This window comes from Bifidobacterium apousia (genome assembly GCF_007559275.1).
Classification (GTDB): Bacteria; Actinomycetota; Actinomycetes; order Actinomycetales; family Bifidobacteriaceae; genus Bombiscardovia; species Bombiscardovia apousia.
On sequence record NZ_VMHK01000006.1, the window covers coordinates 1 to 115,343 of the forward strand.

A 115,343-nucleotide genomic window follows, 5' to 3' on the forward strand; every position below is an offset into this window, starting at 1 on the left:
AGATACCCCAACACCACACTCTGACCAACACACAACCAAACCCACACACAGAACCTAAAACAACGCGTTTAGTTCCTATAGGCCCGATCTGGCGTTTGCAAGCCCAATGAATATAAAAAGATCCCGAGGTGACCTCGGGATCCTATCTGTGGAGCTAGGGGGATTCGAACCCCCGACCTTCTCCATGCCATGGAGACGCGCTACCAGCTGCGCCATAGCCCCGTGCTTGCCTTGCTTGGTGAAGCCTTGCTTATAGTACACCGGGATTGGCAAATGGAGCAACTCAGTGTGTTGCCCCGGAATTGCAGGGATTGTGAGCTAATTGATGGATTTTATCCTCGAATGGTCTTGAGTCATTCCTGAGCTTGCAAGTGCGCTAGCATGATGAACAAGGGGCGACCAAGGGGGTCGGCAGCAACGGAAAGGCGGCGGACCATGACCGGCAAAAACGATGCCGAAGTGCGGGTTGAAAAGCGGAACGAGAACCATCCTGGGGACCAGCTCATCATCAACTGTCTGCCCTTGGACCAGAGTGAACGACAGGAATTCCTCCAGGCGGCTCCAGGCGTTCGTCAGGAGTTCATTGTCGACACGGACATGCGGCAGAGCATGCATTGGCTCATCGATGTCCCTGAATCCCTCCGATCGGAGGCCACGATCATTTTGGGTAATCCGCCGGCCGAGCAGGTGGTTGCCTGCCGTAACCTGGTCTGGCTGCAGACCAGCAGCGCGGGTGTGGATGCCTACATGAAACCGGGGGTTCTGCCTCCGGGCGCCATGTTGACCAGTGCCTCAGGCGCTTACGGGCAGTCGGTCTCCGAGCACATGTTCGCCATGATGTGGGCTCTGATGAAGGACCTGCCGGCCTACCGGGACAATCAGCGTTTGGGCCGTTGGGAACCTCGCGGGCCCGTCCTTTCGCCGCATGGCTGCCAGGTCCTGGTTTTAGGCACAGGGGATATCGGAGCCTCCTTCGCTCGTCTGGCCAAGGCCGTAGGCGCTCGGACCATCGGCATCAGGCGCCATCCCGACCAGCCGGTGGAGGGGTTCGACCGTCTGGCTGGTTTTGACGATCTGGATGCCCTGCTGCCTGAGATGGATGTAGTGGCTCTGGCCCTGCCTTCAACGCCGCAGACCCGGCACATCATCGATGACCATCGTCTTGCATTGATGAAGTCCACCGCCGTGCTGATCAACGCGGGCAGGGGAGATGCCGTGGACTGCATGGCTCTGGCCCAAGCCCTGGATAAGGACGGCATTTTCGGTGCAGGGCTGGATGTGACTGAACCGGAGCCCCTGCCTGAAGACCACCCGCTCTGGAGGCAACCACGCTGCCTGCTCACCCCGCATGTGGCCGGGGGAGCCTACCTGCCCTCCAACATGGACAAGGTTCGGGAAATCTGCCTGGATAACCTTCATCGGTTCATGGATGGCAGGCCCCTGCGCAACCGGATGAGGTGACCGCTGTGTCTACAGAGCGAAACCGCGGCGGCCGCAGCCAGCGGCGGACAGTGGTTCTGCGGTGGGCGGCTGTCCTGCTGGCGCTTGCATTGATTGTGGCGGGCTCCTTGGCCCTGGCTGGCAGGCTGGTGGGCGTCGGGCCTGCTCGCCATTCAGACAATCAAAACTCCTCCGCAAACGGCCCCAGGACCGCTTCTCACGGCCCTCCTGGATATTCTCCAGAGCAGACCGCGGCCCATTCGCCTCTGACCTCGCCTGTAGACTACAACCATGACGGCGTGGATGACTACACGGCCATGGTGCGTGGAGCCCATCAGGAGGCCCGCCGCCATCCTCATTATGACAGCGGCTACTACCAGGGCGGCTATCCTCCCGATGACCGCGGCGCCTGCACCGACGAGATCTGGAGGGCCTTCCGGCAGGCCGGCTACGATCTGAAGACCATGGTCGATGCCGATATCGCCTCGTCTCCTGGGGCCTATGCCGGAGTGATCAACAGCCCGGATCCGAACATCGACTTCAGGCGGACCAACGTCCTCGGCGTATTCCTGTCCCGGCATGCCCAGCGTCTGACCAACGACACTGCGACCACCGACCAGTGGCAGCAGGGCGACATCGTCATCTTCGACACCTCCTGGCACATCGGCATGGCCTCCGATAGAAGGGACAGCCGTGGCATTCCCCTGCTTCTGCACAACATGGGCCAGCGCGACAGGGAGAACGACTACCTGGGCTCGCCAGGCCACCGTCCCATCACCGGGCATTTTCGCTTCGACGCCTCCAAAATCCAACCCGCCGTCCTGCGGCCATGGCGGGGATGACCGGGGACTACCCTGCGGAATTGAACACGGCGGTAACTGGTTGTCTGCTACTATCGGTTCGGCCAGAAACGTCGGCCAGGTTCGAGCACGAGAGGCGGTGATGGCGATGATGAGAGTATTCAGCACCATGAACGGGCAGATCGAGCAGATCGGCAAGGCTTCCAAGGGCTCATGGATATGCTTATCGGCGCCCACCGATGTCGAGCTGGCCAACGTCTCCCAGACCACCGGTATCGACCTGGCTGACCTGCGTGCCCCCCTGGACGATGAGGAGCGCTCGCGTGTGGACGTTGAGGACGAGTACACCATGGTCATCGTCGACATTCCCCGGGCTGAGGAACGCGACGGCCGGGACTACTACGAGACCATCCCTCTGTCCATCATCGTCACCGAGGATCTGATCGTCACCGTCTGCATGCAGGACACCGTCCTGCTTCATCCCTTTATGGAGGGCACCATCCGGGGTTTCAACACCTTCATGAAGTCCCGCTTCATCCTGCAGATCCTCTACCGCAACGCCACCCTCTACCTGCGCTACCTGCGCATCATCGACCGCGAGTCGGACCGGCTGGAGCTCAAGCTGCGCCACTCCATGCAGAACCGCGAAATTCTTATGCTGCTGGAGCTCAACAAGACCTTGGTCTACTTCGCCACCAGCCTCAAGTCCAACGAGATCGTCCTGGAGAAGCTGACCGGGCTGGAGCGGATCAAGCGCTACCCGGACGACGAGGACCTTCTGGGCGACGTGATCACGGAGAACAAGCAGGCCATTGAGATGGCCAACATCTACTCAAGCGTGCTTTCGAACATGACTGATGCCTTCGCTTCCATCGTCTCCAACAACGTCAACAATGTGATGAGGATCTTCACCATCATCTCCATCAGCCTGTCGGTGCCCACGCTGATCTTCTCCATGTATGGCATGAACTTCAACCAGGGCATGTTCGGCATGCCCTTCACCGACAAGCCCTGGGGCTTCGCGGTCGTGGTGATTCTTTCGGGTCTGGTGACCGCCTTGGTGACCTGGTTCCTGACGCGCTCGAGAATGTTCAAGTAGGTGTCGATCATGTTTGCACGCAGGATTGCGGCGGCTCTTGCGGCACTGGTTCTGGCGGTGCCCCTGAGCGGGTGCGGCCGTCAGGAGGATCGCTACCGGGCGGGTTCCATCGGGCCCAAGATCAGCGTGGGCATCTCCTTCGACCAGCCCGGGCTTGGATTCGCCCAGTCCGGCCAGTACCGGGGTCTGGATGTGGATGTGGCCCAGTACGTGGTCCACGAGCTGGGATACGCCGAGTCGCAGATCGTCTTCCGCCAGGTGAAGCCTGCAGACCGCGAGCGCATGCTCGAACAAGGCCAGGTGGACATGGTCGTGGCCGGCTACTCCATCACCCAGGAACGGCAGAAGCTGGTGGATTTCGCCGGACCCTACCTGGCTGCAGGGCAGGACCTGCTGGTTCGTCGAACACAGAATGACATCGCCGGGGTGGAGGATCTGGCCCAGAAGCGGGTCTGCGTGGCAGCGGGATCCACCTCCGGGGCCCTGGTGCGCTCGCTGGCACCCCAGGCCCAGGTCCAGGAGCGGGAGGAGTTCCCCGAGTGCGTCACGGCCCTGCTCAGCGGGGACACGGATGCCGCCAGCGGCGACGATTTTGCCTTGGCCGGCCTGGCTCATGTTCGCGGCGGCGGCCAGCTGCGTCTGGTCGGCAAGCCCTTCTCCAACGAACATTACGGCATCGGCGTGCCCCACGGGGATCCGGAGCTGGTGGGCGTCATCGACCAGGCCCTGAAGAGGATGATGCGGGACGGGTCCTTCAAGGCCGCCCTGGGCCGGGCCTCCAGGTCCATCGGCTATTCCATTGATGCCGCCGCCCGCACCCTGCGGCCCGGCGATCGCTGAGCAAGGCTTCCGCCAGGATGACGGATGCTGGACACTGGCTAGGCCGTGTCCATGTGAATGGCGATAATTCACCATATGAACGCGAATGAAGACAGGGATCATCAGCAGACCCAGGAATCCGATCAGCCCAAGTTCCGCTACGATGCCGCCATGGCGCAGACCATCGAGGAGCACTGGCAGAAGCGCTGGGACAAGGAGGGCACCTTCTGGGCAGCCAACACCAAGGGCGACTTGACCGATGCCCAGGGCGATCATGCTGGGGGCCGCAGTCCCTACTTCGTCATCGACATGTTTCCCTATCCCTCGGGCAAGGGCCTGCATGTGGGCCACCCCCTGGGCTACATCGCCACCGACGTGGTCAGCCGTTACCACCGGATGAAGGGCGAGAACGTCCTGCACGCCATGGGCTACGATGCCTTCGGACTGCCCGCCGAGCAGTATGCGGTCCAGACCGGCCAGCATCCCCGGGTCACCACCGAGCAGAACATCGCCAACATGCGCTGGCAGCTGCACCGGCTGGGGCTCAGCTTCGACGACCGCCGCTCCTTCGCCACCATCGATACGGACTACGTGCGCTGGACCCAGTGGATCTTCTCGCGCATCTACGAGTCCTGGTACGACCCCGACTACCGCCGTGCCGACGGGGGGACGGGCTCGGCCAGGCCCATCAGCGAGCTGGTCGAAGCCTTCAAGTCCGGGAGCAGGCCCATCCCGGGCCATGCCGACGCCTCATGGGAGGACCTGGATGAGACCGAGCGCTCCGAGGTGCTCAACGACTTCCGTCTGGCCTACATCTCGCGCTCGCCGGTCAACTGGTGCCCCGGACTGGGCACGGTCCTGGCCAACGAGGAGGTGACCGCCGAGGGGCGGTCCGAGCGGGGCAACTACCCGGTCTACCAGCGTGAGCTCAAGCAGTGGTCCATGCGCATCACCGCCTACGGCCACCGGCTTCTGGAGGATCTGGACATTCTGGACTGGCCCGAAAAGGTCAAGCTCATGCAGCGCAACTGGATCGGGGAGTCGCACGGAGCCTCGGTGGAGTTCACCGTGCCCAGCCCCGACGGGAACCAGACCATGGAGGTCTACACCACCCGTCCCGACACGCTTTTCGGCGCCACCTTCGCCGTGGTCTCTCCCGAGCACGACCTGCTGCAGCATCTGCCACAGGAGTGGCCTGAGGATGTGCCTGAACAGTGGAAGGGCGGCTATGCCAATCCCGCGGAGGGCGTGCAGGCCTATCGCAGGGCCGCCGAGGCCAAGACCGCCAAGGATCGCGTGGACGAAGGCGGGGCCAAGACCGGCCTGTTTACCGGGCTGTACGCTCTCAACCCCATCACGGGGGACAAGCTGCCCATTTTCACCGCCGACTACGTGCTGATGGACTATGGCACGGGGGCCATCATGGCTGTGCCTGGCGGTGATCAGCGCGATTACGACTTCGCCGTCAAGTACGGTCTGCCCGTCGTCTATACGGTCAGCCCGCTGGCCGATTCCGGACAGACCTTGGACGACTATCGGGGCAAGGCGCCTTTCGTCTCCCACGACGGCATTGTGGTCAACTCTTCGGTCCATGCCACTCAGGCCGTTGGCGACCCGCTCAGCCTGGACGGCCTGCGGGTTGACCAGGCCATTGAGAAGGTCACTGAATGGCTGGAGTCGGCGGGAGTCGGTCATGGGACGGTCTCCTACCGGCTGCGCGACTGGCTCTTCTCCCGTCAGCGCTACTGGGGCGAGCCCTTCCCGGTGGTCTATGACGACCAGGGTCTGCCCCACCTGCTGCCCGACGACCAGCTGCCGGTGGCCCTGCCGGACGTGCCCGATTACTCGCCCAAGACCTTCGACCCCGAGGATGCCCAGTCCAGCCCCGAGGCACCGCTGAGCCGCAACCAGGACTGGGTGAACGTGACCCTGGACCTGGGCGACGGACCCAAGGTCTACCACAGGGACACCAACACCATGCCCAACTGGGCAGGCTCCTGCTGGTACTACATGCGCTACATCGACCCCAAGGACGACCGGCACATGGTCGATCCGGAGGAATACGCCTACTGGCTGGGGCCCAAGCACAACGCTACGGCCGGGGAGTCAGGCGGTGTCGATCTCTATGTGGGCGGTGTGGAGCACGCGGTTCTGCACCTGCTCTATGCCCGCTTCTGGCACAAGGTCCTCTATGATCTGGGATACGTCTCTTCCAAGGAGCCCTTCCACAAGCTCTTCAACCAGGGGATGATCCAGGCCTACGCCTACACGGACCAGCGCGGCCAGTATGTGCCCGCCGCCGAGGTGGAGGAGCACGAGGAGGGCGGCAAGGTCAGCTACACCTGGCAGGGGAAGCCGGTCAACCGCGAGTTCGGCAAGATGGGCAAGAGCCTCAAGAACATCATCACTCCGGACGACATGTACCGTACCTACGGGGCCGACACCTTCCGCCTCTACGAGATGAGCATGGGACCCCTGGACGAGTCCCGGCCCTGGAACACGCGCAACGTGGTGGGCGGCATGCGCTTCCTGCAGCGGCTCTGGCGCAATGTGGTGAACGAGCAGACTGGCGAGGTGGTCCTGGATGAGGGCGAGCCCGACCAGAAGACCCTGAAATTGCTCAACACCACCATCCACGACGTGACCGTGGAGATGGAGGCCATGCGGCCCAACACAGCCATCGCCAGGATGATCGTGCTCAACAACCATCTGACCGGGTTGAATCCGACGCCTAGGGCAGCCATCGAGCCACTGGTGCTCATGCTTTCGCCCATCGCCCCCCACATCTGCGAAGAGCTGTGGAGCCGTCTGGGTCACAAGGAATCCCTGGCGCATGCCCAGTGGCCGACCTGGGATGATCGCTATCTTGGCGAGGACACCGTCACCGCCGTGGTCCAGATCAAGGGCAAGATCCGCGGCAAGTTGCAGGTCAGCCCCGACATCGCGCCTGACCAGCTCAAGGCCATGGCCCTGGCGCTGCCTGCCGTTCAGGAGCGGCTGGGCGGCAAGGAGCCGAGAAAGGTCATCGTCAAGGCGCCCAAGATCGTTTCGGTCGTGCCAGCCTGATCCTGCACTGCCCGCAGCCAGGCTGTGGACAGGCGATGACCTTCGACCACATAGCCCCTCGACCTCATATCGGGGGGCTTTTTCATGCCAGGCTGGGCCCATGAGCATCAACATCACCCAGCCGCCGGCGCCGCCCCTGCAGGCTCTGGCCCTGAATCAGTCAAGTCGGTCGGAGCGATCGGCTGAAGACATGGCCGAATCACAGATTCGACGTGATCGGCCCGTCTGGTCGTTTACGCCGCTTCAGGCCTTGACAGCCATTCTTGTTCTGGTGGTTGCCCTTGCGGTCAGCCTGACCCTGCTGGCCCAGCAGGAACGGGCGCTGGCTGCAGGAGCAGCAGTCGACGGATCCGGGGGCATGTCATCGACTCAGGCAAACGGCGATGCCCACAGTGCTGCACACCGCAGCAAGCACCGCTCAGGAAGCGATAGTAGCCGGAACACCCATGGCGACGAAGGCAGCGAACATACCAATGCGGCATCAGATTCCGCTCAGGATGGCGAAAGGGCAGACAATGCCTCTGCTGCTCCGGTCTCCGATGCATCCGCGGGAACAGCGGATCAGACCGGACGCGTGAATCTCAATAGCGCCAGCCAAGCGGATCTGGAGAACGTCAAGGGGATTGGACCGGTCACGGCAACAAAAATACTGGAGCATCGGCGTGCTATCGGCGGTCGCTACGCCTCGGTCGATCAGCTGCTGGATGTCCCCGGCATCGGTGCCAAGACCCTGGCCCGATTACGCCCATATCTGGTGGCGCAATGATGGCCGGCCGGGCAAGAGATCGTCCTGCTGCTGATCGGGCAAACGGCAATCGCAATCTTCGTATGCTCCCCGCTGCTTGTCTGGCCTGGGCGGTTGCCCTGCTTGTCCCGTGGCTTCTGGACCGGAGCATGGGCGGATCCGTGGCCGGGTCAGCCAAAAGCGGCGGCTGGTCCAAGACGGCAGGGGAGTCCAGAGGTGGCATAGCTGGTGGGGGCACGGGCATGTCGGTCTGGTTGATGCCGCTTGTCTTGGCGCTTCCATTACTCATAGCTATGGTCCTGCTTGCGTTCAAACTCGTTTGCTTGGTCGCTGCAGAGAACTCCGATTGCAAGGGTCAGGTATTGCGTCACCCCTCTCGCTCATGCCCACGAAACCGCCTGCCCCAAGGTTGTGAGTCTCCGTGTATCCCCACCGTGCCGACCTTGGCATCCACTTGGTTTGGTCCTCGGAAACTGCCGACCTTGGCTGTCTTGGCTGCGGTGGCTCTGACTGCATCATTGGCCGCCGCAGTCGGTCATGAGTCAGCGCGCAGCGGGCCGGCAGCCCGGCAGATACGTCAGGGCAAAGCGCTGGCCGAGATTCGTGGCCGGGCTGTGGGCCCTATGAGTGCATCCTCTCGGCGAGGCTGGGACTGTCAGGCGGAGATCAGACTGCAATGGGTGACTGTGGCCGGAGTGCGCATGCCTTCCGATGAGCGCATCATGTTCTTCGCCCGCAGCCGGTCATGCCTGCTGCAACAGGGAGGGCAGTATCGTGCGAGAGGCCTGTTGGAGCCCTCTGCCTACGGCCGTCCTATTCCTTGGTTGGCTGTGGAAGACGGCACGAAACAAGTCGAGCCGCCAGGCCCTTGTAGACGGTTGATCGCCCGTATGCAAAGGGCCTTTCTCGAACAGACCAGCAGACTGGACGATCAGGGACGGATCCTGGTGCCAGGTTTGACCATGGGCATCCTGGGCAACCAGGCCCTGCCTGGGTCGGATGGCTCCCTGGGCAGACCGGCAGTGGAGCCCGCCTATACAACCCGTCTGACCCAGGACTTCAGGGCATCGGGCATCCTGCACCTGATGGCTGTCTCCGGCGGGCACTTCATGATCCTGGCCTCGCTGCTGGTGAGGATCATGCGAGCCCTGCGCTCGCCGCCTTTGCTGATGGCCTTGGTTCTGTCTGCCGCCTATCTGGGTCTGGGCATGCTGATGGTCCCCGGGGATTCAGTCTTGCGCGCTCAGACCATGGGGCTTCTTTCGGCGTGGGCTCTGGCTGCCTGCCGGCCTGCCCAGTCATTGAACACGCTGTCCTGGTGCGTCCTGCTGGTCCTGATCCTGCGACCTTCCATGGCTGCCAGCTTCGGCTTCGCGCTCTCCTGTGGAGCCGTGCTGGGCATCGGCCTGGGCAACCGGCGGTTGGCGGCCCTCCTTGAAGATCATCTTCCGGCATTTCTGGCACGTCCATTGGCCACGACCCTGTGCGCTCAGGCCGGGACGCTGCCCGTGCAGGTGCTGATGAGTCCTGGGTTGCCTCTCCTGGCTCCACTGGCCAACCTGCTGGTCACTCCTGTGGTCGACGCTGCCACAGTGACCGGTCTGCTGGCACTGCTCACCTCCTGGCTCTGGCCTCCAGTGGGTCTGTTGCTGGCCCGACTGACCTCCCTGGGTACGGGAGTCATGGCTTTTGCCGCCACGTGGCTAGGCGAGGCAGCTGCTCCGGCGGCTTGGCCGCCGGGACCGGTCGGTAGTGCCTGCCTGGTTGGTCTGGGTCTCATGGCTATGATCGATCATCGGCTGATTCGATTCATCCGTGCCCGGGGGCGGGTTCATTCATGGCCGGCTGCGGCAGCGGCGAATTCGGGGGTTCCCTTCCGGCCGTCGGCTTGGGTGTCCATCAAGGGCTGGCTACGGCAGACCTATGGCCTTCTAGCCCAGCTGGTCTTCAAAAAATGACCGAGGGTAATGTCCAGCGATGAAGGGAGATTTGAGTCATGACCAAAGCTCAGCAGGAGAACCCTTCCGTCCATCTGGTGGTCGGCGGCGATCCCTTCCTCAACGCTCAGCGTTTCAAGGAGCTGTGCGCGCAGGCATGCGCCGCCCATCCGGACAGCGAATACATCGAGCTGGACGCGGCCGACTGCGACGCTTACGCCTTTCAGGAAGCGGTCGGACCCTCCCTGCTCAGTCAGACGGCTGTGGTTTGTCTGGATGATCTGCAGGCGGCTGATGAAGCCCTGAGCCAGGCCTTGATCGATTTCTGCCGTGAGACCGCAGGAGCCGAATCCAGCATCGTCATCGCACGTCATGACGGGGGCAACCGGGGTCGCAGGCTTCTGGACCAAATGGCGCGAGCCGGAGCGGTCACGGAGCGGATGCCGGATCTGAAGAAGTTCGACGACAAGGTCGACTTCGTCTATGGGCGTTTCAAAGCCCATCAGCGCCGCATCCAGCCACGGGCGGCCCAGCGTCTGGTGGACGTCCTGGGCGAGCGCACTCCGGAACTGGCTGCCATGTGCTCCCAGCTCTGCTTCGATTTTGACCAGGATCCCATGACCCTGGAGATCGTCAACGATTATCTGACCGATAACCCGGCTGTATCCGGATTCGCTGTGGCGGACAGGGCCCTTGCCGGCAGGCCGGCCCAAGCCGTCGTCGCTCTGCGTACCGCCCTGGAGCAGGGCAACGAACCAGTCTCCTTGATCGGCGTACTGGCCTTGAAGCTGCGGACGCTTGGCAAGGAGGCGGCCATCGAGTCGGGATCCATTACCACAGCCGAGGCCAAGGCCGCTTACTGGCAGTTGCGGGAGGCCAAGAGACAGCTGCATGGATGGACCTCCTCCGGCCTGGCGGCCTGCATCGAGGCCTTGGCCCAGGCTGATGAGATCAGCAAGACCAGCAGCGGCGACGCCCGCTATGCGCTGGAACGGGCAGTCGAGCTGATCGCCGCCAAGGGAAGGATACGGGCATGAGCTTGCAGGACAGTGCCGGGCAACAGGACGGATTTGAACTGGCTGTGCCCACAGGCGAGGACATGCAAGGCCTGGGCAGAAACCTAGCCTCGTGTCTGCAAGGCGGGGACGTGATCCTCCTGTCCGGGCCTCTGGGAGCGGGCAAGACCACGCTGGCCCAGGGACTGGGCGACGGACTCGGAGTGGACGGTCCTGTGGTCTCGCCCACGTTCACCATCGCAAGAGAACTGCATGGCCACCTGTCCGACGGCCTACCGGTTACCCTGATCCACGTGGATGCCTACCGGCTGGGCGGACAGGGCTATCTTCCTGGCGAGGATGCCGTGGATCGGCTCCTGGACGAGCTGGAGTCCCTTGGTCTGGATGAGGAATTGGAAGATCCGGGCCAAAGGACCATCATTCTGATGGAATGGGGCGAGCAGATGGCCACTGCCCTGGCCGATCAACGTCTGGAAGTGACCATCGACCGGCACGTGGATCCCCGGGAAGATCCTGAGGCGCCACCCAGCTCCCAGGGTCAGCGTATGGTACGTCTGCGTGGAGTGGGTCCGTCATGGGCCAAGAGAATGGATCAGCTGAGAAAGGCGATGACGGCATGAGCGGGACCGATACGTCCCTTTTGGTGATCGATACCTCCTATGGCTCGACTGTGGGGCTGCCAGGGCGTGAGCCGTGCATCGAGACCGACTCGCGCTCGCACGTAGAACGCCTCCAGGTCAATATCGCCAAGGTTATGGATCAGGCTGGGCTGTCTGCAGACGATCTGCGGACCATCGTGGTGGGACTGGGGCCTGCGCCTTTCACCGGTCTGCGGGCAGGCATCGTCACCGCCAAAGCCCTGGCGTTCGCCACGGGTGCCTGTCTGCTGGGACAGGACATCCTGGAGCCGCAGGCCCGCTATGCCTACAGCAGGTTCAAACGGCAGGGCCAAGACCATGCACGGCTTCTGGTCCTGGCTGTCAACGATGCTCGGCGGCGGCAGCTCTATTACCGTCTCTTTGACGACTTCGGTGGCGCCGAGGCTCCGGCCCGGCCGCTGACCGAAATGGGCATCGACTATCCGGCGGCTATCGGTGAGAAGATCGCGGCCATCGCGGAAGAGCGGGAGTCGGTGGATCAGGGTCCTGTCGCTCTGGTCATTAGCGGCCATGGAGCCGGCCGCTATGCCGACCAGTGGGAGCGTCTGGATCAGCATTCCGATATACGGGTGATGCTGGACGAAGGATCCTTCCTGGAGGATCGGACACGGGGGACAGGCCTGATGGCTGCTTGCGCTAGCATACGTGCCCAGCATGGGCTGATCGACCCGGTGGAGCCCCTGTATCTTCGCCGTCCGGACGTCTCGGTGCCCAATCCGCTTAAGCATGTGGCAGTCCAATCATGATTCGCGGGGCGGTCTTGGAGGACCTGGACCGGTTGGTCGATCTGGAGTCGCGCGTCTTCGGCGACCAGGCCTGGAGCCAGCAGGAGCTGCGGTTCGAGTTGGCTGCGCCTTCACGCACCTACCTGGTATGGGAAGACCAGGGTGCCATACTGGGCTACGGAGGCTATTGGTCAGGCGAAAGGGATGCCGAGCTGATGACCCTCGGGGTGCTGCCGGAAGCCCGGCATCGCGGCATTGCAGGATCTCTGCTGGCCAGGATAATTACCGGAGCCGATCGCAAGGGTCTGCAACGCATGAACCTGAAGGTCCGCGTAGACAACCCTGCGGCCATTGACCTCTACAAGGACTTCGGCTTCTCACAGACGGGTCTATGCAAGGGCTACTATCAGCCTGAGGATGTTGACGCCTGGGCTATGACCAGACCTTTAAGCTCGGTTGGACCGGGTCCGGTGGGTTTTGTCAGCAACAAGCTTTCGGAGGGACAGGAAAGGATCATTGATCATGAGTGAGCCCCTGGTGCTGGGTATCGAATCCACCTGCGACGAGACCGCTGCCGCCCTGGTCCAGGGCAACCGGCTGCTGTCCAACGTGGTCGCATCCTCCATGAACGAGCACGCCCGCTACGGCGGCGTCATACCCGAGATCGCCTCGCGGGCACACGCTGAGTCCTTTGTGCCGGTCGTCTCCAAGGCCCTGAAGGATGCGGATATGGACCTGTCCCAAGTGGATGCCATAGCGGTCTCGGCTGGTCCTGGACTGGCTGGATGCCTGGCTGTAGGCGTTTCCGGTGCCAAGGCGCTGGCTTGGGCGGCGAAAAAGCCCTTGTATGGCATCAACCACGTCATAGGACACATAGCGGTCACCCAGCTCCAATTCGGCCCTTTCCCTCAGAATGCCCTGGCTCTGATCGTCTCCGGCGGCCACACCTCACTGCTGCATGTGGATGATCTGGCGCGATCGGTCCAAGTGGTGGGCACCACCCTGGACGACGCGGCAGGGGAGTGCTTCGACAAGATCGCCCGTCTGCTCGGCTTCCCCTATCCGGGCGGCCCCCACATCGACCGCCACGCCCGTCTGGGCGATCCTCATGCCATCGCCGTGCCCCAGGGGCTGACCAAGGGCCGGGCCGGAGCCGAGCATCCCTATGACTTCAGCTTCTCCGGAGTCAAGACGGCCGTGGCTCGATGGGTCGAACGCAGACAGCAGGCCGGGCTCGACATTCCCGTGGATGATGTCTGTGCCTCCCTGGCTGGTTCCGTGGCCACCGTTCTATCCCGCAAGGCCATGGCCGCCTGTCACAGGTTCGATACGGATACCCTGATTGTCGGCGGCGGGTTCTCAGCCAACTCGCAGCTGCGCGGCAAGCTCCAGGAGTTCGGCGACCAGGAGGGCGTCAAGGTCCGCATTCCGAAGATCAATCTGTGCACGGACAACGGCGCCATGGTGGCCATGCTGGGCGTCAACCTGGTCCAGGCCGGACTGCCCCCCTCTGCTCCTGACTTCTCCATCGATTCGGCCATGCCCATGGACAGGATTCTCATGTGATCGACACGCCAAGTTGTCGTATACGAGAGTCCTGACTATAGTATGGTAATTGTGTTCAGCGAGAGTTGAACGGGACATTCCCGCATAGCTCAGTTGGCAGAGCGTTCGACTGTTAATCGAAATGTCGCTGGTTCAAGCCCAGCTGCGGGAGCTCTCAGCCGCCGGTTCTCCGGCGGTTTTTTTTATTTGTATTGTGCGATCAATACAACGAATGCAAGACCCATTGCCCCAAGCGCTCTTGGTTGCTGTATGTACAGATATCAGAATGATCATTTGATTGAATTGCTGTTCAAAATGAATGATTAGGCAGCCGTTCGTCCGACACGGGGCTGTCCCTTTTCGAGATTGCGCAAAGCTGTAGCTGAGTGCTTTGCAGAATACACAACGTTGTACCATTCAGATGATCCATAGTTCCAACATGGACGAGAAGTATGGACGACAAAGTCAGAACGAGGGAGTCAGACAGTGACGCAAGGGCAGCAAACTCGCAGGAGCAGGGCACAGTTCAATGTGGATGAGGAGCAGGAGTCCACGTCCATTGACGATCGACTCTTCGGATCTTTCGTGGAACACTTGGGCCGGGGCATCTATTCGGGCATCTATGAGCCGGGGCATCCGACAGCAGACGAGCAGGGTTTTCGCGGTGACGTCATGAATTTGGTCAAGGAATTGGGCGTGACCACCATCCGATACCCGGGCGGCAACTTCGTCTCAGGCTATCGCTGGGAAGATGGGGTGGGTCCGCGCGAAAGCCTCCTCGTCGTCTCGACTTGGCCTGGCACTCCAGCGAAAACAACGAGTTCGGCCTGCATGAGATGAGCGATTGGCTGGACAAGCTGGGTGGCAACGAGCTCATGGAAGCCGTCAACCTAGGCACCAGGGGCATGCAGGAGGCCTTGGACCTGCTCGAATACTGCAATGTGCCATCTGGTACCGAGTTGTCGGAACGGCGGCGTGCCAACGGCCATGATCGTCCCTTCGACATCAGGATGTGGTGCCTGGGCAACGAAATGGACGGCGACTGGCAGATCGGCCACAAGAGTGCACAGGAATACGCCGATCTGGCCAACCGGACGGCTGTGGCCATGCGGATGATCGATCCGGGCTTGGATTTGGTCGTATGCGGATCTTCTTCGCACACCATGCCCACTTTCGGCCTCTGGGAGCGTACCGTCCTGGAGCGCTGCTTCGAAAATGTGAACTTCCTCTCATGCCATGCCTATTACGCGCCCAAGGATGGAGACATGGGCAGCTTTCTGGCTTCCGGTGTGGACATGGACAGTTTCATCACTGATGTGGCGGCCATCATCGCCGCCTCGCGTGCCCGGCTGGGCAGTGATCATCAGGTTTTCATCTCCTTCGATGAGTGGAATGTCTGGTACCAGGATGAAAGGGCCAGCAAATCGCCCGAAGGCATCGGCAATTGGCCTCTAGGCGCGCCGCTCTTGGAGGATGTCTATTCGGTGGCAGATGCCGTGGTGGTGGGTGACCTGCTGATCACTTTGCTCAGGCATGCTGACGTCGTTCATGCGGCCAGCCTGGCCCAGCTGGTCAACGTCATTGCCCCCATCATGACCGAGCCCGGCGGCCCGGCCTGGAGGCAGACCATTTTCTATCCCTTCGCCCTGACTGCCCGTTATGCGCGGGGTGCCCGTGTACTCAAGAGCGTGCAAAGCGGCGACACCTATGAGACCTCTCGCTATGGTCAGGTGCCCATGACTGATTCTGTGGCCGTTAGAGGTGCCGACGGTTCCCTAAGCATATTTGCGGTCAACCGTAGTCTTGAGCGTGCCGTTGATTTTAGCATCGTGCTGCCTGAACAGGATCGACATCGGAAGGTGGCGGTCAGCACCCTGCACGAAGATGACCCGTCGGCTCGCAACACCCTTGAACATCAGGAACAGGTCGTCATGCACGCCAGACAAGACTTCAAGATGGAAGAAAATGTCATCAACCTTCAACTGCCTCCCATCTCTTGGACGCTCATTCATTTGGCTTAGAGGGCAAGAAGGCATCTTGGCTGGGAATCCTTTCGAGGACTCTCGAGTAGCGTGTTTTGACGATCCATCTGAGTGTGGACGACTCCATATTCGACCACATGCCTCCTATTAGTCGGCAAGGCTTTGGCATTAAGTCCATCATGATGGTGGACGCCCAATCGGGCATCCGTGATGACGGAATGAAGGTGCGATTATGGCCTGTGCGCGTGACCATAAGAAGAAGGGTATCCAGAGGGTTACCGGCCGGATGCCTGACATGCCTTCCGGCTGTCGGCCTCCCTGGTTCCCCAGGACCCTGCTGGCATTGACGCTGGCCTTGGTTCTGTCGGCCGCGGGACCTACGGCAACCGTCGCGGCTCAGCCTGCGCCGACCCTGCCTTCGGCTGCAGCTCCGGCGCAGAATGATCGAGTTACCTCATCGACCTCTGCCTGCCGCCGGGGCTGGCTGTGGCCCCTTGAACCTTTGTCTGGCGACAAGGCTGTTCCGCAGGTTATGCGTCCCTTCGATCCTCCGGATCATCCGTGGCTGAGCGGTCATCGCGGGATCGATCTGGCAGTGCAACAAGGCAGGCCCATCCGGGCCCCAGCAGACGGTGTCATCACGTTTGCCGGTTCTGTAGCAGGCAAGGACGTGGTCTCCATTCGTCACGGCAAACTGACCTCCACCTATGAGCCAGCCAAGAGCTCTTTGCCGGCGGGAACCCGGCTGCAGGCAGGCGCAGTCTGGGGAAAAGTAGACGGGGTGTCTGACCACTGTGATCAGGATTGCCTGCACTGGGGGCTGAAAGATGGTCATAATCACTATCTGGATCCAGGCGCTAAAGTCGGACGGCATCGCATTCGTCTCAAGCCTCTCTAGGAGTGCGGGGGTCCGTTTGCAAGACTCGCGCGTCTGCAGGCCGGGTATATCGCCGGCCCGGGGGAGCGGTTAGAATCGTAAAGCATAACGCCGTTTCAGCAGGGAGTGGTCATGCAGAACATGCAGCAAGAATTTACGCGTCCGCTTGAGAAGCCCATAGACGCCGATGCCGGTGTCTTCTCCCTGCTTGAGGACAGGGTGAAGCGCCTGGGCGACGATCCTTTGATCGAATATCGGAGCGGACGCGAGTGGAGCACGATAACGGCCCGGGAGTTTCGCGACCGTGTGGTCGCGCTGGCCAAGGGGCTTATGGCCCGGGGGGTTGGCCGGGGGGATTCGGTAGCCATCGTCTCGCACACCCGATGGGAATGGACCGCCCTGGACATGGCCATCCTGGCTATCGGAGCCGTGACGGTGCCGGTCTACGAGACGGACTCTCCCGATCAGATTCGGCGCATCTTCAACGACTCCCATGTCGGCATGGCCTTTCTGGAGGATGACGACATGAGGGCCCGAGTGGACGCTGTTCGTTCCCAGTGTGCCTATCTGAACGACTTGTATGTGATCACCAGGGGAGCACTGACCACCATGACCGCCTATGGACAGGCGGTGGACCAGGCGGATTTCCAAGCCCGTGCCGACTCGGTGCAGGGCTCCGACTTGGCCACCATCGTCTACACCTCAGGCTCCACGGGCAAGCCCAAGGGCATAGAACTCAGCCATAGCAACATCATCTTCACCGTCCGTTCGGGTGTCCAGGCCGTCCCTGACATCTGTCTGGGCGAGGGCAGACGGCTTCTGCTCTGCCTGCCCCTGGCCCACGCTTTCGCCCGTTGTCTGCAGTTCTTCGCCATCGCCACGGATCTCACGCTGGGGCTTACCGGATCCATCCGCAATCTGTTGCAGGACATGCAGACCTTCAAACCCACTTTCATCCTGGCTGTGCCGCGAATCTTCGAGAAGATTTACAACGCGGCCTCCCAGCGGGCCGGAGCAGGCGCCAGGGGCAGGATTTTCCTGGATGCCGCAGGGGTGGCCAGGCAGTGGTCTCGTCATCAGCAGACCGGAAGCCGGGTTCCCATGTCGCTGAAGACCAAGCACCTCATGTATACGGGCACCGTTTACGATCCCATCCTGGAGGCCTTGGGCGGCCGGGTCCGGTATGCCATTTCGGGCGGCGCTCCTCTGGACAGGGACATCGCGGACTTCTTCAACGGCATAGGTCTGCCCCTGCTGGAGGGCTACGGCATGACTGAGACCATGGGTCCGGTGACGGTCAACCCCACCAAAGGCTACCGTCTGGGCACCATCGGCCTGCCCATGCCCGGCATCACCGTGGGCATTGACCAGGAGGGCCAGCTGTGTGTCAAGGGCCCCGATGTCTGCATGGGCTACCACAACCATCCAGAAATCACCACCCGGCAGATTCGCGACGGCTGGCTGATGACCGGCGATCTGGGCAGTCTGGACGAAGACGGATTCGTTCGGTTGACTGGCCGGCGCAAGGAGATCATCATCACCGCAGGGGGTAAGAACATTTCGCCGTCGCTGCTGGAAACAGCCGTTGAACGTTCGCCCATCATCAGCCATTGCATGGTCATCGGGGACCGCAGGCCTTTCATCTCGGCCCTGATCACCCTCAATCTCGAGGAGGTCAACAAGTGGTTGCGGGATCAGGGTGCTGAACCCTTGGACGATGCCGCTTCGGCTGGGGAGAACCCTATCATCCGCACGGAGATCGATCGTGCAGTAGACGCGGCCAATGCTCAGGTCTCCCGGGCCGAGGGCATCCGCCGCTATCTAATTCTGGATCAGGACTTCACTCGTGAAAACGGATTGCTGACCGCGTCATACAAGCCCCGCCGTCAGGAGGTTCTCAAGCGGTATGAGGACCGGATCGAGCAGGAGATCTATGCTCAAAGACCCGCGTCGGCTGGCTTGATGTAGCCTGTATCGATCAGCGCCGCCTTGAGGTTGGAGGCCGAAACCGCAACCAGGGGTCTTGATAGGCGGCGCAGTTGCTTGCCGTCCTGGTTGACGGTCTGGATCGTATCCATGGCTGGCACCTTGCCTTGGCTGTTGAGCCCGACACAGGCCTTGGCAATATCAGCCGCAAGCCCCAGTCTGTCCTCCAGACCAGTCATCCACTGCCGTCCGTCCACGATTTGAGGGATGTTGTCTACGTAGGCGCCGTATCCACTGATGATGGGCCAGGCAGCATGGTCGTCCGAGGGTGTGGAATCCTGGGTCCTGCCCGTGCCCTGTGAAGGATCCGCCTGCGACCTTGTCGGATTCTGCGCTGTAGGACTCTGAGCGGGTTTGGGCACGCGCTTCCGGTGCAGATCCTGGCGACCGACCATGGATCCCACAATGCCTGATATTGAGATCTCTGGGTTGACGTCCGCTGAAGAACCCCGATATCCCAGATCCCCGAGCTCAGAGACCACACCGGAAACAATGAAATCGTTCATGGCCAGAATGCCGTCCACCTCAGTGTGGGTCTTGGCGCCATCGTTCGTGGCCAGGCGGGTCGCCAGCTCTTTGCCGGTAGCCGAGGCGTCCTTGCCTGGATCAAAGGCGATCGCCTGCCAGTCCTTCTCGGTGCTGTCTGCCGTCAGGAGCCCCGAGGGGCTGACAGCCCGTCCATCTTTGAAATAGGGCCCCAGCACCTGCCAGATGCCAGCGAAAGCCTGGGCGGGGAAGGAATGCTGTTCATCCTGATCCTCTTGCTGGTTCTGCCCAGCCTGGCCGGTGTCAACGCCCTTGTCAGCAGGGGATGCATCGGATGATGCATCAGCTGTCCGGTTCGGCAGCAGAATCTCGATGCGGCAGGGGTTGTCCTTGCTGGCCTTGTCCAGCTCCAGCTTGCTGGCCAGCTTGTCCGCCTGCATCTGACCGATGGCCCGTGCATCAGACAATTGCACGAACAGATCCGGTTGGATTCCCGGCACCTGGTTGGCCAGCAGGACCACATGCATGCCCGCGCCCGCAGCCAGCCGCAGAGACGAGACCAGACGTGCGCGCGCCTTGTCTTTGGCATCGGCATCCAAAGACTTGCTGATATAGTCGCCATACTGGCGGGTGATGGAATCCGGCGAGGTCATGGGTGCCACCACCAGTGTGGTCGGCTCTGAAGTCTTCCCGGCCTTGCGCTCCGAAAGACGGTTGACCAGGTAATCCTGCAGCTCCTTGCTTTGATCCTCCAGATTCCCGCTGGTGTAGGCATCGATGTGTTTATCGGAAAGATGCTCCTTGGCCAGTGCCGCCTTAAGCTCAGGAACCAGCGCGGCCCACTTGTTGATGGGCGTGTGCTGGGAGAGGGTGATGCCGTCGGAGGGAGTGAAAATGGCCACCCGACCGGGGACCTCAGCGGCCGCTGTGGTTCCCTGGCTCTGTGAGGCGCTCGGAGACTGTTGTCCACTGCCCGAGGCCGGACCACCGCAAGCAGCAGCCGAGGCTACCATGGCCAGGCCTGCCAGCAGGGCCAGCAAGCTGGACAAACGCCGTGCAAAGCCGGTCTTCTTCACGTTCGCTCCTTCATTCCGACAAAGCCCGACTCTGGCCGGGTCCCGAGCAACCATTCTATGGGCTCTCGGGCAGGAGCGTATGAAGGGTCGATGTTTCGCGTACACGGTCCTCGCCGATGGGACTGACAGTGCAGGCGGATCTGAGGAGATTCACCGCCTGCAAGAACCTTGTGCAATGGCAGGAGATAGTGGTTTTGTCCGATCTGCTAGTCTGCTTTGGCTGTCTTGCGCCCCCTGGTCTCTGCAGGACCTGAAGCCATACGCTCGGCAAGTGCATGGTCCAAGGCGTCCATGAACCCGTCGGTGTCCAGCCAAGGCTGATCAGGACCTACCAGACTGGCAAGATCCTTGGTCATGCGACCGGCGCGCACGGTCTCGATGACTACGGATTCCAGTGTTTGCGCGAACTCGGCCACTTTGGGTGTGTCATCCAGTCGCGCCCGCTGCCTGAGCCCTCCGGTCCAGGCGAAAATGGAGGCGATCGGGTTGGTGGAGGTGGTTTCCCCCTTGAGCCAGCGCCGGTAATGCCTGGTCACGGTCCCATGGGCGGCCTCGGCCTCTACCGTCTGCCCGTCGGCCGTCATCAGCATGGAGGTCATGAGGCCCAGGGATCCGAACCCTTGAGCAATTGCATCGGACTGGACATCGCCGTCGTAGTTCTTGCAGGCCCAGACATAGCCGCCTTGCCACTTGAGCGAGGAGGCCACCATGTCGTCGATCAGTCGATGCTGGTAGGTCAGCCCCTCTTGCTCGAACCGACTCTGGTACTCCTGCTCATAGACCTGGGCGAAAATATCCTTGAAGCGGCCGTCGTAGGCCTTGAGGATGGTGTTCTTGGTGCTCAGGTAGACCGGATAGTGCCTCTGCAGGGCATAGTTGAAGCAGGAGCGGGCGAAGTCGCGGATGGAGTCGTCAAGGTTGAACTGGACCTGGGCCACGCCTGGACCTGGGTAGACCGTCACCTCGCGGGTCACCGGGTCGCTCCCGTCTTCAGGGGTGAAGACGACGCTCAGCTTTCCCGGCCCTGGAACAGTGAAATCGGTAGCCTGGTATTGGTCGCCGAAGGCATGGCGCGCCACCACGATGGGCTTGGACCATCCGGGAACCAGCCGGGGGATGTTGTCGATGACGATGGGCTCACGGAAGATGGTTCCGCCAAGAATGTTGCGGATGGTGCCGTTGGGCGACTTCCACATGCGTTTGAGACCGAATTCCTGCACCCTAGCCTCGTCAGGGGTAATAGTGGCGCATTTGACGCCCACATGCTCGCGCTGAATGGCCTGGGCCGCCTGCACGGTGACCTTGTCGTCGGTGGCGTCCCTGTTGCGGATGCCCAGGTCGTAGTAGTCCAGGTCCACATCCAGGTAGGGCAGAATCAGCCGTTCCTTGATCATTTTCCAGATGACCCGGGTCATTTCGTCACCGTCGAGCTCGACGATGCGTCCCTTCACGGCGATCTTCTCCATGGCGGCCTCCTAACAGTGGGCGGGTCGGGGGCCGGATCCTGCTCCCGGTGCCGCAGTTGCGCTCGCGAACAGTTCTATCCCAAGTTTGTTACTCTCTGTTCCCCTGCTCGTAACCCGTTCGTAGCAAGCCGGAGCGTCATCATGAGGCGCTAGGCTGGCAGACATGACACAGGAAATCGAAATCGGTCTCGGCAAGAAGGCCACGGTGGCCTACACGCTCGATGATGTCTCCATACTCCCTTCCAGAAGGACCCGGGATCCCCAGGATGTTTCCACGGCCTGGCAGGTGGATGCCTACGAGTTCGACCTGCCTCTGCTGGCGGCGCCCATGGACTCGGTGACCAGCCCTGAGACGGCCATTGCCCTGGGACGATTGGGCGGACTGGGTGTGCTGGACCTGGAGGGGCTGTGGACCCGATACGAGGATCCGCGCCCCCAGCTGGACCGGATAGCCCATGCCTCGCCAGAGCAGGCGACCGGGGTCATTCAGGAGGCCTACCGTGAGCCGGTCAAGGCGGAGCTGATCACCCGCCGTCTGCAGGAGATTCGCAAGGCCGGGGTCACGGTGGCCGGAGCCCTGTCCCCTCAGCGCACCCAGGAGTTCTATACCACTGTGGTCGATGCGGGTGTGGACCTCTTTGTGATCCGAGGAACGGCAGTCTCGGCCGAACACGTCTCCACCAGCCATGAGCCCTTGAATTTGAAGAAGTTCATCTACGACCTGGACGTGCCGGTCATCGTCGGCGGGGCCGCCACCTACCAGGCTGCCCTGCATCTGATGCGCACCGGTGCTGCCGGGGTGCTGGTCGGATTCGGCGGGGGAGCCTCCTCAACTGACTCCGCCACCGTCGGAATTCAAGCCCCGATGGCCACGGCCATCTCGGATGTAGCCGAGGCGCGTCGTGACTACTTGGACGAGTCCGGTGGACGCTACGTTCAGGTTATCGCCGACGGGGAGACTGGCACCTCGGGTTCCTTTGTCAAGGCCTTGGCCATGGGGGCCGACGCGGTCATGCTGGGCACGCCTTTGGCCAAGGCCAAGGAGGCTCCCGGCCAGGGCATGCATTGGGGGGCCGAGGCTCATCATCCTGAACTGCCTAGGGGTCGCAGGGTCCAGGTAGGTCAGGTGGGGAGCTTGGAGCGCATACTCTTCGGCCCCAGCGACCGCACCGACGGCAGTCTGAATCTGATCGGGGCCCTGCGCCGGGCCATGGCTTCCACCGGTTATGTGGATGTCAAGAACTTCCAGAAGTGCCGTGTGGCAGTGACCCCCGCCCCCCGCTGCTGAGCAGAATAGGGCATTCACGGTTCAGTTATCCACAATCCGCATCAAGGCCGGTTCAGGTTGACCACATTCCTGAACCGGCCTTTACAATCCCTCGGTGCATTCCTACTCTGGACGTAATCGCTGTCGTTGCGTCGGTTGCCCAGTGCGCCTCGCCGGCATGGGAGGGGGAACAAGCACATCGGAGTGCGAGGAGAGAAGTATGACGGAGTATATGGATCTGGCACCGGTCTGGGATCACGATCGAGCAACCGAGGAGTCGACAGGGCAGGAGATCGGCGGCTGGTGGCCGTCAACCTGTACGCAGGTGCCGCTGGGGCTCGGCGACATCAATTTGACCGTGCGAACGGTCAACTTCATTCGGCCGGGGGATGCTGCCGGACATGAGGGTCTGTCGGCGGATCTCAAGCGTATTCTTGTCAACCTGTGCGCCTTAGCATCCAGGGTCTTCGATGTGTTGCGGGGTCGTTTGCCTATGAAGAACCTGGACCGTGTGCTTAACCGCGTCTGCATGGAACGATTGGCTCTGCTGGCCCAGTTGCTGCGGGATCGGCATCTGGGCATGGTCCGCACGGCGGATCATGCCGGCATGACTTACCTGCCGCTTATTCCTAAACTGGTCGAGATCTACCGCGTAGACCGTGACCGGTACGAAACCACCATCGGATTTCTGGTCGGCGAGCGCACTGTGCTGACCAACCTGATCGTCGCCAGAAGCGGTTCGCGCTGGGTTTGCGTCCGCTTCGACATGGGCTAGGCGGCGGCTTTGGCGGGGTGACCCATATGATGGTGGGTATGTTGCGTGAATATACGGTCGAGCTTCAACACCCGACGACGGACAAGGACACCATCTATTCACTCCTGGCAAAACGCACCGCCCGCGACCCTGAGGAGCTGGTTGCCCAGTGGCAGGATCCCATGACCAGAAACTGGCACGATGTCAAGGCCGGGCAGATGTCCGCACGGGTTCGCGCCGTGGCCAAGGGCATGATGGCTCTGGGCGTGGAAAAGGGCAGCACCGTGGTCATCTATGCCTCCACCAGCTACGACTGGGGGGTCACGGACTTCGCCTGCGCCGCCATCGGTGCGGTCTCGGTGCCCATCTACGAGACCGACTCGCCCACCCAGGCCCAGAAGATCGTTCAGGACGTGGACTGCGTCCTGGCCTTCGCCGGCGACTCAGAGCATGCGCAGATCCTGGAGCAGGTCCGGGGATCCTCGCCCAAGCTCAAGTACGTCTTCAATTTCGAAGCCGGGGGCCTGAACGCAGTCAGTGAATTCGGCCAGGGAATCGAAGACGAGCGCCTGGATCAGGCCATTGCCCAGGTCAAAGCCGACGATCTGGCCACCATCGTCTACACTTCTGGCTCAACTGGGGAGCCCAAGGGTGCCATGCTCTCCAACCGGAATTTTGTCCATATCGTCTTCGTGGGCTGGGATGTGCTCTACCACATGCTGGCAGCACCCTCCCGCCTGATGCTCTTCCTGCCCCTGGCCCACTGCTTCGCCCGTTACATCCAGTACGTGGCCATCGGCGCCCAGGGCGTGGTCGGATACGTCTCCAACGCCAAGCACCTGCTGACTGATCTGCGCACCTTCCGGCCCACCTATCTGCTGGGCGTGCCCCGCGTCTTCGAGAAGGTCTACAACGCCGCCTCGCAGAAGGCCGGCACAGGTCTGGCCGGCAAGGTCTTCGCCAAGGCCACCAAGCACTTCATCAAGTGGTCCAAGGACGAGCAGGAGGGGAGTGGCCATTCGCTCCTGACGCGCCTGGCCCACGCCTTTTACACCAAGACCGTCGGCAACACGATCGAGTCCGCCCTGGGCTCCAACCTGAGTTACCTGGCCTGCGGCGGCGCGCCCATGAATGCCGACCTGGCCCACTTCTTCAACGGGATCGACGGGATCACCTTCATTCAGGGCTATGGGATGACCGAGACGGCGGCCCCCTGCATCGTCAACTTCGAAGATGCCAACGAGGTCGGCTCGGTCGGCCGTCCTGGCTCGGGCATCACGGTCAGGCTGAGCGACGACGATGAGCTCCTGGTCAAGGGCCCCAGTGTCTTCATGGGCTACTACCACCAGCCCGAGCTGGATTCCACCGTGCTCGACAAGGACGGCTGGCTGCACACCGGCGACCTGGCCCAGATCGACGACCAGGGTTTCGTCTTCATCACCGGCCGGAAGAAGGACGTCATCATCACCGCCGGCGGCAAGAACGTGAGCCCGGCGCCTTTGGAGGATGTCATCAGCACCTGCCCCATAGTCTCCCAGGCCGTGGTCGTGGGCGACGGCAGGCCCTTCGTGGGCGCCCTGGTCACCCTGGATGCCGGCATGCTCAGGTCCTGGCTGACCTCCCAGGGCCTGGACGCTGACATGAGCATGGAGCAGGCCAGCCATAACGATGCCATCCATGCCTTCATCCAGCAATATGTGGACAAGGCCAACTGCAACGTCTCACGGGCCGAGTCGGTGCGCAAATTCCTGGTGCTGGACAAGGACTTCAGCCAGGAGGACGGCACCCTGACCCCCAGCCTGAAGGTCGTGCGGCCCGAGGTGCTCAGCCAGTACGCTGAACTCGTGGACAAGGTCCTCTATGCGCCCAGGACGCCCGCCAAGCCCGCCGCCAAGGAGAACGACATCGTCAGCAGGGCACGGACCACCATGAGCGATTCCCTGGCCAGCATGACCGGACGCAAGCGTGATGGCCACCAGGAGGAGCAAACAGACCAAGAGGACGAGAAGGACGGCCGTGACGGCCGGAATGACGAGGAGTAAGCAGTGGCGATTCGTACAATCAGAGTGGTTCCCGATCCGGTTTTGCGCACCCCCTGCGATCCTGTGACCAGCATCACCCCGGCTGTGCGCAGTCTGGTCCGTGACCTGGTGGACACCGTCGACGATCCCGGCAGGGCAGGCTTGTCGGCCAACCAGATCGGGGTGGGCCTGCGCGTCTTCTCGTACAATATTGGCGGCAAGGTGGGCTACATCATCAATCCGGTCATCGACAAGACCTCCGGCGAGCAGTATGGCGAGGAGGGATGCCTGTCCCTGCCCAACCTCTGGTATCCGACCAGGCGGGCCGACTACGCCCGAGCCCACGGCATCGACTTGGATGGCAAAACAGTGACCCTCGAGGGCCATGGCATCATGGGGCGGATGATCCAGCACGAGTGCGATCATTTGGACGGCCATGTCTATGTGGATCGGCTGGAGAGCGACGTTCGCCGCAAGGCCATGCAGCAGCTGAGATCAGCCAGGTAGGCAGAGGGCGAACACGATACCCGAGGTCATTGGCCTTGGGTATCATGGTAATTCGGCGTGTCATTGCGCAGGTCCGCTGTCACGGGTGGGCAGGCGCGCCAAGAGTATTCCCGAACACACGCCGCAAATTCGCGCCATGTCCGCGACGTCCTGTGTCGGTCGGCTCCTCGGAGTTGCACGCAGGTGCACATGGCCAGGCAATAACCGACAATGAAAGGTACGGACATGGCACAGATCACCATGAGCGAAATGCTGAAGGCCGGCGTCCACTTCGGACACCAGACCCGTCGTTGGAACCCCAAGATGAAGCAGTACATCCTGACGGAGCGCAACGGCATCCACATCATCAACCTCTTCAAGTCGCTCGGTCTGATCGACCAGGCCTATGACTTCATCAAGCAGACCGTGGCCCACAACGGCACCGTGCTCTTCGTGGGGACCAAGAAGCAGGCCCAGGAGGCCATCAAGGCCCAGGCCACCCGGGTGAACATGCCCTACGTCTCCGAGCGCTGGCTGGGCGGCATGCTGACCAACTTCCAGACCGTGACCAAGCGGGTCGGCCGCTTGAAGGAACTGGAGGAGATGGACTTCGACGACGTGCACGGCTCGGGGTTGACCAAGAAGGAGCTGCTGCTCCTGCGGCGCGAGAAGGACAAGCTGGAGCGCCAGCTGGGCGGCATCCGCAACATGAACCGCACCCCCTCGGCCCTGTTCGTGGTGGACATCAACAAGGAGGCCCTGGCGGTCTCCGAGGCCAACAAGCTGGGCATCCCGGTTGTGGCCCTGGTGGACACCAACACGGATCCTGAGCTCGTCACCTACCCCATCCCGGCCAACGACGATGCCATTCGCGGCGTCGAGCTGCTGACTCGGCTCATGGCTGATGCCGTGGCCGACGGTCTGCTGGAGCGCTCCGGCAAGGCTGCCAAGACCGAGGAGGCCTCCGACCAGCCCATGGCCGAGTGGGAGAAGAACCTGCTGGAGAACAAGGACGGACAGCCGCAGGAGCAGGCCCAGGAGACCGCCCAGGCTCCCCAGGCCGAGCAGCCTGCGCAAGAGCAGCAGGAGACCCCCGCTGCCGATCAGGCCGCCTGAACCTGGCATCTAGATAGGAGAGTTTTATGGCAAAAATCACCGCTGCACTGATCAAGGAGCTGCGTGACCAGACCGGCGCCGGCATGATGGACGTCAAGAAGGCCCTGACCGAGGCCGAGGGCGACATGGCCCGCGCCAAGGAGATCATCCGCGCCACCGGAATCCAGGCCGCAGGCGCCCGTGAGGGCCGCAAGGCTCAGGAGGGCCTGATAGCCTCCACCGTCGTCGAGGGCGGACAGGGCCAGATCGGCTATGCCGTCGAGCTCAACTCCGAGACCGACTTCGTGGCCAAGACCCCTCAGTTCATCGAGTTCGGCCAGGAGGTCATCGACGACGTGGCCAAGGCTGATGCCTCCAACGCCGAGCAGGTCGATGCCGCTCCATCCAAGTCCGGCACCGTCAAGGAGACCGTTGAGGAGGCTGGCGCGCTCTTCCATGAGCACGTCAAGGTCGGCCAGGTGGCCCGGGTCGAAGGTCCCCGTGTGGAGATCTACGCCCACCGCAAGTCCGTGGAGATGCCCCCATCCATCGTGGCCATGATCGCCACTGATGAGGCCGGCGCCCAGGTGGCCCATGAGGTGGCCCTGCAGATCTCCGCCATGAGCCCCAAGTGGCTCAGCCGCGAGGATGTGCCCGCCGACGTGGTGGAGTCCGAGCGCCGCGTGGCCACCGAGAAGTCCCAGGCTGAAGGCAAGCCCGAGAAGATCATTCCCAAGATCGTCGAGGGGCGTCTGAACGCCTTCTTCAAGGAGACCGTCCTGCTGGAGCAGCAGTACGTCAAGGACACCTCCAAGACCATTGGCGATCTCTTCAAGCAGGCTGGCGGCAAGGCTCTGGCCTTCGCCCGTCTCGAGGTCGGCAAGGGCGACGAGGAGGAGTAGCCCAGCAATGTACTTGAGTTGCCTGGCCTGATCCTGCCTGAGGGATAGGCAGGCGACCCGCATTGATGGCAATTGACAGTGGGGGAGTGGCTTTCGTGGCCGCTCCCCTTCTTTTGCCCCGAGCCTGCTCGAGGAGGGGTTGTCGCCCAGCCCCGGTACCCTATTAGCGGCGTATTCCGCCTGTCATCATGTTTGGAGAAAGGGCTTTTATGACCGGATCCGATTCAGCGCAAAACCCAGCATCGCCTCGTCGTGTGCTGCTCAAGCTCTCCGGAGAGGCCTTCGGGGGAGGCGAAGTCGGCATCGATGTGCAGGTGGTCAAGCGGGTGGCCAAGGAGATCGTTCAGGCGGTGCAGAGCGGCGTGCAGGTGGCCATCGTGGTGGGCGGCGGCAACTTCTTCCGCGGAGCCGAGCTCAGCCAAGCCGGAATCGAGCGTTCGCGCGGCGACTACATGGGCATGCTGGGCACGGTCATGAACTGCCTGGCCCTGCAGGACTTCCTGGAGCAGGATGGTCAGGCCACCAGGGTGCAGACAGCCATCACCATGGGCCAGGTGGCTGAGCCCTACATCCCGCTCAAGGCCATCCGTCACCTGGAAAAGGGACGTGTGGTCATCTTCGGCGCCGGATCCGGCATGCCGTACTTCTCCACCGACACGGTCTCCATCCAGCGGGCCCTGGAGATTCATTGCGTCGAGGTCCTCATGGGCAAGAACGGCGTGGACGGCGTGTACACGGCTGATCCGCACAAGCAGGCTTCCGCGCGCATGTTCACCAACCTGAGCTACCAGCGTGCTCTGGTGGACAATCTGGCTGTTATGGATGCGGCAGCCCTGTCCATGGCCCGGGACAACGACATGCCCATTCGCGTCTTCGGACTGGAGGGCGAAGGCAACGTGACCGAAGCGCTCAAGGGCCAGCGCCTGGGCACCCTGGTCCACGGCGGTCCTGATCATACCCTGTGACCGATTGCGGGCACACCCCGCGCCGCTTGGCCCCCGTGGCCCCATGGCCGTAGAGTATAAGAATGACGGACCTCGCGCGCACAGGCGGATGGTCCATACAGCAAGGAGCAGATCATGACCACAGTGGTGGACCAGGCCGGAAGGCAGATGGACAAGAGCATCGAGGCGACCAAGGAGAACTTCTCGGGAATCAGGACCGGGCGTGCCAACCCCTCCTTCCTCAACGACATCATGGTGGAGTATTACGGCACACCCACACCCATCAAGTCCTTGGCATCCATCGGCGTCCCAGAGCCCCGCACCCTGGCCGTCACCCCCTTTGACCCCTCCCAGGCGGGCGCAGTCGAGAAGGCCATCCGCGATTCGGACCTGGGCGTCAACCCCAGCCGTGACGGCAACGTCATCAGGGTGACCATGCCCGAGCTGACCGAGGAGCGCCGACGGGACTATGTGAAGCTGGCCAAGACCAAGGCCGAGGAGGGCAAGGTGGCCGTCCGCAACATCCGGCGCAAGGTCAAGGAGGAGCTGGAGACCAAGGTCAAGGACGGCGACCTGGGTGAGGATGAGGGCAACCGGCTGCAGAAGGAGCTGGAGACCGTCACCAAGCAGAAGAACGACATGATCGACCAGCTCCTGGATGCCAAGGAGAAGGAGATCCTCGAGGTCTGATCCGCCTGGGGAGGATCCACACTTCATGAGTACTAAGGAAAGCTCTGCCGAGAAGGCGGGTCAGGATGCCGTCGCAACCCTGAACAAGCGAACCGGGCGCAACATGCCGCAGGCGGTGGCCACTGGCGCGCTTCTGGTGGTCATCATCCTGGCCTGCATCCTGGTGCGCATCGACGCATTCATCTACCTGATCGTGATCTTCATGACCCTGGGGCTCTGGGAGCTCAGGGTGGACTTTGCCACAGCGGGCCTGCATATACCGGTGGTCGAGCTCTGGATCTGCTCGGCGGCCACCATGCTGGCCTCCTTCTACGCACCGGATCACGTGGCGGTCATGACCGCCGGTGTTCTGGTCACTGCCCTGGTCGGGGCTCTCGCGGCCACCCGCAACCATCGTCTGGGCGGTCGGCTGGTCAAGGCGGTGAACGCCAAGCTGTCGGGCAAGGACGCGCAGACCATGGCCGATGCCTCCTACGGCCCTGCAGAGCAGGGGAGCAGGTCCAGCAGCCTGGCCAATGTGGGCGTCACCCTCCTGACCGTTGTCTACATCACCCTCCTGGCCTGTCTGATAACCCTGCCCACCACCTTCGGCGGGCATCCTGCAGCTCATGCCTTCATGGTGATTTTCCTGCCCGCCTTAAGCGACATCGGCGGTCTTCTTTTTGGTTCGCTCTTCGGCAAGCACAAGATCGCGCCCCGCATCTCTCCCGGCAAGTCGCTGGAAGGGTTGGCAGGCTCCATGCTCTGCTGCCTGGTTGGCGCTTTGGTCATCTTCGCAGCCACCTATCCCATGGCGGATTGGGGACGGATCTGGTGGGTCGCCCTGCTCATGGGCATCATGGTCGGAGCCACAGGCACCCTAGGCGATCTGAGTGCATCCTTGATTAAACGCGATCTGGGGATCAAGGACATGGGTCACCTGCTCAAGGGCCACGGCGGGGTGCTGGACAGGGTGGATTCCATTCTCATGTCCGCACCGTTCATCACACTGGTCCTTTTGATCACCGGCCTGTGACCGGTATTGATGGTCGGATAACTGATACTGGATGAGGTAGAGGTATGACAGATGTCGATACGACCGGTGCCGAGCCTGAAACCGGCATCACCCCCGGAGGCAAGGATGGCGCCTTCAGGGACGTGCTGGCGGCCGACCATGCGCGTCGAGGCAAGCCGCCTCGTCACTTTACGGACATGGATCTAGAGGAGCGTCAGGAGGTCTGCGCTCAACTGGGCCTGCCGAAATTCCGGGTCTCGCAGCTGGCCAACCACTATTTCAACCATCTGTCCACCAATCCGGACAACTTCACGGATTTTCCCGCGTCCAGCCGTCAAGAAGCCGCGCGCCGCTTCTTTCCTGAACTGATCACACCGGTCACTGTTCAGAAGGCGGACCAGGGGACGACCATCAAGACCCTCTGGGAGCTCTTCGACGGGTCCAGGATCGAGTCCGTGCTCATGCGCTACCCCTCCAGGGCCACCCTCTGCATCTCCAGCCAGGTCGGCTGCGGCATGGGCTGCCCTTTCTGCGCTACCGGTCAGCTGGGATTGACCCGGAATATGTCGACCGGTGAGATTCTGGAACAGGTCAGGGCAGCCTCCCAGATGATGCGGTCCGGACAGGTCGCCGGAGGCCCGGGGCGCCTGAGCAATATCGTCTTCATGGGGATGGGCGAGCCCATGGGCAACTACCGGGCTGTGCTTTCCGCAGTCAGGCAGATCAGCGCCCTGCCGCCCAAGGGATTCGGCATCTCGGCCAGGAACATCACCGTCTCCACGGTCGGCGTGGTACCCGGCATCCGCAAGCTGACCAAAGAGGGGATCCCGGTCCGTCTGGCCGTCTCCCTCCATGCCCCCAGCGACAAGCTGCGCGACGAGCTGGTCCCCATGAACCGCCGCTTCAACACCACCCAAGTCTTGGACGCGGCTCACGACTACTACCTGGCCAGCGGCAGGCGGGTCAGCATCGAGTACGCCCTGATGCGCGGCATCAACGACCAGGCCGAGCATGCCCGTCTGCTGGCCAAGCGTCTCAACCATTACGGGGACGACTGGGCGCACGTCAACCCCATCCCTCTGAACCCGATTGAGGGGTCTCGCTGGACGGCCTCCAAGCCCGAGGATGAGCAGCGCTTCCTGGACATTCTCCACAAGGCCGGCATCGCTGCAACCATGAGGGACACCCGCGGATCGGACATCGACGGCGCCTGCGGCCAGCTGGCAGCCAAGGCCGTCAAGCTCCAGGCCTAATCCGGCGTTCTGCAATCACCATGCCATAGTGTGGACATGCCATGGTCTTCGGATGCCAGAGAAGCTAAGGTCTTGATTCAAACAAATCGGTTCAGGCAGGAAGGCGGGTCGCATGACGGTAGCGGTTCGTGTCATTCCCTGCCTGGATGTCGACAAGGGCCGTGTGGTCAAAGGCGTCCACTTCAAGAATCTGCGCGATGCGGGCGATCCGGTCGAACTGGCTTCCGCTTACTACCAACAGGGCGCTGACGAACTGACCTTTCTGGATGTGACCGCTTCGGGCAGCGGGCGAGCCACCATGGTGGACCTGGTCAAGAGCACTGCCGACCAGATCTTCATTCCGCTGACCGTAGGCGGAGGCGTGCGGACCCCGCAGGATGTCGACACTCTCCTGCGGTCAGGGGCCGACAAGGTCGGCATCAACACGGCAGCCATTGCCAATCCGCAGGTCATCGGCGACATCGCCCAACGGTTCGGTCGCCAGGTTCTGGTGCTTTCGGTCGATGCCCGCCGATCGAATGCCCAGGGCATTACCTCAGGATATGAGGTGACCACCATGGGCGGCCACCAGTCCACCGGCATCGATGCCATTGACTGGGTCAAGCAGGCCCAGAAGCTTGGAGCCGGCGAGATCCTTCTCAACTCCATGGATGCGGACGGTACCCGTCAGGGATTCGATCTGGAGATGATCGCCGACGTGCGCAAGGCCGTATCCCTTCCCCTCATCGCCAGTGGCGGCGCAGGCAAGGCCGCCGATTTTCCTCCTGCTGTCAAGGCTGGGGCCGATGCGGTCCTGGCGGCCTCCGTCTTCCATTTCGGCCAGGTGTCCATCAAGGATGTCAAGCAGGCGCTCCATGCGGCCGGGTATCCGGTTCGATGGCAGGCCTGAACCAATCCCGAAGAGAATTTTCAGCACCATACGGTGCATGGCATTTGCAGGCCCTGTTGGCAGCAATCGGGAAACTGTACCCATACCATAAACAAGCAACCGACGAGGATATGTCGGACAAATCAGGAGAATGAGGATCAATGTCACAGTCTTCGAAGGACCAGGAAGCACGTTTGGACCCGAGCATAGCGGCCAGGCTCAAGAAGGACGCCAAGGGACTTGTGGCCGCAGTGGTCCAGCAGTATGACAGCCGCCAGGTTCTTATGGTCGGTTACATGGACGAGGAAGCCCTTAGACGGACCCTGACAACAGGAAGAGTCACATTCTGGTCCCGCTCCAGGCAGGAATACTGGCGCAAGGGCGACACCTCCGGGCATGTCCAATACGTCAAGGGGGTCAGCATCGACTGCGACGGGGACGCCTTGCTCATCGAAGTCGACCAGGTGGGGGCGGCCTGCCACACTGGACACAGGTCGTGTTTTGAAGCCGGAGGGCCCTTGCCCGCGGTGCAGGGCAATCGCACGCAGGCGCAAATGCAGAACCAGGAAGGGTAATTCAGTGCAGAAAGACGCTAAGGTTGTGGCAGGGAACACACAGGAAACTGGAGGGAAGGGCTCTATGACCGTCTTGGATGAACTGGTAGCCGGCGCCGTGGAAGATGCCAGGAGCCGGGTACAGCAGATTCCCCTGGAAAGCCTCAAGCAACAGGTCAGGAGCATGAAGCGCAAACCTCTGGATGCCGCGCGACTGCTCAGGGAGAGCGTCGGCATTCCGATCATCGCGGAAATCAAGCGCGCCTCGCCTTCCAAGGGGTACCTTGCCGACATCAACAATCCCGCCGCCCTGGCCCGGCAGTATGCCAACGGGGGCGCTTCGGCCATATCGGTCCTGACCGAGGGCAGACGCTTCCTGGGATCCTTGGAGGATCTGCGGCAGGTCAGACAGGCCGTAGGCATTCCCGTGCTCAACAAGAATTTCATCGTCTCCGACTACCAGGTCTGGGAGTCCAGGGCCAATGGGGCCGACATGATCCTGCTGATTGTGGCGGCTTTGGATGACGCCCGCCTCAAGCACCTGCTCGACCTGGCCGGGAGCCTGGGCATGACCGCCCTGGTCGAGACGCACGATCGCCAGGAGATCGAGCGGGCCATTGCGGCCGGCGCTCGGGTGATCGGCATCAACGCCCGGAATCTGAAGGACCTGAGCGTCGACGTTGACCAGTATGCCCGCCTGGCCTCCAACCTGCCCAAGGATGTGGTCAAGGTGGCCGAGTCCGGAGTGTTCGGCACGGTCGAGCTGGAGCGGTATGCCCGGGCCGGGGCCGATGCGGTCCTGATAGGAGAAGGTCTGGTCACCTCACAGGATCAGGAGGGTACCGTCCGCTTGCTGGTTCAGGCTGGTCACCGCTTCAAGGCCGCCGAGGCCAGGCCCCTCTCAACCCATGACGGTCCCTATTTCGGCCCTTATGGCGGACGTTTCGTCCCTGAGGCCCTGGTGGGCGCCCTCGACGAGCTGGAGCGCGTCTACAAGGAGGCCAAGGCTGATCCGGCCTTCCGCGAGGAGCTGAACAGGCTCAACCGGGTCTATGTGGGGCGTCCTTCGGCCCTGACGCCGGCGCCTCGGTTCGCCAAGCTGATCGGCGATCGGGTCGGCGGTCAGGTCAGGGTCTTTCTGAAGAGGGAGGATCTGAACCACACGGGCGCCCACAAGATCAACAACGCCCTGGGTCAGGGGCTCCTGGTCAAGCGTATGGGCAAGACACGCGTCATTGCGGAGACCGGCGCCGGCCAGCATGGCGTGGCCACGGCTACGGTCTGTGCCCTCCTGGGCTTCAAGTGCCGAATCTACATGGGGCAGATAGACGCCCGCAGACAGGCCCTGAACGTGGCCAGGATGCGGATGCTGGGAGCCGAAGTCGTCGAGGTGACCACCGGGACCAGGATCCTCAAGGACGCCATCAACGAGGCCCTGCGCGACTGGGTGACCAACGTGGAGACCACCCACTACCTGCTGGGCACGGTTGCCGGCCCCCACCCCTTCCCGACCATCGTCAGGGACTTCCAGAAGATCATCGGCGAAGAGGCTTCCGCGCAGCTGTCCGCATACGGCATCGACCATCCCGACGGGGTTGTGGCCTGCGTCGGCGGAGGCTCCAACGCCATCGGCATCATGAACACTTTCCTGGACGATCCCCGGGTTTCCCTTTACGCTTACGAGGCCGGCGGGGACGGGCCCAAGTCGGGCAAGCATGCCATCCGCCTTTCGCCCGGCACCGGTCAGATCGGTGTCTTCCAAGGGACCAAGTCCTATATGCTGGAGGACGACCAGGGCCAGACCATGGACACCTACTCCATCTCCGCCGGCCTGGATTACGCCTCAGTGGGGCCTGAGCATGCCTGGCTGCACGACATGGGCCGGGTCAAGTATGACTATGCAACTGACAATGAGGCCATGCAGGCTTTCAGCGACCTGTGCCGGACCGAGGGCATCATCCCCGCCCTGGAGTCCTCGCACGCCTTGGCTGGAGCCAGCAAGGCGGCCACCGACCTTTTGCGCAAGGGAATCAGAAATCCTGTCATTCTGATCAACATCTCGGGCAGGGGCGACAAGGATGTGGCCACGGCGGGCAGATGGTTCGGCTACCTGTCCGAGCAGGAGGCCAGCGCTCTGGAAGCCCAGGCCGGGCGCAACAGAAGCGATCAAGCAGAAGAGGAGGCCCGATGATGGTCAACCAGCAATGGCAATGGCAGAAAGCCCCCGCCCAGCCTGTCCAGCCTGTCCAACCCCAGCCTGTCCAACCCCAGCCTGTCCAACCCCAGCCTGTTCAACCTAAGGGGTTCAGTCGCACGGCCAGCCCGGTGGCGTCCACGCTGCAGGCCCTCCGCCAAGAGGGCAGGCCGGCTTTCATCGGCTACTTCCCCTATGGATTCCCCGACGTGCCCACATCCCTGGAGGCCATGCGGGTCATGGTGAAAAGCGGGGTGGACATCCTCGAGATCGGACTGCCCTACAGCGACCCGGTCATGGATGGTCCGGTCATCCAGGCGGCCAGCAAGTGCGCCATCGACAATGGCGTCAAGGTCGACGGTGTCTTCGACGCGGTCCGTCAGGTCCAGGCGGACGGTGCCAGGGCTCTGGTCATGAGCTACTGGAATCTGATCATGCATCATGGAGTGGCGGACTTTGCCGCCCGCATGGCCGAGGCCGGCGGGTCCGGTCTGGTCACCCCGGATCTGATCGTCGACGAATCCGGGGAGTGGATAGAGCAGTCGGACCGGTATGGACTTGACCGGGTCTACCTGGTCTCGCCAGACTCCACCGATGCCCGTCTGCAGATCACATCCCGTGCAGCCAGGGGCTTCGTCTACGCGACCTCCCGGATGGGCGTGACCGGCGAACGGACCAGCATGTCCAACTCGGCCCAGAACCTGGTGGCGAGAGTCAGGCATGCAGGTGCCCCTTATGTGTGCGTGGGCATCGGAGTGTCGACCGCCCAGCAGGCCTCACAGGTCGGCGCCTACGCGGACGGGGTCATCGTCGGCTCGGCCCTGGTCCACTGTCTTCTGGATGACGAGGGCAGGCCAAGGAAGGACCGCAGAAAGGCACTGGATTCCTTGGCTGAGGTCTGCTCCGACCTGCGCTGGGGCATCTCCCAGTCAAGGAAGTGAATGGGCTGTAAGGCCCAAGGGCTAGATTGGGGCTTTATGACGCTTGCCTACATTCCATCGCCGGGAATCTCCAGCTTCCATCTGGGGCCGGTCACCATCCGGTTCTATGCGCTGACCATGCTTCTGGCCATCATCGTGGCTGCCTGGATCACCGCCAGGCGCTGGAAGAAGGAGGGTGGCCGGACCGACCAGATTCTGGACATCGCTATCTGCGCGGTACCGGCCGGCATCGTCGGCGCAAGGCTCTACCACGTCATCACCACCCCTGAGCGGTATTTCGGAGCTGATGGCAACCCAGCAGACATTCTGCGCATCTGGCGTGGCGGTCTGGGCATCTGGGGTGCAGTCCTCCTGGGAGCACTGGCAGCCTGGGCCTGGTGCCGTCACAAGAGCTACCCGACCGCCCTGCTGGCCGACAGCGTGGCTCCTGCCCTTCTGGTGGCCCAGGCCATCGGGCGACTGGGCAACTGGTTCAACCAGGAGCTCTACGGGGCCCCCACCACGCTGCCCTGGGGACTGAAGATCGATGCGGCAGGTTCCGCCATCGGCAGCAGCGAACAGTGCTATGACGGGGCCACCTGCCCGACCGGCACCCTCTTCCAACCCACATTCCTCTATGAGATGATCTGGAACCTGATCGGCGCGGCCCTCCTGGTCTGGATCGGCCACAAGGCCGTGAACGTGCTCAAGGCCGGCTCCCTCTTCGCCCTCTATGTCATGTGGTACACCCTGGGGCGCACCTGGATCGAGGCCCTGCGCATCGACTTCGCCCACGAATTCCTGGGAGTCAGGGTCAACGTCTGGGTGTCCATGACGGTCTTCTTCCTGGCGGCCGCAGCCTTCGTCCTCATAGCGCGCAAGGGCAAGCCGACCTCCCTGCTGTCAGAAAAGCTGAGGACCATCACCGAACTCGAGGTGCGTCAGGAATCCAAGGCCCGGAGCAAGTAGGACAGGGTCAGCTATCCAAGGGCCGGCAGGTGTGCAATGGGCCACAAACCGGTGCCGCCGGTCTTCCGTACAACATAGAATAATCTCCATGAGCATTCAGATAGCACCCAGCATTCTTTCCGCCGATTTCGCCAACTTGGAGCGGGATCTCAAGGCTATTGCCGATGCCGATATGGTCCACGTGGATGTGATGGATCACCATTTCGTTCCTAACCTGACGCTTGGCGAGCCTGTGGTGGAGCGCATCTGCCAGGTGACCGACCTGCCGGTGGATGTGCATCTGATGATCGAGGACCCCGACCGCTGGGCCCCGGAATTCGCCAAACTGGGTGTCGCCTCCGTCACCTTCCACACCGGAGCCGTCCATGCCCCGGTCCGTCTGGCCCGCCAGCTGCACGACATGGGGGTCAAGGCCTGCTTGGCCGTGCGCCCTGCCGAATCTGTGGAGCCGATTTTCGACATTCTCGATGAGTTTGACATGATTCTGGTCATGACTGTGGAGCCAGGATTCGGCGGGCAGAAGTTCCTGGACAATCAGATGCCAAAGACCCGCCGCCTTCGTGACCAGATCACCGCACGTGGCCTGAAGACCCACATCCAGGTGGATGGCGGGGTAAGCCCCACCACGGCTCCCATCGTGGCAGAAGCTGGAGCCGACGTTTTGGTCGCAGGCTCCGCGGTCTACGACGCTGACGACCCGGCCAAGGCCATTGACCAGATCAGGCAAGCCGCGCAGGTAAGCTACAAGGACTGACAGGTTTTGCAGGAAGAATGGAGATAGCCAGATGAAGACCTTCGATGGGTTGTTTGAGGAGCTCACGGCCAAGGCCAAGGAGCGCCCAGAAGGGTCCTTGACCGTGGGCGAGCTGGATAAGGGCACGCATTTCATCGGCAAGAAGATCAATGAAGAGGCCGGAGAGACCTGGATCGCCGCTGAGTACGAGGGCAAGGAACGGACGGCCGAGGAGATGAGCCAGCTGCTGTACCACATCCAGGTCATGATGATCGATCGGGGCATCACCCTGGAGGATGTCTACAGGTATCTGTGACCCCCATCCCATCCCGCTGTAGATTCGCTTCCGCAATTAGGAGGTTGCCGTGTTGAAGGTCGCGGTGCCCAACAAGGGCATGTTGTCCCAGCCCGCATGGAGGCTGCTGTCAGAGTCCGGCTATCGTCTGCGTTCCAATGACCGGCAACTGGTGGTCGATGACGTCGACAACGACATCCAGCTCTTTTACTTAAGGCCCAACGACATAGCGGTCTATGTCGGCCTGGGAACCATCGATCTGGGCATCACCGGGCGTGACCTGCTGCTCAACTCCGGAACCAGGGCCGTCGAGGTCATTGAGCTGGGATTCGGCGCGTCCACCTTCAGGTTCGCAGCTCCGGAGGCCAGTGCTATCAAAACTTTGCAGGACGTGGACGGCAAGCGGATCGGCACCACCTTCGACAGGCTTCTTGAGGACTACCTGACCGGCAAGGGGCTCAAGGCCGAACTGATCCACTTGGACGGGGCGGTGGAGTCGTCGGTTCAGCTTGGAGTAGCCGACCTGATCGCCGATGTGGTCTCCACCGGCACCACCTTGCGCAACGCCGGGCTTCGGGTCTTCGGCGATCCCATTCTGAAATCGGAGGGGATTCTCATCAGATCACCCCGTCTGGATCCAGATGATGAGCGGTTGGCGGTCATGTCCCGCAGGCTGGAGGGTGTGCTGACAGCCCGCCGCTATGTGCTGATGGATTATGACATCCCGGTGGAGCGCGTAGCCATGGCGGTGGGCATCACCCCCGGCTATGAGTCGCCGACAGTCTCCTCCCTGCACGACAAACAGTGGGCGGCAGTCAGGGCCATGGTCCCCAGGGACCAGGTGAACAACCTCATGGACCGTCTCTATGAGATCGGTGCGCGTGCCATCCTTGTAACTGCCCTTCAAGCTTCTAGAATGTAGTCGGATGGCACTGATTGATCGAATTTCACGCAGCAGGTACAGCCCTGAGCCACGGTCGGTGATTCTCACCGTACCCAATGTCATCAGTCTGCTTCGTATCCTATCCATACCTCTTATTGCCTATCTGGTGGCCAACCGGCATCTGATCATTTCCTTGGTGGTCATGCTGATTTCGGCCCTTTCAGACGGTGTGGACGGGATCATTGCCCGCAGGTTCAACCAGGTCAGCAAGCTGGGACAGATCCTGGACCCGGTCGCCGATCGGCTGCTGATTCTCTGTTCCGTTCTTGCCCTGAGCATCGCCTCCATACTCCCATGGTGGCTTCTGGCCCTGGTCGGTGCCCGGGATGTGCTCATGGGTCTGTTGGTTTTGGCGCTGGCCCAGCATGATTATGGCCCATTGCCGGTGCATTTCGCCGGCAAGACTGGAACGGCCGTGCTCATGCTGGCCATACCGGCTCTGATTTTTGCGGATGTGGGCACTTCAACCTTCTTCCGTTTCTTCCACCTGGTGGCTCTTGCAGCCGTCATCTGGGGGGTTGGCCTTTACTGGCTGGCAGGGCTGATCTACGCACGTCAGGGCATCGGACTGCTTCGTCAGGACGGCCATCATGACTGAACCGCAGATGACCCCGGAATCCTTCCCTGTGCCGCCTGACCGTGCCTTGATTCACCGCCGGGCGGCTTTTTCGCATTCCAGCGCAGGTCTGGAACGTCACTACGTGGACCAGGAAAGCTCGGAGCCCGCCCAGGAATCCATGCGTCGGCGCATGGCTGATGAGTCTCTGAGGCTGATTGACGACCTGACCAACCGTCCCATGGACCCCATGTTCGAGGATGCCCGTCTGCTGCCCGCCGAGCGTAGATCGCCGCTGAGCGTCTGGGTCAATCGGATACTGGTCTTCGTCATTTGCGTGCTGGTCGGCCTGGCGGGCACGGGTATAGTGCAGGTGTTGCACCGGGACCCCCGTCAGAAGGTACGCGAGAAGCTCATCTCCCAGGTGGAGGGGGTCAGCAAGCGTGCCAATGACCTCAACAGTCAGATATCGGACCTTAACGGCAATATCGATACGCTCTCGGCTCAGGAGGGCGGCCAGGGGCCGAACAGCACGCAGACCGCTGACGATCTGACCAACGGCACCAGCAAGGTGCAGGGGCAGGGCGTCGTCATCACCCTGGCCAACCCTATTGCCTCCAAGGATTCCCGGGACAATGCCGATCAGATCAAACTGCTCACCGACCAGGACCTGCAGTGGTTCCTGACCAAGCTTTGGTCTGCGGGGGCCGAAGCCATCGCCATCAACGGCAATAGAATAGGAACACAGACATCAGTGCGTACAGCCGGTCAGACCATTTTGGTGGGGACCACCTCGATCGAGTCACCCTACAAGATCGAAGCCATCGGCGACCAAGGCGCCTTGTCCGATCTGATGGTTCGCAGTGATCTGCAGGGCCGCCTGCGTGACCTCAAAAGGGCGAACATCACTGTCAATGTGGCCAAGCAGCGGCGCCTGAATCTGAATGCAGTGAGTTTGCCCAATCTGTCCTATGCCGGAAGGAGTCATTGACATGTCGGCAATTCTCGGCCTGATCCTAGGCGTGGTGGCGGGCATTTTCCTCAAGCCCGACATTCCCATTGTCCTGCAGCCTTATTTGCCCATCATGGTGGTGGCCGCCCTGGATGCCCTGATGGGCGCAGTCCGCTCCTACTTCGAACGCAGCTTCTCGGACCGGGTCTTTGTGGTCTCCTTCATCTCCAATGTGATCACGGCTACACTTCTGGTCTTCCTGGGCAACCAGTTGGGCGTGGGTTCTCAGCTGTCTACGGCCGTCATTGTGGTGCTGGGCATCCGCATCTTCTCCAACGTCTCCGCTATTCGGCGGTTCATTTTCAAGGGGTGAGCATATGAGACACACCCTGAGGAAGAAGCGCGATGAGGGAATGCCCAAGAGCATTCCGCCTAGGAGGCCTGGACGGGTCAGGGCTCCGGCCGATGACACGCAGACCGGTGCTTTTCCGGTGGTTCGCCGTCGGCCTCTGCGCACCCTCAATTCAAACGCCACCAGGGTCAGGCTGGTTACCAGCGTCCTGGTGGCCCTGATGTGCGCCCTGCTGGGCTTTGGGTATGCGGTCCAGGTGCATAATAACCAGTCCTCCTACCAGAGTCTGTCCGAGGAGGAGCTGGTACGGGTGCTGGATGAGACCAGCAACCAGGTCGACAAGCTGGAGGAGCGCAAGAGTCAGCTCAACCAGCAACTGACCTCCATCAAGTCCGCCGCCGACAAGCAAAAAGAAGCCGCCCGCATAGCCCAGCAGAATGAGCAGAGCAGCGGCATCCTGGCCGGGCGGCTGCCTGCACAAGGCAGGGGAGTGGTGGTGACAGTCACCGAAGACAGTGATCGGGTGGATGCTTCTACCATGTTCAATCTGATCGAAGAGCTGCGCAACGCCGGCGCCGAGGTCATATCCTTCAACGATGTCCGGGTGGTTACCAGCACCTATCTGTTGGACACCCGCACCGGCCTGCAGTGTGACCACGCCAAGCTGCGCAGTCCCTACATTGTCAAGGCCATTGGGGATCCGGACAGCCTGCAGAATGCCGTCCAGATCGCCGGGGGAGTGGGTTCGCGGATCAAGGTGCAGTTCCATGCGACCGTATCCGTGGAGCAGTCAAATAGTGTCAGAATCGACCAGGTTCGACGCGTGCAGGACTACCAGTATGCAAAGCCTGTAGAATAGGCAATTATGACAGATCCTATTCCCACTGCGGGCGAGACGACCATCATCGGCATGCCGGCCCTGAACATTCCAGTCACCTCCAACGGTGACCGTCCACTGACGAAGGACGACTTGGAGACCATGGCACGATTGCCTGAGGGTACAGCCCTGCTGATCTCTACCAGGGGAGCGGTATCAGGATCGCGTTATCTGTTGGACGAGGATCAGGTCAGCGTGGGTCGTGATCCGAAGGCGGACATTCTGTTGGACGATTCCACAGTCTCCAGGGCGCACGCCATATTCGTGCGGACTGACCATGGTTTTCGGGTCGAGGATACTGGCAGCCTCAACGGTACTTATGTCAACCGCGAACGCGTGGACCAGGCCGACCTGCACAATGGCGACGAGATCATGATCGGCAAGTTCAGGTTGGTCTACTTCGATAATCGGGCAGTCATCGCCAAGAACTGACAGGGGGCATGACATGGCCGGTGAGATGCCGACACTGGTACAGGGTGAACTCTTTTCGCCTGAACAGGCTGAGGGCACGACCCGGGGCTACCGGGGAACGGTCGCGGCCAAGGTGGCCGGCATTACCTATCGGCAACTGGATTACTGGGCTCGCAAAAGGATTGTAGAGCCGTCAATCAAGGCCTCACACGGGTCAGGCTCCCGCAGGCTCTACTCCTTCAAAGATGTGGTCATCCTGGCTGTCCTCAAACGTCTCTTGGATGCCGGTGTCAATTTGGTCAATGCCACGAACACGGTGAACTATCTCGAGCGTCGAACAGTCGGTCAACTCGAGCATGTAACGGTGGTCTGCGATGGTGATCAAGTCACCGAATGCTCAGGACCTGATCAGGTCTTTGCGCTGATGCAGTCCGGGCGTGCCGTTTTTGCTATCTCTGTGGGTGCCATCTGGCATCGTATGGATCTGGAGCTGCAGACCTGCGATCATGTGGATTTGACGACTGGACAGCTGACACCGGGTCTGCCTGAGCGACCTATCGACGAGCTGACGGCTATGCGTCTGCGCCAGCGCCTGGAACAGCAGCATGAGCAGCGCCAGCGGGCTGCATGATTGTCGAGGAGGAAGACGAAACAGGGGAGAAAAACAATAAGTAATTTGACATAACGTACATTATCGGCTTACTAGGTCACGATTCGATTTTGCGTTTTCGAGTGTTTTCATGGTTACTCGGTTGTGGCCAATTTGGTGAGGTTGCAATAGCATCGCTCATAAATTATAAGGGTCACCCAGGTGACCTCGGGTGACCCTAAAAGAGACGATACAGTTCTGGCCGGCTCAGTGCTGAGTTGGATCGTTGTCGAAGTAATCCTCGGCAGCCTGGCACAATTGGTCGACTTGGTCAATGACGCGGTAGCATCCGTGAGATTCCAGTTCTCCGGGCTCAGCATAGCCCCAGCCGCATCCCAGACAGTCCAGGCCGGTTTCCAGCGCACCATCGGCATCAGTCCAGCGGTCGCCGACCATAAGGGCACGGTCGCCGAGTTTGGTGTCAAAGCCAAGCTGTTGCAGAGCGTGGGTGATGACCTGGGCCTTGGTGATTCGCGTGGAGTCCTTGCTGGCACCATAGACGCCATCTACCAGTGGCGTCAGTCCGAAGTGGTCACATACCGGCTGGGCCTGGTACTCGGGCTTGCAGGTGGCCACGGCCAAGGTCAGTCCTTGCTCGTGCATACGATTCAGCTGTTCGGGGATGCCGTCAAAGACCGTAGCGAGCAGACGTCCAGGGATGTGTTGTCCAGGATGGTCCGGATCATCAAATGCCGCTATCTCGCTGTAATAGCGCCGGTAAATCTGGACGCCCTTATCGATGTCTTCTTCTCTGATGCCGTTGCGGCGCAGGGATACTTCAACGGCAGGACCTATGAATCGGCGAAGCTCGCTTTCATCGGGCACAGGATGACCAAGCTCTTTGAAAGTCTGTATAACAGAGGCGATGATGCCTGGATGTGAGGCGGTCAGGGTGCCGTCCAGGTCCAGCAGAACCAGACGGCGCGGTGATTTACTCATAGTCGGGGAACCATCCTTCACGGTGCATTTTCAGACGCTTGTCAAGCACTGCCTTGAGCTCATCCTCCGACCGGCGCTCCAGCAGCATGTCCCAGTGGGTCCTGGTCGGCTTGCCGGTCTTGCCGGACTCTTGTTCGTCATGCCCCTCAAGGTGTGCAATCTGCCCGCAGCGGCACTCCCACTCCTGCGGCACCTCAGCGCCTTCAGCCAAAGGCAGGATAGTCCGGTGGCCCTTGGGGCAGACATAAGCGACCTCGCTACGTGCAGCAAAATCCACATTCTGATCGGATTCCAGGGACTTCGCCCCAATACTCATGCCGCGAAGACTGCGCTCTGCCATGATTCCTCCATACTCGTGTCCGTCACTGCCTCCAAGCTACAGAACAGTGTTGACCTGATACTTATTCCCGGATTGGGCCCGTGTTCACTCCACGCCTGTATAAGCCACAATGCCGCGGTTAACCTGGTCTGCGGCGATGCTGGCAGTCCTGGCCAGGTGATGCCCTCCCCTGCCCAGGTAGGGCTCCACTTGGACGATCTGGGTGAGCACATCGGACAGACGCTTGGCGTTGCGCACGAAGTCCCCTGCCGTCAGATCGCTGTCCCGCAGGATGGTGGTCAGCGAGTCGCCGCAGGCCCAGTCGTAGATGGTCGGCCCCAAGCCAAAGTCGAGTTCTGGCGGCAGCTCCAATCCAGCCTGATCGCAGCGTTCCTGCACCTGGGACCACTGACGCTTCATATCCTCCATGGCCTCAACCAGCCTGGGAGCTCGATACCCGGCCCTCTCCCCCGGCTGCTCCCCTACCCCACGACGGGATTCGTAGACCAGCCCGGAGACGGCCGCTGCAAGTTCAGCGGGCTCCAGATCGTTGAGGATGCCCCGATCCAGGATCTCGGCAAGGCTCAGATCCTGTTCGCTGTAAACTCGCCGGAGCAGCTGCCCCTTCCGGGTCAGTCGGCAGTCGTCAGCATCCACGGGCCGGGTGTAGTGCAGTTCGGCCAGAATCCGGCAGATCCTGTCGAACTGGCGTGAGACTGAGCCTGTTTTGGACTCGTACTGTTCCCGGGTGCGCTGCAGCTCCTTGTCCATGCGGATCCATCGATTCCCCCAGCGCAGGTGCTTGGGCAGATCCGGGCATTGGCGGCAGGGATGGTTGCGCTCCTGCTCGCGCAGCTGGTCGATGTGCCGGTCAAGGTCTCGGAATGCCCGGTCGCGGGCCTTCTCGCTGGTGAAACGTTGACGCTTCAGACGGCGGCGGTCGTTCTTCTGGGCCGAAGAGAGAGCCGTACGGATGCGCATGAACTCGATCAGATCGCCACGGCTGCATTGGGCTGCCTTCCGGTAGTCCTCCAGACCGCTGGTCAGGGTCTCGATGCGTTCCTCCAGCTGTGAAGCTGATCGGTTGGCCTCCCACTGGGCGAAGGAGTGGTCCAGGGTGTCCCGGGCCCGGCTATAGCTGGAGGAGTTGAGCAGGTTGACGGCCATGTTGAAGGTGGGCCGGAAGCTGGAGTGCAGCGGGTAGACCCTCCTGCTGGACAAAGCAGCCATGGTCTTGGGGCTGAAATCCCGGTGATCGACGACCACCACATGGCCGATGTCGTCGATGCCACGCCGACCGGCCCGACCGGTCAGCTGGGTGAACTCGCCAGGTGTCAGGGCTACATGGCCGGTGCCGTCGAACTTCTCCAGCTTCTCGACCACCACGCAGCGGGCGGGCATGTTGATGCCTAGAGCCAGGGTTTCGGTGGCGAAGACCACCTTGAGCAGGCCTAATTCAAACAGATGTTCGACTATCTGCCGGAAGAGGGTGACCACGCCTGCGTGATGGGCGGCGAATCCCTGCTCCAGAGCGAAGCGGAACTGGGCGAACCCCAGCGCCTTGAGATCCTCCTTGCTGAGCTGGCCGGCTGCCATGGAGTCCACGATGTGCCGTATGCGGCGGGCCTCCTCATCGGTGGTCAGCTGCAGCCCCGCCCGGATGCACTGCTGGACGGCCTGATCGCAGCCGGTGCGGGAGAAGATGAAGTAGATGCCGGGCAGCATGTCCATGAAGTCAAGCTCATCGACCACGCCGGCCCGGCTTGGACGATACCGCTCCCCCATCCGTCGCTCCGGCCTGCCGCCACGGCCATGGCGATGGTGATGCCCCTTGTCGCGGGCCTGGATGCGCTCCTGTCCGGCCTTGTCCAGCTGGGCCAGCCGGGAGACCAGACGCGGGTTGATCTTTGGGGTCTGCCGTCCTGAGCCGTCGTGCCGATACAGGTCCAGGATCTCTGGCTCGGTGTGCCTGTCGGCCTGGACCAGGACATGCTGCTCCAGTGGTACCGGCCTGCGCTCGGAGACCACCAGATGGGTGCGTCCGCGCACTGAGGAGATCCAGTCGGAGAATTCCTCCACGTTGGACACGGTGGCCGACAGCCCCACAATGCGGGTGGAGGCCGGCAGATGGATGATGACCTCCTCCCAGACGGGCCCCCGGAAGCGGTCGGCCAGATAGTGAACCTCGTCCAGGATCACGTACTTCAGTGCCGTCAGGGTGGAGGACTGCTCATAGAGCATGTTGCGCAGGACCTCGGTGGTCATGACCACGATGTCCGCCTCCGAGTTGATGGAGGTGTCGCCGGTCAGCAGCCCCACCCGGTCCTCGCCATAGCGGTCGACCAGGTCGTGGTATTTCTGGTTGCTCAGCGCCTTGATGGGGGTGGTGTAGAAGGTCTTGACATTCTGCTCCTGGGCCAGGAATACTGCGAAATCAGCCACGATGGTCTTCCCGGCGCCGGTAGGGGCAGCCACCAGGACGTTGTCGCCATCCTCCAGGGCGGTGATGGCCTCCAGCTGGAAGTCGTCCAAGGGGAAGGGCAGCTTGGACTGAAAGCGTGCTGGAGCTCCGGTCATGCGTTTGCGGTGACGACTGAAACGGGCGTAGCGTTCCGCCGGCCCCGGTTCGGATGTTGATGAATCCTGTCCGTGGTGACGATGACCTGACATGTTCCTCCAAGAATTACTGATTGAACTGCTTCCACCGCCGCCAGATGCGACCGTGGTTCCTCCTGCGTTGCTCCTTGCGCTCCAGCACCAGGGCATGGGCCTGGCTGTATCGCTCGGTTGACTGCGACAGGGGCAGGGCGAAGGCCGGACCCTTCGTTCTATCCGTTGCCTGGGACTGCCCCGGCGCCGGTGGCTGGGGCATGTGCCGGTTCAGATCTTCTGAGACCCGTCCTATGGAGCGGCTGGCTGCCATGGCGTGACGGATGGCGTAGACGGCTCCGCCGATCAGCATGGCCAACATGAAGATCACCAGAAGGATCCAGATCCATCCAGGCATGGAACTCCTCTCCGACCGGGACTAGTGCCGGTCCTGCTCCTTGTCGTGAGCGTCGCTGATGGTGATCTCGCGCTGGGCGCGGGCCAGAATCATAGTGCGTAGGGTCTTGGGCGCCACTGCGGTGATGTGCTTGGCGTGGGCGATGCAGAAGGCCACGAACCAGGAGTCCGAGGAGACGGTCAGATGGACCTTCTGTCCTGATCCGCAGGGCTCCACCGAGGCGCCCGGCAGGGACTTGATGTAGGGCAGGTCAGGACGGTCGGTGATGAAGACGGCAGCCGTGCCGTTGTCGAAGGACCATTTGCGCAGCTCGCTGACCGGCACATCCGGGAACTCCACCTTATGGCTGGGCTTGACGATGGTCGCATGCTCGATTCTGGCGATTCGCAGAACCTGCCACTGCCTGTTGCGTCCGGTGCCCTGCTTGAGGTGGCGGCTGGAATCCGAGGGAGCGTCCGCAGCCTCAGTGCCTTCTGCTGCGTCGCCGATATCGGTCCAGGCGGCGACATAATAGACGCCCTCGTCCACGAAGATCTTGGCAGGTGCCACCACTTTGCGGCGGGTTCGGCCGGCAGCATCCGTGTACTCCATGTCCAGCAAGGATTCGGTCTTGATGGCCCGGCGGACCACCGAGAAGCTCTTGGGCTCGGTCTCGTACCCGGTAAGGGAGAGCCAGGGGGTCACGCCCGGCCCCACATGCGTGCGCAGGCGCTGGTAGAGCGACTCGGCCTGGGTGCGGGACTGCTCGGGCAGCAGGGGCGAATGGGCCAGGTAGTTGAGCGAAGCGGTCAGCATGCTCAGGTACTGGGGGGAAATGCCGGCCAGTCGTTCCAGCCCCAGCGAATTAGTGGCCGAGACAATGCCGCTGTCGTCCAGCAGGGACCAGTCGATGTCGAAGAACTGGCTGCCGGCCATCTCCCCGTCGTCCGAGACCGTGGTCAGGGTGTTGATGTCCTTGTGGATGGTGTTGACGTACTTGCGCAGCTCTTCCTTGCTGTTGGGATGGCCGATGAAGCGCTCGGCCAGCTCGGCCAGGGAGAATTCCTCGCCCAGGTGCGCGGACAGGAAGAGCATGAGCCGCAGGCGGCGGTCCACCTCGGATCCGGTCTGGAAGGAGGATGCGCTGGCTCGGCGGGCATGCCTGAGGTCGGTATCGTCGTCACTGAGGTCGGTGGCGAAGTGCTCGACGCTGGTGCGGGCGATCTCCGGGGAAATGACCGTTGCCGCGCCGGGGCTTATCGACTCGTCGGCCAGCTTGAAGCGGGCGGCAGCATCCAGGCGCCGTCGGAAGGCGTCTGCGGCCTCCTGCGGGCTGACGATGGAGGCATCGGGGTGTTCCAGGACGAACATGGCCAGATCGTCCGAATCGGCATAGGCCACGTTCAGATTCTCTCCGTCCACGTCCACGGTGGCGGCGAAGCGGCGGGAGTCGATGACCTTGACCAGATTGTCGGGAATGCGCTGGGTTCCCAGTCCAGGAGCTATGGAATCCAGGCCCAGACCAGGGATGGGCACCTGCGGCACCCGAGGAGTGGTGCGCGAGGCCGGACGGACCGGCTCTTCGCATGCCTCCTGGGACATGGCGATGGATCGGGCCAGGTAGTTGGCTGCGGCCAGCACCGGCATGTCCTCCTGGTTGAAGTGCATACGGATGCGGGGCTCGTCCCCCAGTTGCAGGCGGTAGGAGGCGAAATCCTGCCCTTCGGACTTGGAGGAGTACTCGGGCTGACGGGATTCGATGGCGATCCCCATGGCCGCCAGCTTGGCCCGGTCACGCTGGAACTGCTTGGCAAAGGCGGCCTTGGCGGCCTGGTCGGCCAGCTCGCCATAGGAGTCGGCATAGGCTTTGACCCGCTGCGCTATCTGCCGAGAAGTCAACCATTGAGGGAAAGCGGACGATAAGACGGCCAGGACATCGAGTTCGTGTTTGCCCCACTTATCCGAGAAACGCCGTCTTCCGTTCGTACCTTCTGCCATCAGTCCTCGCGTATCGTTAAAATTTTGACTGTTAGTGCGCCTAACGCACATCTATCTATCATAGATTCATTTTCAGGAACGTGGGAGCCAAACACTCAAATACGGTCCCTTTTCTTGACAGGCTGAACCCTCTTGCGCCTGGCTTTATACCCACTCGTCAGGTTCGATACCCTGGGGTCCCACATACTGGCCATTGGGCACATATGAGGAACGCCCCTGGTCGCTCAGATGGGCATCCGCATACAGGGTCACATCCCTGCCGAAGGTCCAGTCCCCCTCGATGGTGACCGAGTTGGCGGCTGCCAGGCTGGGAACCCCGTAGGGGAAGCGTTCGTCGAAGTCGGCGATGTACTTGTAGTAGCGTTCATCCAGCTGGACGTTGGGGAAATCGTAGTTGCCATCCTCCATCTCGTAGGAGTCGGTCAGATGGAAACGGTCGGAGCGCATGATGAACAGGTCGTCGGTGGTCTTGACGGGCAGGAAGCGCATGCGGTCCACCTGCACGCAGATGGCTCCCTCGAAGAGCGTGGCGGCGGAACCCATGGCGGTCTCCAGTTGCACCACGGGTCGAGTGGAAGGGTCGGTGGGGTCCACGGTCTTGCGGTTTTCAATGATGGGCAGGGGCAGCACCCCGTCGTATTCGGCCAGCTTGTCGCGCAGGGCATCGACCCTGACCCAGATGCTGTTGGTGTTGAAGTAGGGATGCTTGCGGATGGACATGGCCGAGCTGCGGTCGTGCGGATCCACCTGGGACATCTCCCGTAGGATGAGGCGTCCGCTGGCCTTGTCGATGACGATGTGGCCGCCTTTGCGATCTGCCTCGGTCCGCTCGGCCACCTCGATCATGAAGGGCGCTCCGGACTGTGCGAAATAACCGGCCAGGGTCCTTGAAGGCCTGGCGCCCAGGTTGTCGGAGTTGGAGATGAACAGGTAGTCGATCCCCTGCTCCTTGAGTGTGTCCAAAAGGCCGGTCTCCCAGATGGTCGAGAAGATGTCGCCGTGGCCGGGAGGGCACCATTCCAGGTCGGGTTTGGCCGGGAAGTCGACAGGACGGCCGGTTTCGGCGTCGATTTTGGGTTCGATGTGCTGAATGATCTCCATGGGCACCTCGTTCTGGACGAAGCGGCGGTCCTGCTTGACCACGCGCATGGTGTCTCGTGAGGTGCGGAAGGAGTTCATGAAGATCAGCGGCAGAGGTACCCCCAGGCGTTTGCGGGCCGTCAGCACCTGGCCCATGATGATGTCCAGAAAGCGCATCCGACGGGCCTTGTGGCGCCGGATGGGCAGCAGGGACTTGGCCTTTTCCAGGCCCATGGAGGTGCCCAGCCCACCATTGAGCTTGATGAAGGCGGTGCGGGAGAACGCGTCTAGGGCCATGTCCATATCCATGGAATCGTGGATGTCCTTGGTGCGGGGCACGTCCTTGAGCGGCGTGACATCCTTCTCTCGCACACAGGCCTTGGCTTCTCCCCGCCTCCACGTCTCGTAAAGGTGCCTGAACTGGTTGATGGAGACTTCGCTCATGCCCTTGTCGCGCATCTTTGCGGCCGAAAGGTCGAAAACGTCTGTGCTCATGGAACCCCTTCCGGGCTGGGACGACTCGCGGCCGACGCGGGTTGCGCCGACCGTCCAGAATCATGATAGCAAGTCGATCATGTGACCCGGTCTGTCTGCACTTGTCTGCCGGGACTCGCCGGGCCATTGTCGGCCCGGTGACGCTGTGCTACTATCTCTACTCGGTGCTGATGCACCGTCGGGCCGTAGCGCAGTTTGGTAGCGCACTTGACTGGGGGTCAAGGGGTCGCGGGTTCAAATCCCGCCGGCCCGACCAAATAGCAACGATTCCAAGGTCTTAGGCCTTGGAATTATTTGTAGTTCCAGGCCCTTCGATACCTATTTGCATATATTCGGCGCTTCGCTCTTTCTTCACGTTTCCCTTCATTCGCCAACTGTGAGTTCGTGATCGGCCAGAAGATCCTCGGGGTCGGCGTTGAGCTGAGCGTAAGCCATCATCAGCTTCTTTCTCAGAGTCCCCGGCAACGCGGCCGCGCCTTCCCTTGATGCTGATGGTCTCTGCGGATGCATTCCTGCGCTGATACAGGCGCAAGTCCTCTACGCCATCCTCCTCCCTCCAATCACGTAGGTCGTGGAGTCAACCTGGATCAGTTGACGTTTGTGGCTGGCTTCGGCCTGGCGGACGGTCAGGGTTGAGGTCGCCGGTATCCTCCTGTTCTGTGCAGAACCACAAAGGAGCGTACCCAGGGCAACTGCGGGAGTCTGGTAGAGGGTCATAATCAAATCCACCGCCCTGGGTCTGGCCCGAGATGTCATCTCGTTGAGTGCCGTGTACGCCCAGCCTCAGCTCTGAGCGGCAATCAAGTCTTGAAGTTTTGCGTTCGGCGCCAGCACGATGTAAAGTTAGTGCTGTTAGAAGCCGCCACTGCCTCTACTGCCTTTCGGGGTGGAATGCATACTATGGCGGTATTTTTTTACCCGGAGGGCACATGGCATCCACAACCGTAGCCAAGCTGCCCCCATACCCCAGCCACCCGTACCGCAGTTCCATGGACCTGGCCCAGCTCCTTGTGGACAACGGGCTGACGGGTATCAGCGTCCAGGACCTTGCCGGGCGAATAGACCTGGTCGGCTACTACCGCCTCAAGGGTTACTGGTATCCGTTCCTCACCCCTGTGGCAGGTGCCAGAAAACGCAAACTGCCCTTCCTGTCCCGCACGTCCTGGGATTCCATCTGGGAACGCTACGTGTTCGACCAGGAATTGCGCACCATCGTCTTCGACGGCATCGTCGGCATCGAGGTCCATCTCAAAAGCTACATGGCATCAGAGCTGGCCAAGGCAACTGGGCCGTTCGGCTATACCGCGCCGGATGGCCTGCCCGGGCTCAGCCCCGAGGAACACAGGAACGCGATCGCCAATATCACCAGCGACTACCAGCGGTCGTCGCTGCCTCAGCTACGACATTTCAGAGCCACGTATTCCGATCCGCTGCCGCCCATCTGGATGCTGGTGGACTGCCTTTCCTACGGTGATTTCAAGAAGATCTTCTACAAGGGCGCCGATCCTTCAATCAAACGGCAGTTGGCACTGCAGCTTGGCATCATGTCCAACAAGCCCGGCGTCAGCAACGAGAAACTGCTGCGCGACTGGCTGGAAAACATTCGAATCGCCCGCAACAAGACCGCCCATCACGACCGCTTCTGGAACTGCATCGACCCCAAGATGACACCCATCAAGCCCAAGCTGTACCCCAACGACGCTACTTGGTGGGGCAACCAATGGGAGCCCTTCCGCCGGCCGGAGTCAAAAGGCCCGGCTGGATTCCTGACCATGGAGCACTACCTGCTGAACCAGCTAGGCATCACCTACTGGCGCAACAACTTCGTGGGACTGATGAACCGTTACCCCGGCATCCCCCTGAAACACATGGGCTTCCCGGACAACTGGCAGTCACTGCCCATCTGGCAGTGAAGCCTGCACCCTTTTCACCCAATAATACTGCGACTAGAATAGGCAGGCAGTTTTGGCGTATAGCCTTATTCCAGGCTCGTATTGAGGGGCAAGCTGGTTCCGGTCGCGTGGCGACCGGAACCAGTGCGGCAGCAGTATGGTCGAGCTGATCCAGCTCGGCGGGGTTTCGGGGCGGCGGCCCCGATACAAGCTTTGCTGCCCACCTAAGTCAGATGGCTTTTCACAGAAAGTAGGACATACCCGAACCACTAGATCGCAGGCCACCACCATTTGGGCAGCGCACGGTTCCATAGTGTTATCGCTGGCCATGTCTCAATAATGCAAGATTCACCGATAGTAATCTCAAAGAGGATTCCATCAGAACCTCAACCAGTCATCCAGCTCCTCTGCTCGTTCTCATGTCCGGCTTGTCAAAGCTCTCCCCTGCCAAGCAACCCACCAACCCTGCGATGTGCGACCACTTCACCAGGAGCTGATGGACACGGACTTCACCGACACCCACCACTTCGAGGTGCCGGTCACCTTCTGTGAGGGCAGACAGGACCACCACGTCTCCTCCGCCGTCGCCCGCGACTGGTACGAGACAATCGACAGCCCCAAAAGCTGGCACTGGTTCGATCGCTCCGGCCACTTCCCCCAATGGGAGGAACCCGACCGCTTCCTGGGATGTGTGCTGCAAGACTTAAGTCAATAACTGATCGCAGAACCGGAATCCTTTTTTTGCCGAGAAAGCACTTCCTCAATATGCTTTTACTGCTGCTCTGCCACAAGCTGTCAGCTACTGTAGACTCGTCTATATGCTCCAAGTAATTACGAGGAATCCCCTGGAAGATAAGGGCGAAGCACAATACCGTCAGCTGGTGAGAGTGGGACATAAACTACTGAGTGTCGCGGTGTTCGGGGACACACATGGTAGCGTCCCGAAACTGGTGCTGCTTTCAGGGTGTGGAACCCCTTCCCCTCTGTATGATTTCAAGGCTCTCATTACTAGACTGCAAAACTCATACTGTCTGATTGTGGTGGAGAAGTCCGGGTACGGGTTTAGTGACTGGTCTCGGGACCCCAGAGATATCGACACGATGTTGGATGAGACCAGGGCGGCGCTGCACGGGGCCGGAGTGACTGGGCCCTATGTGCTCCTCCCCCACTCAATGTCTGGGCTTGAAGCACTTTACTGGACCAAGAAGTACCCTGCCGAGGTGGAGGCCATCATCGGATTGGATATGGCCACGCCACAGGCTTATGAGACGCGCAACCTGGTGCCTCCCGCCGCAGCCACAGCACTGTTGGGCGCCCTTTGCCGGACAGGACTTCCTCGTCTCCTGCCCAGACTGACCGCGGACCAGTCACCCGCCATCAAAGCAGGAAATTTGTCTGCTGAAGATAAGGCGGTCTACCGGACCCTCTTCTTCAAGAACTTCATGGATCCAGACATCCAGCGAGAGATCAACACGGTCAACGCCAACGCCCGCAAGGTTGCGGAAGCTGGATTGCCACAGATCAAGATGCTGCAACTGGTTTCCAACGGGAAAGGAACTGGCTTCAGCAAGGATGAGTGGCGATCCATCCAAGAATCCTTCAAAGCGCAGCAAGGTAACTCACAGATACGGTATTTCGATGCCCCTCATTATCTCCACGACTATGTGCCTGAAAAAATGTCCGAGGCCATCAGGGATTTTATAAGCGGAAAACCTGACCGATCCAGCAAGGTTATCCGGCACACACTTACATCTCATCCCTGAATCAGTTCCAAGCAATCTCATTTTATGCAGTCAGACGATTTCTGTGCCAATGTCATCAGACACTTCCTTCTGGCTAATCCAATCGGGCACATTTCGGGCACATCGCTACCCATAAGTACCCGTATCAGCTTGCATCAGTTCATACTTGGAATCTGCTAGAATTGGCAGTATTCCTTGGATAGTTAGCAGCAGTTAAAGGCAGCTCGCATGTACCAGAACAGCGGCTTATCTTACAAGGGGTCGCGGGTTCAAATCCCGCCGGCCCGACCAAAGGATTGATTAGTCTTCTTGTACAAATATAGGATTTTATATAGAGGTCGACTTTGCAAAACTGCGACTGCGCCAAACATCGTGATTTTTCACTATGTGAGTTGATAAAATAAAGTTTCCTCCTCAGCCTATTTGGTAAGAAACAAAGATTCTTTCTACGTTACTGCGGTTAATATCTTCAATTAACTGCGTGTCGTGAAAAACAAGCAAAATGCATTTCATTCTGTAACACATAGATTTACTTATCCTGACTATTTTAAAAAATTCGGAAAATTCCTTTATACACTATCCGAACTGCTAATTAATCACATACGCTACCCATTACATTCGATTATCGAGTTCTCCTCGTAATGCACTAGTTGACTAATCTACGCATTTATATCTTTTTAACTTACCGAATTGAGATACAGAATGCGCGTTTAGATGGGTTCAGTGCAAAGTTATTCCAAGAATAAATATTAAAAAATGTACTCCCACGTTTCTGTTGACATGTCAACAGGCATATAGTCTCGTGTCACAAACCAATGAGATTATGGAAGCGTAATTTTGCCAATTCTTGACAAGAAAAGATGAGTCGACACCCTCAAGCTCTTAGTTAACAGTTTCTGGAGTCCGATATCTTGAAATGAGATACAAGCAAAGCACGAATGCTATTATATTTTTTGGTTAGAGCTTGTCCCTAAAAGAACTGAGGCGAGGAATAATATGAATATTGAGGGCGGTTATCAAAAGCTTAAAAGTTTAGTTGATTCCGATATTCCTTTGTGTAGTCGAGCTCTCCTGCTTACTGAGAATATACTTAAAAAAGGGTTAGTAACAGAAGAAACTAACAATGCTATAATCTCACTTTCTACAGTAAAAGTTAAACTTAATAATTCTGAAAAAAAGATTTTGTCTACTCTGAAAGAGAATCTAGAATTTTCAAGTCAATATTTGCAAAGTCTTGCCTCAGGTATACAAAAAGAAGAATTCAACAAACCCTATATAAAGCATAGCGTCGGCAGAATACAGAACCTCAAAAGTATATTGGAACAGTATTTAGAATTTGGAAAGATCTCTGACAAAGAAAGCACTTTTAAATCAGATTTGCTGCAAGTTGCGGATTATCTTATGCATTCTTTGAATCCAAATCTCGACGATCTTTTTGAGCATTTCAAATATGGCAATAAAAATTATATCATTTTTGGAAAAAACGGAGCCGGTAAAACTTCACTTCTGCGGAAAATCACAACAGATGTTATAACAGAGAATATTGTTATTATTCCAGCAAATAGAACAGTGAATGTAAGTGATAGCTACTCTTTTAGCAGGGTATTTTCATATACATTCAATCAGAAATTAGCTGATAAGGACTCCATTCGTTATTTGGTTGATGACATGGAGTCAGAAGAGAACAAAGAATATAGACAACATGATCGCGAGTCAGAAAATATTTATACTAAATTCAAAACTATATTTAATCAACTTGGATTGGAACGAGATGTCGATATAGAAAAAAAGGAAATAAGATTATGTTTGCCTACTAAATTAGGTGCAGACGAAAAATATCCCTTGTCTCAAGCTAGTGATGGCGAACGCACTGTTATTTATATGATTTTAGCGGTTCTCCTATCGCCTCAGCATGCTTATATATTCATAGACGAACCCGAGAATCATCTTAATGGGTCTCTGATGCGTAAGTTGTTTGACTTGCTAGAAACAGTACGTTCAGATGCTAGATTCATATATCTAACCCACAAAACGGATTTCATTGAATCGCGTACTAATTTTCAGCTTATATATTTGGAAAAAACGGATCAGCCCGATAATTGGAAATTCAAGGATATCTCTGATTATAAAGACATTAGTCTTAGTGTAATTCTTGATATTGAGGGTTCTTTAGACAACATTATTTTCTGTGAGGGCACTGCTTTATCTATAGATGGCAAAATATTAAATGCTTTATATCCTGATTATACCGTTCGATCTTCAGGTTCTTGTGTTGATGTTAAACGAAATACTGAAGCAATCAATTTACAATCCTCTCTATTTCGTCGACACGCTATCGGCATCGTTGATGGAGATTTCCAAACTGAAGAAGAAAAAGATAGTTTAAGAGGAAGGCGAGTTCAGACTTTAGATTATAATGAGTGGGAATCGTTGCTTCTTGATGAGGATATTCTGTCGACAATTAATAAACGGATGGGTTTAGCTGATATAACGAGTGTGAAGGAAACTATAATTGATTTTATACGTGATAACCAAATTAATATACTTAATGATTATTTAACTAAACGCTATTCGGCAATTATTAGTAAAAACAGAATCACAATTGATCGAGCTAATAACATTGAGGCAAAGATTGACGCAATCAATGCTAAGAATAAAGATATGATAATTGACAATTTTAATCATTTTTCATCGCTTTTAAAGGAGCTTATCGCTAACAATGAATACTCTAGCTTAATTAAGCTAGTCCCTGGGAAGCAGCTATTAGCAACGGCAGCACGTGCATTGCGCTATCGAGAGAAACAGGACTATATAAGTGCTGTATTGAATGAGATTCATGATAATTCCTCTTTTAAGAATAAGTTATTAAAAAAAATTGCTTTGGAGGAATTCTACAGTAATTGCTTTCCTTGTAATTAGCTAGACAAACTATCACTCCAAAACTTGGGGAATGTTGAAATCCTTTAGCTATCGAGATCAATCAGTCAAATTAGAAGAAAAAGCAGGCAAGGCAAATTATTAAGGGAAAAGGTCAGAACGCGGAAAGTGAAATAGGCGGTGGTCGAACCAGTTCCAAGTTTGTTAACAAAATAATCAAGTTATCTGACTACTTCAGAAGGGTATAAATAATAAATGGCTCCATAGATCACCCATCGTATTATGGAAGCCATGTTTTCAAAAGTAGAGGAGACTGTCGGCGAGTTTATGGGTGCAAAATAATATCTAAATTTTTAATTTTGTCAGCGGTAGCATAGGTAAGTCACTTTATACACGAGAAGAGATTTGGGTAGAAATAGATAACCAATGGTTAAATTAAATAAGTCCTATAAGGCGGAAGGGTAGTGCAAGCAAGTAGTTGGAATGGCTTGTTCATGGAAATCACAGACCACCGTCTCGTTCTCCGTTATCCAATGATTGATCTTTAGAAGCTGGCTATGTTTTTTTTCGGGCAATCAGTTAAGGCAAACGAACCTTACAAATGTAAAAGACAAGACAAGGACCAGGAGCATTGCTATTAGAACGCACACGGGCGTGAAGTTCTACTCTTCGGCTGTTAGCAGACTAAAACGTAAGACACCAACCTCAACAATGGTAAGAGAAATGCTCAACAGCACTGCCTTCGATGGTAGGTGAAAAGGCCTATTTAAAACGTATCTGTGTTGCGGGAAGAAGATCTGTTAAAGCGTGCTTATTAATTCGACGATCTTTATTTTTGCTTGTTCGACAAAGTAAATCACCATTGAAAGTGATAATATGAAAAGACTGAAAATATTAAGGCTCTAATCCATACATGATCTAATTTCGACGAATCGAATTGAGTGAAAAGGCTCGGTTGCTTGTCAATGTAGTAGCCAGCCTGAACTTGTATGACGGCTGAAATCATTAAGCCCAAGACGTTTATGAAATTCATTATTCTTCCAACGTCTAGTAGTGTTTAAATTTTACGGTGTTTAGCTGGCTTACAAGTGTAGTCTGCATACGACCATCACCAGCACAGGGGGCTTATGCAATCGTGTCTCTTCCTCGCGTCTTAAGGGATCCGCTGGCGTAGCGAACACAACGCTCTCCCTTAGACCACGGGATCGGCTTTTGCCACTCTAGAATCATGTCCATATCCTCACAAGCAGGAACGAGTAATTTCGTTCCTTCAAGCTTTCAACTTTGTTGTAGGCACAGACCGATATGGAGAACAATCCATGATTACTCCCATATCGGGCACTATCTGAGTAATCTCGTTTGAGATCGATATGTTAAGGCCTAGAATGTGGCAGTCTTCAATCTGTGAATCACCTTTTCGTCAATGTCAGTGTTAGCTGCCTTTTATAGAACCCTTGCGCTGCATCCTTTCCTTGCAGGATATATGCATGTGTGTCTTAATTTTGCTTCAATGATTCACTGCTAATACTGATTGTTGTTCGTATGCAAAGTCTAATTAAATCATGCAGACTTATAGAACCAAAATACGCTAAGTCCCCAGTTTACCTATAATGACCCTGTCAGCGTATTCTGGGATTCTTTTTTATAAAAAACACTAAATTAGCCTATACAAGCGTCCCTGTGACTAAGCTGATTGACATTTTCCGTACTAAAGCTATTTTGTACGAGACTTTTGGCGTTAAACAAAAAGTTAATTGATCACCAATAAAATCGCTTACGTAAGAATATACTTCTGTGACTTTCGAAAGGCTGTGTAAAAGGTTTGAAGTATTTCATGTCATGCTTGACGACGCCAGATCAAAAGATGACGATATTTCGCATGCACAATATCTTTCCTTCAAGATGTAATCCGAGCGTTCAAATTACGAAGCCAATCGGTAAAAATATCCTTTATTATTGCTGGTCTATCAAGGTGGAAAGCACGTCCTACTTTTGATATACACACAAACCCCGCTTCTTGCAGAGTGCGATAAAGAGAGAAAGCGTCTTGAAACCCAATCATATTGCCGTTTTGACCTGCAACGATTGTTGCTGAACTCTTGTAGGATTTAAATAATCTAAGGGCTCTTTTGCAAATCTAGTATTCACTGATACCGGACTACTTCGTTACCAATGTTAGATTTCAACCTAGGTAGTATGTACTTTTTAAATAGGTTGAAGTTATCCTGACTCTCCAATACTGCAGTAGCTCTGTATGCAAAGAGTTCACTCTGGTATCTAAATCGGACATATGATAAACGGTTCTCTTGGGCAAAGTTCGTTTAGCTGTCTTCACCTCAGTTTCCGGTGCAATGTAAAAAGACTGATTCTATTTGATCAGAAATTGTTCAATTAATGCTGTAACCAGGAAAGTACCAAATGAATAGTCTACAATTGCAAATTTGAGGCCACTGGATTCTTCTTCAACATACTGAATTAAAAACTGAAGAACATCTTAGGCAAAGTTTATTACTCCAGCATCGCGGCTCGGCCCCATGCCAACCAAATCCATATAGTAGCTTTGCCATTTATTGGTTTCATTGGCATATGATTCACACGGAATTAAGGAGTCGTGGCCTAAATGAAACCCATGAAGCGAAATAGTGGGAAAGCCTTTACTAATTTTATTGATATATATATGTATTTTCAATACCTATGGTTGACTATCGTTTATCTTTCCTATAAGTGGGACAATCTAGTGCATAAGTCAGTAATCTACTATATAAGTTCCTCACTACAAATATTCTTAGATTTTACGGATTATTATAAATATGATTGTACTAGCGTTTTTCTAGTAGTCGAGAACTTATCCGGCGGCAGGTCTCTCAGCCCATCCTCGGGAACAGTTTTCTCGTCCGTAGTATCGATCCTCTTTTCCTTAGGGAAGATCCTCTCATCGAATATTTGCTTTGAATACGTGAAGATAAGCACTGTCAAGCATCCAGTAATCAGCCACCACAAAGCTTTATGGCCGACTGGAATTTCCGCAAGCTTCTTCAATGGTCTGACCATACAGATCATCAGGCAAGCAGGAACTGTGAAAATGAATCCTAACCCTGCATAAAAGCTGGTCCTAATAAACCAGTAAATATCTCCTTTAGTTAGCAAACTCCGAGTCGCAAGAACTGCAACTACAACTTCAATAGCAACAATAAGACCCGAAATCCAAATAAAATCATCGAAAAAAGATAAAACTGTTCCGAAAATCTCAGAGTTTTCTTGTGCGAGTTTGTCAGTCTTAAGGATATCCCTCATTTCTTTGTCATACTGAGAAAGAATACTAAAGAAGAATATCAGAAAAAACAAATACAAGAAATGAAAGATATCCTCCAAAATCCAAGGAAAGGGAGGGCGAGGTGGATTTTTTGCTTTCACCAGCATAAGAACCTGGATAGCAAGAGGTATCAATGCCAAACTCGAAACACGTAATGCTATTTCTATCAATACCAACTCCATTCTAAATCTAGTATGAAGGAAATAGTCCGCAGAAACAGGCAGAAAAGACATAGCCTACAAAGAAGATGCGAAATAATATGGTCTTGTAATTATCCTTAATCCGCCACATCCCCCCTCCCCCATAAAATCGCCGTCCAGTATCAACGGTAATAACCTTCAGCTTCTCAAAATCCAATTTTTTTTGCTCCCTTCTAACATTTATCATACTAGCAAACTCCCATAAACCTTCAAGCATTATACAGACCACCGTGAAAAGAAAGTGGTGAGTGATGTCCTACCGATCTCTTTTGTTTAAAAGATCCATGGTTTTCAGTAGTTACTCGAGTGCATAACTTCCCTGCTTGGTGCTCTGCTCCTAAAGCCATCGCTGATATTAGCCTTATGGTTACTATTGTCAGTGGCTATTATTTTTTGATTGATCTGGCTTAGGATAATAGCTTCGGTTCACTGTTTTAGCCTATTGGAGTTTGGCGAAAGGGAGAGTTTATGGGTCGAAATATGTCCTCGATGTTTGAATCGAATACGTCCGCGAGGTGGAAGGCCAGTGGAAGTCAACAATTGAAATGGCCTTTTCGATCGAAATGACCGTCTATCGAATTACTCCCAGTTTTTTTTTGATAGTTGTTCCTGAAACCAGCCATATTTCTTTCGTAGCTTTGCCATACAGTTATCCATGATGGACGAACCTCCCAAATGCATACAATAGGACAAGGATCAAGGGCATCGATAACAGAGCACACACCAGCATGAGCGACCATTGATCAGCTTCCATTAACTGGCCAGCAGGCAATCGACCGACACCAGTCCAAGGAAAACACGGCATGAAAGTTGCTCGGACTTTCCGTGCTAGTGGCTCTCTATTGTACTTTTCTGCATACTGATTGGTTCCGGGCAAGATTATGGATCTACCAGAATGACCCACCAAAGGCTCACGGCTACGGGAAAGAGTACTACAGCCACCATATCAGGGCCTTGATCAGCCACAGAGCGGTCTGTGACATGAAGCCAGACAGAATAATTCCCAGAAGAATGCTGCTCGCAAGGCTTGAAATCAAGGAGGCTGAGAGCACTGGCATCGGACGAAAACCGAAACGAGCAGTACTAAGCGATCTGAGTCGGCAATCGGCTGCTGCTTTTCAGAAGCCAGGAGACTAGGCATTCGTTGGGGAATCATTCATAGGCATTTGCAAAACGATTGAGCGATCCAGCCGAACCTCAGAAGTCTTTGGAACGTGATTACATTTTGATTGCAATAAACCGATAGGTCGCAGATCCAATCACAGCTCAGGTCTAAAACACTGAGATTGTTTTGAAAATTGACGGGGTAACAATTCAGGCGGCTTTGGCTGTGTGCATGGTGTTTGGACGGTCCACCCCCTGATTCGGTTAGAACAGCACTGCTACCAAATTGTTCAAGGCGGAAAGTTCCAACTGGCCGAATGCCAGGTCGAGAGTTGGAGTTTCCTGCCCAATACATGGATAGCTTGTATTCTGCAATAGACAGGATCTCGAATGAATATCGGTGAGCGGATTGAACGCTATCTGATTAAGCTTTTTAACCTACGGCTCAATAATTGGATGAGCGCACCGGCTGCGGGCAAAACAACTCCTACGAGGGCAACTCCGGTCCATCCCCAAATTGACAGGATTGGCGTCACTAAGGATGAGTCTATAGCACCAGTCGCGAAGTAGAGAGTGAGATACACGCTGCTGTAATTGTCGGACTGGGGTGGATCGATGGATACTACAGCAACCTGGTCGGCTGTTTGGGAACCGAAGCAACTGGCATCAAAGACTGCGAGACCTGTTACGCAAAGAACGGGATTGCCGATATCAATGAGCAGGATGGCCGCGCCGATTGCAGCTGCGATCAGACAACCGATGACGACGACATGAGGACCGGGACGGTTGGTCAGGCTTCCGGCCCATCTGGTCATGAGCAACTCCAGGACCCCAGCGAGGCTATAGAGTCCAATCTACGTAGGATTCAGACTGTAGTGGGTTTGGAGAGCGCTATTGAAAGGCCGAGTCAAACGAGATTGAAAGCAGAAACCCAGAGCATGCCGGTTGCGGATGCCAGTCGAAGTGCTGGAGAGATGCGCAGCAATCGAGGAAGCGCTCGCAGAGTGGCAAAGTAGGAACCTTTGTTGCCGGTTTGTTCCTGATGCCTAGGCAATACGATTGCGCAAAGCATGCCTGTCGCTACGAGCAGGGTTGCGAAGCAGGCGAGCATGCCGCGCCAGCCAAGCAAACTTGTCAGGGCTCCTCCTACAAAACGGCTGAGAAGAATGCCAGCCGAATTTCCTGCGTGAACGATTCCTACTCGGTTGCCACGAACCTCGAGCGGTATGAATCGCCCGACGACGGAGACTGCTTCTGCAGCGACTGTGGAAGCTACCCCAACAAGTCCGAATACGCCTATCAGTACTCCTGCAGTGGGAGCGCTGGCTGCGGCGGCTGGCACGATGGCAAGTCCAGTCGGTTGAATGGGAACTAATCGACCTGACGAAAAGCGATCAGCTAACGGAACCAGTAGTACCAGTACGATAAGATACCCGGCCATCACAGCAGTGATAATCTGTCCTGTCACAAATGCTGAAACGTCGAAGTCAGCGGCGATGCTGCCAAGTGTCGGTTGTACAGCATATTGTGTCGCTAGCGACGTGCCAGAAGCCAACGTAAGTGCTGTTGTCGCCAGCACAGTGGTGATTGCACGGTTTCCGTGGTTCGATGTATCTTGCTGCTTTTTCTTCCGACGACGGATCAGTCATACAAGCACCGCCTCCGTTGCTTGAGCTCGCCCATATGCGTTGAAGATGGAAGCCGCGTTAACGGTAGTCATTATCTGCTAGTAACCGGCGGTGTCATTGCCAGGGGCAATGAAACTGATGTGTTCACTCATCTGCACCCCATTCTTTCAGCGATATACACCACCTCGGTAGTTAACAAAACACAACCACTGAGGTAGTACAAGTGCTGACTGATTGACTGGTGATATTGAGTACGTGCCCAATACCACAAATCTCTTTTCAGCTCTCACCCGACTAGGCTTCAGCCGCTACGAAGCGAAGGCCTACGTTGCCTTGGTTGACCAACCGCCGATGAACGGCTCTGAGGTAAGCCGTCTCACAGAAATGCCGCCATCAAAGATATAGGAACGCTGGCTCGCCTTGAGGCAAAGGGCGCTGTCCTGGTTTAACCATTTTCAACCAGTCCGATATACGACCGTATCGCCTAAGGATGTTCTCACCGTCCTCAAGGACAAGTTCGCAGCAGACCTGTTAACCGCTCAAGAAGAGCTTGCGGATTTGCCGGAGAATAGAGAACCGGGTCTGGTTTGGTCCCTGCACAGCCGCGATGCAATCGTGCAGAAGTCAATCTGGCTGATCAACGAGGCGAAGCACAGTGTATTCGCCGGGGTTTGGGATGGAAAGATGGACGATCTTGGGCCGCTGCTTGACAAAGCTGCCGTCCTAAATCTTGACGTGCGTGTCGCCATCTACAGCACCAGTACTTTGACGCACCCGCACACCTATGACATGAACGAATGCGGCGCCTCCGCCAGGTTGCGACTCTCTGGCCGACGTGTGGCTGTAGTGGTGGCCGATGATGATCACACCTTGGTTGCTTCTTTCGGTGACCGTACGCCTGACGAGGCCGTGCTTACCACCAACCCCGTAACCAGTTTGCCGGACGTCAAGTACATCAAGGCGGATATTTCCGGTCGTCTCATGATCAACGCCATAACTCCGCAGGCCCATCAAGACTTGTTGAAGACTCAGAACATGCAAGACATGCTTGTGCATGTCGAATAATGGGTCTGCCCTTGAGCCATTGCTTTTAGACACAGTATTAGCCATTGATGGAGTGAAAAAGACTGGGTTTATGGTCAAGCAATTTTCGATTTACCAATCCTTCTGAAATCCAGGAAAGCTTGTCTGTACGTTGGGCCAATTGTTCCTGGTGGCTGCAGGAAAACAAACACTAAGATACAAAATTAATTGCATCTATATGGAACTTGTTTAATGCATTGCAGCAGTTGATTGAAGAATACCCTACAAAGGCACGAGCGCTTCCATAACCGTAGCTGACAATTTATAGTCTAGATATGTTTGCCAAATGCCGATAATTTTCTGTATCACGTAAATATCTATGGTTCGGGCATGATGGGGAGGGCATGCGATGCAAATTTGATCGCTCTGTAAAGGATATTGACCATTAATCTCGATACGGCTGTATCAGCAAACATTGAGAAATCCTCATGATTCTTTTTAAAGAGTCCAATCAGTTTATAAAGATAAGTTTGAGGAATAGCCCAAGAAGCTGCTGTTTACTATGAGGCATGAACGCAACGAATATTCTCGAAAGAGACATTGCTAGGCAGTCCAATGTGCCTGGCAGGCGCTCTTCTGGCAGCGGGCAAATCCCAGAGGGTGAGGTTGATTCGCCTATCTACTACGGCAGCCCAGCCGCGGTCGACGCCGATATTGTCATTCCTATATATAACGAGGAAGTTCAGCTGGCTGACTCCGTATCCACCTTATGCAGCTTCCTGGATCGTCACGCCAGAGATCTGACACCCTTTAGCTGGAACGTCGTGATTGCGGACAATGCCAGCACAGATGCCAGTTGGCAGATAGCCAAGGCTTTGTGCGACTGGTGCCCCAACCAGGTTCGTGTCTTGCACCTCGTGAGAAAGGGCCGCGGGTACGCCCTGAAACAGGCCTGGCTCAGCTCCAGGGGGCAGTCGTCGCATATATGGACGTGGACCTATCCACTGACATCGGCTCTACGGGCAGCCTTATTCTTCCCCCGCTCCAGGGCGGGGCCGACATCGCCTTTGGCTCGCGTCTTATGCGGCAGTCTCAGGTCACTCGCTCCCCCAAACGTGAATTCATTTCGCGCACCTACAACCTCATGCTCCGCTCATATCTGGCGGTCTCCTTCCATGATGCCCAGTGCGGTTTCAAGGCCATTACTGCCCAGGCTGCACATGTCCTGCTGCCGCAGGTGAAGGATGACGAGTGGTTCTTCGATACGGAGCTGCTTGTGCGTGCCCAGCAGGCCGGGACGACCATGTTGGAGCTTCCAGTCCGCTGGGTGGAGGATGCCGGCTCGACTGTCGATATTCCAGACACGGTGAAGAAGGATCTGGAAGGCATGCACCGGGTCAGGGAGGGTATGGAGGCCCGAGAGGTCGAGGGGCTTCGCGTCGACCTGGACTCCCCTGCCGTTTGGGATCAGATCCGCCAGCATGAGTTGCGCGGATCCCTCTTGCCCGCAAAAGAAAAGGATTCGCATTCACGTATGCAGAATCCAGGTAAAGAAGCTGCCGCTTGTTGAGCGGCTGACAGCAAACGAAATCTCATACAGAAAGAGCAAACTTCACCTATCATGAACGCTTCATTGGCTTCTAATAGCTGCTATGGCTTTTCCCCGTATTCACAGGCTTGCAAAATCCGCCACAATCGACAAGCGCAGATGCAGTCGCTGATGAGCACGCTTCCCGCGCGTATATCCTGCCGCGACGGACTCGTGGAGACTGGGTGGCACTGGGAGCTATGCTACTTGCGGCCTGTGCAATATTCTTCATCAACCTTACGGCCTCCGGGTATGCCAATGAGTTTTATTCGGCTGCGGCCCAAGCAGGCTCGGTCAGCTGGAAGGCGTTTCTCTGGGGGTCCCTGGACTCAGGGAACGCCATCACCGTGGACAAGCCACCGGCAGCCCTCTGGCTGATGGCACTTTCCGTGCGCATCTTTGGTCTGAATTCCTTTACCATCCTCCTGCCGGAAGCGCTGATGGGGGTGGCGACCACCTATCTGCTCTATGCCACCGTGCGTCGTTACTGGGGCAACTGGGCGGGTATTGTCAGCTGTTTCATCTTCATGCTCACTCCGGTAGCCGCGCTCATGTTCCGCTGCAACAACCCCGATGCCTTGCTGGTCTTATTGATGACCGGTGCCACTCACGCGCTCCTCAGATCCCTGGAGTATGTCAACCATCCTTCTGGCAATCGAAAGCGTACCTGGTGGATGGTCCTGGCCGGGGCTCTGATCGGGTTTGGCTTCCTTACCAAGCAACTACAGGTGCTGCTCGTACTGCCTGGCTTTGCCCTGGCTTTTCTTCTGACCTCACCAACAGGCATGGTTCGTCGCATCCTGGATTCACTGGCTGCCATTATTTCCATGATCGTCGCCGCTGGCTGGTGGGTTCTGCTGACGGTCGTCGTGCCTGCCGGCGACAGACCTTATATAGGCGGCTCCCAGCGCAACTCCTTCCTTGAGCTCACTTTCGGCTACAACGGTTTCGGCCGCTTGACCGGCAGCGAAGAAGGATCCGTCATACCCGGCCACGGCCATGAAGGATGCGGCATGCCGGCTGGTGGCGTTCGCAGGGGCGGCAAGTGGGGCCAGACTGGCCTTAACCGTCTGTTCAGCGGCGAGTTTGGAACGCAGATTTCCTGGCTGGCTCCTCTGGCTTTCGCAGGCATTGTCATCAGCTTGCTGGTTATCGGCAGAGCTGTCCGTACAGATGTACGCAGGGCCAGCGTCATTGCTTTCGGAGGTTGGCTGACCGTCACCTGGCTCGTTTTCAGCTTTATGGCCGGCATTTTCCACCAGTACTACACCGTGGCTCTGGCCCCTGCCCTGGCTGTTCTGGTGGCTATCGGGGCATTCAGTCTGTGGATCGCCCGGGACAAGCTCTGGGCCAGGATCGTCACGCCGATTCTTATCGCCTTCACGACCTTCTGGGATTTCAGTCTGGCAGGTCGCTCCTAGTGGCTCCCCTGGCTCAAGTGGGCCATCCTCATAATCGGTCTCATGAGCGCTCTCGGGTTTGCTTTGGCTGGGCTGTTGCGAATACGGCGACTCGCTCTTGCTGCCCTCATTCTCTCAGTCGTAGGGCTCATGGATGGCCCTGCTGCATGGACGCTGTACACCGTATCCCAAGGACACATGGGATCAACGTCCTGGCCGGTCCCAGTCTGACTTCAGGGAGCATGGGTGGCGGCCCCGGTGGTATGCCCGGGGGTGCTCCTGGTGGTGGCCAACCCGGCGGTGGCCAGGCGGGCGGCATGGCACCTGGCAATATGCAGCAAGGCATACCTGGTGGTGACGGCGGTCCCATGGGCTCATATCAAATGGGTCAAGACCCGACGGATCAGCTGGGACAGCCGAGCAAGCAGGGCCAGATGCCCGGCGGTAGTTCGGATAGTCAACAGCCTCCCAGCATGGGTTCTCAAGGACCAGGTCCCATGGGCCAGGATTCCTCGGGTTCACATGAGGAATCCAGCACTTCGGGTGTGCTTTCCGTGCCATCACAGCGCAGGGGCAAATCTGGATTCCATGATGGATCAGAAGGAGAAAGGATGAAGGGAGGAAGTCTGCTTGGTGGAGGCCGGTCCAGTTCCAAGATCGTCGCCAAGCTGGAAAAGGCATCCGATTCCTATCGCTGGGCTGCTGCCACGACAGGATCCCAGCAGGCAGCGGGCTATCAGCTGACTTCTCAAAAGCCAGTCATGGCCATTGGCGGGTTCAATGGTTCCGACCCCTACCCCAGCTTGGAACAGTTCAAGCAGTACGTGAAGGAAAAGCAGATTCATTACTACATAGCCGGTGAGATGGGCGACCATCAGATGGGAGGTTCCGACACTGCCACGCAAATCTCGCAGTGGGTGGCCAAGCACTACACCGCAACCACGATTGATGGCGTCACTGTGTATGATCTGACCCAGCAGCAGGCCAGCTGAGCGGTGGGAGTAGCTCTTGTCTAAGAGTTACTCTCACGTTGTGTTGTGAACAATACATCTACTATAGGTCTGAAGTTCGAATCTTTACGTGAAAGTAATAAACTTCCTACTCCTTGAATAGAAGGACTTGATCAATCCCTAATGAAGTTAACATGTTTTCAGTAAACCTTGCATCAATATAATTAACTTGTACTGTGGTATTGTTTCCGTTTTCAGGAAACGTTCCTTTCTGCATCCTGTTTTCATCGATAGGATGTTATAATTATAATTCAATATTTTTAAGTATTTAGATTTTTAACCGCGGCAGATTATTTATTGTTTGCTGTACCAGATAAAAAAGAGCGCTCTATCAAATATAAACCGTAGAGCTATCTTCTCATGTAACTAAATTAAGCAAGTCAGCTAAGAAGAGACTAGCTCTAGGTCATGTATAGCAATTACAATATCATACATGTTTTACGATAAAAATCTCGATTACTGAGTGCTATGCACGCTATAGCTACATCTTAAGTGTCTATTAAATATAGATTAGTACTAACTAAACAACCTCTAACTTTTGCAATGTCATAAAAGATATAGCAGAGTATCCACACACAAATGTCAAGCGTGTGTATCTGTTATTGATATTTAGAAAACGTAATTCTAGCCACACAATTATTTATTGGCAATGTATAAACAGGACAAAATACTTCGGCGTGGTCGTTTAGTCCTTTCCTTTTGCTACGCTGCGCCAAATCAATCATAAATGGTTGTACTCTGTGATGATAACTTTTAGATTAGCAACAAAGCTGCGATTAAAAGTACTATTATTGACACAGCTTGGACAAGATTTTTGGTGATTAGTTTCGAAAGATAATGATGTGAAGTTCTTATACTTTCACGTTGATCGTCCGGTAGAGAAGAAAGAACATCTTTTCGCAGAGTTGCATTCAGAGTAACTACACCAAGAAAAGCAGTCGTGAAAGCCGACAACACTTTAGCCACAGTTTGCTTGCCCCCAGGAGAAGGATAAGAAAGTACTAAAAAGGCGAAAATACAAGTAACAAGGAATACAAAAAAGAAACACCATCCAGCTTTTTTGTCCATTTTGCTGTTAACAATTAAATCGAGAGATTCATTTTTCAGCCAATCACAAGCATCAAGGCCTTTTTTTAATTCAGACTCTTCGGGTTGCTCATTTTTATTACTTATTGAGAATAAAGAAGTGGCTAGATCCTTCTTTTCTTCTATTTTTTTCTTGTAAAAATGATCGAAAATATACTTACGAATCTTTTGGTTTGAAGGTGGAGAACTAAGTAATACCTCAATGGCGTCATAGTCATTTCTTGCATTATTGATAAGTTCTTTTGTTGTATAATCTATAGGTTGTCTTTTGTTTTCCTGCATATTCCTAGTCTCTCTTTTACTGATCAGCTACATTGCCTATATAGCATAGGAGAATGACAACAGGACGATAACTATATCATAATTTTTGCATTCTCATGCCTTTCCAGAAACACAACTATACTGTGTTGTATTTTACAAGTAGATTGTCGGTTACATTTTCTCCATAACTCATTTCGCGACGTGATTTATTCTTACAATCGAGTCGTTCTGTCTGTTTAGCAGTAAAGATAGAATTAAGATGCCGGATGTTTCTTGCTTTTTGCGCTATTGATTACTCGCGCTGTGAACAGGTCAATTAAAGCTCAGTAAACGTTAATGGCGCAATATCAGCAATTGTAGCTTCTTATAAGTCTTTGTGTAGTATATGGTTTTCCCAAGTAATATATTAATATAATTGCGATATATTTATTCACTTAAACAGGCTTGCTATGAATATTAGCAAACGTTCAAATACCAACTTTGACCACCTAGGTAGGTGAATGCAAATTGACGAGTAGTCGGCTTTATGAATGCATTGTTCTTGATGGTCGAACTGGCTTTATAGTTATAGGATTTATAGCTATACAAGCAGACAATGGGGTGCCGATCAGGGAGTGGAATGTCAGAAAATCCAGGCAGGACAAAGCCCAAACGCAAATGGAGGCGGGTCCTCCTGGCTCTGGCAATAGTACTTGTTCTTGTCATGGTAATCATTCTGCCGGGGGTTCTATTTTGGTCTATGAGGACACCTTCGGAAAACGGTATGACACTCCCGGATGGATGCGTTATGCGCTCGCAGACTTTCCCGGCTTGCGCATGAAGCGGTGCGTCTTCCGGTCCAAGGACGGTAAGAAACTGGCTGGATATCAGTATTCAAGAGAGAATCCGAACCAGCCTGGGGACAAGGCTGAGGGCCTTGTGGTCATTGCTCATGGTTTCGGCGGCGGCGGACAGAATACCTACATGGATGTTGCCAACCACTTCACCTCCCAGGGCTTCCTGGTCTTCACCTATGACGCCACCGGCAATGATGAAAGCGCCGGCAAGTCCGTCAGGGGGCTTCCTCAAGGAGTCGAGGATCTAGACCAAGCCCTTCGTTTCGTGGAGGGTGAGCAATCATATAAGGGCCTCCCTCTTTTCCTGTTCGGACAGAGCTGGGGAGGCTATGCCGTCGGCGCTGTTCTCAACCTTCACCCAGAGGTCAAGGCCGCGGTCATGGTTTCTGGGTTCAATCGCTCGATCGATATGATGCGTCAGCCCGGCAGAAAAATCGCTGGCCCTGCCGTCTCGCTCATCCTGCCCTGCGTGAGCTTGTATGAGCATGTGAAGTTCGGGAAGTTTGCGGGCTATACCGCCTTGGATGGCTTGAAGAAATCCAAGGCGGGAATTTTCATCACTCAGAGCCGGGACGATCAGGTGGTACCAGTCAGATATAGTTATAACCTCTTCCATGAGGAATTTCAGTCCAACCCACGATTCCGGTTCCGTGAATACCAGGATCGCGGGCACGCCTATGTCTACTATTCCCAGGAATCGGTGCGATACCGAAAGCAATTCGACCATGAATACAAGGAACACATGAGACGACTGGGTCAAAAGCCGTCCAACGAAAGCTATAACGCATATTCGGCCAAACACTTCGAGAAGTCGAAGGGCTTTGAGCTGGATGTGTCCTTGATGAACCAAATGGCGGATTTTTATCGTCAATATAAGAGTTAAGACGCAAAAAATACAGCCTGATATAGTTCTTTTCCATCTACAGATGAGCCCATTTGTATTCGGTGCTATTCAGTAATTTGTCATGTTGGCCTGATACCAAAGGACGGCGATGTTGATCCGGTCCCTGACCTTGAGTTTTGCCAGTATGCGGCTGACGGTCTTTTTGACCGAATCATGCTGCAACTGGAGGCGCTCGGCAATCTCCGCATTCGTCAGGCCTTGACTAACCAGCGAAGCGACCTGAAGTTCGCGTTTGCCCAGTTGCGCGAATTTAAGGCGAGCCTCAGATTCATCATTGCCTTTTGGCCTTGGAACTCCTTTCCTGATTACTTCGGCCGTGATGCGCGGCGTGAGAATGGCATCGCCTGCATGCACCGCGTGGATGGCTCTGTGCAGATCCGCTGTCTTGACATCCTTGAGTAGGAACCCGGAGGCACCCGCCCCTAGAGCTGTGAAGGCATAGTCGTCCTCGTCGTAGGTGGTCAGAATGAGAATGCTTATTTCAGGATGGAGCTTTTTGATACGGCTGGTGGCATCCAGCCCGTCCATGACAGGCATGCGCACATCCATCAGAATCACGTCGGGCAGAGGCTGTTGATTTTTGGCGGATGTGGCCAGTTTGTCCAAAGCTTCTTGGCCGTTGACCGCCTGTGCTACCACATGCAAGGTTGGATCCTTAGCGACCATGAGTGCCAGTCCCATGCGGGTCGGGCGCTGGTCGTCGACGATCATGATGCGGATCATGCGTTCTCCTTCATGCCTATATTGTTAGCTGCCATTGCGGCTAGCGAGGGTATGTGGGCCTGCAAGGTCCAACCATCAGAACCAGGACCCGAATGGAAGCTGCCACCATGAGCTTGCACCTCGGCTCTTAACCTGGCAAGACCTGTACCATTGCTACCGATATTGTCGGCCTCGTTATTCAAGATTCGTCCATCATCACGAACGGTGATATCTATGCCGCCCCGGCTGTTGTGATCCCAGGAGACCACAATACGGTTAACCTCCTGTCCGTGGCGGAGGGCGTTGGTAATCGCCTCCCTGGTGATGGTGAAAGCAAGGTCGGCCTGTTCGGAATCCTGTGGCCGACGGCCTGTCTCCGTCAAGGCAGTGCTGATGCCGACATGCCGGGCGTGGTCGAGGATGGGTTTGATGTCATCCCAGCCATGCCTCTCCCCTGTGGCCGGCTGTGGGTCGTTTTTTGGATCTGTCTCTGATTGCAGGGCTTTGACAGCCGTTCGGGTGTCATCCAGTCCCTGCCGTGCCAGGTCGTTAATCACCGATATAGCCTCATCAATCTCCGGCTTTCCGCTGGCATGATCCAGTCCCTCGGATAGGGCGATGATGGCGGTCAAGTCGTGACCCACGCTGTCATGCAGTTGGGCGGCAACCCTGGACTGATGCATGGCCTGGTCCCGCTCATGGGCCAGAGTTAGAGCATGTGAGCGCTCCTCCTCCAATGCCTGCTCCGACATGCGTGACTGCCTTACAGAGCGTGAGAGGAAGGCGACTGTCAGGCAGAGGGCGAAAGTCAATCCAGTCGGATACAGAAGGTCGGTGAAGTGGACATCATGATGCCAATTGGCAGAGAGTACGATGCTGAACAGGCCCAGAATGGCGGAACTGCCCAGCCCAGCTGTCAATGATGCCATGCTCTTATATTCTACCGCGCAGGCGTAGAGGCTGACGAGCCAGGGAATGATCAGGTAGGTGCATCCCGAGCCATAGATTGCGGCAGTCAGGGCAAGCATGCCACTGACAACTAGCAGGGTAGCTAAAGGATATAGGCGGCGCAGGCATAGGGTGACAAGTGCGAGAAAAATAATGACCACAAACAGGGGCAAGCCCCAGCTGGCAGACTTCATGACCTGGTAGAGGGTCTGGTTGGCGCTGCTTGGGGCAAGTATCAGCCTGGTCAGCATCCCTGTCTCGTAGAGAGCGCAGAAAAAGACTGCCACGAAGGTCATATATGGCCGGTTCCACAACTGAATCCAGCCTTGAGTCTTCTTGCCTGCTCTCATCGGTGAGCCTCTTTCTGATAACTGCCGGTATTCCATTATGCTGTCAGACACTGAGATGTGCGGCCTGGCAAGTGCGTTATCCTCTCTTTATTGACTCTGCACTTAAGATCAGATGGCTCTGCGAGCCTGGTGCCGGAATATAAGGAGGCTGATCAGCACCCAGAGGATTGCCACCATGCACGAGCTTGTCATAGAGGTCGTGGATGCGATATTGCCCATGTCACGGGCTGCGGATGCAGTGGTGATCAAGGCCAGCGGATACGGCAGCGCCAAGGCCGGTGTGGCAACCGACAGCGCACAGCCTGCCAGAGTGAGCAGAAACATGATGCTCATAGTCGAAGCGAAGGATTCGGCTCTGGCGGCTATGGCCTGGGTCAGAGTCATAATCGCCCACACTGCCAACGTCATTGGTACGCCACGCAAGAGATAGGGGCCGAGTTCCTCTGGGTCGAAGCCTCCTACCAGAACACCCGCGAGTATGAATTCAGATTCGAAGATAGCGACGGTAAGGAGGGATGCCAGCAGTCCATGCATCATCTTCCCGGCTATGGCAGTCCCAACCATGCCGGAGGCATTAAGACGCTGCCAGTTGCGGCCCTTGTGCTCGTTGGCTTCAATTTGGGCAGCAAAGGCCGCGACCAGGACTGGCATGAAGACCATGCTTGGCAGAAGGATCGCCTGCCCCCAGACCGCTGCCCAGGTCACCCCTTGAGCCTGGAAGTCCGGTCTGTAGCTCTGATACTGGTCCCAACCGTTGAAGATTCCTACGGCGTCGAAGAGCATGGTGGCCAGCCAGTACCAGAGATTGCCGGCCTTGCGAATCTCCCATTTGAAGGCGGCGGCGATCGATGCCTTGTGGCGATGCATCGGGGTGATGGTTATAGCGTTTGCAGGGTATTGCCTGTTCATCGGCCTGACTCCTTGACCTTGACGATGAGTGCTGATATTCCCGACCAGATAATGTATGCCAGAAGGCTGGTCAGGACTTTTGGCCAGGGATTGGCAACCAAGGTCATACTGGCAAAGCCATCAGGACTGGCAGAAGACAGGAAGGGGCTGGCGGCGGAACTGATTCCTGCCGGGAAGAGCCAGCCTAGACCTGGCATATTCATCGGGCCCAGTCCAGTCCCGATCAGACCGGCTACCACACCCAGACCCAGTCCTATGGCTTGTTTATCTATCGTCAGCGAGAGGGCGAGTTGTATAGCTGTGACCGCCATGGTTGAGAAGCAGGCAATCAGTGCCGGAACGAGTATGTATTCGGCCAGACTGCCCTCGAGATGGAATCCTTGTGCTGAAGCTGCCAGCGGTACCCACGTCAGAGGAATTACGAAACATAGCGTAATCACACACCCAGCAACTATGAGCTTGGCAAGAAACCTCTCAGTCGCATCCTGTCCTAGGGAGCGCCATTTGAGATCCATGCGCTCGCCGCTCTCCAGGACAGCAAGTCGGCTGGTCAGCAGAGCGGCAAGGATGGGTGCCAGTAGGCCAACAGTTTGGTAGATCTCACCTTGTGCAAGGGCTACGGTACGAGTGGCGGGGTTCGAAGATTCAGCTCTTTTCATGAATGCCAAGCCTGACCATGACGAAACCAGAACAATCATGCCCAAGGCCATCCACCAGAATGAGGAGCCTTTCAACTTGCGAAGCTCCATGGAAAGCAGAACAGGTAGCCCTCCGGGATGGGATGAGCGTGGCGGTTTTCCCAATCGAAATTCTTCGGACCGCATGGAGATTGATTCGACAGAGCTCATCGTGTGCTCCTCCGTTTAAGACCGGACGGCTTCATACCACTCTGCGCTACATGGTTCTGTAAGACATAGTTTTGTGAAATATGGTTCTGCGGGTTTTCCATTAGTTCGAGGAAGGCCTCTTCCAGGCTTTTGCGTTCGGAAGCGACACGGTATACCTGCAGACCATGCGAAACCAGTTGAGTCACCAGCGCCCCGATTTGTGGATCGGGTATCTCGGGAATGCACAGGGTTGCGCTCTTCCTGATATATTCGGGGTGAATGCCTTGAGCTTCGAGCATCTCTGATGCGAGCCCAGGATCGGACACCCGTAGATTGATATGACCCTCTTCGCGCAGATTTTCCAATGTCCCCTGGTAGAGCAAATGACCATCGGCAATGATGCCAACCACCGGAGCCATCTTTTCAATCTCCGACAGGATATGGCTGCTGATGATGACAGTGACCCCCTCCGAGGCGGCCAAGTCCATAATCATTCGTCGCACCTCGACCACCGCCTCGGCATCCAAGCCATTGGTGGGCTCATCCAGGAGCAGGAGCTCCGGCTGCGAGATCAGCGCCATGGCGATGCCCAGCCGTTGCTTCATCCCCAGGGAGTAGGCGCTCGCCTTCCTCTTCTCGTATCCCCGCAATCCAACCTTGGTGAGCACTTCTGAGGCAGCTGAAACTGGCAGACCCAGATAATCGGCTACCATGCGGCAGTTATCCAGTCCTGACAGGCCTGGATAGAAGCTGGGTCCTTCAATCATGGAGCCCACACGGCCCGGCTGGATCGTGGTTTTCTTTCCAACCTGCTGTCCTAGCAGCCACATGCTTCCAGCAGTCGGTTTCGTCAATCCCAGGAGGAGCTTCATGGTGGTCGATTTTCCGGCCCCATTTGGTCCCAGCAGTCCGTAGACCCCGCCAGCCGGCACCCGAAGATTCAGTCCATCCACGGCTTTGAATCCGCCATAGGCCTTGACCAACCCCTGTGTGGACACAGCCAGTTGCGGGTGATTGCTTCCGTCTGCATATGCCATTGCGCCTCCCCTTCCAATCGGAATTCAACTGATTCCTATGCAAGTTCGACGGGCGCAATCCTTCAACGCGGGAAAAGAAACTGTCCCCTGCAGGGGACACGTCGCTGCTGACGAGGCTAATTTGCATCCATGGGAAAGGAGTCACGCTGGATTTAGTCGTTTTCATAATCGGAGGGGGGAATACTTCGCAAACAAGCAGGATCAAAAGCTGCCTCCTCAAGAACCTGTTATTGGGGCGTGGGGCCGGTGTATGCATGCACTGCCTCATCCATCCCCAGGAAACAATTGATTTGACCTTGACATGATGGCAGGGTTTAGGGTCAAGGCATGACACATGAGAGCGAATTCAGTGGCGAAGGCAGCAAGAGCGGCTTGAGCATCGGTCAGATGTCTGAACTAACAGGGGTCAGTAGGAGAATGCTGCGCCACTGGGAAGAGGAAGGACTGATCTATCCCATTCGTGGACTGTCGAATTACCGGCAATATATGCAGGATGACGTCGCACGGCTGGAGCGAATTGTGACCTACAGGGAGATGGGATTCAATGCCAGACAAATCAAGGCATTGCTCGATTGCAAGACACCGCTTGCTTTGGACGAGTTGCAGGGACAGCGCTCGCGAATTGAGGAGAAAATCCAACTTCTCGGAAAAGCTGCGGATCGTCTGGACCGACTCATAGCCCTTGCCGAGGGAAAGTCAGGTAATGATTCAGCTCCTACGAAGATCGATCAGGAGGACCAGTACTTTTCGGAAGCATACGAACGCTGGGGTGCTAGCAGGCAGTGGCTTGAGTATGCGGAGCGAAAGGCCATGTGCTCCGAGCAAGAGCAGAAAAAGGACACGGCCCGGCTCAAAAATGTAGAAAGTGAGCTTGCACAAGCCAAGCGAAAAGGTCTGCCACCGTCCTCAGATGAGGTTCTCGAACTGATTGACGAGCATCGGCAGGCTTTGTCATGGTTCCATGTGACGCCGTCCATGCATGTCATTCTGGGGCGAATGTATGTGGCTGACCCACGTTTCAAATCTCACTATGAACAATTGGAACCAGGATTGGCGAAATGGATGCTGGTCGCAATCGAAACTGCAGCGCGTGCATACGGGATAGATCCGTCAACCGCCAAATGGGAGTGACGCAGTCAGTATCTTCCATCTACGTATCACATTTTCTGTTTGACAACCCAATTCAAAACACTTCAACTAAGGAACGAGGTAGCCATGGACAACCATGACCAGCCCAAAGCTACTGCTTATGCAGGTGCAGGCATAAGTCCCGTGCCGGAGCCGGGGAAGGATGCGGAACCGCCGGAGCCTTATAGGGGCATCTATCTCATGCCCATGTTCATGTGCCTGTATAGCGACGATCTAGATGAATCAGAGGTTTTCTGGACGCAGGGATTGGGTTTCATCAATTTATACACCATGCCGGGCATGATGATTCACTTGAGGCGCTGGGCCTTTCAGGATGTGCTGATTCGTAAGAGTGGTTCCAATACTGGCGACTCTGATACGGATATGGAGTCCATAGGAAGCCTGAGCGTAGCAGTCACGGAAAAGCAGATCAGCAAGATTGTGGATGCATGCAAGCGCCTCCGTCCTGGCTCCACTTCAGCTCCATTACGTAAGCCGTGGAACTCACTCGAAGCCAGGATTCAAACTCCGGAAGGCCTGATTCTTATTCTGACAGCCGCTTTGGCTGTCGACAAACAGAAGGCTCAAGCTTATCTGAGCTCGCACGGTCAATGAACAAAGATGAAGCACCTCCCCTACTCGTGATTTGATTGAAAGAGCAACGATTAGATGTCTCGAACGGCCGAATGGAAAATATATAAGACTTATAACGTTTGTTCTTGTATAAAAGCCGGTTCTTGCCCCTGGATTCGAAAGAGGCTATCGCTTAAGGGGCTATCGGTTAGCGGGCTATTGGTTATTGAAGTTAGTCCAGTTATGGAAGTTAGGCCAGCAGGTTTACTGCTCGGATTTCAAGCCTAGAGTTTCGATGGCTTCCGCTACTGCAGCCGTGCGATCGCTGACCTCCAATTTGGCGAAGATCCGACTGAAGTATGTTTTTACTGTTGCCTCGCTGATGTATAAGTGCTCTGCGATTTGCCGATTGGTCATACCCTTGGCGGCCTCGCGCAGCACACGCGTCTCTTGTTCGGACAGTGCTGGTCTGGTCGCAGGGCGCAGCGCCTTGCTGACTGCTTCCGCGGCGGTCGGATTCAGGACAGTGGACCCTGCAACAGTGTCACGGATAGCTTGGGCCAAGACATGAGGTTCTACGTCTTTCAGCAGATAGCCGTTGGCTCCGGCTTCTATGGCCGGCAGAATATCGTGGTCGGAATCGTAAGTGGTAAGGATCAATACCTTGGTTTTGGGATAAGAAGCCAGCACTTTCCGGGTGACTTCAGGACCGTTCATATCAGGCATCCGCAGATCGAGTAGCAACAAATCCGGACGTGTTTTCGCTACAGCCTCTATGGCCTGGGTGCCATTGCATGCTTCGGCAACCACTTCAAGATCCGCATGGCGCTTCAGCATGCTGCGTATACCCTCCCGAACCATGGGGTGATCGTCGGCCATGACCAGTCGGATCATCTTTCCTCCTTATCTGGTCGAGTAGTGTTACTTGGTCTTTCGACAGGAATATTTACAGTTATGGAGGTGCCTTGCCCGGGAACTGAGGTTACCGTACAGCGCCCACCCGCGTCTTGAGCTCGTTTGGCCATATCTCGCAGACCATAGCCATGACCAGCCTTTTCCATCTCCTGGAAATCCAAGTTTTGAATATCAAAACCACGACCATCATCCTTGATCTGAAGTTCCAGGAGTTCCGGCCTTTTCAAAAGCAATCTCACCTGTACATGCTGGGCATTGGCATGCTTGGAAATATTAGTCAGGGACTCCTGGACTATACGCAGCAGGTTGACCTCGGTCTGCTTAGGCAAGGGCGGCAAGGTTCGTTGAATCTGGCACTGTGATTGAAAACCTGTCTTTGCTGCGGTGGAATGCACTGTCCGATCCAGGGCCGTCTTCAGGTCCCTGCCATCCAGATCAGCCGGTGCCGAATCCGCAATCATTCTTCTGGTGTCATCAAGAGAACTTTTCGACGTGCTGGCGATCATTTCCAGATGCTTTCGCGCTGCAGGCAGGTCGTCATCCAGTTCTTCATGAGCTACCCTGGCCAAGGCCAGAATGGAAGTCAAAGACTGGGCGATCGTGTCATGCATTTCGCTGGCCACACGTTCACGCTCGATGGACGCTCCTTCGGCTCTGCTGAGTCTGCGAATCGTCTCTTGTTGAGACTCCATTTTGTCCAGCAGCATTTGATTATGTCCGTTGGTCAAAGCCAGGACATTAAAGGACTTTCCAATCATTGCGGAGAATACCACTACGAGAATCATGAGCATAAGATTGCCGGATAGATCTGTACTCAAGAACCTTTTCCCAGCCAAAACCATGGCCAAATAGGCTATATTCAGGACTCCTACCAACCCCAGAGCAGGAAGGTAGGAAAAAGCGATGAAGAGTTGTGGCACGATAAACAGCTGAGCCAGAATGGCGGTACCATCCAACCAAGCGCCCATGGGCAGGCAGACCAGCGTCAGCAGAGCGAAAATCCAACCATATGCTCCTGTTTTGCTTACCGGCTGATCTGCCGTTTTCCGATCAAGTCTTTCAGACTTGTCATATACCCTAGGCAGAACCACGATCATGAAAAACAGGCAGGGCAAGAGGATGAGAAAGCTTGAAACAAGTTTATAGGTCATGGATGCAGTCGAGAAGAAGCAATTGGCTCCTGTTACGCAGCCTGCTTCCACAATGAAATACCAGTTCCAGGTGTTATGAAGACGTTGACGCTGGGCATCGGTTCTTGCGGTCGCGTCAAGTTGACCGTCGCCGCGATCACCATTCAGATTCATTGAAAGCTGGTCTTGCTGTTGGTTTTCTCGATTAATTCCCTCAGTGATTTTCACTCATGTCTCCCATGACTTGCACACTTATTCACCCTACTGCCAAAAAGCCTGTAGAAATCGTCGGGTTTTCCTGTTTCCGAGCCTCGAAACCGGGATCTTCATTGGTTTTTGATTGTCTTACCAGCGAAAATTTGTTTGCCTTTTCGGGGATACAAGAGAGCCAAGGGAATGAATAGCAAGGACAGACAACCCATTGCTAGGAAGACCTTGCTGCTGCCGCTGGCATAGGAGGCCCTGATCAGAGGCATGATCATATTCCGCATGGATTGGGGCATACTGGCGAATTGTGATTGAGCACCTGCCGAAGTTCCGGATCCAATAGTATCTGCGATGGCTTGCGCTCGGGATGCGCTTACTCCGTACTTGCCCAAGGCCTTATGAATATCCAGGGCAAAATAATGGGTGCACAATGGTCCAAGCATTGCCATGCCTAAGGCGCCGCCGAAGTTTTTGAAGGTCTGATTGATGGCAGTGACTTCGCCATAAGAGGCGTTGATGGCCCGATTGACCGCATCAGTGGATGATGGCGAGAACATGAATCCGATCCCTGCACCCGCAACCACCATGGAAAGTGACAGCCAGACGGTATTGGAGGGCAGTCCTTTATCGAGCGAACCGGCTGTAAGCGACATGAGGGAGAAACCCGTTGCGGCTATCAAGCCGGCAATCAGCAATACCGGTTTCATGCCATGTCTGTTGAAGAGTTGGGCGCCCAACAAGGCGGAAACCAGGAAACCTAAGAAAAAGTAGAGGATGAATAGGCTGGTCATCAATGTTGACCGGTTGAGTGCAAGGAGCCCATAGACGCTGAGGAAGTACATGATGGGTTGGAAGATCACGGCGGCTACCAACATGGCGAGCTGGGAAATGTCGAATGGTGGGTTGCGGAAGATTCTGAGTTTAATGATTGGATTGTCAACGTGCGAATCCCAGAAGCCGAACACCAGGAATAGCACAAGGCTGGCACCAAAACTGGCAATAATGCGCCAATCCGACCAGCCAACGGTGCTGCCCTGTTGAATCGGCACGATCAGAGCTATCATGGCGAGTCCTACGGCCAGGCCGCCAGCCCAGTCAATATGCTGACTACCGGGTTCGGTTGTGGGTGAGTCCTTTGGAATCATCGAGACGATCATGGCGATTGCCACCAGAGCCAGAGGCAGATTGATAAAGAAGATGTCGCGCCAGGAGTATTGAATCAGCCAAGAGCCCAGAATGGGGCCCAAACATGTCATGGCTCCTGTGATGGCGAAGAACAGAGCCATGTTTCCGGCCCTCTTGTTTTCGGCCGAGTAGGAGAACAGAATACCGATAGCGGCCGGGAACATCATGGCTGAACCGATGCCTTGCAGTGCTCGGGAAAAAATCATCAGCATCAGCGAGAGTGAATTTGCAGGAACAAGTCCGCAACATAAACTGCCCATTCCAAAAAGGAATGTACCTGAAAGCATGATGCGTTTGTAGCCCGCTAGATCAGACAGATGCCCGCAGAAGGGGAAAGTGGCGGCCGCAGCCAGCATGTAGGCGTTGACAATCCACTGTATGCCGCTTGCGGTCAGACCCAGACCTGATTGGACTGCCTGACTCGATAAGGAGACGATTGTCGAATCTATGTTGGTCATAGAGACGGCGACAATAAGTCCAATCATGATCAGGCTGAGTTTTTTGTGATTGATAGGAGGTTGTGAAGCCCCGATCACTGGCAATGGGTCTTCTTGTCTCTTGACTTCGCGAGTTTGCATACTGTCTCTCTTTCGTGTTTGCGCAATTGGTATCGCCGTAATCGGCTTTGGAGGCGCTACACCATGAGAGTAAAAAGATCTTCTCGCTTCTTATGTCATCCCAGTCGCTGTATCTCTGTCCCCCATTCGGATGACATAATGTCAGCCGTGTCAGAGCTGGGGCTAGAAGATCAGCAATGCAACAGTTTGCGGAAATCAGACTGTGTGAGTTATAGGGCTGTCTGGTGCTGGGAAAAGTACTGTCTCGCAGTTTATCGAGTGATTTTATAAGCCAATTGGTGGGGGGGGGGAAATCGATAGTTATGGCAGGCAGATTACCCAGAAGACTCGCGAGCAACTGCCCTCTCCACTGGCCAATGTGAGCGGTATTCGCCTGACGCTATGAATGAGTAATATCAGCGACAGACAATGCAATGTGAGGACATTCTCCACGCGGTCAACCTGGTTGACCTGTCGTCATTGTTGCCCGCCGTTTGGCTATCTGTTGGGCCCTGTAAATTGGTTTATTTTGGTATGTCGCAGACCGAGAAGGCGAAACTCATCAGAGTTCCTACTGACTTACTCTTATCTGATTTTAATGTTTCAATGCTTTTGAGATGCTCATTGTCTTGCACCTGGTTCAGCGCGTACTGTGCGCCATCTGAGGTGGTAAAGCGGAGGATGGGGTCTCCATGCTTACTGAGCTTGCATGACACGGTGCCTTTATCTACCTTCAGAGGCCAGGTGTGACCCAGATCTTCTTTCGAAATTGTTTGCGGGTTGCTGGTGGCTGCAACCTTATTGCTTCCATCAGTGGAATATTCTTCAGGGTGCTTCATGCCATCAGTGCAGCCGACAAGCCCCACTGTCAGCATAATTGTGGCGCATATCAGGAAAAGGGTTCTGAGGCTCTGCTCGATTCTTTTCATAATTATCGACGTTCTTTCATACTTGGAGGCGGTTTCTAGCGCTCGCTGGCCAAAGCCATATATCCGTCCTCGAGATTGGGCGCAGTTTCTACAGAGCCCGCGGGCGGTGTATCGGTAACTATGCGGTATCTTGTCCCCTGTGGGGTGGGTTCCGCGTTGATGATTGTGGCATTATTCGGCGGGGCCGCGATGGGAGGCGTGACCCAGGTGTGACCGGCAGCTTCATGGATCAGTCCCTCTGTCGGCCCGTCATACTGTCTGCGTCCGCAACGTAATACGCATACCCAGGGGCAGGTTTGTGCAACGTCATCAAGTATGTGGGTGGAGAGGATGACGGTTCTATCCTGCCCCAGCTGGGCAAGGAGCGTGCGGAACCGCATGCGCTCTTCGGGATCCAACCCCGCTGTGGGCTCGTCGACTACCAGCAGCTGGGGGTCGCCCATAAGGGCCTGTGCGATGCCAACCCTGCGCCTCATACCCCCGGATAGGCCCCGGATAGGTTGGTTCATCACGTCTTCCAATCCCACCTGTTCCAGGAGGGTATGTGCTTGCTCCTGCCGTGCACGTTTATTCTCGATCATTTTCAAGATGCCGATATAGTCAAGGAATTCAAGCGGGGACAGGTTCTCGTAGGGGGTGATGTGCTGTGGCAGATAACCCAGGTGCCGTTTTAGATTTCGCCTGTTGGCCGGCGAAGACAGGTCTTGTCCATCAATAAAAATCTTACCTTTAGTCGGTTTGATTATTCCGGTGAGAATACGCATGAGGGTTGTTTTACCGGCACCATTTGGTCCTATGAGCCCTATCATGCCTTGTGGAAGATCAACGGTCAGATCGTTTAAAGCGGCCGGTCTCCCAAGAAAATCCTTGGTCAGATGGTCAATAGAGATAAACATGTGAGTAATTCCTTTCAAAGTCAGATGAAAGTCAGACCCGAGCTTTTATGTGGTTGGAGGCTATGTTTGCACCAGTGAAAAGGAGGAAGATAATACACACCTGCCAGAGCAGGGATATGACCCCTGATTGGACGGTAAAGGGGCCGTTCGCCGGCATGTACATAGGATTGGTATGAAACCATCCCTGCGCAATGGGATCGCCAATGACTGCCAGGGGGCCGCCATTGAGCGTTGGAACTGGTAAGAGGGGGGTATAGAAAGCCAGCCAGGCCCATACCAGGACTGCAAGAATTCGGGCTACGATCGTGGGGAACAGAGCTCCTAGCAGGGCGGATATCCCCATAGCGATCAGCATTGATGGCGAGAGTATGACAAGTGCTACTGCCGGGGCTACCAGTATTGCCTTACCGTTGCCGTGGATGGCTTGGTAGATTGCGATCAATACAAGGAAAAGCAGGGAAGATGATATGCAGATGACCCAGGCTCCCAAGACATGAGCTGAGCTGATGACTCCCATCGGCAAGGGGGAGGTGGATTCAAGCTCGTCCATACCTGTTCGCCTGCCCGCAGTCATAAGGTCGCTAAAGGATGCTGCGTATGCCAACGGGGTGAACATAGCAAGAACCTGTCCGGTAAAGACAAGACCATTTGTGTTGCTGAATCCAGGTGACATAGGAGAAGCATAGGCCAAAAAGAGTGCGAAGAGTGCCAGCGGTATGCTGGCAATCCACAAGGCTTTGCGCCGATAAAACATTAGTAGCGTGATGCGTATAAGGCTCAGTATCCTCATAGGGCTGCCACCTTTACAACATTGCGCTCTGCATCACCGCACATGTTCCATCCGAAGATTGCGCCTGCTGCTGCAATAAACAATGGAATGAGTCGTTGCCGGACCGGATCGGTGATGTATGGATCCCATATAAAACATAGAAACAGCCAAATAGCCATGGAAGCCAGCGACGACGTTGGCATAGACATGGTAAGTACGGCTATAAGGAAAACCAGGCAATTGACCATGAATATACTGCCAACCGGGGTAATCATGCTCACCCATCCCATGTCACGTGGCCAAAGTCGCATCACATGCAAGCCGATAAAGAGAAGGCCTGCGGCAGTAAGATTTGCCCCGGTAATGATAAGCAGCCTGGTCACTTGAACTTTCCGCCATCCAGTTGGAGTTGACTCAGTAAGTTCAACGAGTGGGTCACCATTGAGCACAAAAGCTGTAGATAGGCCAGCAGCAATTACTGGCACTTGGGTGAGAACCATCATACCTGGCCGTATGCGGCTCAATGACCAAATGCCCTCCAGTAAGAAGCCCACAAAAAGAATGCCTGCAGTCAGTATAAACGGCAGCAATACCAGCCTATAAAGCCTCTTGAGCTGTATACCTACGAAAGCCAAACTCGTCCACCTTCCTCATATCTGGTTTTGGCCTCGGCTGCTGCCAGACATTGATCGCTACTCGTTCCGTCTGCTTAGTTAGTAGCGAGAGGGGATGAAAAGGTTCATTAATTTTTATCTCCACCGGCGAGTTGAGTATGCCAGGCAAGAGGGGCTGTAAGGATAACAGCAGATATGAGTCCCACTGTAACGAGGATGAACCCTGCCCAGGCTGCGGTTGTAGTGGGTACCGAATTGACCCATGCCGGTAGGAAAAATGATGACCGAAAGTTCTGCAAAGTTCTCACTAGTGGTGCAAGTACCCCTAGGAGCAGTGCAATCCAAGAGCATTGCCATATGCATAAGAGGGCCACGATATTCGCCAGGAGTGTTATGGGGGCTATCGTTTGGGCAATAACTGGCAGGGGCCTTATTCCAGGGTTAATTGCAGTGACAATCAATAAGGCTGCTCCCCCGACGACAATATTGGAGATAAAGGCCAGCAGCAGTCTGGTAGCTACTACAACTTGAGGTCCCAGGGGCATACTGAGCATTAACTCACGATCGTCTTTGATGGAAAAAACCAGGATTATTGTCAACGCCATGTTGAGCATGAGCATATTCGAAAAGATATGCAGACCGAGACTGCCGTAACGCGCACCTTGCATAACGTTGCTAATTAAAACCGAGCACGCTGCTATCGCGATTTCCACCAGTAAGATATATCGCGGTATGAGGCGTAATTGTGCCAGAACAAGCGGGCCACAGGAACGCACTCGACGCATGAATGGTATTGGTTGATCCGTTGCCAGCGACGGCTTCTGGTGGATGGCCTTCATTACGCTAGTAAAAGCTGGAACTGCCGGCTGTGCATTCTGCTCTTTTTCCCTAAGCGCCTCTTGAACTTCACCCCGGTATTCTTCGGTGACTGGGCCTGTGCTGTCTGGGCTTGTGCTCTTATATCGGTCTGTCATAATCACCCCTTCAATTATCTCTGGCTCGGCACTTTATGGGTTTTGACAGGAGCGAGGTCGGTCAACTGTGGGCGCAGGATCTGCCTTGCCCGAGCAATACGAGACTTCACAGTCCCAACCGGGACGTCGAGCAGGGAGGCTATTTCCGGGTAGGGTAACTCGTGGAGCCAGGCCAGCGTCACCGTGTATGCCATTTCTGCTGGGAGTGCATCAATCCTGTGCCGTATTTTTTCCATCGTCAGATCCTTATTGACCAGTTCCACAGGCTCCAGCTGATCATCGGTTATCGAGTCGAGTTCCACCTGATCCATTTGGTCAGGTGGTTTCGGTTTGCGACGTTTCATATAAATTTGCCGCCGGGCAATGCTGAGTATCCAGGTGAGCACCTTGCTGTCTGTGCGGAAGGTTTTTGAGGAACGCCAGCAGCCCAGCCATGTGTCAGCAAAAACTTCACTGGCATCCTCATCGTCGGATATTCGCAAGGAAATAAAGGCTTGGACGGTATGCGCATACTTATTGTAAAGCGCTTCAAAGGCCGATTCATTCTCAGCGGCCACCATTTTGATCAGCCTTATATCATCAGCATCTGGATCAATGCGAGATCGTTTCACTGATGATGTCCTTCTCCGTATTGTCTACATCCTAGATATCTTCCTGCATACTGTTATGCAAGCGGTTATCGCGGTTATGCTCCATTGCTATTACGAATATACTGGGATGCTGCTTTTAGGGTCGCCCGTACTGTGAATTTAGTCGCAAAGTCGCAGGGCAAACCATTACTGTCTGTGAGTGAAGCTGGCTCTTTTCAGGTGTCCTAGCGCTTATTTGCGTCCTTTCAAGTACTTCCGTATCTTCTTCAGAGCCCAGTCGTAATGGCTGGAGGTCGAAGAGATGAAGGCGGAGCCCAAGGTAGAGTTTCCGGTCCATGGGAGGGCGCCCTTGGTGAATAGCTGTTCGTTGGTGAACGATTGCGCCAGGGCCATGACCTTCTTATGGGATTCGATAAACAGGTTCAAGGCCTGATCGTAGGTGGTGTCATCATGCTTGTCTCGCAGCTTCACATTCATCTCGCCGTAATTGCGCCAGTTGTAGCCGTCCGGAAGAAAGTCGTGGGTCCTGCCCTGCTGGTTGTCTTCCACCCAGTTCAACAGCAGCTGATGCCACTCGTAGAGATGGACGAGCACGTCCTTGATGTTCCTGTCGCGTGCCCAATGGGCCCCTTTCTCCTTGCTCAGGTCGAAGGAAAAGCGGCCATTGCGTTCTTCGGGTGTCAGCGGCTCAAGCAACGCCACGAGTTTGTCGAAGCCATCGTCAGACGCCTTGATGAGTTCTTCCTTGGTGGTAGGTCGTGCCATGACGGTCCTCCGTTTGTCTCTGGTCGACAAGATTTGACTGGTCCATCGTCACCTGTCTCGGTTTGTCATTGACTGTACCCCATATGGGCCTTGCAAATGCTCGTGTGTAGGAAATCGTCGCGAACTCAAGTGCTTACAGTTGCACCTACCAATCAAATTCATCAAGCCGAGCGCTACATATACCGACTTGATTTATGTAACAAGAGCCATGAAGGAATGACAGAGGTCGGCAGGCTTGCTGTGGCTCAAATATGTACCCGGCTGTATGCAGCGGGACTTTATTACTCGCCGATGGCATGCGATATGACACTGACAGAGTTCTCGAATCTGGTGGTCAGGGCTTGGATTCCTGTGGCCGCGGCACCAAGCAGGGATGCGATGAGCACCACTACGATCCAAGCGCCCCATTGCACGCTCATCTGTGATTTGCCCATGAAGCGCGAGAGCATGAAGGTCAGGGATGAGGTGCAGAGCAAGGTGATGACCAGGGAGAACAGTGTGCTGGTAATCATAGTGATGATGCCATCAAGTGCGCCCAATACTCTGAGCTGGCCGATTCCGGCACCTGATACGTAGGTCAGCGCCAGATCAAGCCCTCTGCCTTTGGAAGTGATCAAGGTGCCTGCAATTGCACCTGTTATCGCGATGATCAGTGGCGGTCCAGTGAGCGCCAGGAGACTCGCAAACATGTCTGCGGTCGCCGGAACAGTGCTGTCTGGTGTGGGGGGCAAAGCGACTTGCATGGTGGTGATCATCGTGCTCAACCCTCCGCCGACGGTCATCAGCAATGACAGACCTGCAGTCATCGGGATGATCGCCGCTCCCTGGCGCTGTATGCTGCCGACAGCCTGCTGGCCTGCCAGCCTCCAGGTTCTGGATGGCAACGCCACAATACGCGTCCATATCGCCGTGAAGCCGGGCAGGAAGTATGGTGCGAAAGCTGCCAGCGAGAATATCTGGAGGAACATGCCGCCCATGACGAAGGCGAGAAATACCGTCATCCGATCCGCAGCGGCATTGCTGCTCATCTGACTGGCAGGAGGGTTAGTTGCAAGTGCAAAAGCTGGAATCAGCAACATACAGCCCGCGCCAATCAAGCATACGATTCCCAGGAGGAAGCGGAAGACGCCTATCCGCTTTGGCGGGTTCTGGGATTGCCTGAGGGCTTCCATTGGTCGTATTTTCGAGAGCGAACGGATAGTCAACAGGGTGCTTATGAAGATGGGCGCAGCGCTGAAAGCAAGGCCCTTGCCCAGCGAATTGAACAGGTGGCTGCCGGCATAGGTCAAATGCAAATCTAATGGATTTGTCACCATGGCGAAGATCAAGGGTGTAATCACTGGCAGCAAAAGGCAGGTGGCTGCAATAGACAGGATGCATAATCCCATGACAATCAGCAGATTCCAGGCCAGCAGTTGCCAAGGCAGAGCGCCTTGCAAAACCATGAGCGCCAGTTGATGCCGTCGTTGATTCAGTGCTGAGTTCATGACCCATAGCAGCACAGCTACGGTGATGATCACGCTGAATGCTAAGGCGGGACCAGTGTATGAGGATCCAAGTTCCTGCTCCGGGCCCTGATAGTCCTGATCAATGATCGTGGCAACCGCAATGAGGGAGCAGATGACGGTCTGGGATACGACCATGGCCAGCAAGACGGCGCTCCAGACCATGGGCGCTGCTTTGAGTTCGGACAGAGCGCCTCTCATGCCATGGGCGCTTTCGCAGAGAATGACTGGCTGATACGGCCATCGCGCACGGCAAACAGCCGATCGCACTGACCCGCCACCTCATTGTTATGCGTCACCACGACGATGGTTTTCTTTTCGTGGTTGGCAAGTTCCTTCAGCACCGATATGACCTTTTCTCCGGATTCCTGATCCAAGGCGCCAGTCGGCTCGTCCGCGAATACCACGTCTGCGTCGGATAACAGGACGCGGGCCAGGGCAACACGTTGCTGCTCGCCGCCCGACAGCAGGGTGACGCTTTTCTTTTTCTGATCGATCAGGCCAAAGTACTTCAAGAGGGAATCCGCCGTCTTTCTGGGAAAGCGGGATCCGCGAAGGGTGAATGGCAGAGCCAGATTCTGTTCGACTGTCATGCTGGTGATCAGGTTGTAGGACTGGAATACGAAGCCTAGATGCTGGCGTCTGAACTTGGTCATGGCCGACAGCCCCAGACGGGTTATGTCCTTGCCCAGCAGAAGCACAGTGCCGCTAGTGGCCTTCTCCAGCCCAGCCAGGCAGTACAGCAGCGTCGATTTGCCGCTGCCTGACGGCCCTATGATGCCGGTCATCTCCCCCGGATAGGCAGTGAATGCTATGTCATTGAGAATGGTCAGTGAATCGCCGCGGCGCGGGGAGACCACCATGGACAGCCCCGTAGCTTCAATCGTTGGTGTCGGGCCTCTGCTCACGCTTACGTTGGGGTTATTCATAGTTGCATCTTTCCCTTGGATGATCATCGACGACCTTCCAGACCGAGGCATCTACGCCCAGTAATGCTGATTCGCCTCGCAGATGTCATGTGCCCTCGTTCGTCGCTTGACCCTGTATGACGGTCATCCTTGTCGTCATCAGTCAATTCCATTGATATCAGCGAAAGAAGGGATGAAATACCCTGATTTACCCTGAATTATCCCTGACTGGGCCCTGATTTTTTCGGAATAAGAGGCATGTTCAGGCAGGCATGCTTACGCGGCGCCACCGGTAATGTCAGCAGCGCCGAGAATCAGCTGATTACTGCTGCAGCCTCATTCGCTGACAAGCAGCAGGGATTTGATGGCGGTGCGCTGGTCCATGGCCTCATAGGCCTCCTGGATGTGATCCAAGGCAAAGCGCTTGGTAAAGACCTTGCCTGGCTGGATGCTGCCCTTGAGCACTTGGTCAAGCAGCAGATGCCTGTCATATGTGGTGACCGCGGCCGTGCCTCCTCGCAGCCCAACATTGCGCCAGAACAGCTTAGAGGTGTCCATGGTAGCCTGCTGCGGTACGCCCACCCTGCCGACTACTGCGCCGGGCCGGGCCACCCTGATGGCGGTGTCGGTGGACAGTTCGGTGCCCACGCATTCCAGAACCGCATCGGCTCCGGCTCCGTCGGTGAGGGCCATGACTTGCTCTACAGCAGCGTCGCCGCGTTCAGCCACGATGTCAGTGGCTCCGAATTCACGCGCCAGCTTCTGGCGGTCCTCATGCCGGCTCATGGCGATGATGCGTTCGGCCCCACGCAGCTTGGCTGCTATGACTCCGCACAGACCCACCGCTCCATCGCCCATGACAACGACCGTGTCGCCTTCTTTGACCTGGGCTGTTGCGGCTGCATGATAACCGGTGGCCATCACGTCGGAGAGGGTCAGCAGGGAGTCGAGCATGTCATCGCTGTAGTCCTCAGGCTGGCCTGGAATCTTCACCAAGGCCCAGTCCGCGTTGGTGAATCGCAGATACTCGCTCTGATAGCCGCTGCTCCCCCGCCTGTCCGGATCAAGGCAGTCACCGTCGAAGCCGGCCCTGCAGGCCGCGCAGTGCCCGCAGCCATGAGTGAAGGGTGCTATGACGAAGTCACCATGTTTGACATGAGTGACATCCGAGCCCACCTTTTCGACCAGGCCGATGGCCTCGTGCCCTACGTGACTGCCTGCGGGCATTGAGGAAATCCCCCGGTACCACCCAGGTCGGATCCGCACACGCAGGCCCGGACGACCCGAATCACAGCATCTCCGGGCTTTTCGATGGTCGGCATCGGTGCTTCCTCCAGCTCGATGCGGCCTGGCTTCACAAACTTTGCTGCCTTCATGCTCTTGCTCCCCATTCTTCACTACCTGGCGTATTCGCCCGCCAAGTATGCGGATGAAACATAGTCTACGGAGTTCAATCCGCTCGAAGTCAAGTCACAGCCTTATTGTGTGCGATTCACCGAGGTTCGGACAAGATTGTTACGCGGGAATACGGTCATTAAGGTGCAGCCATATATAGGTACTTTATAGGGGCCGCATAGAGGTGCCGTATCGGGATACCGTCATATGCCTTGTGGCTCGGCCGAACCACAAGGGATCAACTCACTTGGAAGTGCTTTCAGGACCACCAAGTTCCTTGAGGAAGGCAGCGTAGGCCTGGGGATTGCGATGGTTTTTGCCTGCTTGGACGATCAGCCCGTGGTATTCGCGCAGATCGTTGAGCGGCCACTGATCAACCTGAATAAAATCCGCCTCGTACTCTTCGCCCTCCTGGTATGACCGCAAGGAGGCCCATCCCAGACCGTCCAGCATCCGGCGTGCATAGGCATCCCAGATAAAGCAGCGCTGGCCGAAGGCATAAAGCCGTATGACATCCGCCGTCTCGCGTCCGACTCCGGCAATGGTGAGCAGGTCGTCACGCAGACCTTCATCCGCGCAATCCTCAACATCGGGCGTGCGGATGCCGTGAGCCAGCAGCCACTGAGCCAGGGCCTTGCAGGTGCGTGCCTTGGCCTTCATAAAGCCGCTTGATCTGATCAAGTTCGTCAGCCTTACCAGGTCGATGTCGGCCATGTTGCAGGGGTTGAGCAGATCGGCCGTGCGCAGCTGCTCGATGGACATGGCCGCGTTCCCCCAGGCCGTATGCTGGACCAGCACCGCTCCGATCATCATCTCGAAGTCGGTCTCTGCCGGCCACCAATTCTGCAATCCCAGGCGAGCGAGCAAACGTGAATACAGCCACTTTGAGCAACCGGCATTTATCCTGCCTGCATTGCCCATAACGCCTCCACCAAACTATTTGACGCTTTTCATGGTAACAGCTGGCTCAAGCCGGTGCGGAGCGAGTCAGAGAATGGCAGGCGCCTGGGCGAAGTCAGTGATAGCGCCATCGGCCTCAGAGCGAATGGCATCCCAATCGTTGGCCGAAGACTGGTCGTACATGGCCCAGACCTTCATCCCAGCCCGCTTGGCGGAATCGATGGCGACCAGAAGATCCTCGAACACTGTGCAGTGGTCGGGCGCAACTTCCAGCATCCGCGAAGCCAACAGGTAGATTTCCGGCTCCTCCTTGCCAACGCTTTTGGCATCATCCACGCTGCAGACCTGGTCGAAACAATCGGTCATGCCAGCGTGCTTCAGAGCAGCCTGTCGTAGGCGCGGAGGGAGGCTGGTTGCCACAGCCAGGGCGGCACCGCTGGCTTTTAGCGCCTGCAGGTAATCGAGTGCATGTGGCTTGGGCTGCACAGCTGTGGCGTAGAGCAGGAGCGCGTCCTCGTTCCACTCCTCCACAAGATCTTCTGGGCGCTCGTCAAGGTGGAAGCGGTCGATGGTGTACCTGGCGATGGCGCCGGTCTGCATGGAGGCCACTGCAGATGCGTAATCGTCCGGCATGGGGATGTTGCGACGAGCAAAGAAACGTTGGTCGATTTCCTCCCAGACTCCCATGGAATCCAGAAGTGTGCCGTCGAGATCGAAGATGGCGGCCTTGCCAATGTTGACTTTTGTTCTATTTTCGCCCACGCCGCAAGTTCTCCTTTTCGTCGAAGTTATTCATAGTAGCATGATCTCGGATCAGGTCTGGCTCACCGGTTTTGAGCCAATGTTCTCCCCGATCAGCCTTGGCTTCAGAAAAGTAGGTATGTTCAACAGTTTAATATTGCCATGCAAGCTATTAATCTCAGCGATTGTCAATTATTTTGCGCTCAGCGAGCGAAAAGCACATAAAAATTGAAGAATATATACAATATTGGTTGAAACAATGTTAGCATGCAAATACTAGAGAAAATCATCGAAAAAGGAGACTTATGGCTATTCAAGAAACAACAGCGGCTCTGGCTGATCCCCTGCGTCGTCGTGTGCTGGATCTTTTGGAGCAGGGCGGCATGGAGGCTGGACGCCTGGCCGAAAAGCTGGGAATGACGCCATCCAAGCTGTCCTATCATCTGCGGAAGTTGAAAGAAGCAGACCTGATTGTCGGCCACAAGCAGGGCACCAGGGTCATCTACGAACTCAATCTGAGCGTGCTGGACAGCACTATTCAGTGGCTCTACCGCCTGCGGACCAGCGCCAGCGACAAGAGAAGTCTGCCCGAGCCTCAGACTGTGAGCAAGGAAACTGGTTCGACGGCGGTTTCCGAGTCCTAAGGAGACTCTCATGGCGGATGGCAGCAAAGCGGGTCGGTTCGTCCCGACCCTTGTCGCGGCTCAGTGGTTGCCGGGGATAATCATGCTGGGCGTAAGCCGCATAGTGGTCAATCGTCTGCCGAATGAAAACGTCCCGCTTCATTGGAATGCACAGAACCAGGTGGACCGCTGGGGCTCTCCCCAGGAGCTGGTTTGGATGCCCTGCTTCTGTCTGGTCATTGCGCTGATTTGGACCATCCTCATGCTCGTCCTGCGCGCATATTTGATTAAACGTGGTGATGAAGCGGGGCATACCTTGACCGTTTTTCTGCTGGGTGGTCTATGCATGCAGATTATTTTCGCGGTTTTAGATCTGTTCGAATTAGCTGTTGCTGATCCTCATTGGGGATGGTGGCCGACGGATTTCGGCATTGATAAGGTCGCCATGCTTTTGACCGGTCTGACTCTCATAGTCATCGGCAATCTTGCTCCTAAAACCAGACCCAATGGCATCAGCGGTTTTCGGGTGCCAGGTGCCTACGCCAGCCGCGAGGCTTGGCGCCGTTGTCAGCAGTTTGGCGGGGTGGTCTCCATGATTCTGGGCGTGGTCATGATCCTGTCTGCCCTGGCTTATAGCGGAGTCAGGCTCTACTGGACCTGTGGAACCGCTCTGGCAATCGTCCTTGTACTCATCTGTGCCTATGGTTCATACGCTGGCAGAAAGTATGCCGGGCAAGGAGGACCTGTCTACCACCGTTAGTGCTTATATGCAATGAGTGGTTTGAAGGAGACTGCAAATAACAGATCTGCATATACGCAATGGGGACTATCTGAATCTTTTGGAAGGATTTGGAGGTCCCCTAAATACAACAAATGTCCAGAAACACAGTTCTTTCTACAAGGATTTGCAGACAAGGCCGTCTAGTCGAGAAGGCAAGGTCCCTGGGCCGACTAAAGAACCGGCTCAGGGACCTTCTTTATTTGCGCTTCTTCTTCTCGCGGATATGCACAGAGATCTGGATGGGAGTGCCCTCGAAGCCGAACTCCTCGCGCAGGCAGCGTTCCAGGTAGCGGCGGTAGCCGTGCTCCAGGAAGCCGGTGGCGAAGATCACGAAACGCGGCGGCCTTGTGGAGGCCTGGGTGGCGAAGAGGATCCTTGGCTGCTTGCCGCCTCGCAGCGGATGCGGGTGCGCGGCCTGAACCTTGCCCAGGAAGGAGTTGAGCTTGCCGGTCGGTATGCGCTTGTCCCATGATTCCAGGGCAGTGCGCATGGCCCTGGCCAGCCGGTTGGTGTGCCAGCCGGTCTTGGCAGACAGGTTGACCCGCTCGGCCCAGGTGACCCGGTCGAACTCGGTCTGCCAGAGCCGCTCAAGACGCTGACGGCCGAAGTCGTCCAGCAGATCCCACTTGTTGAAGACCAGGACGATGGCCCGGCCAGCATCCACGGCCTGGCTCATGACCTTCAAGTCCTGGTCGGCGATGGGCTGGGAGGCATCGAAGAGAATCAGCGCCAGCTCCGAGCGTTCGATGGCCGCCTGGGTGCGCAGGCTGGAGTAGTACTCGGCACCCGAGATCTTGTGCAGGCGACGCTTGATGCCGGCGGTGTCGATGAAGAGCCAGTCCTCGCCGTCCACCTGAACCACCTGGTCGACCGGGTCGCGGGTGGTGCCGGCCACATCGTGGACCACGGCTCGCTCCTCGTGGGCCAGCTGGTTGAGCAGGGAGGACTTGCCCACGTTGGGCCGCCCGACCAGGGCCACCCGGCGCAGGCCTTCCGGAGTGAGGAATCCTGAGGTCTTCTCGGCCTTGCTGAGCTGTTCCAGCGCGGCGTCCAGCAGGTCACCTATCCCCCGGCCGTGCATGGCGGAGATGGCATAGGGTTCGCCCAGGCCCAGCTTCCAGAATTCGGATGCGGCGTAGTCGGCCATCCGGTCATCCAGCTTGTTGACAGCCAGGACGACCGGCTTGCCGGCGGCCCGAAGCATGGTGACGATTCGCTCGTCGCTGGCGGTCAGTCCCACCTGGCCATCCACGACCAGAATGACGGCATCAGCCAGGGATACGGCTACCTGCGCCTGGGAGGCGATGGCGGATTCGATGCCCTCCACGTCGCTCTCCCAACCGCCGGTGTCCACCAGCTTGAATTGGGTGCCGGCCCACTCGGCCTCGTAGCTGACACGATCCCGGGTCACGCCAGGGGTGTCTTCGACTACGGCAGCACGGCGGCCGAGAATCCTGTTGACCAGGGTGGACTTGCCCACGTTGGGCCTTCCCACCACGGCCAGCACGCCCACGGCCTTGGGGCCATGGTCCTGGTCATCCTGGTTCTCGGAGCCGCCCTCCAGCAGAGCACGGTCCTCCTCGTCCAGCTCGTAGTCGTCCAGGTTGCGGGCATACTCGTCGTAGGATTCCTCCTCCATGGCCGAGGAGACCAGATCGATCAGGACCTGCAGGGTCTGCTCGAAGGTCAGATCGGAGTTGTCCACGGTGGTCACCCCGTCAGCGGCGCTCATGAAGGAGGTGACCTTGGAATCCCGGGCATCCCGGGCAGCCAGATCCTCGGCACCGGCTGATCCGGACTGGGCCTGGCCGCTGCGGCGGGCCTGGCGGACCTCCTCACGGGCTGTCAGCAGCACACGGACCTGGGCATCCGGGGCCACCACGGTGGTGATGTCCCGTCCTTCGGCCACCACGCCACGATCTTGGTCAGCCATGATGGCCCGCTGGGCGGCGATGAGGACATGGCGCACAGCCGGAATCGAAGAGACTACGGAAACGTGCTCGGAGACCCTGGTAGAGCGTATCGCTTCATCCACGTCACGGTCGTCCAGGCTGACTCTGGGATGTTCGGGGTCCAGTCCCATGACCAGGTGGCCGCCGGTGATGGAATCGGCAACGGCTTCGGTGATCGCCTCCTGGTCGGGTTGATCCGCGTCCAGGTCCAGCCTGCGGTCCATGCACCAGAGGGTGACCGCCCGGTACATGGCACCCGTGTCCAGGTAGGCCAGGCCGAAATGCTCGGCCAGGGCCCGCGAGGTGGAGGACTTGCCCACGCCTGCCGGGCCATCGATGGCGACGGTGATCACAGTCCGACCTCCTTATCCAGGGCCTTGATCTCGGCGGCGGAGAGCACCCGGTAGGAGCCCGGACGGATCTCGCCCAGCCGGATGGGGCCGATCTGGGTGCGCACCAGCCGGGTCACCGGGTAGCCGATGGCGCCGAAGATGCGCCGGACTATCCGGTTCTTGCCCGAATGCAGGACCACCTTAACAATGGTGTGCTCGCGGTTGTGGTCGATGATGGCGCAATGGTCCAGGCGGATGAGGCCGTCGTCCAGCTCCACCCCTTGGCTGACCAGCCGCCGGCAGACGTTGCCGCCAATATGGCCGTTGAGTGTGGCGATATAGGTCTTCTCCACCTCGTAGCGCGGGTGCATGACGTGCTGGGCCAGCTCCCCGTCGTCGGTCATGAGGATCAGGCCCTCGGAGTCGTAGTCCAGCCTGCCCATGTGGAAGACCCGCTCGTAGCGGTCCCCGATGATGTCACGCAGGGTGAACCGGCCCTTGGGGTCGTCCATGGTCGAGAGGACCTTCCGAGGCTTGTTCAGGGCCAGCGTGACGTGCTTGTCGTTCAGATGGATGCGGGATCCATCCACGCGGATCTGCTGATGGGAGGGGTCCACTCGGCTGCCCAGCGTGGTGACCAGCTTGCCGTCGACCTCGACCCTGCCCTGGGTGATGATCTGTTCGCATTTGCGACGAGAGCCGAATCCGGCCTGGGCCAGCACCTTCTGGAGGCGGATGCCTTCCTCCCCCTGTTCGCGCGCTCTGATCGCCTGTGTGTATGGATGTGGCATCGTTCTCCCAACGTGGCCTGATAGATATGTAACGGATGACGTTCTGGACGACCGCAGCCGCCAAAAGGTCATATCATACTATATCGGAGCCTAGGGAAGTGTTGTTGGCTTGCCCTAAGCTGGAAACTGTTGTTGTTCATTGTCGTCGAAGGGATTGCAAGGTGGGGAACATGACTATGGAAGCAAGTGCTGAGCCGGTTCTCGAGCAGGCCGACGGGCAGGTTGCCGCAAAGCCCGTCCGCAGGCGGATCAGGCCCCGTGATGTTCGTTGGATTCGTGCGGCCGCAGAGCTGGTGGGCACCTTCCTGATCTGCGCGGTCATCTACCTGTCCTACAGCTTCGGCCAGCTGGTCATGGGCCAGCCCAGCGTGGTGCTGCCGGTCCTGGGAACCGCCCTGACCTACCTGGTCGTGACGGCCATGCTGGGCGGCGTATCCGGCGGCCACTTCAACCCCGCCGTGACCGTGGCCGCTATGTTCACCTCGCAGATCAGCATGGTGGACGGGCTGATCTATATCGTCGCACAGGTCATCGGCGCTATCGGCGCCGGTGCACTCGCCGTCGCCCTTGTTCCGGTCAGCAAGTCCGTGCCGGACAGGACCTGGCTCATGTTCTCGGTCAACGGTTTTGCCGGCGGATCACCCGCTGCAGCCACCCTGGGCCAGCAGCACATCGCCTTCGGGGCGCCCATGGCCATCGTGGTTGAGCTGATCGGCTGCATGATCGTGGTGGCTGCGGCCATCACCACCCTGCGCTCCGACGGCCGCGCCCGCCGCAACCATGCTCTCTATACCGGCCTCGCCTACGGCGTCGGCGTGCTGGTCACCTACCCCATCACCTGCTCGGGACTGAACCCGGCTCGCTCCACGGGCATCGCCATCTTCGCCCAGTCCAAGCACATGGCCGTCAGCCCGATCTCGCAGCTCTGGCTCTTCTGGATCTGCCCCCTGCTGGCTGCCTCTCTGGTGGCCCTGGTTATCATCATGACCAGCATCGTCACCGACAACATGGCCATGCGCGCCATGGGCATCGCCACTGATGCGCAGCCGGATGTCCAGGCACAAGCAGAAGCTGATGCCTTCGCCGCGACCGGTGTCCCGGATCAGACGGGGGCTGAGGCACAGGCTGACGCATTTGCAGCCGCTGGTGCCCAGGCCTCCCCTGCTCCGGTTCAAAACACCGCTGCTGAGGCTGCAGATGCTGCTGACACGGCTACCCCGGCAGACACTCCGGCTCAGGCTGTCGATGTATCGGCTCTCTCCGATGCCGATGCCGGAACCATTCCCGATCTGCAGGTCGAGCCCCTTCATACTGCTTCGGAAGCAGCAGACAGCGACGATCAACCCGAAGACAAGCCTGCTGAAGGCTCAACCACCGAGGATCGAAAAGCCTGAAAGGGGTCACAGCAGCAGCTGAATGCTGGTGTAGGTGACCAAAAGGCCAATGCCCAAGCCAAAGCTGATGAAGGCGTCAAAGGGCACTGACCGCACCTTCCAAGGGCTGCGATCCTTGAGAATCAGGCGCAGGGCGCCGCAAACCAGGGCCGCGACGGACACCAGTCCAGTCGCGGCCCAGGTGTATCCACAGAAGGCGACAAGCGCGGCGACCAACACCACCAGAAAGATGATGCCCTCGCAGACAGGACGACCCTCTTGGGCCTCTGAGACGAAGGGATGGCCACGGCCGGATGTCTTGGGAGGCTGTGAGGGCTTGAGGTCCGGGTTCTCGGCCTTGTATGCGTCTGTCATGCTCTCCTGCCTTCTGCGCTTGCTCTACAGATTCGAGCCTACCAGCGCTGCTGACGCAAAGCGACCGTGCCGCCATCGCTCTTGGACGATGATGGCACGGTCGCTGGTTCAACAAGGAGTCAGAGCAGTCCGATCAGTTCTTGTGCTGGAAGATCAGATGCTCGTTGGCGAAGGTGTCGAAGCCCAGGCTGTAGAGCTCGCGGCCGTAGCCGGAGTTCTTGATGCCGCCGAAGGGCAGCTCGGGCATGGTCACCCAACCGCCGTTGATGAAGGTCATGCCGGTCTCGATGCGACGGGCCAGGGCATCAGCATGCTCGGTATCCGAGGAGAAGACCACACCGCCCAGGCCGTAGCTGGAGTCGTTGGCCAGTTCAATGGCTTCATCCTCGTTGGCCACCTTGTAAATGGAGGCCACAGGGCCGAACATCTCCTGGTTGTAGACGGGGTTGTCACGGTCGATGTCCGTCAGAACCGTCGGGGTGAAGAAGGCCCCCGGCGAATCGTAGGGCTTGTTGCCGTAGGCGACCTTGGCTCCACCAGCCACAGCCTTTTCGACCTGCTTGGCCAGGTTGTCGCGGGCGGAGACCATGCACATGGGGGCCAGCGTGGTTTCGGGGTTGCTGGGATCGCCCAGAACCGCGTGCGAGAAGGCGTCGACGATGAGCGAGACGAAGTCGTCGTAGCGGTTCTCCGTGACGATGAAACGCTTGGAGGAGGTGCAGACCTGGCCGGCGTTCGTCAGCCTGGCGCCTGGGGCCACCTTCTTGAGCAGATCCCAGTCAGCGTCATCCAGGACGATGAAGACGTCGTTGCCGCCCAGCTCCATGGAGGACTTCTTCAGGTTGGCTCCAGCCGACTTGGCCACCGAGGCGCCGCCGCGCTCCGATCCGGTCAGGGCCACGCCAGAGACGCGGGGATCGGCGATGGCACGGTCAACCTGGTCATAGTTGACGAAGAGGTTGGTCAGGCTGCCCTCGGGGGCTCCTGCTTCCTTCACGGTCTGTTCGAAGGCCACAGCCGAACCCGGTACGTTGGAGGCGTGCTTGAGGATCATAGGGTTGCCCAGAATGAAGTTGGGGGCGAACACGCGCATGATCTGGTAGTAGGGGAAGTTCCAGGGCTCAACCATGAACACGATGCCGGTGGCCTGCTTGACGTAGTAGGCCTTGCCGGCGGGGTTGTCCAGGGGGACGGGAGCCAGCAGCTCCTCGGCGTGATCGGCGAAGTAGTCGGCGATGTCCGCGCACAGCTCCACCTCGGCGCGGGCTTCGCCCACCAGCTTGCCCATGTCCAGGGTCAGGTTGGCTGCAAGGGCATCCTCGTTCTGACGGAAGAGCTTGGCCACCTGGTGCAGTTGTGCGGGACGGTCTCCCGGGCCCTCCTGCTTGCGCCAGGTCTTGTAGAGGTCATGGCCGCGAGCCAGGGCATTCTCCAGATCCTCGTCGGTGGCATCTGGATACGTCTTGATCAGTTGGTTGTTAAAAGGATTGACTGTCTGATAGGTCACAATATCTCCTTCGAATTATGGGTACCTAGTCAGCATCATCGCTGGTCAGTTCCTTCAGCATATCACCGCATTGGACCCCACGGTCAAGGAATTTGTCGCAGGGCGGCATTCGGCCGTGGGGTCCGGTTTTATCAGTGGAAGAAGTGGCGGGTACCAGTCAGATACATGGTCAGATCGGCGTCCTGGGCGGCCTTGATCACCTCGGGATCACGGATGGATCCTCCTGGCTGAACCACGGCCCTGATGCCGGCCTGGATCAGATATTCCAGGCCGTCGGCGAAGGGGAAGAAGGCATCGGAAGCGGCCACCGAGCCCTTGGCCCGGTCGCGGCCCTCGTCCAGGGTGTTGGCCCGCTCCACGGCCAAATGGCTGGAGTCCACCCTGTTGACCTGGCCCATGCCGATGCCCACAGTGGCTCCCTGGTTGGCCAGGAGCACGGCGTTGGACTTGACCGAGCGGATGGCCCGCCAGGCGAAGGTCAGATCATCCATGGTCGCCTGGTCGGCAGGGTTGCCGGAGACCAGACGCCAGGTGGAGGGATTGTCTCCCGGGGCGTCGATCAGGTCGGGCGTCTGCACCAGGGCTCCCCCGTCGATTTGACGGATGACCGGGCGCTGACGCGGGCGTCGTTCCACAGACAGGATCCGCAGGTTCTTCTTGGTCCGCAACAGGTCCAGGGCCTCGGGCTCATAGCCTGGTGCCACGATCACCTCGGTGAAGACCGGCTTGATCTGCTGGGCCATGGTCAGGGTGACCGTGCGGTTGGCGGCGATGACCCCGCCATAGGCGCTCATGGGGTCGCAGGCGTGGGCGCGGCGGTGGGCCTGGGCGATGTCCTCCCCCACGGCCAGACCGCAGGGGTTGGAGTGCTTGACCACGGCCACTGCGGGCAGGTCGGGGAAGTCCCAGACCGAGCGCCATGCGGAGTCAGCGTCCACATAGTTGTTGTAGCTCATTTCCTTGGCCCCGCCCAGGTGCTCTGCCGCAGCGAAGCCGTCCCGGTCCAGCGGGTCCAGGTAGAGGGCGGCCTTCTGGTGGGGGTTCTCCCCGTAGCGCAGCTGGCTGGCCAGACGCCAGGTGCGAGTCAGTGCCGGGGCCGGTTGCTGATCCTCTGCCTTGTCCTGCTTGTCGTCAACCCATGTGCGAGCTGTCCACTCGGCGATGGCCGCATCATAGGAGGCGGTCAGAGCGAATGCTTTGGCAGCCAGACGTCCGCGCTCGGCCAGGCTGAACCCGGTGCCGGAGGCGATGCGCTCGGCGGCCAGGGCATAGTCGTCCGGGTCGGTGATGACAGCCACGCTGGCATGGTTCTTGGCAGCGGCGCGAATCATGGCAGGGCCGCCGATGTCGATGCGTTCCAGGCACTGGTCTGCGTCGGCGCCTTCGAGGACTGTCTGTTCGAAGGGGTAGAGGTTGACCACCACCAGGTCGAAGGGGGCTATGCCCAGGTCTTTGAGTTGCTGGACATGGTCGGGATTGGTCATGTCGGCCAGCAGCCCGGCGTGGATGTGCGGATCCAGGGTTTTGACCCGGCCGTCAAGGCTCTCAGGGAAACCGGTGACCTTTTCCACCGGGGTGACCTGGACGCCCAGATCCTGCAGCTTCTTTGTGGTGCTGCCGGTGGAGACGACCTCGGTGCCTGCCTGGCGGAAGGCCGATGCCAGGGCCTCAAGGCCCTGCTTGTGGTAGACCGAGACCAGCGCTCGGTTGATGGTTCGATTCGTGGTGACCATGGAAACTCCTGCTCCTATGCTTGAATGCCGAGGCGCCCCGCCACCTTCGGACCTACTTGCCTGGTCTGCGGGTGGACGAGACCTGTCGTGGTGTGTCTGCTCGGTCGGTTGCCTTGGGCTCCTTTCCCTCCTGACCGCGTGATTGGTTGTGTTTTTTCTTGTTTTCCGCCTGGGCGGAAGTCTTTTTGGTGTCTGCCTGGCGCAGATAATCAATCAGGATGTCCTTGATGATGACCAGGGCGGCGATGACGAGTGCCAGCAGCCATACGCCCAGCAGGCCGACCCCCAGGGAGGTCCCGATCATGCGCAGGGAGGAGGCTATGGGCACGCCCACTCCGGCCAGTCGCTGGCGGCCCAGGGCCCCGTTGGAGAGCTGGAACAGCAGGGCAAGACCGAGCAGGGCGACCATCCAGGCCAGGACCATGGCCAGGGTTGCCATCAGGAAGCAGACTGCGGTGTCTTGGGATTTCAGCCCTGCTTGGCGCACGGCAGCGTGAATTCTGACACCCCATGGCCCGGTCAGCAAGAGAATGCCGACAACCACCCCGGCCAGCAGGGGCAGGTTGAGCAGGAGCAGACGAACCCCCTGCCGGGAGACAGGCTCTGGGAAAAGTCCAAAGAGGGGCAGCGAGGGCAGACTTGAGGCGTGTCCGGACCAGAGGGTGAAGGCGGCCAGCTGGCCTATCTTGAAACCGTCACCGAAGAGCCAGGAGGCAGCCCAGATAATCAGATTGGGCAGCCAGGCCAGGGACGCCAGGCTGGTCGTCACAGCCGAGGCGGTGCCCATACGTGTCAGTTTGAACAGGCGGCCCACGTCTCCGTGATAGAGAACAATCCAGACGATCAGGGCGATCAGGCCGGCGGCCAGCATGGCGGCCAGGAGGATCAAGCCGGCCGTGAGCCCGAGCCGGATGGTCCTGCGGACCTGGACCGGCAGAACCTCTTGAATGCGTTTGGTGAAAGTCTGGCGGAACGGTTCAGAGCGGACCCAGGCCCAGCCGTAACCCAATAGGAAGACCAGGCTGGTCCGAAAAAGCATGACCGGGGTGGTGTCCACCTGGATGGTCTGGCTGCCCTGCATGAGGATGAGGCTGCAGAGCACCCAGACGACCAGGCCGGTTATGCAGCCGCCGACGGACATGCCCAGTCGGCTGACCAGTGAGCGGATCATCCAGATCAGCAGACCGGTCAGCAGCAGGGGGATGATGGTCAGGGTCAGGGCCCCGGCTGTGAACCCGCAGCCCTGGGTGAGCAGGGTGATGGTTTCTGTCAGGGCCACAGTGGCCATGGACAGGGATGGCCCGCCCTCCTCAATGGAAATAATGAGCAGGAGCAGGGCCATGCAGGCCCCGAGGGCGACAGTGTAGATAAGTATGGCTAGGAAGGCCTCTAGGGCCCCCCGGAGCCATACTTTCACCCTGTCGGTCATATGATGGCATGCTCCCGCAGCAGGTCGCGGGTCAGCTGGGCGGTCTCGCCGGGTGTGGTGCCCACCTTGATGCCGACGGACTCAAGCACTTCCTTCTTGTCTGCAGCCGTGCCCTTGCCGCCCGAGATGATGGCTCCGGCGTGGCCCATCTGCTTGCCCTCTGGGGCGGTGAAGCCGGCGATATAGGCCACGATGGGCTTGGTCATGTGGGTGGAGGCCCAGTGGGCGGCCTCCTGCTCAGCCGAGCCGCCGATCTCGCCGATCATGACGCAGGCCTTGGTTTCAGGATCGCGGTTGAAGGCCTGCAGGGCCTCCAGCATGGTGGTGCCCACAATGGGGTCGCCGCCGATGCCCAGGCAGGCGGTGAAGCCGATGGAGGACAACTCCCCCATGAGCTGGTAGGTCAGGGTGCCGGACTTGGAGACCAGCCCCAGCGGGCCCCGACCGGCGATGCCCTGCGGGATGATGCCCAGGTCTGCGCCAACGCCGTTGGGCCGGTCGGACATGGTCATCAGACCCGGGCAGTTGGGGCCGACGATGCGGCAGCCGCGTTCCCTGGCCAGGGCCACGCAGTAAGCGGTATCGGCCACGGGAATGCCCTCGGTGATGACCACGATCAGGGTGATGCCGGCCTCGATGGCCTCGACCATGGCGTCCTTGGCGAATCTGGGCGGGACGAAGACCACGGAGGTACGAGCCCCGGTCGCCTGCCGCGCTGCTGCGCAATCGGCGTAGACGGGCACATGACGAGCCTGGCCGTCAGGGCCGTCAAAGTCGACCGTGATTCCGGCCTTGCGGGCGTTGACCCCAGCCTGGATGTTGGTGCCTGCCGCCATCATGCGGGCCGTGTGGACCATGCCCTGGCGACCGGTCATGCCCTGAACCATGACGGGGGCGCCGTCTTCAACGAAGAGGGTCATCGTCCCGTCTCCTTTCCTGCCTGAGCGGCCAGGGCCACGGCCTGGTCCGCCGCCTCCTCCATGGTGCGGGCCACCTTGAGCCGAGGCTCTTGGGCCTTGGCCAGCAGGTCCAGTCCCTCGGCAGCCTCATTGCCGTCGAAGCGGACCACGATGGGCCGGTCGTCGTTCTGGTCTTGCTTGCCCGCAGCGCTCACGGCTGCCAGGATGCCCTGGGCCACCTGCTGGCAGGAGGTGATGCCTCCATAGACATTGACCATGACCGAACGGATCTTGGGGTCGGAGAGGACCACGTCCAGGCTGGTGCGCATGACCTCGGGCGAGGCGCCGCCGCCGATGTCAAGGAAGTTGGCGGGTCCAACAGGAACGCCCTGTCGGCGTCCCGACCCGGCGACCGCATCCAAGGAGCTCATGACCAGTCCTGCACCGTTGCCGATGACGCCCACCTGGCCGTCCAGATGGACGTAGTGCAGGCCTGCGGCCTTGGCCCTGGCTTCCAGCGGGTCGACCTGCGCCGGGTCCGTGAACCGCTTCCAGCCGTCGTGCCGGAAGGCCGCATTCCCGTCCAGGGAGATCTTGGCATCGAGGGCGTCCAGGTGCTTGGTGGCCTCGTCGTCCGGGTCGCCCACCTTGGCCAGGGGGTTGATCTCGACCAGGGTCGCGTCGCTGTCCTGGAAGGTGTGCCACATGCCCAGAAGGATCTGCGCGGCCTGCTCCAGATCCGCATGGTAGAAGCCGATGCGCTCGGCCATGGTGCGGGCGGCCTGCCTGTCGAAATCCTCCAAGGGGCCGATGTGCAGGCGCCGGACTGATTCGGGGTGCTCGCGGGCGATGGTCTCCACCTCGGTGCCGCCGCTGGCCGTGGCCAGGACATCGTAGTCCCGGGAGGCGCGGTCCACTGAGATGGACAGGTAGTACTCGTGCAGGATGTTGCGGGCCTCGGTGACCAGGATCCCGCTGACCGGGTGGCCATCGATGTTCATGGGCAGGATGGCCTGGGCCAGAGCCACGGCCTGATCGTGATTCTCGGCTCGCTTGACGGCTCCGGCCTGTCCCCTATGGCCAATGGTGGCCTGGCCCTTGATCATGCAGGGGTAGCCGATGACGTCGGCTGCCTGGCCGGCCTCTTCTGCGGTTGAGGCATAGACGGCCCTGGGTTGGGAGATGCCATGTTCAGCGAGCAGCTGCCTGGCCTGGTATTCGTACAAATCCATGGTGAAGGTCCCCCAATCGTGCTCAGGCAGGCATGTTCATCAGGCAGGTCACCGGGTAGGCGCCCAGGGCCTTGCGGCCGTCCAGACCGTTGAGCTCCATGACGAAGCTGAAACCGGCCACCTGGCCTCCAGCCTGCTCCACCAGACGCGCAGCTGCCTGTGCGGAACCGCCGGTGGCGATCAGGTCGTCGACAATCAGGACCCGCTGGCCAGGGCGCAGGGAGCCCTGCTCGATTTCGATGCGGGCGTTGCCGTATTCGAGGGCATACTCCTGGCTGTAGGTGGGCTCGGGAAGCTTGCCGGCCTTGCGCATGGGCAGGAAGCCCTTGCCCAGATCGGTGGCCAGCTGGGGGCCGATCAGAAAGCCGCGTGCCTCAAGCCCGGCTACCAGGTCGAAGTCCTCCGGCTTGACGGGCAGGGTGCGCTTCATGGCGTCGAGGATGATGGCCAATCCTCTGGGATCCGACATGGCCGGGATGAAGTCCCTGAAAAGGATCCCCTTCTTGGGAAAGTCCGGAATGGTACGGATCAATGAGATCAGATAAGCGGCGTCATCATCGCCCACCTGCTTAAGTTCTCCAACCTTGATATCGTCCGATTGAGCCATGATCTTCTTTCTGTTTTGCTCCTTGGAAGTGGTTGCCGGGGCCATCATACGCGCGCCGCGTTTCCGTTCGGAGTCAGCCTGACGGAAGGTGTGGCGCGCGTATGATGTTCAGGACTTGGCGGAAGTCGAATCCGAAGCCTTGGAATCCTCGGACGCCTCCGATTCGTCAGCCTCATCGGACTTTTCCTCATCCTGAGTCTCGGCCTTGTCTGATTCGTCTTCTGGCTCCGGCTCGGAATCCGACCTGGATTCGGCCTCATCCTTGCCCTCGGAGGCGGCAGAGTCCTCTGTGGCAGCATCATCGGCAGCGGTGTCTTCAGAGTCGGTGACTTCGGCGGGGGCATCCTCATTTTCTGGCAGGGGGTTGCCGTTTTCGTCAACCTCGTCATCGTGGATATAGGCGGGGACGATGGGCGGCTTGGTGATGGCCTGGATGCGCCAGCGGGACTGCGAACCTTCGGAGTCGATGACCACCTGTTCCTTCTCCAGATCCACGGAGACCACCTTGCCCAGAAGGCCCGTGGTGGTGGCTACCTCGTCACCGGGCTGCAGGGACTGGCGGAAGTCCTGGACGGCGGCCTGCTGCTGTTTGCTCTTGCGGGAGCTTCCCCACATCATGGCGATCATCAGGGCGATGATGACGATCATGAAAATCATGGATCCCATGGCTGTTTCCACTCCTTGTTTTGGCGGGTATCAAACGGCGATATGCATTGCTGCGAAGACCCCAGTCTAGAACAGCTTCATGACATCCTCGGGCGGTTTGCGGCCCAGGTGCTCCCAGGCCTTGGTGGTGGCTACACGTCCCTTCGGGGTGCGTACCAGGAAGCCCTCGCGCACCAGGTAGGGCTCACAGACCGTCTCGACTGTCTCGGCCTCCTCGCCCACCATGGCGGCCAGATTGTTCAGGCCCACGGGTCCGCCGTCGAAACTGTTGACGATGGCCTTGAGGACGGCCAGATCCAGGCGATCCAGCCCCTCGGAGTCGATCTGGTAGAGGGCCAGGGCCTGCTTGACGTCATCAGGGCCGACCTGGTCAAGATCGTGGACTATGGCCCAGTCGCGCACCCTGCGCAGGAGGCGGTTGGCGATCCTGGGCGTGCCGCGGGAGCGCAAGGCCAGCTGATGGGCGGCATCGTCCTGCAGAACGATGCCCAGGACCCTGGCCGACCGCTCGACCAGCTTCTCCAGCTCCTCCTCCGGGTAGAAGTCCAGGTGGGCGGTGAAGCCGAAGCGGGCCCGCAGGGGCGAGGGCAGCATGCCCTCACGGGTGGTGGCGCCGATGACCGTGAACCTGGGCAGGGTCAGCGGAATGGAGGATGCGCCGGGGCCCTTGCCCACCATGACATCCACGCGGAAATCCTCCATGGCGATGTAGAGGAGCTCCTCGGCGGCCCTGGGCAGGCGGTGGATCTCGTCGATGAAGAGCACCTCGCCGGCCTCCAGTGAGCTCAGGATGGAGGCCAGGTCGCCGGCATGCTGGACGGCCGGCCCCGAGGTGACGCGGATGGGCACCTCCAGTTCGTGGGCGACGATCATGGCCAGGGTGGTCTTGCCCAGGCCTGGAGGGCCCGCCAGAAGGATGTGATCGGGGGCCACGTCACGCTTTTTGGCGGCCTTCAGGAAGAGGCCCAGCTGGGCCTTGAGCCGGGGCTGTCCGATGAATCCGTTCAGGGTTTCAGGACGCAGCTCCTCGTCGCTGACCGGCTCGCCTTCGATGGGCCGGGCCGAGACCATCCGCAGGGATTCCTCCTGGGCGTCACCGTTCTGGGAGTCGATGTACCCCGTAGACATCTGCTTGTCAGCCATGGGTCAGCGCCCCCTGTCCAGCCGGGTCAGGGCCTGCTTGAGCACCTTGGGAATGTCGGCCGGCTGCAGGGGCAGGGTGTAGCCGCCCTCGCTGCAGGTCTGCTCCACGGCCTGTTCGGCATCACGCTGCAGCCAGCCCAGGGAGATCAGTCCCTCCACCACCTGGTGGGCGCCGTCGTCGGTCCGGGCGGGTCCCTGCCTGCCTGTGCCGGCATCCAGATCCAGCTTGCCGGAGAGTTCGAGGATGATCTTCTGAGCGCCCTTCTTGCCCAGGCCAGGCGCCCGGGACAGGGCCGCAGCGTCGCCGTCGGCCACGGCCTGGGCCAGCTGGTCCGAGTTCAGGGTGGCGAGTATGGACAGGGCCACGCGCGGTCCGATGCCGCTGACCTTCTGCAGCTGGGCGAAGAGGGATTTCGACGTGCGGCTGAGGAATCCGTAGAGGGTCAGCGCATCCTGTGTCAGGGAAAGGGCGGTGTAGACGGTGACCGTGGACTCGGCCCGCATGGAGGCCAGGTCCGACTGGGGCATGCGAACCTCGAAACCCACCCCCGAAACATCGATGACGGCAGAGCCTGTTTCGATGGCGGCCACCCGCCCGGTCAGCATTGCCAGCACTTGATCACCCCTCGATGGAATTCGAACGTCTGTTCGAATCAGCTTACATGTCTCGCTGGACTCCCCGGTGCCTGCCGTACTTGGCAGAGGCCTGGGCCCACTGACGTTGGGCCTGGGTCAGATGCTCCTCGCGTTCCCCGCCCTGAATGGCTCCGGCGGGCCTTAGGGCGTGGCAGATGGCTTGGGCCAGAGCGTCGGCGGCATCGGCGGGTTTGGGCAGCTGGTTGAGTCCAAGAATGCGGGCCACCATCCGCTGCACCTGAATCTTGTCGGCCTGGCCGTTGCCGGTCACGGCCATCTTGGCCTCGGTTGGGGTGTGCAAGGCCACAGGAATGCCTCGCTGTGCCGCCCCCAGCATGGCCAGCCCGGCCGCCTGGGCGGTTCCCAGCACGGTGTTGTGGTTGGACTGGGCAAAGACCCGCTCGATGGACACCACGTCAGGGCTGAAACGGTCCAGGGCGGCCGTCAGCCCCTGGTAGATGGCCAGCAGCCGCAGGTCCTGGCTCTGTTCAGGGTCTGAGCGCACGACGTCCACATGAACAAAGGAAAGCCGGCGCGATGCACCGGCTTCAATGACGCCAACGCCGCATCGGGTGAGCCCCGGGTCGACGCCGAGAACGATCATAGGGTCACTCGTCGTCCAACTGGGCCATGACCTCGTCGGGCGCAGTCCAGTTGCTGTAGATCTCCTGCACGTCGTCCAGGTCGTCCAGGTTGTCGATCAGCTTGGAGACCTTGCGGGCGGAGTCCAGGTCCAGGGTGACCTCGCTCTTGGGGTTGAGGACCAGGTCGGCGGAGTCGTAGTCCATGCCCGCGTCCTGCAGGGCCTTGCGGACGGTGACCATGTCGCCGGGGGCAGTCAGCACGGTGTAGCTCTCGCCGTTGTCCTGCACGTCCTCTGCACCGGCCTCGGCGGCCTTTTCGAAGACCGTATCGTAGTCCAGGCCCTCCGAGGGAACGATGATCTGGCCCTTGCGCTCGAAGTTGAAGCTGACCGACCCGTTCTGGGCCAGGGAGCCGCCGCCCTTGGTCAGGGTGGAACGGACTTCGGCGGCTGCACGGTTGCGGTTGTCGGTCAGGCACTCGATGATGATGCCCACGCCAGCGGGAGCGTAGCCCTCGTAGACGATGGTCTCGTAGTTGGCCGCTCCGGCCTCCTCGCCCGAGCCGCGCTTGACGGCCCTGGTGATGTTGTCTGCGGGCACGGAGGACTTCTTGGCCTTGACGATGGCGTCGTAGAGGGTGGGGTTGCCGTCGGGGTCACCGCCGCCGGTGCGGGCGGCGATCTCGATGTTCTTGATCAGCTTGGCGAAGAGCTTGCCACGCTTGGCGTCGATGGCTGCTTTCTTGTGCTTGGTGGTCGCCCACTTCGAATGCCCTGACATATGTCTCCTGACGGTACGAATGCGTAAACGAATGGAATTCTAGTTCCGCTCTTCGACAATTTTACGGGTTTTCAGGCCCTTTCGTGGGGGCTTCATCGTAAGGAGAACCAGCCTTCCGGCCCACCAGTCTGCCCAGCAGGCCACGGCGATGATCGGGCCGGGCCGCCAGGGCACGGGCATAGACATCCAGAACCTGGTCGGTGACCCGCTCCCAGTCGTAGTCGCTGGCCCGGCGCATTCCGCACGAGGCCAGATCCAGGCGCGTGGGTCGGTCGTCCAGCAGTTCAAGGACCACCCGGGCGCAGTCCTGGGGGTCTTCGTTGGCGAACAGACGTGCGCTGTGGCCGTTCTGGGAGACGTCCTCGAAAGCTGGCAGGTTCGAGGCCACCACCGGGCAGCCTGCCGCCATGGCTTCGACCAGCACAATGCCAAAGCTCTCTCCCCCGGTCTGCGGGGCCACATACAGGCCCAGGCTGTGGTAGAAGGAGGCCTTGTCCTCGTCGCTGATCCGACCCAGGAAGGTGAAGTGCCGGGCCAGTCCGGGATCGACGGCTTCGAGTATCTCCCGCGCCTCCGTTTGGCCGTCACCGGCACAGAGGAAGCGGGCTCCGGGCACGCGCCGGAGAATGGCAGGTGCGGCCTGGGCCAGAATCCTGAACCCCTTGCGCTCCTCCTTCATCCGTCCCAGGAATCCAATGGTGGGCTCCCGCTCGCTCCCCTGCCATTCCGGGCGCGGCCGGGCATTGCGCAGGGCTCTGGTCTCGATGCCGTTGGGGATGATCTGGCTGGGTATGCCCGGCTCCAGCAGGTTCCGGGCGTTCTGCATGGCCGATGGGCTGACGAAGATGGCCTGGCTGATGTTGGCCAGGTATCGGCGCAGGTAGCGCCTGGTCAGCCTCAGGGCCAGCGGGGTCGAATCGAAGGCCGCATGGAAGGTGGCCACATAGGGGCAGGGAATGAATCCGGGCCGCAAGGGCTTGTGGCTCAGGGAGGGCACCTCGGGCTCGTGCAGGTGCAGGATATCGAAGTGGCCCTGTCTGACCCACTGCCGGGTCTTGTGGCCGGCCACGCCGAAGTAGCTCAGGTTGGCCACGGATCCGTTGTAGGGAATGGAGAAGGAGGAGCCGGTGGTATGCACCCAGAGGGGCATGTCCTGGGTGCGCCGGCCCGGGGCCAGAACCTGCACCTGGTGGCCGCGCTCCATAAGATGCCTGGCGAAGTCGCGGATGTGCAGTTGGACGCCGCCCGGGGTCTCGAAGGAGTAGGGCGAGATGATCCCCACCCGCAGAGGCGCCTTGATGGCGGCCCGCTCAGGCCTTTGTTCGGGTGCCTTCATGCCCGTCACCTCCCATGTTCTTGGATGCCTGGGCCAGGATGAAGTCCGGCAGGTCGTGCATCCGGGAAAGATCCAGATCCTCAAGGAAAATCGGCTGGAGCATGTGCCAGTCCTTGGGATGCTCGCGAATGCCCTGGGCCCACTGGTCCACCCAGGCCTGGGTCAGGTCCTTGATGGCCTGCTCCCGGGGCATGTCCAGGTAGGGCTCGATGGGGATGGGCCCGTCCACCTGGCAGACATAGCCGTAGGGGGCCTTGGCCTGCCGACGGCGCTCCCCCGTCAGCCTTTCCCTGTGCATGTTCACGGTATACAGGGGCAGACGGGCGTCCAAGGCGATGACGGCAGGTCCGGCAGCCACGCGAATCCAGGAGTCGAAGGCCTTGACGAAGACGCCTCGGCGGCTCAGATCACGGTCGGCCAGCAGGGGCACCACCTGGTCAGGCTTCCGCAGCAGGGTCGTCAGACGGCCGGTGATGTCCGGCTCGCCGGTCAGCAGGATGTTCATGCCCAGGCGGCGACGGATGTCTGCAAAGGTGTTCAGCATCCCCTGGTCCCTCAGCCGCTCGGCGACCGTGGTGACCTGGCCTACCGTGGAGCAGGCCCAGAAGCCCGCGTAGTCCCAGTTGCCCTGATGGCCCATGCCGATGGGCAGGGATCGCAGGCCGATGTTGCTCTTGGCCGGATCCGGGTAGGCGCTGCCGCCGCCGTGTATGCGTGCCAGCAGCTGCTCCTTGGTCCGTGCTCCCACGGTCAGAGCCTCGACGAAGTAGACGAAGTAGGAGCGCATGCCCTGGCGTGAGGTGCGCCGCAGGCTGCGACGGTCGGCCTCCGGCATGACATGGGCCAGGTTGCGCTCCAGCTGTCTGACGCCGCCTATCCGGAACAGCCAGCAGAGGTCGGCCGCTGCCAGGAAGAGGCCGCGCAGTAGCCCCTCGGGCACCAGACGCGCGTGCTGCGCCAGAAAGATGAGCAGTCGGTCCGGCATAGGCTCACTCGTGGTTGGGATTGGCAGGCTGCGGGTTGCGGCCCATGTCCTTGGCGACGTGGCTGATCCGCTGCCAGACGGTGACGATGCCCAGCAGAGCCAGCAGGACCAGGAAGCAGCTGAGCACGGCCAAGGGCAGCCCGGCACCGGTCAGGGCCATGCCCACCAGGATGATGACCAGTCGGTCCGACCTGGTGGCGATGCCGTTCTTGGCCTCGAAGCCCTCGGCCTCGGCCCGGGCCCGGGCGTAGGAGGTGACGAAGGAGGTCATGATGGCGAAGAGGGCTGCAGCCATGCCCACCTGTGCCCAGATGTCGGGACCCTGGTGGCTGCCATCGGCCACCCAGGCCAGCTCGTGGCGCCGCAAGAAGATGATGACCCCGGTCAGGACGGCCCAGTCGGCTATCCGGTCAAGGGTGGAGTCCAGGAAGCCCCCGAACTGGGTGCCACCGCCGGTCAGCGCGGCCACAGACCCATCCAGGGAGTCGAAGGCCACCAGGATGGCCAGGACGATGGCCCCGGGCAGGAGCCATCCGGTGAACCCGGTCGCGATGGCTACCAGGGTGGTGCCTACGGCTCCGCTGATGGTGACACCGTTGGCGCTCACGCCCAGACGAACCAGGCCGCGGGCGATGGGGGCGATGATGCGCTTCCAGGGGCGCCGTAGATGCTCGAACATCGGTCAGTCCTGACTGCAGGAGGTGTTCGCTCGGAAGTCGTCTGCCGAGTTGATCTGGGCGCGGACCTTGATGGCCTCGTTGATCCAGGCGCGGGCCTGCTCCACGGGCACCCCGTTGAGCTGGCTGCCGTCGCGGAAGCGGAAGGAGACCGCGTTCTTGGAGGCATCCTCCTCGCCGGCGATCAGGATGAAGGGGGCCTTGGACTTGGCCGCGTTGCGGATCTTCTTGCCGAAGCGGTCGTCGGAGCGGTCGATCTCGCAGCGGACCATGTCGTCGCGCAGCTGGTTCAGCAGGTGCTCCAGGTGGGGGGCGAACTCGTCGGCCACGGGCACGGCCTGCACCTGGACGGGGGCCAGCCAGGCCGGGAAGGCGCCGGCGTAGTGCTCCAGCAGGATGGCGAAGAAGCGCTCGATGGAGCCGAAGAGGGCCCGGTGGATCATGACCGGCCGCTGGTGGGAGCCGTCGGCGGCGATGTACTCAAGCTGGAAGCGCTCGGGCAGGTTGAAGTCCAGCTGAATGGTGGAGACCTGCCAGGTGCGCCCGATGGCGTCCCGGGCCTGCACGGAGATCTTGGGCCCGTAGAAGGCGGCGCCCTCGGGGTCGTCGACCAGCTCCAGCCCGGAGTCCTTGGCCACCTCGGCCAGGGTGTTGGTGGCCTCCTCCCAGACCTCGTCGGAGCCGACGAACTTGTTGGGATCCTTGGTGGACAGCTCCAGGTAGAAGTCGTTGAGGCCGAAGTCCTTCAACACCTTGAGCACGAACTGGAGCAGGTTGGTCAGCTCACCTTTCATCTGGTCCCGGGTGCAGTAGATGTGGGAGTCGTCCTGGGTCAGGCCGCGCACACGGGTCAGGCCGTGGACCTCGCCGGACTTCTCGTAGCGGTAGACGGTGCCGAACTCGAACAGCCGCAGGGGCAGCTCCTTGTAGGAGCGCTGGCGGGACTTGAAGATCAGGTTGTGCATGGGGCAGTTCATGGGCTTCAGGTAGTAGTCGAAGCCTTGGCGGGTGACCTTGCCGTTGGCGTCCTTCTCCTCGTCCAGGTGCATGGGCGGGTACATGCCGTCCTTGTACCACTGCAGGTGGCCCGAGATCTCGTAAAGGTGGCCCTTGGTGATGTGCGGGGTCTGCACGAAGGAGTAGCCGTTGCGCCGGTGCATCTGCCGGGAGTAGTCCTCCATGGCGTTGATGATGGCCGCGCCCTTGGGGTGGAAGACGGGCAGGCCGGGCCCGATCTCGTCCGGGAAGGAGAAGAGATCCATCTCGGCGCCCAGCTTGCGGTGGTCGCGGCGGGCGGCCTCCTCCAGACGGGCGGTGTAGGCCTTCATGTCATCCTTGTTGGCCCAGGCGGTGCCGTAGATGCG

Annotated in this window: 102 protein-coding genes, 3 tRNA genes and 3 pseudogenes (1 of these 108 running past the window's edge); 57 read left to right on the top strand and 51 right to left on the bottom strand. The window is 58.1% G+C overall.

The genetic code is table 11. The features are described from left to right. Positions 1–149: 149 nt before the first annotated feature. A tRNA-Ala gene (locus FPK30_RS07060) sits at positions 150–222 on the bottom strand. A gap of 213 nt (positions 223–435) precedes the next feature. Between FPK30_RS07060 and FPK30_RS07065 the strand changes: the two genes are divergently transcribed. From FPK30_RS07065 to FPK30_RS07140, 16 genes and pseudogenes are all read left to right on the top strand, one after another. Next, positions 436–1,461, top strand: a complete 1,026-nt coding sequence (locus tag FPK30_RS07065; protein ID WP_144085900.1) for a D-2-hydroxyacid dehydrogenase — start codon at positions 436–438, stop codon at positions 1,459–1,461. Positions 1,462–1,466: 5 nt separating this feature from the next. Then, a complete protein-coding gene (locus FPK30_RS07070; RefSeq protein ID WP_029676252.1) occupies positions 1,467–2,282 on the top strand; it encodes a DUF1287 domain-containing protein in 816 nt (271 codons plus the stop codon). Positions 2,283–2,388: 106 nt separating this feature from the next. Then, the gene (locus FPK30_RS07075; RefSeq protein ID WP_024627661.1) at positions 2,389–3,339 is read left to right on the top strand and encodes a magnesium transporter CorA family protein; all 951 of its coding nucleotides are present in this window, start codon (positions 2,389–2,391) and stop codon (positions 3,337–3,339) included. Positions 3,340–3,348: 9 nt separating this feature from the next. Then, positions 3,349–4,179 carry a glutamate ABC transporter substrate-binding protein gene (locus FPK30_RS07080; protein WP_144085901.1) on the top strand — a complete coding sequence of 277 codons (831 nt, stop codon included), beginning with the start codon at positions 3,349–3,351 and terminating at the stop codon, positions 4,177–4,179. Between the two features lie 75 nt (positions 4,180–4,254). Continuing rightward, complete coding sequence (gene leuS / locus FPK30_RS07085; RefSeq protein WP_144085902.1) at positions 4,255–7,224, top strand: leucine--tRNA ligase; 2,970 nt, start codon at positions 4,255–4,257, stop codon at positions 7,222–7,224. A 100-nt stretch (positions 7,225–7,324) separates the two neighbouring features. Further along, positions 7,325–7,990, top strand: a complete 666-nt coding sequence (locus tag FPK30_RS07090) for a ComEA family DNA-binding protein (protein WP_144085903.1) — start codon at positions 7,325–7,327, stop codon at positions 7,988–7,990. A gap of 461 nt (positions 7,991–8,451) precedes the next feature. Continuing rightward, positions 8,452–9,927 (top strand): ComEC/Rec2 family competence protein, encoded by a 1,476-nt coding sequence (locus tag FPK30_RS07095; protein WP_186279441.1) that lies wholly within the window; start codon positions 8,452–8,454, stop codon positions 9,925–9,927. Positions 9,928–9,965: 38 nt separating this feature from the next. Beyond that, positions 9,966–10,943 carry a DNA polymerase III subunit delta gene (gene holA / locus FPK30_RS07100; RefSeq protein ID WP_144085905.1) on the top strand — a complete coding sequence of 326 codons (978 nt, stop codon included), beginning with the start codon at positions 9,966–9,968 and terminating at the stop codon, positions 10,941–10,943. Continuing rightward, entirely contained in the window at positions 10,940–11,542 is a 603-nt protein-coding gene (gene tsaE / locus FPK30_RS07105) for a tRNA (adenosine(37)-N6)-threonylcarbamoyltransferase complex ATPase subunit type 1 TsaE (protein WP_144085906.1), read from the top strand. The genes holA and tsaE overlap by 4 nt, the downstream gene beginning before the upstream one ends. Further along, a complete protein-coding gene (gene tsaB, locus FPK30_RS07110) occupies positions 11,539–12,327 on the top strand; it encodes a tRNA (adenosine(37)-N6)-threonylcarbamoyltransferase complex dimerization subunit type 1 TsaB (RefSeq protein WP_144085907.1) in 789 nt (262 codons plus the stop codon). Before tsaE ends, tsaB begins: the two co-directional genes overlap by 4 nt. Beyond that, positions 12,324–12,836 carry a ribosomal protein S18-alanine N-acetyltransferase gene (rimI, locus tag FPK30_RS07115; protein WP_144085908.1) on the top strand — a complete coding sequence of 171 codons (513 nt, stop codon included), beginning with the start codon at positions 12,324–12,326 and terminating at the stop codon, positions 12,834–12,836. Before tsaB ends, rimI begins: the two co-directional genes overlap by 4 nt. Next, positions 12,829–13,872 carry a tRNA (adenosine(37)-N6)-threonylcarbamoyltransferase complex transferase subunit TsaD gene (gene tsaD / locus FPK30_RS07120; protein WP_144085909.1) on the top strand — a complete coding sequence of 348 codons (1,044 nt, stop codon included), beginning with the start codon at positions 12,829–12,831 and terminating at the stop codon, positions 13,870–13,872. Before rimI ends, tsaD begins: the two co-directional genes overlap by 8 nt. Positions 13,873–13,950: 78 nt before the next feature. Then, a tRNA-Asn gene (locus FPK30_RS07125) sits at positions 13,951–14,023 on the top strand. A 314-nt stretch (positions 14,024–14,337) separates the two neighbouring features. Next, a pseudogene (arfA, locus tag FPK30_RS07130) lies at positions 14,338–15,872 on the top strand (arabinosylfuranosidase ArfA). A 193-nt stretch (positions 15,873–16,065) separates the two neighbouring features. Beyond that, positions 16,066–16,731: a M23 family metallopeptidase gene (locus tag FPK30_RS07135; RefSeq protein ID WP_144085910.1), complete on the top strand. Its 666-nt coding sequence runs from the start codon at positions 16,066–16,068 to the stop codon at positions 16,729–16,731. 120 nt (positions 16,732–16,851) lie between these two features. Continuing rightward, the gene (locus tag FPK30_RS07140; protein WP_186279451.1) at positions 16,852–18,678 is read left to right on the top strand and encodes an AMP-dependent synthetase/ligase; all 1,827 of its coding nucleotides are present in this window, start codon (positions 16,852–16,854) and stop codon (positions 18,676–18,678) included. Here FPK30_RS07140 and FPK30_RS07145 read toward each other — a convergent pair. Beyond that, complete coding sequence (locus FPK30_RS07145) at positions 18,648–20,195, bottom strand: type 1 periplasmic-binding domain-containing protein (RefSeq protein ID WP_186279452.1); 1,548 nt, start codon at positions 20,193–20,195, stop codon at positions 18,648–18,650. The genes FPK30_RS07140 and FPK30_RS07145 overlap by 31 nt on opposite strands. A 269-nt stretch (positions 20,196–20,464) precedes the next feature. Continuing rightward, positions 20,465–21,724: an NADP-dependent isocitrate dehydrogenase gene (locus FPK30_RS07150; protein WP_144085912.1), complete on the bottom strand. Its 1,260-nt coding sequence runs from the start codon at positions 21,722–21,724 to the stop codon at positions 20,465–20,467. 163 nt (positions 21,725–21,887) lie between these two features. Here FPK30_RS07150 and FPK30_RS07155 point away from each other — a divergent pair, with 163 nt between their 5' ends. From FPK30_RS07155 to FPK30_RS07270, 24 genes are all read left to right on the top strand, one after another. Then, positions 21,888–23,012, top strand: a complete 1,125-nt coding sequence (locus FPK30_RS07155) for a GuaB3 family IMP dehydrogenase-related protein (protein ID WP_144085913.1) — start codon at positions 21,888–21,890, stop codon at positions 23,010–23,012. Between the two features lie 199 nt (positions 23,013–23,211). After that, positions 23,212–23,766, top strand: coding sequence for a hypothetical protein (locus FPK30_RS07160; protein WP_144085914.1), 555 nt, complete (start codon positions 23,212–23,214; stop codon positions 23,764–23,766). Between the two features lie 38 nt (positions 23,767–23,804). Beyond that, complete coding sequence (locus FPK30_RS07165; RefSeq protein WP_144085915.1) at positions 23,805–25,787, top strand: AMP-dependent synthetase/ligase; 1,983 nt, start codon at positions 23,805–23,807, stop codon at positions 25,785–25,787. A 3-nt stretch (positions 25,788–25,790) separates the two neighbouring features. Beyond that, entirely contained in the window at positions 25,791–26,273 is a 483-nt protein-coding gene (locus FPK30_RS07170; protein WP_015021747.1) for a peptide deformylase, read from the top strand. A gap of 225 nt (positions 26,274–26,498) precedes the next feature. Then, positions 26,499–27,368: a 30S ribosomal protein S2 gene (rpsB, locus tag FPK30_RS07175; RefSeq protein WP_144085916.1), complete on the top strand. Its 870-nt coding sequence runs from the start codon at positions 26,499–26,501 to the stop codon at positions 27,366–27,368. 26 nt (positions 27,369–27,394) lie between these two features. After that, a complete protein-coding gene (gene tsf, locus FPK30_RS07180; protein WP_144085917.1) occupies positions 27,395–28,249 on the top strand; it encodes a translation elongation factor Ts in 855 nt (284 codons plus the stop codon). Positions 28,250–28,458: 209 nt separating this feature from the next. After that, a complete protein-coding gene (gene pyrH, locus FPK30_RS07185) occupies positions 28,459–29,214 on the top strand; it encodes a UMP kinase (RefSeq protein ID WP_144085918.1) in 756 nt (251 codons plus the stop codon). Positions 29,215–29,328: 114 nt separating this feature from the next. Next, positions 29,329–29,883, top strand: coding sequence for a ribosome recycling factor (gene frr / locus FPK30_RS07190; protein WP_101432300.1), 555 nt, complete (start codon positions 29,329–29,331; stop codon positions 29,881–29,883). Between the two features lie 25 nt (positions 29,884–29,908). Beyond that, positions 29,909–30,898, top strand: a complete 990-nt coding sequence (locus tag FPK30_RS07195; protein ID WP_144085919.1) for a phosphatidate cytidylyltransferase — start codon at positions 29,909–29,911, stop codon at positions 30,896–30,898. Between the two features lie 44 nt (positions 30,899–30,942). Continuing rightward, the gene (rlmN, locus tag FPK30_RS07200) at positions 30,943–32,130 is read left to right on the top strand and encodes a dual-specificity RNA methyltransferase RlmN (RefSeq protein ID WP_144085920.1); all 1,188 of its coding nucleotides are present in this window, start codon (positions 30,943–30,945) and stop codon (positions 32,128–32,130) included. A gap of 112 nt (positions 32,131–32,242) precedes the next feature. Next, positions 32,243–33,019, top strand: a complete 777-nt coding sequence (gene hisF, locus FPK30_RS07205) for an imidazole glycerol phosphate synthase subunit HisF (RefSeq protein ID WP_144085921.1) — start codon at positions 32,243–32,245, stop codon at positions 33,017–33,019. A 140-nt stretch (positions 33,020–33,159) separates the two neighbouring features. Further along, positions 33,160–33,573 carry a phosphoribosyl-AMP cyclohydrolase gene (gene hisI, locus FPK30_RS07210; RefSeq protein ID WP_144085922.1) on the top strand — a complete coding sequence of 138 codons (414 nt, stop codon included), beginning with the start codon at positions 33,160–33,162 and terminating at the stop codon, positions 33,571–33,573. 64 nt (positions 33,574–33,637) lie between these two features. Continuing rightward, complete coding sequence (trpB, locus tag FPK30_RS07215) at positions 33,638–35,743, top strand: tryptophan synthase subunit beta (protein ID WP_144085923.1); 2,106 nt, start codon at positions 33,638–33,640, stop codon at positions 35,741–35,743. Then, the gene (gene trpA, locus FPK30_RS07220; RefSeq protein WP_144085981.1) at positions 35,743–36,687 is read left to right on the top strand and encodes a tryptophan synthase subunit alpha; all 945 of its coding nucleotides are present in this window, start codon (positions 35,743–35,745) and stop codon (positions 36,685–36,687) included. Before trpB ends, trpA begins: the two co-directional genes overlap by 1 nt. Positions 36,688–36,723: 36 nt before the next feature. Continuing rightward, on the top strand, positions 36,724–37,635 hold the full coding sequence (gene lgt / locus FPK30_RS07225; protein ID WP_144085924.1) for a prolipoprotein diacylglyceryl transferase: 912 nt from the start codon (positions 36,724–36,726) through the stop codon (positions 37,633–37,635). Positions 37,636–37,723: 88 nt separating this feature from the next. After that, positions 37,724–38,389 (top strand): ribulose-phosphate 3-epimerase, encoded by a 666-nt coding sequence (gene rpe / locus FPK30_RS07230; protein WP_144085925.1) that lies wholly within the window; start codon positions 37,724–37,726, stop codon positions 38,387–38,389. A gap of 31 nt (positions 38,390–38,420) precedes the next feature. Then, the gene (locus FPK30_RS07235; protein ID WP_144085926.1) at positions 38,421–38,684 is read left to right on the top strand and encodes a phosphoribosyl-ATP diphosphatase; all 264 of its coding nucleotides are present in this window, start codon (positions 38,421–38,423) and stop codon (positions 38,682–38,684) included. A 49-nt stretch (positions 38,685–38,733) separates the two neighbouring features. Then, positions 38,734–39,585: an ATP phosphoribosyltransferase gene (hisG, locus tag FPK30_RS07240; protein ID WP_144085927.1), complete on the top strand. Its 852-nt coding sequence runs from the start codon at positions 38,734–38,736 to the stop codon at positions 39,583–39,585. A 4-nt stretch (positions 39,586–39,589) separates the two neighbouring features. Further along, positions 39,590–40,204 (top strand): CDP-alcohol phosphatidyltransferase family protein, encoded by a 615-nt coding sequence (locus FPK30_RS07245; protein WP_186279442.1) that lies wholly within the window; start codon positions 39,590–39,592, stop codon positions 40,202–40,204. Continuing rightward, on the top strand, positions 40,197–41,153 hold the full coding sequence (locus FPK30_RS07250) for a DUF881 domain-containing protein (RefSeq protein WP_144085928.1): 957 nt from the start codon (positions 40,197–40,199) through the stop codon (positions 41,151–41,153). The genes FPK30_RS07245 and FPK30_RS07250 overlap by 8 nt, the downstream gene beginning before the upstream one ends. A 1-nt stretch (position 41,154) precedes the next feature. Continuing rightward, entirely contained in the window at positions 41,155–41,487 is a 333-nt protein-coding gene (locus tag FPK30_RS07255; protein WP_015021764.1) for a small basic family protein, read from the top strand. Positions 41,488–41,491: 4 nt separating this feature from the next. Continuing rightward, positions 41,492–42,325, top strand: a complete 834-nt coding sequence (locus tag FPK30_RS07260; protein ID WP_101432310.1) for a DUF881 domain-containing protein — start codon at positions 41,492–41,494, stop codon at positions 42,323–42,325. A gap of 6 nt (positions 42,326–42,331) precedes the next feature. Continuing rightward, entirely contained in the window at positions 42,332–42,775 is a 444-nt protein-coding gene (locus FPK30_RS07265) for an FHA domain-containing protein (protein WP_024627697.1), read from the top strand. Positions 42,776–42,788: 13 nt separating this feature from the next. Then, positions 42,789–43,385, top strand: coding sequence for a MerR family transcriptional regulator (locus FPK30_RS07270; RefSeq protein WP_024627698.1), 597 nt, complete (start codon positions 42,789–42,791; stop codon positions 43,383–43,385). Between the two features lie 225 nt (positions 43,386–43,610). Here the strand turns inward: FPK30_RS07270 and FPK30_RS07275 are convergent, their stop codons facing one another. From FPK30_RS07275 to FPK30_RS07300, 6 genes are all read right to left on the bottom strand, one after another. After that, complete coding sequence (locus tag FPK30_RS07275; RefSeq protein ID WP_144085929.1) at positions 43,611–44,342, bottom strand: HAD hydrolase-like protein; 732 nt, start codon at positions 44,340–44,342, stop codon at positions 43,611–43,613. Continuing rightward, positions 44,335–44,682 carry an RNA polymerase-binding protein RbpA gene (locus FPK30_RS07280; protein ID WP_024627700.1) on the bottom strand — a complete coding sequence of 116 codons (348 nt, stop codon included), beginning with the start codon at positions 44,680–44,682 and terminating at the stop codon, positions 44,335–44,337. The genes FPK30_RS07275 and FPK30_RS07280 overlap by 8 nt, the downstream gene beginning before the upstream one ends. Before the next feature lie 84 nt (positions 44,683–44,766). Next, positions 44,767–47,331 carry a DEAD/DEAH box helicase gene (locus FPK30_RS07285; protein WP_144085930.1) on the bottom strand — a complete coding sequence of 855 codons (2,565 nt, stop codon included), beginning with the start codon at positions 47,329–47,331 and terminating at the stop codon, positions 44,767–44,769. A 13-nt stretch (positions 47,332–47,344) separates the two neighbouring features. After that, entirely contained in the window at positions 47,345–47,668 is a 324-nt protein-coding gene (locus FPK30_RS07290) for a hypothetical protein (protein WP_144085931.1), read from the bottom strand. Positions 47,669–47,689: 21 nt separating this feature from the next. Next, positions 47,690–49,645, bottom strand: a complete 1,956-nt coding sequence (locus FPK30_RS07295; protein ID WP_144085932.1) for a helix-turn-helix transcriptional regulator — start codon at positions 49,643–49,645, stop codon at positions 47,690–47,692. Between the two features lie 144 nt (positions 49,646–49,789). Further along, entirely contained in the window at positions 49,790–51,220 is a 1,431-nt protein-coding gene (locus FPK30_RS07300; protein WP_144085933.1) for a UTP--glucose-1-phosphate uridylyltransferase, read from the bottom strand. Between the two features lie 179 nt (positions 51,221–51,399). Between FPK30_RS07300 and FPK30_RS07305 the strand changes: the two genes are divergently transcribed. The 5 genes from FPK30_RS07305 (at position 51,400) to FPK30_RS07325 (ending at position 57,773) form a co-directional block, all read left to right on the top strand. Next, positions 51,400–51,476 (top strand) — tRNA-Pro (locus tag FPK30_RS07305). 673 nt (positions 51,477–52,149) lie between these two features. Continuing rightward, on the top strand, positions 52,150–53,133 hold the full coding sequence (locus FPK30_RS07310; RefSeq protein WP_045924387.1) for an Abi family protein: 984 nt from the start codon (positions 52,150–52,152) through the stop codon (positions 53,131–53,133). Positions 53,134–53,608: 475 nt separating this feature from the next. Continuing rightward, complete coding sequence (locus tag FPK30_RS07315; RefSeq protein ID WP_045924388.1) at positions 53,609–53,827, top strand: alpha/beta fold hydrolase; 219 nt, start codon at positions 53,609–53,611, stop codon at positions 53,825–53,827. 505 nt (positions 53,828–54,332) lie between these two features. Further along, on the top strand, positions 54,333–54,875 hold the full coding sequence (locus FPK30_RS07320; RefSeq protein WP_144085934.1) for a hypothetical protein: 543 nt from the start codon (positions 54,333–54,335) through the stop codon (positions 54,873–54,875). Positions 54,876–55,850: 975 nt separating this feature from the next. Further along, a complete protein-coding gene (locus FPK30_RS07325; RefSeq protein ID WP_144085935.1) occupies positions 55,851–57,773 on the top strand; it encodes an AAA family ATPase in 1,923 nt (640 codons plus the stop codon). Positions 57,774–60,533: 2,760 nt separating this feature from the next. Here FPK30_RS07325 and FPK30_RS07330 read toward each other — a convergent pair. The 3 genes from FPK30_RS07330 to FPK30_RS07340 form a co-directional block, all read right to left on the bottom strand. After that, positions 60,534–61,226, bottom strand: coding sequence for a hypothetical protein (locus FPK30_RS07330; protein WP_144085936.1), 693 nt, complete (start codon positions 61,224–61,226; stop codon positions 60,534–60,536). A 1,538-nt stretch (positions 61,227–62,764) separates the two neighbouring features. After that, positions 62,765–63,163 carry an MFS transporter gene (locus tag FPK30_RS07335; protein ID WP_144085937.1) on the bottom strand — a complete coding sequence of 133 codons (399 nt, stop codon included), beginning with the start codon at positions 63,161–63,163 and terminating at the stop codon, positions 62,765–62,767. A gap of 92 nt (positions 63,164–63,255) precedes the next feature. Further along, the gene (locus FPK30_RS07340) at positions 63,256–63,927 is read right to left on the bottom strand and encodes an MFS transporter (RefSeq protein ID WP_186279444.1); all 672 of its coding nucleotides are present in this window, start codon (positions 63,925–63,927) and stop codon (positions 63,256–63,258) included. A gap of 304 nt (positions 63,928–64,231) precedes the next feature. Here FPK30_RS07340 and FPK30_RS08365 point away from each other — a divergent pair, with 304 nt between their 5' ends. The 6 genes and pseudogenes from FPK30_RS08365 to FPK30_RS08310 all read left to right on the top strand — a co-directional run bounded on the left by FPK30_RS08365 (position 64,232) and on the right by FPK30_RS08310 (position 68,979). After that, positions 64,232–64,381: a helix-turn-helix domain-containing protein gene (locus tag FPK30_RS08365; RefSeq protein ID WP_198199079.1), complete on the top strand. Its 150-nt coding sequence runs from the start codon at positions 64,232–64,234 to the stop codon at positions 64,379–64,381. A gap of 15 nt (positions 64,382–64,396) precedes the next feature. Further along, a complete protein-coding gene (locus tag FPK30_RS07345; RefSeq protein ID WP_198199080.1) occupies positions 64,397–65,041 on the top strand; it encodes a TrmB family transcriptional regulator sugar-binding domain-containing protein in 645 nt (214 codons plus the stop codon). Positions 65,042–65,568: 527 nt separating this feature from the next. Continuing rightward, positions 65,569–65,913: pseudogene (locus FPK30_RS08370) on the top strand (glycosyltransferase); the annotation flags it as partial. A gap of 71 nt (positions 65,914–65,984) precedes the next feature. Further along, complete coding sequence (locus FPK30_RS08300; protein WP_232345806.1) at positions 65,985–66,569, top strand: glycosyltransferase family protein; 585 nt, start codon at positions 65,985–65,987, stop codon at positions 66,567–66,569. A 203-nt stretch (positions 66,570–66,772) separates the two neighbouring features. After that, the gene (locus FPK30_RS08305; protein ID WP_260804485.1) at positions 66,773–68,008 is read left to right on the top strand and encodes a glycosyltransferase family 39 protein; all 1,236 of its coding nucleotides are present in this window, start codon (positions 66,773–66,775) and stop codon (positions 68,006–68,008) included. Between the two features lie 590 nt (positions 68,009–68,598). Further along, positions 68,599–68,979 carry a mannosyltransferase YkcB-related protein gene (locus tag FPK30_RS08310; RefSeq protein ID WP_232345807.1) on the top strand — a complete coding sequence of 127 codons (381 nt, stop codon included), beginning with the start codon at positions 68,599–68,601 and terminating at the stop codon, positions 68,977–68,979. Between the two features lie 771 nt (positions 68,980–69,750). Here the strand turns inward: FPK30_RS08310 and FPK30_RS07365 are convergent. Next, positions 69,751–70,365 (bottom strand): hypothetical protein, encoded by a 615-nt coding sequence (locus FPK30_RS07365; protein ID WP_144085941.1) that lies wholly within the window; start codon positions 70,363–70,365, stop codon positions 69,751–69,753. 711 nt (positions 70,366–71,076) lie between these two features. Here FPK30_RS07365 and FPK30_RS07370 point away from each other — a divergent pair. Then, complete coding sequence (locus FPK30_RS07370) at positions 71,077–72,063, top strand: alpha/beta hydrolase family protein (RefSeq protein ID WP_186279445.1); 987 nt, start codon at positions 71,077–71,079, stop codon at positions 72,061–72,063. Between the two features lie 69 nt (positions 72,064–72,132). On the opposite strand, the gene FPK30_RS07375 is transcribed toward FPK30_RS07370, so the two are convergent. From FPK30_RS07375 to FPK30_RS07395, 5 genes are all read right to left on the bottom strand, one after another. Beyond that, complete coding sequence (locus FPK30_RS07375; RefSeq protein WP_144085943.1) at positions 72,133–72,807, bottom strand: response regulator transcription factor; 675 nt, start codon at positions 72,805–72,807, stop codon at positions 72,133–72,135. Beyond that, on the bottom strand, positions 72,804–74,030 hold the full coding sequence (locus FPK30_RS07380; protein ID WP_186279446.1) for a sensor histidine kinase: 1,227 nt from the start codon (positions 74,028–74,030) through the stop codon (positions 72,804–72,806). The genes FPK30_RS07375 and FPK30_RS07380 overlap by 4 nt, the downstream gene beginning before the upstream one ends. Before the next feature lie 162 nt (positions 74,031–74,192). Further along, complete coding sequence (locus FPK30_RS07385) at positions 74,193–74,993, bottom strand: ABC-2 family transporter permease (protein ID WP_144085945.1); 801 nt, start codon at positions 74,991–74,993, stop codon at positions 74,193–74,195. Further along, positions 74,990–75,841 carry an ABC transporter permease gene (locus tag FPK30_RS07390; protein ID WP_144085946.1) on the bottom strand — a complete coding sequence of 284 codons (852 nt, stop codon included), beginning with the start codon at positions 75,839–75,841 and terminating at the stop codon, positions 74,990–74,992. Before FPK30_RS07390 ends, FPK30_RS07385 begins: the two co-directional genes overlap by 4 nt. Next, entirely contained in the window at positions 75,838–76,818 is a 981-nt protein-coding gene (locus tag FPK30_RS07395; RefSeq protein WP_260804486.1) for an ABC transporter ATP-binding protein, read from the bottom strand. The genes FPK30_RS07390 and FPK30_RS07395 overlap by 4 nt, the downstream gene beginning before the upstream one ends. Positions 76,819–77,184: 366 nt before the next feature. On the opposite strand from FPK30_RS07395, the gene FPK30_RS07400 reads away from it, so the two are divergent. Next, on the top strand, positions 77,185–77,988 hold the full coding sequence (locus tag FPK30_RS07400) for a MerR family transcriptional regulator (protein WP_144085948.1): 804 nt from the start codon (positions 77,185–77,187) through the stop codon (positions 77,986–77,988). Between the two features lie 84 nt (positions 77,989–78,072). Beyond that, complete coding sequence (locus tag FPK30_RS07405) at positions 78,073–78,600, top strand: VOC family protein (RefSeq protein WP_144085949.1); 528 nt, start codon at positions 78,073–78,075, stop codon at positions 78,598–78,600. A gap of 222 nt (positions 78,601–78,822) precedes the next feature. Here the strand turns inward: FPK30_RS07405 and FPK30_RS07410 are convergent, their stop codons facing one another. The 15 genes and pseudogenes from FPK30_RS07410 to FPK30_RS07480 form a co-directional block, all read right to left on the bottom strand. After that, on the bottom strand, positions 78,823–79,452 hold the full coding sequence (locus FPK30_RS07410; protein WP_144085950.1) for a response regulator: 630 nt from the start codon (positions 79,450–79,452) through the stop codon (positions 78,823–78,825). After that, positions 79,449–80,831 (bottom strand): sensor histidine kinase, encoded by a 1,383-nt coding sequence (locus FPK30_RS07415; RefSeq protein WP_144085951.1) that lies wholly within the window; start codon positions 80,829–80,831, stop codon positions 79,449–79,451. Before FPK30_RS07415 ends, FPK30_RS07410 begins: the two co-directional genes overlap by 4 nt. A 98-nt stretch (positions 80,832–80,929) precedes the next feature. Next, the gene (locus FPK30_RS07420) at positions 80,930–82,615 is read right to left on the bottom strand and encodes an MFS transporter (RefSeq protein ID WP_332460435.1); all 1,686 of its coding nucleotides are present in this window, start codon (positions 82,613–82,615) and stop codon (positions 80,930–80,932) included. A 461-nt stretch (positions 82,616–83,076) separates the two neighbouring features. Then, positions 83,077–83,481 (bottom strand): DUF2511 domain-containing protein, encoded by a 405-nt coding sequence (locus FPK30_RS07425; protein WP_144085953.1) that lies wholly within the window; start codon positions 83,479–83,481, stop codon positions 83,077–83,079. A 35-nt stretch (positions 83,482–83,516) separates the two neighbouring features. Continuing rightward, complete coding sequence (locus FPK30_RS07430; protein ID WP_144085954.1) at positions 83,517–84,377, bottom strand: ABC transporter ATP-binding protein; 861 nt, start codon at positions 84,375–84,377, stop codon at positions 83,517–83,519. 31 nt (positions 84,378–84,408) lie between these two features. Next, complete coding sequence (locus tag FPK30_RS07435) at positions 84,409–85,167, bottom strand: murein hydrolase transporter LrgB (RefSeq protein WP_144085955.1); 759 nt, start codon at positions 85,165–85,167, stop codon at positions 84,409–84,411. Further along, positions 85,164–85,781, bottom strand: a complete 618-nt coding sequence (locus tag FPK30_RS07440) for a hypothetical protein (RefSeq protein ID WP_144085956.1) — start codon at positions 85,779–85,781, stop codon at positions 85,164–85,166. Before FPK30_RS07440 ends, FPK30_RS07435 begins: the two co-directional genes overlap by 4 nt. Positions 85,782–85,888: 107 nt before the next feature. Further along, positions 85,889–86,734: a hypothetical protein gene (locus tag FPK30_RS07445; protein ID WP_144085957.1), complete on the bottom strand. Its 846-nt coding sequence runs from the start codon at positions 86,732–86,734 to the stop codon at positions 85,889–85,891. 14 nt (positions 86,735–86,748) lie between these two features. Next, complete coding sequence (locus FPK30_RS07450) at positions 86,749–87,345, bottom strand: RNA polymerase sigma factor (protein ID WP_260804488.1); 597 nt, start codon at positions 87,343–87,345, stop codon at positions 86,749–86,751. Between the two features lie 210 nt (positions 87,346–87,555). After that, a complete protein-coding gene (locus FPK30_RS07455; RefSeq protein WP_144085958.1) occupies positions 87,556–88,089 on the bottom strand; it encodes a ClbS/DfsB family four-helix bundle protein in 534 nt (177 codons plus the stop codon). Positions 88,090–88,370: 281 nt separating this feature from the next. Continuing rightward, complete coding sequence (locus tag FPK30_RS07460) at positions 88,371–89,759, bottom strand: ABC transporter permease family protein (protein WP_144085959.1); 1,389 nt, start codon at positions 89,757–89,759, stop codon at positions 88,371–88,373. A 32-nt stretch (positions 89,760–89,791) separates the two neighbouring features. After that, on the bottom strand, positions 89,792–90,502 hold the full coding sequence (locus FPK30_RS07465; protein WP_260804489.1) for an ABC transporter ATP-binding protein: 711 nt from the start codon (positions 90,500–90,502) through the stop codon (positions 89,792–89,794). 336 nt (positions 90,503–90,838) lie between these two features. Further along, positions 90,839–91,878, bottom strand: a pseudogene (locus tag FPK30_RS07470) (zinc-dependent alcohol dehydrogenase family protein). 262 nt (positions 91,879–92,140) lie between these two features. Next, positions 92,141–92,710 carry a DNA repair protein gene (locus tag FPK30_RS07475; protein WP_186279447.1) on the bottom strand — a complete coding sequence of 190 codons (570 nt, stop codon included), beginning with the start codon at positions 92,708–92,710 and terminating at the stop codon, positions 92,141–92,143. Between the two features lie 174 nt (positions 92,711–92,884). Further along, complete coding sequence (locus FPK30_RS07480) at positions 92,885–93,532, bottom strand: HAD family hydrolase (protein WP_186279453.1); 648 nt, start codon at positions 93,530–93,532, stop codon at positions 92,885–92,887. Between the two features lie 311 nt (positions 93,533–93,843). Here FPK30_RS07480 and FPK30_RS07485 point away from each other — a divergent pair, with 311 nt between their 5' ends. Further along, positions 93,844–94,182, top strand: a complete 339-nt coding sequence (locus FPK30_RS07485; protein ID WP_044097886.1) for a metalloregulator ArsR/SmtB family transcription factor — start codon at positions 93,844–93,846, stop codon at positions 94,180–94,182. Positions 94,183–94,192: 10 nt separating this feature from the next. Further along, the gene (locus FPK30_RS07490) at positions 94,193–94,921 is read left to right on the top strand and encodes an SdpI family protein (protein WP_144085963.1); all 729 of its coding nucleotides are present in this window, start codon (positions 94,193–94,195) and stop codon (positions 94,919–94,921) included. A gap of 217 nt (positions 94,922–95,138) precedes the next feature. Here FPK30_RS07490 and der read toward each other — a convergent pair whose 3' ends face one another. Continuing rightward, entirely contained in the window at positions 95,139–97,247 is a 2,109-nt protein-coding gene (gene der / locus FPK30_RS07495) for a bifunctional cytidylate kinase/GTPase Der (RefSeq protein WP_144085964.1), read from the bottom strand. After that, positions 97,244–98,017 (bottom strand): pseudouridine synthase, encoded by a 774-nt coding sequence (locus tag FPK30_RS07500; protein WP_144085965.1) that lies wholly within the window; start codon positions 98,015–98,017, stop codon positions 97,244–97,246. The genes der and FPK30_RS07500 overlap by 4 nt, the downstream gene beginning before the upstream one ends. Before the next feature lie 170 nt (positions 98,018–98,187). Between FPK30_RS07500 and FPK30_RS07505 the strand changes: the two genes are divergently transcribed. Then, positions 98,188–99,411: an MIP/aquaporin family protein gene (locus FPK30_RS07505; RefSeq protein ID WP_186279448.1), complete on the top strand. Its 1,224-nt coding sequence runs from the start codon at positions 98,188–98,190 to the stop codon at positions 99,409–99,411. Positions 99,412–99,417: 6 nt separating this feature from the next. On the opposite strand, the gene FPK30_RS07510 is transcribed toward FPK30_RS07505, so the two are convergent. The 16 genes from FPK30_RS07510 to thrS all read right to left on the bottom strand — a co-directional run. After that, positions 99,418–99,765: a DUF3017 domain-containing protein gene (locus tag FPK30_RS07510; RefSeq protein WP_232345810.1), complete on the bottom strand. Its 348-nt coding sequence runs from the start codon at positions 99,763–99,765 to the stop codon at positions 99,418–99,420. Between the two features lie 133 nt (positions 99,766–99,898). Beyond that, a complete protein-coding gene (locus FPK30_RS07515) occupies positions 99,899–101,272 on the bottom strand; it encodes an NAD-dependent succinate-semialdehyde dehydrogenase (RefSeq protein ID WP_144085967.1) in 1,374 nt (457 codons plus the stop codon). Positions 101,273–101,403: 131 nt separating this feature from the next. Then, positions 101,404–103,005 carry a bifunctional phosphoribosylaminoimidazolecarboxamide formyltransferase/IMP cyclohydrolase gene (gene purH, locus FPK30_RS07520; protein WP_144085968.1) on the bottom strand — a complete coding sequence of 534 codons (1,602 nt, stop codon included), beginning with the start codon at positions 103,003–103,005 and terminating at the stop codon, positions 101,404–101,406. 52 nt (positions 103,006–103,057) lie between these two features. Next, positions 103,058–104,434 (bottom strand): cell division protein PerM, encoded by a 1,377-nt coding sequence (locus FPK30_RS07525; RefSeq protein WP_144085969.1) that lies wholly within the window; start codon positions 104,432–104,434, stop codon positions 103,058–103,060. After that, positions 104,431–105,354 carry a succinate--CoA ligase subunit alpha gene (gene sucD / locus FPK30_RS07530; protein WP_144085970.1) on the bottom strand — a complete coding sequence of 308 codons (924 nt, stop codon included), beginning with the start codon at positions 105,352–105,354 and terminating at the stop codon, positions 104,431–104,433. Before sucD ends, FPK30_RS07525 begins: the two co-directional genes overlap by 4 nt. Beyond that, positions 105,351–106,565 (bottom strand): ADP-forming succinate--CoA ligase subunit beta, encoded by a 1,215-nt coding sequence (gene sucC / locus FPK30_RS07535; RefSeq protein ID WP_144085971.1) that lies wholly within the window; start codon positions 106,563–106,565, stop codon positions 105,351–105,353. The genes sucD and sucC overlap by 4 nt, the downstream gene beginning before the upstream one ends. Before the next feature lie 22 nt (positions 106,566–106,587). Next, the gene (locus tag FPK30_RS07540; protein ID WP_110412910.1) at positions 106,588–107,172 is read right to left on the bottom strand and encodes an adenine phosphoribosyltransferase; all 585 of its coding nucleotides are present in this window, start codon (positions 107,170–107,172) and stop codon (positions 106,588–106,590) included. 108 nt (positions 107,173–107,280) lie between these two features. After that, positions 107,281–107,838, bottom strand: a complete 558-nt coding sequence (locus FPK30_RS07545; RefSeq protein ID WP_186279449.1) for a preprotein translocase subunit YajC — start codon at positions 107,836–107,838, stop codon at positions 107,281–107,283. 66 nt (positions 107,839–107,904) lie between these two features. Beyond that, a complete protein-coding gene (gene ruvB, locus FPK30_RS07550) occupies positions 107,905–108,981 on the bottom strand; it encodes a Holliday junction branch migration DNA helicase RuvB (protein WP_232345811.1) in 1,077 nt (358 codons plus the stop codon). Positions 108,982–108,984: 3 nt separating this feature from the next. Then, the gene (gene ruvA / locus FPK30_RS07555; RefSeq protein ID WP_144085972.1) at positions 108,985–109,596 is read right to left on the bottom strand and encodes a Holliday junction branch migration protein RuvA; all 612 of its coding nucleotides are present in this window, start codon (positions 109,594–109,596) and stop codon (positions 108,985–108,987) included. A gap of 43 nt (positions 109,597–109,639) precedes the next feature. Next, a complete protein-coding gene (gene ruvC, locus FPK30_RS07560; protein ID WP_015021817.1) occupies positions 109,640–110,221 on the bottom strand; it encodes a crossover junction endodeoxyribonuclease RuvC in 582 nt (193 codons plus the stop codon). Between the two features lie 4 nt (positions 110,222–110,225). Further along, positions 110,226–110,981 carry a YebC/PmpR family DNA-binding transcriptional regulator gene (locus FPK30_RS07565; RefSeq protein ID WP_144085973.1) on the bottom strand — a complete coding sequence of 252 codons (756 nt, stop codon included), beginning with the start codon at positions 110,979–110,981 and terminating at the stop codon, positions 110,226–110,228. Positions 110,982–111,042: 61 nt separating this feature from the next. After that, complete coding sequence (locus FPK30_RS07570; protein WP_144085974.1) at positions 111,043–112,317, bottom strand: glycosyltransferase family 4 protein; 1,275 nt, start codon at positions 112,315–112,317, stop codon at positions 111,043–111,045. Continuing rightward, positions 112,292–113,302 carry a phosphatidylinositol mannoside acyltransferase gene (locus FPK30_RS07575; RefSeq protein ID WP_144085975.1) on the bottom strand — a complete coding sequence of 337 codons (1,011 nt, stop codon included), beginning with the start codon at positions 113,300–113,302 and terminating at the stop codon, positions 112,292–112,294. Before FPK30_RS07575 ends, FPK30_RS07570 begins: the two co-directional genes overlap by 26 nt. A gap of 4 nt (positions 113,303–113,306) precedes the next feature. After that, positions 113,307–113,981 (bottom strand): phosphatidylinositol phosphate synthase, encoded by a 675-nt coding sequence (pgsA, locus tag FPK30_RS07580; protein ID WP_144085976.1) that lies wholly within the window; start codon positions 113,979–113,981, stop codon positions 113,307–113,309. A 3-nt stretch (positions 113,982–113,984) separates the two neighbouring features. After that, a protein-coding gene (gene thrS / locus FPK30_RS07585; RefSeq protein WP_144085977.1) for a threonine--tRNA ligase crosses the window boundary here: on the bottom strand, positions 113,985–115,343 show its 3' portion. 687 nt of this gene lie beyond the right edge of the window; only the last 1,359 of its 2,046 coding nucleotides appear in the window; the start codon falls outside the window, past its right edge; its stop codon occupies positions 113,985–113,987.

Excerpts from the sequence above, each read along its gene's own strand:
- FPK30_RS07080 (WP_144085901.1), top strand. The coding sequence starts at position 3,349 with ATGTTTGCACGCAGGATTGCGGCGGCTCTTGCGGCACTGGTTCTGGCG.
- FPK30_RS07195 (WP_144085919.1), top strand. The coding sequence starts at position 29,909 with ATGAGTACTAAGGAAAGCTCTGCCGAGAAGGCGGGTCAGGATGCCGTC.
- FPK30_RS07500 (WP_144085965.1), bottom strand. The coding sequence starts at position 98,017 with ATGCCACATCCATACACACAGGCGATCAGAGCGCGCGAACAGGGGGAG.
- pgsA (WP_144085976.1), bottom strand. The coding sequence starts at position 113,981 with ATGTTCGAGCATCTACGGCGCCCCTGGAAGCGCATCATCGCCCCCATC.
- trpA (WP_144085981.1), top strand. The coding sequence starts at position 35,743 with ATGGTCAACCAGCAATGGCAATGGCAGAAAGCCCCCGCCCAGCCTGTC.
- FPK30_RS07570 (WP_144085974.1), bottom strand. The coding sequence starts at position 112,317 with ATGAAGGCACCCGAACAAAGGCCTGAGCGGGCCGCCATCAAGGCGCCT.
- rlmN (WP_144085920.1), top strand. The coding sequence starts at position 30,943 with ATGACAGATGTCGATACGACCGGTGCCGAGCCTGAAACCGGCATCACC.
- tsf (WP_144085917.1), top strand. The coding sequence starts at position 27,395 with ATGGCAAAAATCACCGCTGCACTGATCAAGGAGCTGCGTGACCAGACC.
- sucD (WP_144085970.1), bottom strand. The coding sequence starts at position 105,354 with ATGACCCTCTTCGTTGAAGACGGCGCCCCCGTCATGGTTCAGGGCATG.
- trpB (WP_144085923.1), top strand. The coding sequence starts at position 33,638 with ATGACCGTCTTGGATGAACTGGTAGCCGGCGCCGTGGAAGATGCCAGG.
- FPK30_RS07435 (WP_144085955.1), bottom strand. The coding sequence starts at position 85,167 with ATGAGGATACTGAGCCTTATACGCATCACGCTACTAATGTTTTATCGG.
- FPK30_RS07445 (WP_144085957.1), bottom strand. The coding sequence starts at position 86,734 with ATGACAGACCGATATAAGAGCACAAGCCCAGACAGCACAGGCCCAGTC.
- FPK30_RS07455 (WP_144085958.1), bottom strand. The coding sequence starts at position 88,089 with ATGGCACGACCTACCACCAAGGAAGAACTCATCAAGGCGTCTGACGAT.
- FPK30_RS07430 (WP_144085954.1), bottom strand. The coding sequence starts at position 84,377 with ATGTTTATCTCTATTGACCATCTGACCAAGGATTTTCTTGGGAGACCG.
- rpe (WP_144085925.1), top strand. The coding sequence starts at position 37,724 with ATGAGCATTCAGATAGCACCCAGCATTCTTTCCGCCGATTTCGCCAAC.
- FPK30_RS07290 (WP_144085931.1), bottom strand. The coding sequence starts at position 47,668 with ATGCCTGGATGGATCTGGATCCTTCTGGTGATCTTCATGTTGGCCATG.
- FPK30_RS07545 (WP_186279449.1), bottom strand. The coding sequence starts at position 107,838 with ATGGGATCCATGATTTTCATGATCGTCATCATCGCCCTGATGATCGCC.
- FPK30_RS07140 (WP_186279451.1), top strand. The coding sequence starts at position 16,852 with ATGCAGCAAGAATTTACGCGTCCGCTTGAGAAGCCCATAGACGCCGAT.
- tsaE (WP_144085906.1), top strand. The coding sequence starts at position 10,940 with ATGAGCTTGCAGGACAGTGCCGGGCAACAGGACGGATTTGAACTGGCT.
- FPK30_RS07365 (WP_144085941.1), bottom strand. The coding sequence starts at position 70,365 with ATGCAGGAAAACAAAAGACAACCTATAGATTATACAACAAAAGAACTT.
- FPK30_RS07490 (WP_144085963.1), top strand. The coding sequence starts at position 94,193 with ATGGCGGATGGCAGCAAAGCGGGTCGGTTCGTCCCGACCCTTGTCGCG.
- FPK30_RS07400 (WP_144085948.1), top strand. The coding sequence starts at position 77,185 with ATGACACATGAGAGCGAATTCAGTGGCGAAGGCAGCAAGAGCGGCTTG.
- FPK30_RS07330 (WP_144085936.1), bottom strand. The coding sequence starts at position 61,226 with ATGGAGTTGGTATTGATAGAAATAGCATTACGTGTTTCGAGTTTGGCA.
- FPK30_RS07245 (WP_186279442.1), top strand. The coding sequence starts at position 39,590 with ATGGCACTGATTGATCGAATTTCACGCAGCAGGTACAGCCCTGAGCCA.
- FPK30_RS07065 (WP_144085900.1), top strand. The coding sequence starts at position 436 with ATGACCGGCAAAAACGATGCCGAAGTGCGGGTTGAAAAGCGGAACGAG.
- hisI (WP_144085922.1), top strand. The coding sequence starts at position 33,160 with ATGTCACAGTCTTCGAAGGACCAGGAAGCACGTTTGGACCCGAGCATA.
- FPK30_RS07090 (WP_144085903.1), top strand. The coding sequence starts at position 7,325 with ATGAGCATCAACATCACCCAGCCGCCGGCGCCGCCCCTGCAGGCTCTG.
- FPK30_RS07405 (WP_144085949.1), top strand. The coding sequence starts at position 78,073 with ATGGACAACCATGACCAGCCCAAAGCTACTGCTTATGCAGGTGCAGGC.
- frr (WP_101432300.1), top strand. The coding sequence starts at position 29,329 with ATGACCACAGTGGTGGACCAGGCCGGAAGGCAGATGGACAAGAGCATC.
- FPK30_RS07410 (WP_144085950.1), bottom strand. The coding sequence starts at position 79,452 with ATGATCCGACTGGTCATGGCCGACGATCACCCCATGGTTCGGGAGGGT.
- FPK30_RS07525 (WP_144085969.1), bottom strand. The coding sequence starts at position 104,434 with ATGACCGACAGGGTGAAAGTATGGCTCCGGGGGGCCCTAGAGGCCTTC.
- FPK30_RS07335 (WP_144085937.1), bottom strand. The coding sequence starts at position 63,163 with ATGACCAGATGGGCCGGAAGCCTGACCAACCGTCCCGGTCCTCATGTC.
- sucC (WP_144085971.1), bottom strand. The coding sequence starts at position 106,565 with ATGGATTTGTACGAATACCAGGCCAGGCAGCTGCTCGCTGAACATGGC.
- rimI (WP_144085908.1), top strand. The coding sequence starts at position 12,324 with ATGATTCGCGGGGCGGTCTTGGAGGACCTGGACCGGTTGGTCGATCTG.
- FPK30_RS07575 (WP_144085975.1), bottom strand. The coding sequence starts at position 113,302 with ATGCCGGACCGACTGCTCATCTTTCTGGCGCAGCACGCGCGTCTGGTG.
- FPK30_RS07160 (WP_144085914.1), top strand. The coding sequence starts at position 23,212 with ATGACGGAGTATATGGATCTGGCACCGGTCTGGGATCACGATCGAGCA.
- FPK30_RS07150 (WP_144085912.1), bottom strand. The coding sequence starts at position 21,724 with ATGGAGAAGATCGCCGTGAAGGGACGCATCGTCGAGCTCGACGGTGAC.
- ruvB (WP_232345811.1), bottom strand. The coding sequence starts at position 108,981 with ATGGCTGACAAGCAGATGTCTACGGGGTACATCGACTCCCAGAACGGT.
- pyrH (WP_144085918.1), top strand. The coding sequence starts at position 28,459 with ATGACCGGATCCGATTCAGCGCAAAACCCAGCATCGCCTCGTCGTGTG.
- FPK30_RS07250 (WP_144085928.1), top strand. The coding sequence starts at position 40,197 with ATGACTGAACCGCAGATGACCCCGGAATCCTTCCCTGTGCCGCCTGAC.
- tsaB (WP_144085907.1), top strand. The coding sequence starts at position 11,539 with ATGAGCGGGACCGATACGTCCCTTTTGGTGATCGATACCTCCTATGGC.
- FPK30_RS07505 (WP_186279448.1), top strand. The coding sequence starts at position 98,188 with ATGACTATGGAAGCAAGTGCTGAGCCGGTTCTCGAGCAGGCCGACGGG.
- FPK30_RS07145 (WP_186279452.1), bottom strand. The coding sequence starts at position 20,195 with ATGGTAGCCTCGGCTGCTGCTTGCGGTGGTCCGGCCTCGGGCAGTGGA.
- FPK30_RS07255 (WP_015021764.1), top strand. The coding sequence starts at position 41,155 with ATGTCGGCAATTCTCGGCCTGATCCTAGGCGTGGTGGCGGGCATTTTC.
- FPK30_RS07315 (WP_045924388.1), top strand. The coding sequence starts at position 53,609 with ATGGACACGGACTTCACCGACACCCACCACTTCGAGGTGCCGGTCACC.
- purH (WP_144085968.1), bottom strand. The coding sequence starts at position 103,005 with ATGGTCACCACGAATCGAACCATCAACCGAGCGCTGGTCTCGGTCTAC.
- FPK30_RS07300 (WP_144085933.1), bottom strand. The coding sequence starts at position 51,220 with ATGAGCACAGACGTTTTCGACCTTTCGGCCGCAAAGATGCGCGACAAG.
- leuS (WP_144085902.1), top strand. The coding sequence starts at position 4,255 with ATGAACGCGAATGAAGACAGGGATCATCAGCAGACCCAGGAATCCGAT.
- FPK30_RS07235 (WP_144085926.1), top strand. The coding sequence starts at position 38,421 with ATGAAGACCTTCGATGGGTTGTTTGAGGAGCTCACGGCCAAGGCCAAG.
- FPK30_RS07135 (WP_144085910.1), top strand. The coding sequence starts at position 16,066 with ATGGCCTGTGCGCGTGACCATAAGAAGAAGGGTATCCAGAGGGTTACC.
- holA (WP_144085905.1), top strand. The coding sequence starts at position 9,966 with ATGACCAAAGCTCAGCAGGAGAACCCTTCCGTCCATCTGGTGGTCGGC.
- FPK30_RS07270 (WP_024627698.1), top strand. The coding sequence starts at position 42,789 with ATGGCCGGTGAGATGCCGACACTGGTACAGGGTGAACTCTTTTCGCCT.
- FPK30_RS07380 (WP_186279446.1), bottom strand. The coding sequence starts at position 74,030 with ATGACCTTCGTGGCAGTCTTTTTCTGCGCTCTCTACGAGACAGGGATG.
- FPK30_RS07165 (WP_144085915.1), top strand. The coding sequence starts at position 23,805 with ATGTTGCGTGAATATACGGTCGAGCTTCAACACCCGACGACGGACAAG.
- FPK30_RS07275 (WP_144085929.1), bottom strand. The coding sequence starts at position 44,342 with ATGAGTAAATCACCGCGCCGTCTGGTTCTGCTGGACCTGGACGGCACC.
- FPK30_RS08310 (WP_232345807.1), top strand. The coding sequence starts at position 68,599 with ATGAAGGGAGGAAGTCTGCTTGGTGGAGGCCGGTCCAGTTCCAAGATC.
- FPK30_RS07155 (WP_144085913.1), top strand. The coding sequence starts at position 21,888 with ATGACACAGGAAATCGAAATCGGTCTCGGCAAGAAGGCCACGGTGGCC.
- FPK30_RS07280 (WP_024627700.1), bottom strand. The coding sequence starts at position 44,682 with ATGGCAGAGCGCAGTCTTCGCGGCATGAGTATTGGGGCGAAGTCCCTG.
- lgt (WP_144085924.1), top strand. The coding sequence starts at position 36,724 with ATGACGCTTGCCTACATTCCATCGCCGGGAATCTCCAGCTTCCATCTG.
- hisF (WP_144085921.1), top strand. The coding sequence starts at position 32,243 with ATGACGGTAGCGGTTCGTGTCATTCCCTGCCTGGATGTCGACAAGGGC.
- FPK30_RS07285 (WP_144085930.1), bottom strand. The coding sequence starts at position 47,331 with ATGTCAGGTCATCGTCACCACGGACAGGATTCATCAACATCCGAACCG.
- FPK30_RS07325 (WP_144085935.1), top strand. The coding sequence starts at position 55,851 with ATGAATATTGAGGGCGGTTATCAAAAGCTTAAAAGTTTAGTTGATTCC.
- FPK30_RS07295 (WP_144085932.1), bottom strand. The coding sequence starts at position 49,645 with ATGGCAGAAGGTACGAACGGAAGACGGCGTTTCTCGGATAAGTGGGGC.
- FPK30_RS07075 (WP_024627661.1), top strand. The coding sequence starts at position 2,389 with ATGATGAGAGTATTCAGCACCATGAACGGGCAGATCGAGCAGATCGGC.
- ruvC (WP_015021817.1), bottom strand. The coding sequence starts at position 110,221 with ATGATCGTTCTCGGCGTCGACCCGGGGCTCACCCGATGCGGCGTTGGC.
- FPK30_RS07510 (WP_232345810.1), bottom strand. The coding sequence starts at position 99,765 with ATGACAGACGCATACAAGGCCGAGAACCCGGACCTCAAGCCCTCACAG.
- FPK30_RS07260 (WP_101432310.1), top strand. The coding sequence starts at position 41,492 with ATGAGACACACCCTGAGGAAGAAGCGCGATGAGGGAATGCCCAAGAGC.
- FPK30_RS07485 (WP_044097886.1), top strand. The coding sequence starts at position 93,844 with ATGGCTATTCAAGAAACAACAGCGGCTCTGGCTGATCCCCTGCGTCGT.
- FPK30_RS07460 (WP_144085959.1), bottom strand. The coding sequence starts at position 89,759 with ATGGTCTGGAGCGCCGTCTTGCTGGCCATGGTCGTATCCCAGACCGTC.
- FPK30_RS07390 (WP_144085946.1), bottom strand. The coding sequence starts at position 75,841 with ATGAGCTCTGTCGAATCAATCTCCATGCGGTCCGAAGAATTTCGATTG.
- FPK30_RS07425 (WP_144085953.1), bottom strand. The coding sequence starts at position 83,481 with ATGAAAAGAATCGAGCAGAGCCTCAGAACCCTTTTCCTGATATGCGCC.
- FPK30_RS07385 (WP_144085945.1), bottom strand. The coding sequence starts at position 74,993 with ATGAACAGGCAATACCCTGCAAACGCTATAACCATCACCCCGATGCAT.
- tsaD (WP_144085909.1), top strand. The coding sequence starts at position 12,829 with ATGAGTGAGCCCCTGGTGCTGGGTATCGAATCCACCTGCGACGAGACC.
- FPK30_RS08300 (WP_232345806.1), top strand. The coding sequence starts at position 65,985 with ATGGACGTGGACCTATCCACTGACATCGGCTCTACGGGCAGCCTTATT.
- FPK30_RS07565 (WP_144085973.1), bottom strand. The coding sequence starts at position 110,981 with ATGTCAGGGCATTCGAAGTGGGCGACCACCAAGCACAAGAAAGCAGCC.
- FPK30_RS07540 (WP_110412910.1), bottom strand. The coding sequence starts at position 107,172 with ATGGCTCAATCGGACGATATCAAGGTTGGAGAACTTAAGCAGGTGGGC.
- FPK30_RS07265 (WP_024627697.1), top strand. The coding sequence starts at position 42,332 with ATGACAGATCCTATTCCCACTGCGGGCGAGACGACCATCATCGGCATG.
- FPK30_RS07310 (WP_045924387.1), top strand. The coding sequence starts at position 52,150 with ATGGCATCCACAACCGTAGCCAAGCTGCCCCCATACCCCAGCCACCCG.
- rpsB (WP_144085916.1), top strand. The coding sequence starts at position 26,499 with ATGGCACAGATCACCATGAGCGAAATGCTGAAGGCCGGCGTCCACTTC.
- FPK30_RS07475 (WP_186279447.1), bottom strand. The coding sequence starts at position 92,710 with ATGATGATCGGAGCGGTGCTGGTCCAGCATACGGCCTGGGGGAACGCG.
- FPK30_RS07375 (WP_144085943.1), bottom strand. The coding sequence starts at position 72,807 with ATGATCCGCATCATGATCGTCGACGACCAGCGCCCGACCCGCATGGGA.